At 47.3% G+C, this 115,343-nt stretch carries 108 protein-coding genes and 7 tRNA genes (1 of these 115 running past the window's edge); 58 read left to right on the top strand and 57 right to left on the bottom strand.

The window, feature by feature from the left end:
- The 21 genes from secG to TRQ7_RS02495 all read left to right on the top strand — a co-directional run.
- Positions 1–166, top strand: partial view of a preprotein translocase subunit SecG gene (gene secG / locus TRQ7_RS02400; RefSeq protein ID WP_038066371.1) — the 3' portion only. It extends 65 nt beyond the left edge of the window; 166 of the gene's 231 nt are visible here — the last part of the coding sequence; the start codon falls outside the window, past its left edge; it ends in the stop codon at positions 164–166.
- Between the two features lie 4 nt (positions 167–170).
- Positions 171–1,355, top strand: a complete 1,185-nt coding sequence (gene tyrS / locus TRQ7_RS02405) for a tyrosine--tRNA ligase (protein ID WP_012645079.1) — start codon at positions 171–173, stop codon at positions 1,353–1,355.
- 103 nt (positions 1,356–1,458) lie between these two features.
- The gene (locus TRQ7_RS02410; protein ID WP_041843914.1) at positions 1,459–2,661 is read left to right on the top strand and encodes an S-layer homology domain-containing protein; all 1,203 of its coding nucleotides are present in this window, start codon (positions 1,459–1,461) and stop codon (positions 2,659–2,661) included.
- A 34-nt stretch (positions 2,662–2,695) separates the two neighbouring features.
- Positions 2,696–3,940: a hypothetical protein gene (locus tag TRQ7_RS02415; RefSeq protein WP_041843915.1), complete on the top strand. Its 1,245-nt coding sequence runs from the start codon at positions 2,696–2,698 to the stop codon at positions 3,938–3,940.
- A gap of 67 nt (positions 3,941–4,007) precedes the next feature.
- Positions 4,008–4,096, top strand: a tRNA-Ser gene (locus TRQ7_RS02420).
- A gap of 37 nt (positions 4,097–4,133) precedes the next feature.
- Positions 4,134–4,658 (top strand): isochorismatase family cysteine hydrolase, encoded by a 525-nt coding sequence (locus tag TRQ7_RS02425; protein ID WP_012310554.1) that lies wholly within the window; start codon positions 4,134–4,136, stop codon positions 4,656–4,658.
- A 10-nt stretch (positions 4,659–4,668) separates the two neighbouring features.
- Positions 4,669–5,964 (top strand): nicotinate phosphoribosyltransferase, encoded by a 1,296-nt coding sequence (locus tag TRQ7_RS02430; protein WP_041843916.1) that lies wholly within the window; start codon positions 4,669–4,671, stop codon positions 5,962–5,964.
- Between the two features lie 13 nt (positions 5,965–5,977).
- The gene (pdxS, locus tag TRQ7_RS02435) at positions 5,978–6,859 is read left to right on the top strand and encodes a pyridoxal 5'-phosphate synthase lyase subunit PdxS (RefSeq protein ID WP_012895886.1); all 882 of its coding nucleotides are present in this window, start codon (positions 5,978–5,980) and stop codon (positions 6,857–6,859) included.
- Positions 6,860–6,862: 3 nt separating this feature from the next.
- Positions 6,863–7,429: a pyridoxal 5'-phosphate synthase glutaminase subunit PdxT gene (gene pdxT, locus TRQ7_RS02440; RefSeq protein ID WP_041843917.1), complete on the top strand. Its 567-nt coding sequence runs from the start codon at positions 6,863–6,865 to the stop codon at positions 7,427–7,429.
- A 1-nt stretch (position 7,430) separates the two neighbouring features.
- Complete coding sequence (locus TRQ7_RS02445; protein ID WP_041843918.1) at positions 7,431–8,060, top strand: diguanylate cyclase; 630 nt, start codon at positions 7,431–7,433, stop codon at positions 8,058–8,060.
- Positions 8,057–9,091, top strand: coding sequence for a lysylphosphatidylglycerol synthase transmembrane domain-containing protein (locus tag TRQ7_RS02450; protein WP_144399065.1), 1,035 nt, complete (start codon positions 8,057–8,059; stop codon positions 9,089–9,091). Before TRQ7_RS02445 ends, TRQ7_RS02450 begins: the two co-directional genes overlap by 4 nt.
- The gene (locus TRQ7_RS02455) at positions 9,088–9,705 is read left to right on the top strand and encodes a TIGR03936 family radical SAM-associated protein (protein WP_041843919.1); all 618 of its coding nucleotides are present in this window, start codon (positions 9,088–9,090) and stop codon (positions 9,703–9,705) included. Before TRQ7_RS02450 ends, TRQ7_RS02455 begins: the two co-directional genes overlap by 4 nt.
- Positions 9,680–10,048, top strand: coding sequence for a response regulator (locus TRQ7_RS02460; protein WP_012645091.1), 369 nt, complete (start codon positions 9,680–9,682; stop codon positions 10,046–10,048). Before TRQ7_RS02455 ends, TRQ7_RS02460 begins: the two co-directional genes overlap by 26 nt.
- On the top strand, positions 10,041–11,372 hold the full coding sequence (locus tag TRQ7_RS02465) for a PP2C family protein-serine/threonine phosphatase (protein WP_041843920.1): 1,332 nt from the start codon (positions 10,041–10,043) through the stop codon (positions 11,370–11,372). Before TRQ7_RS02460 ends, TRQ7_RS02465 begins: the two co-directional genes overlap by 8 nt.
- Positions 11,372–12,133 carry a YebC/PmpR family DNA-binding transcriptional regulator gene (locus TRQ7_RS02470; protein WP_038066387.1) on the top strand — a complete coding sequence of 254 codons (762 nt, stop codon included), beginning with the start codon at positions 11,372–11,374 and terminating at the stop codon, positions 12,131–12,133. Before TRQ7_RS02465 ends, TRQ7_RS02470 begins: the two co-directional genes overlap by 1 nt.
- Before the next feature lie 56 nt (positions 12,134–12,189).
- Entirely contained in the window at positions 12,190–12,852 is a 663-nt protein-coding gene (locus tag TRQ7_RS02475) for a hypothetical protein (protein ID WP_012645094.1), read from the top strand.
- Positions 12,794–13,642: a protein-glutamate O-methyltransferase CheR gene (locus TRQ7_RS02480; RefSeq protein ID WP_038066393.1), complete on the top strand. Its 849-nt coding sequence runs from the start codon at positions 12,794–12,796 to the stop codon at positions 13,640–13,642. The genes TRQ7_RS02475 and TRQ7_RS02480 overlap by 59 nt, the downstream gene beginning before the upstream one ends.
- Entirely contained in the window at positions 13,643–14,203 is a 561-nt protein-coding gene (gene lspA, locus TRQ7_RS09775; RefSeq protein ID WP_012645096.1) for a signal peptidase II, read from the top strand.
- The gene (locus TRQ7_RS02485) at positions 14,115–14,996 is read left to right on the top strand and encodes an RluA family pseudouridine synthase (protein ID WP_236681749.1); all 882 of its coding nucleotides are present in this window, start codon (positions 14,115–14,117) and stop codon (positions 14,994–14,996) included. The genes lspA and TRQ7_RS02485 overlap by 89 nt, the downstream gene beginning before the upstream one ends.
- The gene (locus tag TRQ7_RS02490; RefSeq protein WP_041843922.1) at positions 14,993–17,488 is read left to right on the top strand and encodes a DNA polymerase III subunit alpha; all 2,496 of its coding nucleotides are present in this window, start codon (positions 14,993–14,995) and stop codon (positions 17,486–17,488) included. The genes TRQ7_RS02485 and TRQ7_RS02490 overlap by 4 nt, the downstream gene beginning before the upstream one ends.
- Positions 17,489–17,559: 71 nt before the next feature.
- A complete protein-coding gene (locus TRQ7_RS02495; RefSeq protein ID WP_041437400.1) occupies positions 17,560–19,404 on the top strand; it encodes an ABC transporter substrate-binding protein in 1,845 nt (614 codons plus the stop codon).
- A 48-nt stretch (positions 19,405–19,452) separates the two neighbouring features.
- Here TRQ7_RS02495 and rpoC read toward each other — a convergent pair whose 3' ends face one another.
- The 14 genes from rpoC to TRQ7_RS02560 form a co-directional block, all read right to left on the bottom strand.
- Positions 19,453–24,525 (bottom strand): DNA-directed RNA polymerase subunit beta', encoded by a 5,073-nt coding sequence (gene rpoC / locus TRQ7_RS02500; protein ID WP_041843923.1) that lies wholly within the window; start codon positions 24,523–24,525, stop codon positions 19,453–19,455.
- Positions 24,526–24,541: 16 nt separating this feature from the next.
- Complete coding sequence (locus TRQ7_RS02505) at positions 24,542–28,330, bottom strand: DNA-directed RNA polymerase subunit beta (RefSeq protein WP_041437851.1); 3,789 nt, start codon at positions 28,328–28,330, stop codon at positions 24,542–24,544.
- Between the two features lie 192 nt (positions 28,331–28,522).
- Positions 28,523–28,906, bottom strand: coding sequence for a 50S ribosomal protein L7/L12 (gene rplL / locus TRQ7_RS02510; RefSeq protein ID WP_012645102.1), 384 nt, complete (start codon positions 28,904–28,906; stop codon positions 28,523–28,525).
- A gap of 16 nt (positions 28,907–28,922) precedes the next feature.
- Positions 28,923–29,462, bottom strand: coding sequence for a 50S ribosomal protein L10 (gene rplJ / locus TRQ7_RS02515; protein ID WP_012645103.1), 540 nt, complete (start codon positions 29,460–29,462; stop codon positions 28,923–28,925).
- 148 nt (positions 29,463–29,610) lie between these two features.
- A complete protein-coding gene (rplA, locus tag TRQ7_RS02520; protein ID WP_012645104.1) occupies positions 29,611–30,312 on the bottom strand; it encodes a 50S ribosomal protein L1 in 702 nt (233 codons plus the stop codon).
- A gap of 23 nt (positions 30,313–30,335) precedes the next feature.
- Positions 30,336–30,761 carry a 50S ribosomal protein L11 gene (gene rplK, locus TRQ7_RS02525; RefSeq protein ID WP_012645105.1) on the bottom strand — a complete coding sequence of 142 codons (426 nt, stop codon included), beginning with the start codon at positions 30,759–30,761 and terminating at the stop codon, positions 30,336–30,338.
- 51 nt (positions 30,762–30,812) lie between these two features.
- Positions 30,813–31,874 carry a transcription termination/antitermination protein NusG gene (gene nusG, locus TRQ7_RS02530; RefSeq protein ID WP_012645106.1) on the bottom strand — a complete coding sequence of 354 codons (1,062 nt, stop codon included), beginning with the start codon at positions 31,872–31,874 and terminating at the stop codon, positions 30,813–30,815.
- Between the two features lie 11 nt (positions 31,875–31,885).
- Positions 31,886–32,083 (bottom strand): preprotein translocase subunit SecE, encoded by a 198-nt coding sequence (gene secE, locus TRQ7_RS02535; RefSeq protein WP_012645107.1) that lies wholly within the window; start codon positions 32,081–32,083, stop codon positions 31,886–31,888.
- A gap of 26 nt (positions 32,084–32,109) precedes the next feature.
- Positions 32,110–32,185 (bottom strand) — tRNA-Trp (locus TRQ7_RS02540).
- Positions 32,186–32,189: 4 nt separating this feature from the next.
- Positions 32,190–32,339 carry a 50S ribosomal protein L33 gene (rpmG, locus tag TRQ7_RS09495; protein ID WP_081434630.1) on the bottom strand — a complete coding sequence of 50 codons (150 nt, stop codon included), beginning with the start codon at positions 32,337–32,339 and terminating at the stop codon, positions 32,190–32,192.
- A gap of 27 nt (positions 32,340–32,366) precedes the next feature.
- Positions 32,367–32,453 (bottom strand) — tRNA-Tyr (locus TRQ7_RS02545).
- A gap of 14 nt (positions 32,454–32,467) precedes the next feature.
- A tRNA-Thr gene (locus tag TRQ7_RS02550) sits at positions 32,468–32,543 on the bottom strand.
- A gap of 22 nt (positions 32,544–32,565) precedes the next feature.
- A tRNA-Met gene (locus tag TRQ7_RS02555) sits at positions 32,566–32,638 on the bottom strand.
- Positions 32,639–32,754: 116 nt separating this feature from the next.
- Positions 32,755–32,830 (bottom strand) — tRNA-Met (locus TRQ7_RS02560).
- A 55-nt stretch (positions 32,831–32,885) separates the two neighbouring features.
- On the opposite strand from TRQ7_RS02560, the gene TRQ7_RS09715 reads away from it, so the two are divergent.
- The 7 genes from TRQ7_RS09715 (at position 32,886) to TRQ7_RS02590 (ending at position 40,264) form a co-directional block, all read left to right on the top strand.
- Positions 32,886–33,038: a hypothetical protein gene (locus tag TRQ7_RS09715; protein ID WP_015918734.1), complete on the top strand. Its 153-nt coding sequence runs from the start codon at positions 32,886–32,888 to the stop codon at positions 33,036–33,038.
- 63 nt (positions 33,039–33,101) lie between these two features.
- Positions 33,102–33,752 carry an FAD-dependent thymidylate synthase gene (gene thyX, locus TRQ7_RS02565; RefSeq protein ID WP_041843924.1) on the top strand — a complete coding sequence of 217 codons (651 nt, stop codon included), beginning with the start codon at positions 33,102–33,104 and terminating at the stop codon, positions 33,750–33,752.
- Positions 33,753–33,754: 2 nt separating this feature from the next.
- Complete coding sequence (locus TRQ7_RS02570) at positions 33,755–35,896, top strand: outer membrane protein assembly factor (protein ID WP_041843925.1); 2,142 nt, start codon at positions 33,755–33,757, stop codon at positions 35,894–35,896.
- A gap of 12 nt (positions 35,897–35,908) precedes the next feature.
- Positions 35,909–37,051 (top strand): 5-(carboxyamino)imidazole ribonucleotide synthase, encoded by a 1,143-nt coding sequence (gene purK, locus TRQ7_RS02575; protein WP_041843926.1) that lies wholly within the window; start codon positions 35,909–35,911, stop codon positions 37,049–37,051.
- Entirely contained in the window at positions 37,039–37,554 is a 516-nt protein-coding gene (gene purE / locus TRQ7_RS02580) for a 5-(carboxyamino)imidazole ribonucleotide mutase (protein WP_008192081.1), read from the top strand. Before purK ends, purE begins: the two co-directional genes overlap by 13 nt.
- A gap of 122 nt (positions 37,555–37,676) precedes the next feature.
- Entirely contained in the window at positions 37,677–38,891 is a 1,215-nt protein-coding gene (gene hydF / locus TRQ7_RS02585) for a [FeFe] hydrogenase H-cluster maturation GTPase HydF (RefSeq protein WP_008192079.1), read from the top strand.
- Entirely contained in the window at positions 38,888–40,264 is a 1,377-nt protein-coding gene (locus tag TRQ7_RS02590; protein ID WP_041843927.1) for an aspartate ammonia-lyase, read from the top strand. Before hydF ends, TRQ7_RS02590 begins: the two co-directional genes overlap by 4 nt.
- Here the strand turns inward: TRQ7_RS02590 and TRQ7_RS02595 are convergent.
- From TRQ7_RS02595 to pelA, 10 genes are all read right to left on the bottom strand, one after another.
- Positions 40,252–41,682 carry a gluconokinase gene (locus TRQ7_RS02595; protein ID WP_041843928.1) on the bottom strand — a complete coding sequence of 477 codons (1,431 nt, stop codon included), beginning with the start codon at positions 41,680–41,682 and terminating at the stop codon, positions 40,252–40,254. The two genes, TRQ7_RS02590 and TRQ7_RS02595, sit on opposite strands and share 13 nt — an antisense overlap.
- Complete coding sequence (locus TRQ7_RS02600; RefSeq protein ID WP_041843929.1) at positions 41,679–42,962, bottom strand: lactate racemase domain-containing protein; 1,284 nt, start codon at positions 42,960–42,962, stop codon at positions 41,679–41,681. The genes TRQ7_RS02595 and TRQ7_RS02600 overlap by 4 nt, the downstream gene beginning before the upstream one ends.
- A gap of 12 nt (positions 42,963–42,974) precedes the next feature.
- Complete coding sequence (locus tag TRQ7_RS02605) at positions 42,975–43,733, bottom strand: SDR family oxidoreductase (protein WP_041844542.1); 759 nt, start codon at positions 43,731–43,733, stop codon at positions 42,975–42,977.
- 5 nt (positions 43,734–43,738) lie between these two features.
- Positions 43,739–45,184, bottom strand: coding sequence for a tagaturonate epimerase family protein (locus TRQ7_RS02610; protein WP_041843930.1), 1,446 nt, complete (start codon positions 45,182–45,184; stop codon positions 43,739–43,741).
- Between the two features lie 4 nt (positions 45,185–45,188).
- Positions 45,189–45,833: a GntR family transcriptional regulator gene (locus tag TRQ7_RS02615; RefSeq protein WP_041843931.1), complete on the bottom strand. Its 645-nt coding sequence runs from the start codon at positions 45,831–45,833 to the stop codon at positions 45,189–45,191.
- Positions 45,830–47,239: an NADP-dependent phosphogluconate dehydrogenase gene (gene gndA, locus TRQ7_RS02620; RefSeq protein ID WP_041843932.1), complete on the bottom strand. Its 1,410-nt coding sequence runs from the start codon at positions 47,237–47,239 to the stop codon at positions 45,830–45,832. The genes TRQ7_RS02615 and gndA overlap by 4 nt, the downstream gene beginning before the upstream one ends.
- Positions 47,240–47,257: 18 nt before the next feature.
- A complete protein-coding gene (locus TRQ7_RS02625; RefSeq protein WP_144399067.1) occupies positions 47,258–48,604 on the bottom strand; it encodes a glycoside hydrolase family 28 protein in 1,347 nt (448 codons plus the stop codon).
- Positions 48,601–49,704, bottom strand: coding sequence for a zinc-binding dehydrogenase (locus TRQ7_RS02630; RefSeq protein WP_041843934.1), 1,104 nt, complete (start codon positions 49,702–49,704; stop codon positions 48,601–48,603). Before TRQ7_RS02630 ends, TRQ7_RS02625 begins: the two co-directional genes overlap by 4 nt.
- A gap of 48 nt (positions 49,705–49,752) precedes the next feature.
- Positions 49,753–51,150: an alpha-glucosidase AglA gene (aglA, locus tag TRQ7_RS02635; protein WP_041843935.1), complete on the bottom strand. Its 1,398-nt coding sequence runs from the start codon at positions 51,148–51,150 to the stop codon at positions 49,753–49,755.
- A gap of 84 nt (positions 51,151–51,234) precedes the next feature.
- On the bottom strand, positions 51,235–52,344 hold the full coding sequence (pelA, locus tag TRQ7_RS02640) for a pectate trisaccharide-lyase (RefSeq protein ID WP_144399069.1): 1,110 nt from the start codon (positions 52,342–52,344) through the stop codon (positions 51,235–51,237).
- Between the two features lie 238 nt (positions 52,345–52,582).
- Here pelA and TRQ7_RS02645 point away from each other — a divergent pair, with 238 nt between their 5' ends.
- The 10 genes from TRQ7_RS02645 to TRQ7_RS02690 all read left to right on the top strand — a co-directional run bounded on the left by TRQ7_RS02645 (position 52,583) and on the right by TRQ7_RS02690 (position 65,225).
- Positions 52,583–53,866: an ABC transporter substrate-binding protein gene (locus TRQ7_RS02645; protein WP_041843937.1), complete on the top strand. Its 1,284-nt coding sequence runs from the start codon at positions 52,583–52,585 to the stop codon at positions 53,864–53,866.
- 72 nt (positions 53,867–53,938) lie between these two features.
- On the top strand, positions 53,939–54,799 hold the full coding sequence (locus TRQ7_RS02650; RefSeq protein WP_041843938.1) for a sugar ABC transporter permease: 861 nt from the start codon (positions 53,939–53,941) through the stop codon (positions 54,797–54,799).
- 15 nt (positions 54,800–54,814) lie between these two features.
- Positions 54,815–55,630: a carbohydrate ABC transporter permease gene (locus tag TRQ7_RS02655; protein WP_041843939.1), complete on the top strand. Its 816-nt coding sequence runs from the start codon at positions 54,815–54,817 to the stop codon at positions 55,628–55,630.
- Positions 55,631–55,660: 30 nt separating this feature from the next.
- Complete coding sequence (locus TRQ7_RS02660; RefSeq protein WP_041844543.1) at positions 55,661–57,631, top strand: methyl-accepting chemotaxis protein; 1,971 nt, start codon at positions 55,661–55,663, stop codon at positions 57,629–57,631.
- A 10-nt stretch (positions 57,632–57,641) separates the two neighbouring features.
- Entirely contained in the window at positions 57,642–58,949 is a 1,308-nt protein-coding gene (locus TRQ7_RS02665) for an NADH:flavin oxidoreductase (protein WP_041843940.1), read from the top strand.
- The gene (locus TRQ7_RS02670) at positions 58,946–60,940 is read left to right on the top strand and encodes an FAD-binding protein (protein WP_041843941.1); all 1,995 of its coding nucleotides are present in this window, start codon (positions 58,946–58,948) and stop codon (positions 60,938–60,940) included. The genes TRQ7_RS02665 and TRQ7_RS02670 overlap by 4 nt, the downstream gene beginning before the upstream one ends.
- A gap of 13 nt (positions 60,941–60,953) precedes the next feature.
- Positions 60,954–62,171, top strand: a complete 1,218-nt coding sequence (locus TRQ7_RS02675; protein ID WP_041843942.1) for a Gfo/Idh/MocA family oxidoreductase — start codon at positions 60,954–60,956, stop codon at positions 62,169–62,171.
- On the top strand, positions 62,165–63,151 hold the full coding sequence (locus TRQ7_RS02680; RefSeq protein WP_041843943.1) for a Gfo/Idh/MocA family oxidoreductase: 987 nt from the start codon (positions 62,165–62,167) through the stop codon (positions 63,149–63,151). The genes TRQ7_RS02675 and TRQ7_RS02680 overlap by 7 nt, the downstream gene beginning before the upstream one ends.
- A 13-nt stretch (positions 63,152–63,164) precedes the next feature.
- Positions 63,165–64,055, top strand: a complete 891-nt coding sequence (locus TRQ7_RS02685; RefSeq protein WP_041843944.1) for an AEC family transporter — start codon at positions 63,165–63,167, stop codon at positions 64,053–64,055.
- 75 nt (positions 64,056–64,130) lie between these two features.
- Entirely contained in the window at positions 64,131–65,225 is a 1,095-nt protein-coding gene (locus tag TRQ7_RS02690; RefSeq protein WP_038066421.1) for a glycerol dehydrogenase, read from the top strand.
- Here TRQ7_RS02690 and TRQ7_RS02695 read toward each other — a convergent pair.
- The 20 genes from TRQ7_RS02695 to TRQ7_RS02790 all read right to left on the bottom strand — a co-directional run bounded on the left by TRQ7_RS02695 (position 65,218) and on the right by TRQ7_RS02790 (position 83,053).
- Positions 65,218–66,132: a TIM barrel protein gene (locus TRQ7_RS02695; protein ID WP_041843945.1), complete on the bottom strand. Its 915-nt coding sequence runs from the start codon at positions 66,130–66,132 to the stop codon at positions 65,218–65,220. The two genes, TRQ7_RS02690 and TRQ7_RS02695, sit on opposite strands and share 8 nt — an antisense overlap.
- 17 nt (positions 66,133–66,149) lie before the next feature.
- Positions 66,150–67,229: an ABC transporter ATP-binding protein gene (locus TRQ7_RS02700; protein ID WP_041843946.1), complete on the bottom strand. Its 1,080-nt coding sequence runs from the start codon at positions 67,227–67,229 to the stop codon at positions 66,150–66,152.
- On the bottom strand, positions 67,229–68,080 hold the full coding sequence (locus TRQ7_RS02705; RefSeq protein ID WP_015918758.1) for a carbohydrate ABC transporter permease: 852 nt from the start codon (positions 68,078–68,080) through the stop codon (positions 67,229–67,231). The genes TRQ7_RS02700 and TRQ7_RS02705 overlap by 1 nt, the downstream gene beginning before the upstream one ends.
- On the bottom strand, positions 68,077–68,961 hold the full coding sequence (locus TRQ7_RS02710; RefSeq protein ID WP_144399070.1) for a sugar ABC transporter permease: 885 nt from the start codon (positions 68,959–68,961) through the stop codon (positions 68,077–68,079). The genes TRQ7_RS02705 and TRQ7_RS02710 overlap by 4 nt, the downstream gene beginning before the upstream one ends.
- Positions 68,962–68,997: 36 nt before the next feature.
- Entirely contained in the window at positions 68,998–70,329 is a 1,332-nt protein-coding gene (locus tag TRQ7_RS02715) for an extracellular solute-binding protein (RefSeq protein ID WP_041843947.1), read from the bottom strand.
- Between the two features lie 209 nt (positions 70,330–70,538).
- Entirely contained in the window at positions 70,539–71,348 is an 810-nt protein-coding gene (gene iolO, locus TRQ7_RS02720) for a 5-keto-L-gluconate epimerase (RefSeq protein WP_041843948.1), read from the bottom strand.
- Positions 71,317–72,174 carry a PfkB family carbohydrate kinase gene (locus TRQ7_RS02725; protein WP_008191991.1) on the bottom strand — a complete coding sequence of 286 codons (858 nt, stop codon included), beginning with the start codon at positions 72,172–72,174 and terminating at the stop codon, positions 71,317–71,319. Before TRQ7_RS02725 ends, iolO begins: the two co-directional genes overlap by 32 nt.
- The gene (gene iolG / locus TRQ7_RS02730; protein WP_008191990.1) at positions 72,171–73,175 is read right to left on the bottom strand and encodes an inositol 2-dehydrogenase; all 1,005 of its coding nucleotides are present in this window, start codon (positions 73,173–73,175) and stop codon (positions 72,171–72,173) included. Before iolG ends, TRQ7_RS02725 begins: the two co-directional genes overlap by 4 nt.
- 4 nt (positions 73,176–73,179) lie before the next feature.
- A complete protein-coding gene (gene iolN, locus TRQ7_RS02735; protein WP_008191988.1) occupies positions 73,180–74,151 on the bottom strand; it encodes a 3-dehydro-scyllo-inosose hydrolase in 972 nt (323 codons plus the stop codon).
- 10 nt (positions 74,152–74,161) lie between these two features.
- Positions 74,162–75,346: a scyllo-inosose 3-dehydrogenase gene (gene iolM, locus TRQ7_RS02740; RefSeq protein WP_011943142.1), complete on the bottom strand. Its 1,185-nt coding sequence runs from the start codon at positions 75,344–75,346 to the stop codon at positions 74,162–74,164.
- Positions 75,347–75,359: 13 nt separating this feature from the next.
- Positions 75,360–76,451 carry an ROK family transcriptional regulator gene (locus TRQ7_RS02745; protein ID WP_011943143.1) on the bottom strand — a complete coding sequence of 364 codons (1,092 nt, stop codon included), beginning with the start codon at positions 76,449–76,451 and terminating at the stop codon, positions 75,360–75,362.
- A gap of 142 nt (positions 76,452–76,593) precedes the next feature.
- The gene (locus tag TRQ7_RS02750; protein WP_015918764.1) at positions 76,594–77,055 is read right to left on the bottom strand and encodes a DUF523 domain-containing protein; all 462 of its coding nucleotides are present in this window, start codon (positions 77,053–77,055) and stop codon (positions 76,594–76,596) included.
- Entirely contained in the window at positions 77,052–77,870 is an 819-nt protein-coding gene (locus tag TRQ7_RS09900) for a M23 family metallopeptidase (protein ID WP_038066430.1), read from the bottom strand. Before TRQ7_RS09900 ends, TRQ7_RS02750 begins: the two co-directional genes overlap by 4 nt.
- Positions 77,871–77,883: 13 nt before the next feature.
- Complete coding sequence (locus tag TRQ7_RS02760; protein WP_041843949.1) at positions 77,884–78,918, bottom strand: chemotaxis response regulator protein-glutamate methylesterase; 1,035 nt, start codon at positions 78,916–78,918, stop codon at positions 77,884–77,886.
- On the bottom strand, positions 78,881–79,363 hold the full coding sequence (locus TRQ7_RS02765) for a diacylglycerol kinase family protein (RefSeq protein WP_038066432.1): 483 nt from the start codon (positions 79,361–79,363) through the stop codon (positions 78,881–78,883). Before TRQ7_RS02765 ends, TRQ7_RS02760 begins: the two co-directional genes overlap by 38 nt.
- Positions 79,344–79,946, bottom strand: a complete 603-nt coding sequence (locus tag TRQ7_RS02770) for a 2-oxoacid:acceptor oxidoreductase family protein (RefSeq protein ID WP_015918768.1) — start codon at positions 79,944–79,946, stop codon at positions 79,344–79,346. The genes TRQ7_RS02765 and TRQ7_RS02770 overlap by 20 nt, the downstream gene beginning before the upstream one ends.
- Complete coding sequence (locus tag TRQ7_RS02775; protein WP_041843950.1) at positions 79,943–80,743, bottom strand: 2-oxoacid:ferredoxin oxidoreductase subunit beta; 801 nt, start codon at positions 80,741–80,743, stop codon at positions 79,943–79,945. The genes TRQ7_RS02770 and TRQ7_RS02775 overlap by 4 nt, the downstream gene beginning before the upstream one ends.
- Positions 80,740–81,249, bottom strand: coding sequence for a cytidine/deoxycytidylate deaminase family protein (locus tag TRQ7_RS02780; RefSeq protein ID WP_038066434.1), 510 nt, complete (start codon positions 81,247–81,249; stop codon positions 80,740–80,742). The genes TRQ7_RS02775 and TRQ7_RS02780 overlap by 4 nt, the downstream gene beginning before the upstream one ends.
- A 141-nt stretch (positions 81,250–81,390) precedes the next feature.
- Positions 81,391–81,732 carry a P-II family nitrogen regulator gene (locus TRQ7_RS02785; protein ID WP_041843951.1) on the bottom strand — a complete coding sequence of 114 codons (342 nt, stop codon included), beginning with the start codon at positions 81,730–81,732 and terminating at the stop codon, positions 81,391–81,393.
- A gap of 13 nt (positions 81,733–81,745) precedes the next feature.
- A complete protein-coding gene (locus tag TRQ7_RS02790; RefSeq protein WP_041843952.1) occupies positions 81,746–83,053 on the bottom strand; it encodes an ammonium transporter in 1,308 nt (435 codons plus the stop codon).
- A gap of 288 nt (positions 83,054–83,341) precedes the next feature.
- Here TRQ7_RS02790 and TRQ7_RS02795 point away from each other — a divergent pair, with 288 nt between their 5' ends.
- Positions 83,342–83,890: a thymidine kinase gene (locus tag TRQ7_RS02795; RefSeq protein WP_038066445.1), complete on the top strand. Its 549-nt coding sequence runs from the start codon at positions 83,342–83,344 to the stop codon at positions 83,888–83,890.
- Here TRQ7_RS02795 and TRQ7_RS02800 read toward each other — a convergent pair.
- Together TRQ7_RS02800 and TRQ7_RS02805 are read right to left on the bottom strand one after the other, a co-directional pair.
- A complete protein-coding gene (locus tag TRQ7_RS02800) occupies positions 83,880–85,094 on the bottom strand; it encodes a HAMP domain-containing sensor histidine kinase (RefSeq protein WP_041843953.1) in 1,215 nt (404 codons plus the stop codon). The genes TRQ7_RS02795 and TRQ7_RS02800 overlap by 11 nt on opposite strands.
- Positions 85,075–85,746, bottom strand: a complete 672-nt coding sequence (locus tag TRQ7_RS02805; RefSeq protein ID WP_038066450.1) for a response regulator transcription factor — start codon at positions 85,744–85,746, stop codon at positions 85,075–85,077. The genes TRQ7_RS02800 and TRQ7_RS02805 overlap by 20 nt, the downstream gene beginning before the upstream one ends.
- 108 nt (positions 85,747–85,854) lie before the next feature.
- Here TRQ7_RS02805 and TRQ7_RS02810 point away from each other — a divergent pair.
- The 6 genes from TRQ7_RS02810 (at position 85,855) to TRQ7_RS02835 (ending at position 91,252) form a co-directional block, all read left to right on the top strand.
- A tRNA-Gln gene (locus TRQ7_RS02810) sits at positions 85,855–85,928 on the top strand.
- 223 nt (positions 85,929–86,151) lie between these two features.
- Complete coding sequence (locus tag TRQ7_RS02815; RefSeq protein ID WP_041437420.1) at positions 86,152–87,285, top strand: glutamine amidotransferase family protein; 1,134 nt, start codon at positions 86,152–86,154, stop codon at positions 87,283–87,285.
- Positions 87,278–88,801, top strand: a complete 1,524-nt coding sequence (locus tag TRQ7_RS02820; protein WP_015918777.1) for a glutamate synthase-related protein — start codon at positions 87,278–87,280, stop codon at positions 88,799–88,801. The genes TRQ7_RS02815 and TRQ7_RS02820 overlap by 8 nt, the downstream gene beginning before the upstream one ends.
- Positions 88,798–89,253: a 4Fe-4S dicluster domain-containing protein gene (locus TRQ7_RS02825; protein ID WP_052472221.1), complete on the top strand. Its 456-nt coding sequence runs from the start codon at positions 88,798–88,800 to the stop codon at positions 89,251–89,253. The genes TRQ7_RS02820 and TRQ7_RS02825 overlap by 4 nt, the downstream gene beginning before the upstream one ends.
- The gene (locus tag TRQ7_RS02830) at positions 89,250–90,527 is read left to right on the top strand and encodes an FAD-dependent oxidoreductase (protein ID WP_041843954.1); all 1,278 of its coding nucleotides are present in this window, start codon (positions 89,250–89,252) and stop codon (positions 90,525–90,527) included. Before TRQ7_RS02825 ends, TRQ7_RS02830 begins: the two co-directional genes overlap by 4 nt.
- Positions 90,515–91,252: a hypothetical protein gene (locus TRQ7_RS02835; RefSeq protein ID WP_015918780.1), complete on the top strand. Its 738-nt coding sequence runs from the start codon at positions 90,515–90,517 to the stop codon at positions 91,250–91,252. The genes TRQ7_RS02830 and TRQ7_RS02835 overlap by 13 nt, the downstream gene beginning before the upstream one ends.
- Before the next feature lie 28 nt (positions 91,253–91,280).
- Here the strand turns inward: TRQ7_RS02835 and TRQ7_RS02840 are convergent, their stop codons facing one another.
- The 7 genes from TRQ7_RS02840 to TRQ7_RS02870 all read right to left on the bottom strand — a co-directional run bounded on the left by TRQ7_RS02840 (position 91,281) and on the right by TRQ7_RS02870 (position 99,784).
- Complete coding sequence (locus tag TRQ7_RS02840) at positions 91,281–92,396, bottom strand: ROK family transcriptional regulator (RefSeq protein ID WP_041843955.1); 1,116 nt, start codon at positions 92,394–92,396, stop codon at positions 91,281–91,283.
- A gap of 4 nt (positions 92,397–92,400) precedes the next feature.
- Positions 92,401–93,621 (bottom strand): glycosyltransferase, encoded by a 1,221-nt coding sequence (locus TRQ7_RS02845; RefSeq protein ID WP_041843956.1) that lies wholly within the window; start codon positions 93,619–93,621, stop codon positions 92,401–92,403.
- Positions 93,622–94,616: 995 nt separating this feature from the next.
- Positions 94,617–95,831: an ABC transporter permease gene (locus TRQ7_RS02850; protein ID WP_041843957.1), complete on the bottom strand. Its 1,215-nt coding sequence runs from the start codon at positions 95,829–95,831 to the stop codon at positions 94,617–94,619.
- Positions 95,818–96,522, bottom strand: coding sequence for an ABC transporter ATP-binding protein (locus tag TRQ7_RS02855; RefSeq protein WP_015918785.1), 705 nt, complete (start codon positions 96,520–96,522; stop codon positions 95,818–95,820). Before TRQ7_RS02855 ends, TRQ7_RS02850 begins: the two co-directional genes overlap by 14 nt.
- Positions 96,519–97,526: an efflux RND transporter periplasmic adaptor subunit gene (locus TRQ7_RS02860; RefSeq protein WP_041843958.1), complete on the bottom strand. Its 1,008-nt coding sequence runs from the start codon at positions 97,524–97,526 to the stop codon at positions 96,519–96,521. Before TRQ7_RS02860 ends, TRQ7_RS02855 begins: the two co-directional genes overlap by 4 nt.
- Positions 97,523–98,782: a TolC family protein gene (locus TRQ7_RS02865; RefSeq protein ID WP_041843959.1), complete on the bottom strand. Its 1,260-nt coding sequence runs from the start codon at positions 98,780–98,782 to the stop codon at positions 97,523–97,525. Before TRQ7_RS02865 ends, TRQ7_RS02860 begins: the two co-directional genes overlap by 4 nt.
- Positions 98,783–98,797: 15 nt before the next feature.
- Positions 98,798–99,784, bottom strand: coding sequence for a TolC family protein (locus TRQ7_RS02870; RefSeq protein WP_041843960.1), 987 nt, complete (start codon positions 99,782–99,784; stop codon positions 98,798–98,800).
- A 116-nt stretch (positions 99,785–99,900) separates the two neighbouring features.
- Here TRQ7_RS02870 and ilvA point away from each other — a divergent pair, with 116 nt between their 5' ends.
- The 4 genes from ilvA (at position 99,901) to TRQ7_RS02890 (ending at position 103,595) form a co-directional block, all read left to right on the top strand.
- Positions 99,901–101,106 (top strand): threonine ammonia-lyase, encoded by a 1,206-nt coding sequence (gene ilvA, locus TRQ7_RS02875; protein WP_041843961.1) that lies wholly within the window; start codon positions 99,901–99,903, stop codon positions 101,104–101,106.
- An 82-nt stretch (positions 101,107–101,188) separates the two neighbouring features.
- Positions 101,189–102,397: an iron-containing alcohol dehydrogenase gene (locus tag TRQ7_RS02880; protein ID WP_041843962.1), complete on the top strand. Its 1,209-nt coding sequence runs from the start codon at positions 101,189–101,191 to the stop codon at positions 102,395–102,397.
- 83 nt (positions 102,398–102,480) lie between these two features.
- On the top strand, positions 102,481–102,687 hold the full coding sequence (locus TRQ7_RS02885; protein WP_041843963.1) for a hypothetical protein: 207 nt from the start codon (positions 102,481–102,483) through the stop codon (positions 102,685–102,687).
- Positions 102,688–102,689: 2 nt separating this feature from the next.
- On the top strand, positions 102,690–103,595 hold the full coding sequence (locus TRQ7_RS02890) for a diacylglycerol kinase family protein (protein WP_041843964.1): 906 nt from the start codon (positions 102,690–102,692) through the stop codon (positions 103,593–103,595).
- Between the two features lie 13 nt (positions 103,596–103,608).
- On the opposite strand, the gene mds is transcribed toward TRQ7_RS02890, so the two are convergent.
- Positions 103,609–104,679 carry a GDP-mannose:di-myo-inositol-1,3'-phosphate beta-1,2-mannosyltransferase gene (gene mds / locus TRQ7_RS02895; protein WP_041843965.1) on the bottom strand — a complete coding sequence of 357 codons (1,071 nt, stop codon included), beginning with the start codon at positions 104,677–104,679 and terminating at the stop codon, positions 103,609–103,611.
- 97 nt (positions 104,680–104,776) lie between these two features.
- On the opposite strand from mds, the gene bioB reads away from it, so the two are divergent.
- Together bioB and TRQ7_RS02905 are read left to right on the top strand one after the other, a co-directional pair.
- Positions 104,777–105,670: a biotin synthase BioB gene (bioB, locus tag TRQ7_RS02900; protein WP_231555957.1), complete on the top strand. Its 894-nt coding sequence runs from the start codon at positions 104,777–104,779 to the stop codon at positions 105,668–105,670.
- Positions 105,664–106,014 (top strand): MazG nucleotide pyrophosphohydrolase domain-containing protein, encoded by a 351-nt coding sequence (locus TRQ7_RS02905; RefSeq protein WP_015918795.1) that lies wholly within the window; start codon positions 105,664–105,666, stop codon positions 106,012–106,014. Before bioB ends, TRQ7_RS02905 begins: the two co-directional genes overlap by 7 nt.
- Here the strand turns inward: TRQ7_RS02905 and TRQ7_RS02910 are convergent.
- Positions 106,011–106,334, bottom strand: a complete 324-nt coding sequence (locus tag TRQ7_RS02910; protein WP_041843966.1) for a hypothetical protein — start codon at positions 106,332–106,334, stop codon at positions 106,011–106,013. The genes TRQ7_RS02905 and TRQ7_RS02910 overlap by 4 nt on opposite strands.
- A gap of 55 nt (positions 106,335–106,389) precedes the next feature.
- Between TRQ7_RS02910 and TRQ7_RS02915 the strand changes: the two genes are divergently transcribed.
- The 7 genes from TRQ7_RS02915 (at position 106,390) to TRQ7_RS02945 (ending at position 114,104) form a co-directional block, all read left to right on the top strand.
- Entirely contained in the window at positions 106,390–107,253 is an 864-nt protein-coding gene (locus TRQ7_RS02915) for a deoxyribonuclease IV (RefSeq protein ID WP_015918797.1), read from the top strand.
- 1 nt (position 107,254) lies between these two features.
- Entirely contained in the window at positions 107,255–108,904 is a 1,650-nt protein-coding gene (locus tag TRQ7_RS02920) for an NFACT family protein (protein WP_041843967.1), read from the top strand.
- A complete protein-coding gene (gene mgt / locus TRQ7_RS02925) occupies positions 108,901–110,226 on the top strand; it encodes a 4-alpha-glucanotransferase (protein ID WP_041843968.1) in 1,326 nt (441 codons plus the stop codon). The genes TRQ7_RS02920 and mgt overlap by 4 nt, the downstream gene beginning before the upstream one ends.
- Positions 110,227–111,582, top strand: coding sequence for an aminopeptidase (locus tag TRQ7_RS02930; protein WP_041843969.1), 1,356 nt, complete (start codon positions 110,227–110,229; stop codon positions 111,580–111,582). It begins immediately after the preceding gene.
- Between the two features lie 9 nt (positions 111,583–111,591).
- Positions 111,592–112,236: an endonuclease III gene (gene nth, locus TRQ7_RS02935; RefSeq protein WP_041843970.1), complete on the top strand. Its 645-nt coding sequence runs from the start codon at positions 111,592–111,594 to the stop codon at positions 112,234–112,236.
- On the top strand, positions 112,208–112,885 hold the full coding sequence (locus tag TRQ7_RS02940) for a TIGR00266 family protein (RefSeq protein WP_041843971.1): 678 nt from the start codon (positions 112,208–112,210) through the stop codon (positions 112,883–112,885). Before nth ends, TRQ7_RS02940 begins: the two co-directional genes overlap by 29 nt.
- 112 nt (positions 112,886–112,997) lie before the next feature.
- Positions 112,998–114,104, top strand: coding sequence for an MFS transporter (locus TRQ7_RS02945; protein WP_041843972.1), 1,107 nt, complete (start codon positions 112,998–113,000; stop codon positions 114,102–114,104).
- Between the two features lie 9 nt (positions 114,105–114,113).
- Here the strand turns inward: TRQ7_RS02945 and TRQ7_RS02950 are convergent, their stop codons facing one another.
- Both TRQ7_RS02950 and TRQ7_RS02955 read right to left on the bottom strand, forming a co-directional pair.
- Positions 114,114–114,548 (bottom strand): transcriptional regulator, encoded by a 435-nt coding sequence (locus TRQ7_RS02950; RefSeq protein WP_015918805.1) that lies wholly within the window; start codon positions 114,546–114,548, stop codon positions 114,114–114,116.
- Positions 114,545–115,273 carry a KaiC domain-containing protein gene (locus TRQ7_RS02955; protein ID WP_041843973.1) on the bottom strand — a complete coding sequence of 243 codons (729 nt, stop codon included), beginning with the start codon at positions 115,271–115,273 and terminating at the stop codon, positions 114,545–114,547. Before TRQ7_RS02955 ends, TRQ7_RS02950 begins: the two co-directional genes overlap by 4 nt.
- Between the last annotated feature and the right edge of the window lie 70 nt (positions 115,274–115,343).

A 115,343-nucleotide genomic window follows, 5' to 3' on the forward strand; every position in this document is an offset into this window, starting at 1 on the left:
GCAGATGTCGAAGTTCTCAGAACTCGGTGGGGCCTTTGGAAGCGGTGGGCTTCACACCGTTTTTGGAAGAAAGAGAGGCCTCGACACCGGAGGAAAGATCACACTCGTTCTCTCTGTACTCTTTTTCATCTCCTGCGTGATAACAGCGTTCGTTCTGACGAGGTGATGGGATGACTCCGGAGGAACAGGTGAAGATCCTTAAAAGGAACGTGGTCGATCTCGTCAGTGAGGAAGAACTCCTCGACAGAATAAGAAGAAAAGGAAAACTCCGTGTGAAACTCGGTGTTGATCCCTCGCGGCCAGATCTTCACCTTGGCCACGCCGTTGTGCTCAGAAAACTGAGGGAATTTCAGGATCTGGGGCACACGGTCGTTCTCATCATAGGAGACTTCACGGCCAGAATCGGAGATCCGTCGGGAAGAAACGAAACACGGCCCATGCTGACGAAGGAAGAAGTGCTCGAGAACGCAAAGACTTACCAGGAACAGGCTTTCAAGATACTCGATCCTGAAAGAACAGAACTTCGTTTCAACGGCGAATGGCTCGATCGGATGACTTTCGCCGACGTGATCGTTCTCGCCTCCAAGTACACGGTGGCGAGGATGCTCGAAAGAGACGACTTCGCCAGAAGGTTCAGGGAAGGCATCCCCATCACCATATCGGAGTTTCTGTACCCCCTGGCGCAGGCCTACGACTCCGTTGCGATCCAGGCAGACGTGGAACTGGGAGGTACCGATCAGCTCTTCAACCTCCTGGTCGGAAGGAAGATCCAGGAAGAGTACGGACAGGAGCCACAGATTGTCATGACGATGCCGATCATCGAAGGAACGGATGGAAAACTCAAGATGAGCAAAAGTTATGGAAACTACATCGCGTTCAACGACACACCAGAAGACATGTACGGAAAACTCATGTCCATACCCGATGAACTCATCATAAAGTACATGAGGCTCCTCACGGACATTCCAGAAGAGCAGATTGAAGAATACGAAAGAAAGATGAAAGAGGGAAAGATCAATCCAAGGGATGTGAAGATGGTTCTTGCCTACGAGATCACGCGTTTCTTCCATGGTGAAGAGAACGCAAAAAAGGCTCAAGAACACTTCGTGAAGGTCTTTCAGAGGAAAGAGCTCCCGGATGAAATGCCCGTTGTTGAACTTTCCCAGGAGATGAACATCGTTGATCTTCTGGTGAAGATAGGAGCGGTCTCCAGCAGAAGTGAGGCGAAAAGGCTCATCTCACAGGGCGGCGTTTACCTGGACGGCGAGAGGGTGGAGGACATAAAATTCATCGTAAAGCCCGACGGCGAGAGGGTTTTGAGGGTTGGAAAGAAAAAATTCTACAGGATTTCCTGAAACGGAGACAAAAAAACTTTAGAAAACCCTTGAATTTGCTTTGGTCATGATGGTATAATCACCACAGGATTTAACGTAATCAATGTGAAGGGAGGTTTGTCCCATGAAGAGAGTTCTTCTTGCCATCACCGTGATTTCGGTTTTCTTCTCAGCGGCTTTTGCATTCTTCCCTGATGTTCCAAAGGATCACTGGGCCTACGAGTACGTCTGGAAACTCTGGCAGAGGGGTATCTTCATAGGCTATCCCGATGGTGAATTCAAAGGGGACAGGTACATCACCAGGTACGAAGCCGCCACGGCCGTGAGCAGGCTCCTCGATTTCATCGAACAGAAGATGCTCTCAGGAGTCTCTGGAAACCTAACCCAGGTCGTTGGAAACCTTTCGGACAAGTACATGGCTCTCGAAGAAAGAGTGAACAGCCTGGAAAGTGTCCTTGACACCCTGGCAGCCCAGATAGGCACCACCCAGGTCAACGTCAAAGAAACAGAAAGAGAAATCCTCGCCAAGATCGACTCTGCGAAGGAAGAACTCGAGGCAAAGTTCGAAGAAGAGATCTCTCTGAACAGGGAAGTTGTGAACAACGTGGGTCTCAGACTCGGAAACCTCGCAAGAGACTATGAGAGGTACAAGGAAAGCGTTGACACAAAGATAGCCGAAGTGAACGACAAACTCGCCGCCCTCGAGAAAGACCTTGGAAACAAACTCGCCGATCTCAAGGCCATGGTTGATCTCCACGAGAAAGACATCATAAACATTTACAACAAGATCAGTTCCGTTAACGAGGAACTCAACAAGAAGATTTCCGCAACGGAAGAGAAACTCTCCAGAAGAGACGAAGAGATCTCTGCAATGGTGGAACTTCACGAAAAGGACATCATAAACATCTACAACAAGATCTCCACACTCAACGAAGATCTAAACAAAAAAATACTTGACACGAAGGCCGAACTTTCTGCTAAAATAGAGTCACAGGAGAAAACGTTGAACATGGTCTACACAAAACTCCTCGACACAGAAAGCAAATTGAACGATGAAATTTCCGCTCTCAAGGAAAAGGATGCGGAGATACAGAAGACGGTTGATCTTCATGAACAGGATATCGTCAACCTCTACGGAAAAACGTCGTCTCTCGAAGAAGACCTCAACATGAAGTACAACGAGACTAACGAAAAGATCGATCAGGTGAAGGCGGAACTCGAGGACAAAATCGAAAGCGTGAAGGCTTACAACAGGAATCTCAGCATCCTCACAGGTGCGTTCTTTGGAATTCTCGGTCTCATTCTGCTTGCAATCAGTGGTAAATAACTCAAAATTTCATTCTGAGGGGAGGTAAGATGTTATGAAGAAGCTTCTCACACTTCTGGCGGTTCTGGGATTGCTCTTCACAGCAGCAGTTGCAGCCGAGTTACCTTTCAAGATGGGTACCTGGGGTAACCTGGTATTCACAGCCATCATCGACGAGGAAGGTATCGATCTCACACAGACAGGAGCCTCTTACGGAAGCTACATGGTGACTTTCTCGCAGACCTTTGGTTCAACAGTGACAGTGAACTTCTCCTTCAACGGATCTGGTCTAAGCCTCAACACTGCTGATTTCTGGCTAAAGCTTGAAACACCCCTGTTCGACGCAGAGTACAACCCGACAGCCATCATCGCCGATGATTACATCTTCTACGTGAGCCCATCCAACGCCGGTTATACGGAAGAAGCTATTCCCAATTACACCGTGACACCGAAACTTGGAATCGAGGGACTTGGACTCACATTCTACTATGCAGATCTTGTAAGTGAAACAGATCTTAACGATGCCACAACAACAACGGGGAACTTCTTCGACGATGCAATCGGTGTCAAGGTCTCCGTTACAAACCTTGATCTTGTCGATGCAACACTGTTTGGTGCGTTCTACGACACCGACATCGCTTCAAGCACAAGCACCTACGCATACGGTCTCCATCTGAACCTCACTGGAAAGGACGTTCTCGACGGTCTCGTGGTTGACCTTGCTTACACGAGCGACAACGCAACAAGCAACTACATCGTTTACGCAGAATACTCCAAAGAATTCGACTTCGACGTTGTCAAACTCACAGTGACACCGTACCTCAACTACTCCGAAGGAGCTGCCAAGTTCTACGATAACAACTCGTACATAAGTTACGAAGGATGGGACAGTGACACCGTTGATTGGGGTAAGAAATACTTTGGAGCCACCGTTCTTGCTCAGGCAAATCCCGTTGATTTCCTGACGGTTTACGCTGGTGTTAAACCATTGATCTACCTTGATGGCAGCAACAGCTACGAACTTCCCGTGAGAGCAGGTGCGCTTCTTGACTACGAAGGATTCAAACTCTTTGGAAACCTCAGACTCGATGCTGAAAAATCTGCCGACAACTTCTGGTACAACGTCGGTGCAGCCTACAAGTACGGAGAACTCCTCGCGGGTGTGCTCTTTGGAACGTACAGGGACAACGACTACGATTTCTTCACAACTCAAACACTTCTCGACACAAATCAGGATGGAAATACAACACTTGATGAACCAACATTCTTTGGATTCATCACCTACAGGCTCGCATTCTAATCCACACCACCGCAAATCAACCCCCGGCACTTGCCGGGGGTTTTGTTTTGTTGTATAATTTAAAACTGGAGGCGTGTCCGAACTGGCTAAGGAGCCGGTCTTGAAAACCGGTGGGCCGGAAGGCCCGTGTGGGTTCGAGTCCCACCGCCTCCGCCAGCCCCGCACGGGGCTTTTCTTTTTAGGGGGTGAAAACGTGAGAGCCCTTCTTGTGGTGGACCTCCAGAGGGATTTCGTTGACAAAGACGGTGCTCTTTACTTCGAAGGAGCAGAGAAGGTGATCGATCCCATTTTGAAGTGGGTTGAAGAGTTCAAAAAGGAAAACCTTCCCATCATCACCACACAGGACTGGCACGATCCTGAAGACAGAGAATTCAACATCTGGCCAAAACACTGCGTTGCAAACACTGATGGTGCAAGACTCACTGAAAAACTCGAGAAAGCTTTGAAAGATTATCCCAATCACTTCTCTGTGAAAAAAAACCGTTACAGTGCCTTCTACAACACGAATCTTGAAAAGATAATCAGAGACAACGAGATAGACGAAGTTTACGTTTGTGGAGTTGTAACACACATCTGTGTGCTCTTCACCGTCGAAGAGTTGAGAAACAGGGATATCCCTGTTAAAATAATCACTGAAGGCGTTGCTTCTTACGATGAAGAGCTTCACCGCTTTGCACTGAGGGAAATGAAAGAAATTTTAGGAGCAGAATTCATTTGAGGTGATCAATGTGAAAAGACTCAGTCCCGAGGTCTTCAAGGTTCCCATCGACCGCATCAGGAACGGTTACTACTCGGACATATACTTCATAAACTATGTGAAGGTCTTGAAAAGGGACAACCGCCATCCACGGGTGTACTATCAGTTCTTTCCGAGGAAAGACGCCGTAATCTGCGGAATTGACGAGGCCCTCGCCATTCTGAAGTTCTGCACGGGATACTACAAAGACGAGGAAAAAGCGAGGGAACTCTTCGAAGAGATCTTGAAATTAGACAAAGAAATGCAGGCTGCTTCAGTTGAAATGGACGTTCAGAAGATTCTGGAGCTCACTCAGAAAAAGTGGGACCTCAGATTGAAACTGAACGATCTTTGGGTAGACAAATGGGATGAAATAGAAGTACACGCCCTCTACGACGGCGAGGAAGCGAAAGAAGGAGAGCCGATAATGACAATAGAGGGAGATCCCACCTATTTCGGGTATCTCGAAACGGTGCTTCTCGGTGTGATCGCAAGAGCCACCAGCACGGCAACGGCCGTCAAGAAAGTGGTGAAGGCAGCGAGAGGAAAACCCGTGCTCTTTTTCAGTGCCCGTTTCGATCACTACTGGGTCCAGGCAACAGACGGCTACGCAGCTCTCAAAGCGGGGGCCTTTGGAGTTTCTACAGACGCGAACGCAGACTACTGGGGTGTCAAGTCCATGGGAACGATGCCTCACGCACTGATCGCATGTTACAACGGGAAAACAGAAGATGCCGCCATCGCCTTCGACAAACACATGGAGGAAGACGTGAACAGAATCATACTCGTGGACTGGGACAACGATGTGATAGGAACCACCTTCCGTGTGATAAAGGCTTTCTATGAGTACGTCATGAAAAAGCCATTCAAACTGGGAGTAACGGACCCATCACCTATCATAGGTCCCGGAAAGAACAGAATCTGGGGAGTGAGGTTCGACACGGCGGGTAATCTGAGAGACAAATCGGTGATCCCGAAGGATGAGTCTTCCTTCGGGGTGTGCCCGGAACTCGTCTGGAGAGCCCGTCAGGAGTTCGACAAAGTGGGGCTCAAGGATCTGAAGATAGTCGTCTCCGGAGGATTCGACGAGAAGAAGATAGATCTATTCGAAAGATTGGGGGTACCGGCAGACGCGTACGGTGTTGGTTCTCGCCTGCTGAGGGAGAAGGTGGATATCACGGCAGACATCGTTGAAGTCAATGGAAGACACTGCGCAAAGGTGGGAAGATACAAGATAGAAAATCCCAGATTGAAAAAAGTGGGGAAACGCTACTGGGAGGAAGAGTGAGGAGGTGAATGGAATGGAAATCAAAAAGGGTACCTGGATCATAAAGAAGGGTTTTGCGGAGATGTTCAAAGGCGGTGTCATCATGGACGTCACCTCTGCTGAACAGGCGAAGATAGCAGAGGAAGCGGGAGCGGTCGCTGTCATGGCGCTCGAGAGGGTACCTGCGGACATCAGAAAAGAGGGCGGAGTTGCAAGGATGGCCAGCATAGCAAAGATCAGGGAGATCATGGAAGCAGTTTCCATACCCGTCATGGCGAAGGTGAGGATCGGCCACATCGCAGAAGCGAAGATCCTCGAGGAACTCGGAGTGGATTTCATCGACGAGTCCGAAGTACTCACACCTGCCGATGACAGGTTCCACATAAACAAACACGAGTTCAAAGTGCCCTTTGTCTGCGGTGCAAGAGACCTGGGAGAGGCATTGAGAAGGATAGCAGAGGGTGCTGCGATGATCAGAACCAAGGGTGAGGCAGGAACGGGAAATGTCGTTGAAGCGGTGAAGCACATGAGAAGGATGATGGAACAGATAAAGCAGGTGACGAAGATGGAAGACGAAGAACTCGTTGCGTACGGAAAAGAGATAGGTGCTCCGGTGGAGCTTCTGAGAGAGGTGAAGAGACTCGGAAGGCTCCCCGTTGTGAACTTTGCAGCGGGAGGCGTGGCAACACCGGCGGACGCTGCCCTCATGATGATGCTCGGAGCAGACGGGGTCTTCGTGGGTTCTGGTATCTTCAAGTCGAAAGATCCCAGGAAGATGGCGAAGGCAATGGTTCTTGCCGTGACCTACTGGGACAACCCGAAGATACTCCTCAAGATCTCTGAAGACATAGGAGAGCCCATGAGAGGACTCGATGTGGAAGAACTCGAAGTGAGAATGCAGGAGAGAGGGTGGTAAGGAATGAAAATCGGTGTTCTTGGGGTTCAGGGAGATGTCAGAGAACACGTGGAGGCGCTCCACAAACTCGGTGTTGAAACGCTGATTGTGAAACTCCCGGAACATCTTGACATGGTCGATGGATTGATACTCCCCGGTGGAGAATCCACCACCATGATCCGCATCCTCAAAGAGATGAACATGGATGAAAGACTGGTGGAGAGGATAAACGACGGCCTTCCTGTCTTTGCAACGTGCGCTGGCGTCATACTCCTTGCAAAGCGCATCAACAACTACAAACAGGAAAAATTGGGTGTTCTGGACATTGCCGTGGAAAGAAACGCCTATGGAAGACAGGTGGAAAGTTTCGAGACCTTCATCGAAATACCAGCAATAGGAAAAGATCCGTTCAGGGCGATCTTCATCAGGGCACCAAAGATCGTGGAAACCGGCAAAAGTGTGGAAATCCTCGCATACCACGAGGATGATCCCGTACTTGTGAAAGAAGGAAAGATTCTGGCGAGTACATTCCATCCCGAACTCACCGACGATCTAAGGCTCCACAGATACTTCCTGGAGATGGTGAAGTGATATGAAGGTGAGGATCGATCTGGAAGACGAAATGCTCAGGGGAAGACTGGAAAAAATCGTCCAGGAAGCGGGATTTCTGATAAACGAAACGGCCGATCTGATCATCACCGACAGGCCAGAAGACGGCGGAAAACAGAAGGTGCTGATCGCCAGATCCCTTCCGGAAGACATCCCGGGGGATGTTCTGGACGTGATCGATCCAGATCTTCCAGATTTTCTCCTGAGAAGAAGATTTGAGATGATAAAGACGTACCTGAAGTTTCCACGGGGCATCCTCAGTTATCTCGAAGAAGAGTTCGAAAAGGCCAGAAGGTACGATTTCCCTCTTTCAGTCATATACCTGTTCTTTGAAGACGAAAAAACGGCAGAGCGTGTTTATGAGAGTATCCGGGAGGTTCTTAGATCGTCCGACAGGATCGATTTTGTGAGAAAGAACGAACTGATGATCGTTCTTCCAGGAACCACAAAAGAAGGGGCAGAAAGGCTCCTCAAAAGGTTGAAGCGAAAGCTTCTCAGGCTCGACTGGACAAAACAGACTTTCTTCGAGTACGGAACGGCACAGGTTGAAGACTGGATGGAAACCGTCGAGGATCTACTCGCATCCCTGGAGATTTCCATGAGGAGGTTGTGAGGGATCTGAGTAAAAAAGAGTGGATAAACATCATCCTTGCGCTGGTATTCGGTTTTGTTGCGGTTTTTTTCATATTCAGAGGAATCGATCCCAGAGAATTCTTTGAATACTTCCGCCCACAGTCACTGCTTCACGTTCTTCTTCTGTGTGGGATATTTCTTTTTTCAATACTGATAGACTCTGCGAGGATGAAGTGGCTGTTTTCTTTTGTATGGGAGAAACACCTTTCGCTCTACGATGCCTTTTTCAACAACTACATGAGTTTTCTTTTCAGTATGCTCACTCCCTTTTATTTCGGTGGGCAGGTCTTTCAAACGTACCATCTTTCAAGGCTCGGCTTTGAATCTGAACACAACGTAAATGTGATCCTTTCAAGGTTCGTAGAGTACCTCATTTCCATCGCTGTTCTTTCTATAGTAGGACTTTTGAGACACAGGGATCTGTTCCTGTCGGGAACGCTGATGGCACCGAAGTTGATCTTCCTTGCCTATCTTGTGAGTGTGTCTTTCATCGGAGTTGTGATACTTTCACTCGTTCATCCTCCCCTCATCGCTCACCTGTTCGGGTTGTTGAAAAAAGCAAGATGGATGGATTCCATGATAAAAAGGTTCACAAAGAAAGAAGACTGGGACAGCCGCTTTCTGGAATGGACCCACGATCTGAAAGAGAGCGTTAAAATCCTGTGGAAGAGTGGCTTCATGCTCCTTGACTTTCCTCTCACACTGTTTTCCCTTCTTGTTCAGAGTTTTGCCCTCTATCTGGCAATTCGATTCAATTCCGGAAACATCGGCTTTTTTGACGCAACGGGACTTCTTTTCTTTCTCAGCATGGTTGTGTTCTACGTACCAACACCGGGGGCAAGCGGTGGTGTGGAGACCGTCTATCAGATCGTATTCAGCAAGATACTCGGATCTCCCGGTAAGACTCTTGCATCAGTACTGAGCTGGAGGTTGTCCACCTACTACCTTCCCATCTTCATAGGTCTTGTCTTTCTGATGTTCTACAGATACCCGAAGGAAGTGAAAAAGTGAAGGTCGTTCTCAGATTCAAAAAGAGGGGAATGAAGAGATTTCTGTCCACCCTCGAATCCATAAAACTTGTGGAACGCTCACTCAGACGTGCCGATCTTCCTCTAGTGTTCACCGAGGGATTTCATCCAAAACCGAAGATGAGCCTTCTCGATGCCATGCCGGTTGGAGTGGTGAACCTTGCGTTCTACGTGGAAGTTCATCTGAAGGATTTTTCAAAGAAACATCTGGAGGACCTCGAAGACACTCTTCCGAAAGACTTTCCTCTCGCAGGTGCGTGGATATGTGAAGAAAGCATAAACAAACTCGTCGCGTTCTATCGCTTCAAACTCATCACACCGTATTTTATAGATTTTCAGAACAAAAGAGTTGAAAAGAAGGGAAAGGAGATCCAGTTCAGAGAGAGTGTGGTTGATTTTGAGATCCTCAGAGCAAAAGATTATTACATTTTCAGGTATACTCAAAAGAGGGAAAATCTTTTGAACCCCCTGTTTCTTGTTGAGAAAGATTCGTTTTTCGTCGCAATATGCGAAGAAGCACTCACTGGGGAGGGGGAAGAACTTTCCTCTTTTCTTGAGAGGAGGGGAACACGTGTCAAAGAAGGTTCTCCTGGTTGACGATTCTGCCGTTTTAAGAAAGATCGTGTCCTTCAACCTGAAAAAAGCAGGTTGTGAAGTAATAGAGGCAGAAAACGGTCAGATAGCCCTTGAAAAGCTCTCCGAGTTCACACCGGACCTGATAGTGCTCGACATCATGATGCCCGTCATGGACGGTTTCACCGTCCTGAAGAAGCTTCAGGAGAAAGAAGAGTGGAAAAAGATCCCGGTCATCGTTCTCACGGCAAAAGGTGGAGAAGACGACGAAACGATCGCCCTCTCTCTTGGAGCGAAGAAGGTCATGAGAAAGCCCTTCAGCCCCTCCCAGTTCATTGAGGAGGTGAAGCGCCTATTAAATGAATGAAAGGGACATCTGCAGAAGGATCTCGGAGATACTCGGCATCGATTATGACTGCACAAGGGGTATCGACGAACTTTTGAAGATCCTGGAGTACGAAATAAACGAGTACAAGAAGAGTCTGGAAGAGCAGACCATTTTCATGGAGGCCCAACTAGAGGAACTCTCGCGCTCTTATGAAGAGATCTCGACGCTCCTTGAGATATCCGAGATATTCGGTGGGTTTGAGTTTCCAATGAACCTTCGTGAGAAACTGGAGAAGGTTATACCACTTCTCAAGAAGGTGGTGAAGTTCAAAGACTACATCGTCAGGGTTGAGGATCTGAGCATAGGGAACATGAGTCACGAGGAAGTGGAGCGGGAGATAGAGGACAGAGAAAAAACCGTCCTGATAGAACCCGGTGAATCAAAGAAGTTTTCGAACCTTCTGTTTGTTCCCATTATCGGCAACAGATACTACGGGTACATGTGCTTCTCCGGAAAAGAAGAGGGAATCGTGTTCACCGCGAGCGACAGGAGGATAACGGAGGTCACATCGAGATACATAGCAAACGCACTGGACAGAATAGATTTTCTGCAGAAAGAGATCGAACGTCAAAGACTGGAAGAACAGATGGAAATCGCAAGACGGATACAGTCCGAACTTCTCCCACGGGAACTTCCCAGAACAGGATTCATCGATATAACAGCCTGTTCTAGACCGGCAGTTCAGGTGGGTGGTGACTACTACGATGTCTTCGCCAGTGATGGAAAGGTTCTTGCCGTCATGGGAGATGTGGCTGGAAAAAGTGTTCCGGCTGCTCTTCTCATGAGTGCCGTGAGGAGTTACCTGAAAGTTTTAAGCACCTCACATTCCGATCTGGAAGATCTGGTGAACCACCTGAACAGTATACTCTGTGAAGATCTTTCGAACGATCGTTTCGTGACGATGGTTTTCCTCGAAATCTTTCAGAACGGAACGTTGAATCTGGTGAATGCAGGTCACAACCCCGTTTATTTTCTTCACGATGGAGAGATAGTGAAACTCGAAGCCTCGGCGATACCGATCGGTATAGCAGAGTGGAACTACAGAAGGCATACCATTCAACTGAAACCGAACACCTTCATAGTGGTCTATACGGATGGAATAACCGAAGCGAGGAACACCCTCGGAGAAGAATACGGTTACGAGAGGCTTGAAGAAACGCTCAGAGAGTACAACGGAGACAGTGCCGAAGATCTTCTTTCCAAACTTAAAAAGAGTGTGGAAGAGTTTTCGAAGGATGTGCCCCAGCACGATGACATGACGATTATGGTGTTAAAATATAAAGGACAGCAGGAGGTGGAATGATGTCGGGTCACAACAAGTGGGCCAACATAAAGCACAGGAAGATGGCCCAGGATGCGAAGAAATCGAAGATCTTCACAAAACTGATCAGAGAGATCATAGTTGCAGCAAGGGAAGGAGGAGGAAACCCGGAAACGAACCCGAGGTTGAGGGCGGCAATCGAAAGGGCAAGAGCCGAAAACATGCCCAAAGAGAACATCGAAAAAGCCATAAAAAGAGGTACAGGAGAACTTGAAGGTGTGGATTACCAGGAAGTGGTCTATGAAGGTTACGCTCCAGGAGGTGTGGCCGTCTACATCAGGGCACTCACGGATAACAAGAACAGAACAGCACAGGAGCTGAGGCATCTGTTCAGCAAGCACGGCGGAAGTCTTGCAGAGAGTGGCTCTGTCAGCTGGATCTTCGAAAGGAAAGGAGTCATAGAGATCGCAAAAGACAAAGTGAAGGATCTGGAAGAACTCATGATGCTGGCCATCGATGCCGGTGCAGAGGATATAAAAGACACCGAAGACCCCATTCAGATAATCACGGCTCCAGAGGATCTTTCCGAGGTGAAAAGACAACTGGAAGAGGCCGGCTACGAAGTGGATGCCAAAGTCACTTTCATACCGAAGAACACGGTGAGAGTTACCGGAAAAGACGCTGAAAAGGTGCTGGAACTTCTCAACGCACTGGAAGACATGGACGATGTACAGGAAGTGTACTCGAACTTCGAAATGGACGACAAGGAAATGGAGGAGATACTTTCCAGGCTGGAAGGCTGACGATTCTTTTTCTCTTATTACCTGTTATTCTCTTTTCTGGATTCTTCGAAATCGGAGTGGGCTACAGTGAAACGCCCACGGTGGGTTTTGTACTGTCACCAGAGTTAAAGACGGATTTCTTCGAAGGAATATTCCGGTTCGACTTTTTTGTCAGTCTCCAGGAAGGAGAGCCATCGCTTCTCCTTCCTGTTTTTGACAATCCCGTGTACTTTAAATTTGGTGTGGAAGATTTTTCTTTCGAGTACTATACCCCGGTGTTTTTGAGAGCGAGTTTCGTTCATTTCAAAAAGACATGGAACGCACAACTTGGGTTTGTGGGTGCAATGTGGAATGGAGAGGAAATCTTTGCCTACACAGAAACACCACTGGACTTTGCCGTATCAACCGGGGGTAACTACTACCTCGGAGTGAAGATGAACCTTTTCGATCTGAACGTGGAGCCGTTCATCGAAAATGGAAAACCGGGTGTCTGGATTGGCTCTGACAGTTTAAGCGTGGGTGTTTCGGACTGGATCGGTTTGATCTTCAGGCGCGGAAGAACGATCTTTCGTGCCATCTACAGTGAGGATCTGAAACTGGGATTTGCCTTCATCGGTGAAAGTGGCTGGATCTTCATCGATGAAAACCATGCGGAAGGTTGCTGGAAGGTGGGAAAGGTACATGTCGGAGGAAAGGTCGGAAAGGAAGATTGGACCATTCAGGTTACCATCGAATTTTGAGTGGAAGGAATTTCCTCAGAAAGAGTTCGAGTGGTTTGTAAAAGAGGTGGAAAGGAGGTTCGGGCTGAACCTCTCTTCTTACAAACCACAGAGGGTGAAGCGCCGAACAGAGCTTCTCCTGAGAAAGTACAATGTGGACTACAGAAAATATCTGGAAATGCTCGTTCAGAATAGAAAGTATCTGGACGAATTTCTTGACAAGATGACGATAAACGTGACGGAGTTTTTCAGAAATCCAGAGAAGTGGTGGGAACTCAGAGATGACGTGATTCCATTGATTTCTCAGAACACCCTGAGAATGAGATTCTGGAGCGCAGGATGTTCCTCCGGGGAAGAGCCTTACTCTCTTGCCATACTCGTTCACGAATTGAAACTTTCCCACAAAACCTGGATACTGGCAACGGATATAGACATCGGTGTTTTGAGAAAAGCCCAGGAGGGTATCTACGAAGAAAGGTCGCTTGTAAACACTCCACAGGAGTATGTGGAGAAATACTTCGAAAAACTTCCGGATGGAAGGTACAGAATCAAAGATTTTGTGAAGAAGACGGTGGAGTTCAGAAGACACGATCTTCTGAAAGATCCCTTTGAGAAGAACCTGGATCTCATAGTGTGTAGAAACGTGGTCATATACTTCGAACCAGAAGCAAAGAATGAACTCTACAGAAAATTCGCCGAGTCACTCAAAGTGGGTGGATTTCTGTTCGTTGGAAACACCGAAAGAATCTTCAACTACAAAGAGCTGGGATTTGAAATCTACAGGCCATTCATCTACAGAAAGGTGAAGTAGATGAGCTTTGTGATCGTTTTGACGCTTGTTCTCGATCAGCTCACAAAAAAGATAGCAAGCGCCGTTCATGGAACGTTCTACCTTGTTCCAGGTTTTTTGAAGTTTGTCAAAGCCACAAACAGAGGAATCGCTCTGGGGCTGTTCAGCAACCTTTCAGAGCAGGTTCTATGGATTGTCCTCTTTGTGGTGGTGGTTCTTTCTCTTTTTCCGTACATGTTCAGATTCAGCAGACTCGAAAGGGTCGCCATGGGATTCATTCTGGGAGGCGCCCTCGGAAATCTTCTCGATCGAATTAGATTCGGTTATGTCCTCGACTTTCTGAACCTGGTCTTTCTCCCGACGATCTTCAACCTCGCAGACGTGTTCATCATAGTGGGCGGTGGACTGATGATCCTCGGTGCCTTCAGAGGTGTGAGCGATGAGAAGTTGGAGAGTGGAGAAAAGGGAAGAAGGCTGGAGACTCGATCAGTTTCTGAAAGAGAAGACTCCATCGTGGATATCCAGGTCGATGATACAGAAGGCGATAAAGGAAGGAAAGGTGAAGGTCAACGGCCAGATTAAAAAGCCAAGTTACAAACTCAAAGAAGGAGAAATCGTGGAGGTGGAACTTCCAGAGGAGCCAAAAGAACCGACCGTCCAGCCTGAAAAGATAGATCTGAAGATACTGTACGAGGACAGGGACATCATCGTGATAGACAAACCCGGTGATATGATCGTACATCCTGTTCCTTCCAAACTCAGCGGAACACTTGTCAACGCAATCCTCTACCATTGTTCCGATCTTCAGGGAGTTGGAGGAAAACTGAGACCTGGGATTGTTCATCGACTCGACAAGGAAACATCGGGTGTTATCGTGGTTGCCAAAAACGACCTTGCCCACCAGAGCCTCTCCAGGCAATTCAAGGATCGCAAGGTGAAGAAAACTTACATCCTTCTTGCAAGAGGACGTATCAAAGAAGACGAGGGAACCGTGGAACTTCCACTCGCAAGGCATCCCGTTTTGAGAGTGAAGATGACCGTGAGTGAAAACGGAAAAGAAGCGATCACACACTACAGGGTTCTTAAAAGGTTCGACGACGTGGCCACTCTCGTTCTCGCCTTTCCTCAGACAGGAAGAACACACCAGATCAGAGTTCACATGAAGAACCTAGGACATCCCATAATGGGTGATAAGATATACGGAAAGTACAAGGAAGACGAGATGTTCGGGATAAAAAGACAGATGCTTCATGCTCTGAAACTTGGATTCTTTCACCCCCGAACGGGTGAGTGGATGGAGTTTGTTTCACCGATCCCGGAAGATTTCAAAGAGGCCATCAGAAAGATAGCAGCGTACGTGAGGGAAAGAACATGATACCCTGGATCATATCGCCCTATTCGTTCGACGGCTCCGTGGTCAGATTCGAAAAACTGGTTTCCGTGCTGAAAAAAAGAGGCCTGAAATCTGCCCTTCTCGCCGACAGGAATTTCCATGCCGCTGTGAAATTCAACACCATCATGAGAGAGCACGGGTTGATACCCGTCCACGGTCTATGGTGGAAGGACAGGGTCTTCATCGCACGAAACAGAAGAGAGTACGATCTTCTGGTGAGGTTCTACAACGGAGAAAAGGTCAATGTAGATGAACTTCCGAGTTTCAAAACGGAAGAATTGGTCCCTGTAAGATACCTCGAAGCCGAAGAGAAAGCGGCCAGCCTCTTCATGAGAAAGATCTTCGGTCTTGATGAAGATATCCGCGGTTTTCCAGAAAAGTGTGAAGATGTATCGGAGATCGTGAAGGCCGAACCCTACGACCTCAGGGTTGAACAGAAGTTCCCCGATCCTCCAGAAAACTGGTATAGAAATCTCAGAGAAAGAGCTTCGAGAATGGGAGAAAAATACCTGGAGCGTCTGGAAAGGGAACTCGAAACGATAGAGAAAAAGGGATTTTCTTCCTACATTTACCTGGTAGAGGAGATCGTAAAAACAGCAAGAAAACTCGGTATAAAAGTGGGCCCTGGAAGGGGAAGTGCTGTTGGTTCTCTGGTCGTTTTTCTCTGTGGGATAACGGAGATCGATCCCCTGAAGCACGACCTTCTGTTTGAGAGGTTCATAAACGAAGAGAGAATCGAACCTCCCGACATCGACGTGGACGTGGAGGACAGAAGAAGAAAGGAACTGCTCAAAGAGCTTTCGAAGAGATTTTACGTCTATCAGGTTTCCACCTTCGGAAACCTGGCTGAGAAGTCCTTGAAAAACCTCATCGGTTCAACTTCTCGGAGAATGTATGAGATTCTCTACGGCCTTCCACACCACCCAAGCGTTCACGCAGCAGGTGTTGTGATCTCTGAACGTCCTCTTCCGATCCCCTTCAGGCTGGAAGAAGAGATTCCCGTAACAGACTACGACATGTACGACCTGGACAGGATAGGAGTTGTGAAGATAGACATCCTGGGATTGAAAACCCTGTCTTTCGTGAAAGATTTCAATAGGAAGACCTTTGATTACTCGGACGAAAAAACGTACCACATCATATCGAAGGGAAAAACGCTGGGGGTTTTCCAGCTGGAAGGCCTTCAGGCAAGAAGACTCTGCAGGAAGATTTCCCCTGGCAACCTTGAAGAACTCTCCGTACTCCTCGCACTCAACAGACCAGGTCCCTTGAAATCCGGTATCGACAGCATGTACGTATCTTCAAAGAGCGTACCTGAGTCTTTGAAAAAACTATTCCCGGAAACACGAGGAGTTGTGATCTACCAGGAGCAGATCATGAACCTTGCCATGCTTGCAGGTCTTTCCGGCGCAGAAGCGGACGTTCTGAGAAGAGCGATCGCAAAGAAAGAAAAAGAGAAGATGGAACCTCTCCTGGAAAGATTGAAAGAAGGACTTGTTGAAAAGGGTGTGGAGGATGTGGATCTCATTCTGAAGATTCTGCTGAACTTTTCGTCATATGCCTTCAACAAATCCCACAGTGTTGCCTACGCACATCTTTCGTTTCAGACAGCCTATCTGAAGGTTCATTTCTTCGAAGAATTCTTCAAAAGGTATTTCGAGTACAACATTGGAGATTCAGAGAAGGTGTTTCTTGCAGTTCAGGAACTTCGAAGTGAAGGATACGAGGTGTTCCCTCCAAATGTGAACGTTTCCGGAAAATATCCTGTCTTCCGTGAAAACAAAGTTTACCTGCCCCTCACGGCTGTGAAAGGTGTGGGAGAATCGATGGTTGAAGAGATAGAGAAAAATCGTCCCATAGACAGTGTCCGAAGGCTTCAGGAGGTGAGAGGAATACCAAGAAACGTGCTGGAAAACATGATATCGGCTGGTGCCTTCGATGAACTGTACGAAAGCAGGGCTCAGGCATTCGAAGAGCTGAACAGGAAGGTGGACAGTGATATACTGAAGATTCGAGAACTGTTCGGTGAGAAGATAGAACAAAAATCAGGGGTGAAACCGGCTGATTTGTGTGAACTCGAAGAAAAGAGTCTGGGATTTCCTCTGACACCTCAAAAGGATGTTCCAACAGGACTCTTTGGTAACATAGCGGATGTTTTCACCTACGGTAGAGTCCTTCCGGTTCTGGTAAAGAAGATCTCAGAGAATGTGATAACAGATGGTGTTTCTGCCTGTCGTGTGAAGGAGAAGATTCCGGAAGGGCTGCACCTTGCTCTTCTTTCTCCTCTTCATCGTGTCCTGAGGGTGTGGCCATTCGATGAAAACACAAGGTTCGTCTACAGGGTGAACCATCCTGTAAAACTCGAAAAGGCTGGAAAATACGAGATCACAGAGATTCTGAAAAACGGTCAGTTGAAAAGATACGAAGGTTATCGACCTTCTGGTGATGAATATCGATACAGGATTTTGAGGTGAACACACTCTTTCAGTATGCTATAATTCAAATACAGTAAGGATAACCACATTTTAGGAAAGGGGGTTTGTGTATGCGAAGATTACTCGTGGTCCTTTTAGCGGTGGTTGCAGTTATGGCATGGGCTGCAGTGAAGAATCCCGACACCATTATTGACGTCACCATCGGAGAGCCTGACACTCTCGATCCACACTACGCGTACGACACAGCCAGCGGCGAGGTCATCTACAACGTCTACGAGAACCTGATCGCCTACAAAGGTGAAAGCCTCACCGAGTTTGAACCGCGCCTTGCGGAAAAGTGGGAGATACTGGACGATGGGAAGACCTACAAGTTCTACATCAGAAAAGGTGTGAAGTTCCATGAAGGTGGAGATCTCACACCCGAAGACGTGGAGTACAGCTTTGAAAGAGGTCTCATCTTCGATCCAACGGCCGGTCCTATGTGGATGCTCTGGGAAGCACTCTTTGGAGTTGACTCCCTTGAGACTTTCGTCGAGGAAAAGATCGGGAAGCCCTACAGTGAACTCTTCGACGAAAACGGAGAGCCACTTCCAGAGTACAGAGACGCCCTAGTAAAGATCTACACGGATTACATCGACCCCGCCATCGAAGTTGAAGGTGACGCCGTTGTGTTCCATCTTGTGAGGCCCTTTGCACCCTTCATGTACATACTCGCCCAGAGCGCCAGCTGGAGTGCCGTACTCGACAAAGAATGGTGTATAGAGATAGGATGCTGGGGTGGAAGAGCAGACGACTGGTGGAAGTACCACGATATCAGAAAAGAAGACTCACCACTCTATGCAAGGATGAACGGAACAGGACCCTTCAAATTCGTTGAATGGGACAGAACACAGCAGAAAGTCATCCTCGAAAGAAACGACAACTACTGGAGAGAACCCGCAAAGATCAAAAGAGTCATCATCTGGGGAATCGATGAGTGGAGCACGAGAAGAGAGATGCTCCTTCAGGGAGACGCCGATATCTGTGTCGTTCCAACACAGTATCTTGAACAGGTTGAAGGAAAACCCGGTATCACTGTGATAAAAGGCCTTCCTGAACTTGCCGTCACTTCCCTTCATTTCGCATGGAATGTGCCCGAAAATAGCAAATACATAGGCTCTGGAAAACTCGATGGAAACGGAATTCCACCCGATTTCTTCAGCGACGTGAACGTGAGAAAAGCCTTCATCTACGCCTTCGACTACGACACCTTCATAAACGAGGTTCTGAAAGGTCTTGGCAGAAGGATACCAACAGATCTTCCTGAGGGACTTCTTGGATTCAACGAAGAACTCCTCAACGATCCGAACGCTCCTCGCTTCGACATCGTGAAGGCAACGGAGTACTTCAAGAAGGCATGGAACGGTGAGGTCTGGAAGAAAGGGTTTAAGCTCACAATACTCTACAACACAGGTAACGAAGTGCGAAGAGTAGCCGCAGAAATGCTGAAATCCTACATAGAAACGATCAACCCGAAATTCAAAGTCGAGGTGAGAGGTGTTCAGTGGCCAACGTATCTCGACGCGACCAAGAGAGGAGAAGTTCCAGTCTTCATCATAGGATGGCTTGCAGACTATCCAGATCCTCACAACTTCATATTCACTTACTACCACAGTGCCGGTGTGTACTCCGGAAGACAGGGTGAAAACTTCAGAAAATTCGTCTCCACACCGCATCCTGATCTCGGTGGAAGAAGCCTCGACGAACTCATAGAAGAAGCCATCGCAAAGACAGATCCCGCTGAAAGACAGGCCCTCTATGAACAGATTCAGAGATTTGCCATGAAGTACGCCCTTGGTATGCCTCTCTATCAACCGCTCGGTGTGAGGGTTCAGAGAAGCTGGGTCAAGGGATGGTACCACAATCCGATGAGGCCAGGAGACGACTACTATGTGCTCTGGAAATCAGAAGAATAAATAAAAAGGGGCTCCGTTCGGAGCCCCTTCTTTTTTTCTTCACTTTTTTCATGCGAGTTTCTCTTCCGCTGCCGCTCTTGGTGTTTCCTCCACCTGAATACCCGCAAACACGTCCAGACCTGTTCCAGCGGGTATGAGTTGTCCGACGATCACGTTCTCTTTCAAACCGATGAGAGGATCCACCTTTCCTTCTATTGCCGCTGCAGTCAGAACCCAGGCGGTTTCTTCGAACGCTGCCGCACTGAGCCATCCCGGATAGTTCAGGGCAGCCTTCTTGAGTGAAAGGAGTCTTCTCTTGTATTTTATTGGCTCTTTTGGAAGGATCTGGTACGTTACCACTCTGTCTTTTTCGACGACGTCGATTTCCTTTATACCCGCCTCTATGAACTTCTTCAGAAGTTCTTCTGTTACCTCTTCACCTTTCTGTGCAAGTTCCACGAGTTCACCATCGTCCGTTTCGGTGATAACTCTTTTTGCGAGCATTTTTCCGATGACCCACTTTCTGTTCTCTTCAACTCTGGCGTTACCTTCCAGTATCTCTCTGTTCGTTCTCTTTATGTCTACAAGTGGTACCAGCTGATCCGGTAGATAATCGCTGTCACCTGGATCGATAACGAGGGCCATACTGAGCATCTGCCTGAAGATGATCTCGAAGTGTTTATCGTGTATGCTGACACCCTGCTGCACGTAGGCGTTCTTTATGATCTTCAAGAGGTTCATGGCCGTAAGGACACCCTTTTCCGACTCGAGTTCGAGCAGTTTCCACCACACGATGGCACCGGTTGTCAACGTGTCGCCCCTCAGAACCTTCTGACCTTTTTTGACCTTCACCTTCGCTCTCTTGGGTATCCTGTAAGCGTGGATTCCACCAGCGTAGTCTTCTATGTAGATAACTGTTCTTCCTGTTTCGTCGGTTGCGATGTCCTTTACGAATCCGTCCACTTCACACAGAACAGCCTCGGATCCATAGTACTTTCTGATCTCCTTCTTGCCACCGCTTTTTTCTTCTCTCAGGAAGGCGTAAGGCTCAAAGGTCTTTTCCACCGTCGTGAGACCACTCACTATGTCGCTGGCACCCATGACTCCTCCGACGTGGAACGTTCTCATGGTGAGCTGTGTTCCCGGCTCTCCTATGGACTGTGCCGCAACGATTCCCACCGCCTCACCGACGTTCACTATCTTGTGATTGGAAAGATCCATTCCGTAACATGCGGCACACACTCCGTACTCGGATTCACACGTGAGAGGAGATCTCACAATGATATCGGGCCTCACCAGAACCTTCTCAACACCGTTTTCTTCGAGAAGTTTTGCCACTACTTCGTTTATGACTTCCTGGTAGACGAGAAGTTCTCTTTCTCCTTTCTTGTCGTAAAGGGGCTGTTCGTTGGCGTAGACCGTTCCAACAACCGGATACATCTTCACCTTTATTCTGTACTTTCCTTCGTTCCTGGCGGCTTTCACCACATCCCAGGTGAGCTCGGTTCCCTCTTTGTACTCTCCAACAAGTTCTGCGATCTCCGCGTACATGTTCGGAAGTGAAAGTTCGGTTATGTCTATTTCATCATATTTCACAACGTCAACCATCTTCTTGTAAGAGGCAAGGAAGTTGGCATCGTCGTCTGTGAGCATCGTGTTTCTCGTGTATTCTTTTCCCGTTTCGGGGTTCTTCAGAACTTCCTTCGTCTCTGGATCGAGTACATCGCTTGCAAGCACTCTTCCGAAGAGGAATTCGTTCATCTTCTCTACAACCGTACCATCCTTTATCAGATCCATGGCTCTGATTCCTTCGTGTGTGCCACAATCGGGTTCTGTCACTGTGACGCTCTGTGCCACGTCCACCAGTCGCCTTGTCAGGTACCCGGCAAAGGAGGTGTTCATTGCAGTGTCGACCTGACCCTTTCTTGCACCGTAGGTGGATATGAAGAACTGGAGGATGTCAACTCCTTCCCTGAGGTTCTTGTCAACCGGGTAATCGAAGGTGAGTGCTTCGTGTATCGCCTGACCTTTGAAGATTTTCGATTTTATCTCCCTCGACCTTGGGTCGTACGCCTTGATCATCAATCCTCTGATACCTGCAAGCTGCTTCACCTGATCGATGTTACCTCTCGCACCGGAGTTCACCATCATGTAGATGGGGTTGAACGGATCTTCCGCGAGGGTCTTCGAAGTGAGTTCTGTGATTTCTTCTGTGACGTTCATCCAGAGCCTTATGATCTCGCTCTTTCTCTGTTCTTCCGTCAGGAAACCTCTTTCGTAGTTTTCCTCGATGATTCTTACTTTTTCCCAGGTCCTTTTCAGGATCTCGTCACGTTCTGGTGGTATCTTCAAATCCTTGAGTGAAAGCGTGAGGCCAGAGACGGTCGCATAGTGGAAGCCAAGGTCCTTTACATCGTCGAGAAGATCCGCCGCCCTGTCTATACCGTATCTCTTGAAGGTTTCATAAACGAGGGCGTTTATCTGTTTCTTGTCGAATATTCTGTTGTAGTCTCTCAAATCTTCTGGGAGAATACTGTTGAAGATAACCCTTCCAAGAGTTGTCTTTATTCTCTTTTCTTCTCCTTTTATGCTGACCTTTATGAGAATCGGTGTGTGGAGTTTTATGTATCCGAGGTGATACGCCAGCATTGCCTCTTCAGGTGAGGAAAATCTCCACCTGATATCTTCTTCCTTCAAAGAGTCGAAGTCTTTTCCGACCGTCGTGAGGTAGTAAGACCCGATGATGATATCCTGTGTCGGGAGAGAAATTGGTTTTCCGTGTGCCGGTGAGATTATGTTGTACCTTGAGAGCATGAGGAACCTTGCCTCAGCCTGTGCAGCGGCTGAAAGTGGTACATGAACGGCCATCTGGTCGCCGTCGAAGTCCGCGTTGAACGGTGGACAGACCACCGGATGAAGCTGTATGGCGTTTCCTTCCACCAGTTTTGGTTCGAACGCCTGTATGGACATTCTGTGAAGCGTGGGAGCCCTGTTGAGAAGAACCACGCTGCCCTTTATCACCTCTTCGAGAACTTCCCATGCCTCGGGCATTTCTTTCTCTATAATCGCCTTTTTGACCTTCCTCATCGTTTTGCTGGTGCTTCCTTCTCCCAGAAGCTTTGCCAGAACAAACGGCTTGAAGAGCTCCATCGCCATCTTCTTTGGTATACCACACTGATGGATCTTCAGGTGTGGACCAACAACGATGACCGCCCTTCCAGAATAATCCACCCTTTTTCCAAGAAGATTCCTTCTGAACCTTCCTTTCTTTCCTTTCAGAAGATCGGTGAGAGATTTCAGTGGTCTTCCATTTCTGTCTTTCAGAACCGCTCTTCTGCTTCTTTTACCCTCAGAATCGGATCCGTTGTGTATGAGGGCATCGACTGCCTCCTGAAGCATTCTCTTTTCGTTCCTCAGAATGATCTCAGGTGCACCGAGTTCCAGCAACTTCCTGAGCCTGTTGTTTCTGTTGATCAGCCTTCTGTAAAGTTCGTTGAGGTCAGTTGTGGCGAACCTTCCTCCTTCGATCTGGATCATGGGCCTGAGGTCTGGAGGAATCACAGGTACAACCTCAAGCACCATCCATTCGGGTTTGTTGCCCGATTTGATGAAGTCCTTTACCATCTTCAGTCTTCTTCTCAGTTTCATCGCCTTCGAACTGGAAGCGGGCAATTTCTTGAGTTCAGCCTCAAGTTCTGCTCTCAACTCTTCCAGATCCAGGTTCTGAAGCAGTTTCTTTATCGCCTGGGCACCGGCATCCGCCACTATTTTCTCTGGATAGATCTGAAGGTACGCTTCGTATTCGTTCTCGGTGATGATATCTCCCATCTTCAGACCCGTCTCTTTCGAGACCTCGGGATCTATATCCGTTATGACCACAATTGGCCTGTCGTTTTCCGTTCTCTCTTCTACATCAAACATGGTTGGATAGTGCGATTCAAATATCTTGTATTCTGTGGAGGAGAGGTATTCTTCCTCGAAAAGGAACCTGTCGGCCAGGTGATCTCCTTTCTTCACCTGGTCACCGTTGTTCACGTAAACAAGGGCTCCTTCGAAAACGGGGTACTTCCTTTCTTCTATCACCTGTTCGATGTACACGTTGCCAGACGAGAGAACTTCAAAATTTCCATCTTCCAGTGCCCTCACGTTGAGGTTGGAACCGAACTTCACTCTTCCAGATATACTCGCCTTGACCGCCGGGAGGGTGGTGGAAGTTGTGAGCTGATCACCCTTTTTCACCTTCTGACCGTTTGAGACGAGCACCCTTGCTCCGTACGGTACGGTGAACACAACGGGTTGATCCTTACTCGTTGTGAGGGGTTTTACCGTGATTGTGTTCGAAATCTCATCGATTTCCACGTGTCCATCGAATGGAGCATACAGGGGATCGACGTTCATCTCTCTGGTCAGATCCTGTCCCTTTTCCACTTCCTGTCCATCTTTCACCGTGATTATCATGCCTGGAAGGACCGTGTGTTCTGCTCTGTTCACATTTCTCACTATGATCCATGTGATTTCCCTTCCGGTGACGGTTTTTTCTGTTCTCAGAATTACCTCGCCGTCTATGTCTGAAAGAACAGGAGATCTGGGATTTTTCACAATGAACGCCTGCTCGACTTCAAAGTCCCACTTCTTTCTGTAGATCCTGTATTCGGTTTCATAGATGATATCACCCTGTGCAAAGGGTGTATCCTTCGGATCGGTGACGATGAACGCCCTCTCTATCACACGGCGGCTTCCATAGTAGATGATGTTCTCGAGGTCAGAGACGTTCATGTTCAGGAGAGTTCCAAGGACACTTGGGATGCTCTCCAGATACCAGATATGCACTGCGGGGGCTGCCAGTTCTATGTGACCCATTCTCTTTCTTCTGGCCTCTCTGGATTCAACTCTGACACCACACCTTTCACAGACGGTTCCTTCGTACTTCTTTCCCTTGTACTTTCCACAAGCACACTCGTAATCCTTCACAGGGCCGAAGATTCTCTCGCAGAAGAGTCCATCGCGCTCGGGCTTGAACGTTCTGTAGTTTATAGTTTCCGGCTTCTTCACCTCTCCACCGGACCAGCTTCTTATCACATCCGGGGAGGCTATCTTTATCTGTATTGCCTTTATTTTCCTCTTGAAAGAAGACATGGGCATCCTATCACCCTCCCGATCAGTACTTATCGATATCTATCTCGTTACCATTCTCATCGTAGAGCCTCACATCAAGGGCAAGCCCTCTGAGCTCTTTGATGAGAACCCTGAAACTTTCAGGAACACCCGGTTCTGGTATGTTCATGTTTTTGAGTATGGCCTTGTAGGTTTCGTTTCTGCCCTTGATATCATCGGACTTTATTGTCAGCATCTCCGCAAGGGTGTGTGCTGCTCCGTACGCCTCCAGAGCCCAGACCTCCATCTCTCCAAGTCTTTGACCACCGAAGTGGGATTTTCCTCCGAGGGGTTGCTGGTGAATCAGAGAGTAGGGTCCTGTGGATCTTGCGTGTATCTTCTCTTTGGCTATGTGAACGAGCTTCAACATGTACATGTAACCGACCACCACGGGATTGTCGAAGGGCTCTCCCGTTCTTCCGTCCCTGAGAATCACCTTTCCAGTCGGGTTGTTTTCGTCGTCTCCAAGGTGGAGTCCTCTCTTCTTCCTTTCTTCGTACAGTGGTTTCAGAATTTCATCTTCTTTTGCACCTTCGAAAACGGGTGTTGCGAACCACTTGCCCGTCAATTTTGCGAGCCATCCAAGGTGTGTTTCGAGGATCTGACCAACGTTCATACGGGATGGAATACCAAGCGGATTCAGAACCATCTGAACCGGTGTTCCATCGGGCAGGAACGGCATGTCTTCCTTTGGAAGAATGTTGGAAACAACTCCCTTGTTTCCGTGACGTCCCGCCAGTTTGTCTCCTATGTCCAGTGTTTTCCTGGTTGCCACGTAAACCCTGACCAGTTTCAAAACACCGGATCCCAGGTCCGCTATATCGTTCTGATCGTACACATCCACCCTTATGACTCTTCCTTCAACACCGTGCGGAAGCCTCAGGGAAGTATCTTTGACGTCTCGACCTCTCTCTCCGAAGACCGATCTGATGATCTTCTCCTCCGGGGTGGTGTCTCCTTCTCCCTTGGGAGTTACCTTCCCAACGAGAATGGCCTGAGAACCCACTCCGTAGTCACTCACAACGTAAGCTCCCACCCTTATGATTCCGTTCTCGTCGAGATTCTTGAGGAGTTCTTTGCTCACGTTCGGAATGTCCGCGGTGATCTCCTCAGGTCCCAACCTCGTTTCTCTGGCCTGTGTTTCGTAGACCTCTATGTGAACGGATGTGAAGACATCCTCTTCGAGGAGTTCCTGACTGACCAGAATGGCGTCCTCGTAGTTGTAGCCTTCCCATGGCATGAACGCAACGAGTATGTTCCTTCCAAGAGCAAGTTCACCCATGTCCGTTGCAGGACCATCGGCTATTGGATCACCCTCTTTGACGAAGTCTCCCTCGTTCACAATGGGCTTCTGGTTTATGGTTGTATCCTGGTTGGACCTCACAAACTTCAGCAACCTGTACTCGTCCAGAACGGGATTTCCATTTTCATCGTACATGGGATTCCCGTTTTCGTCGGTTCGATGAATGACGATTTTGGACGCATCCACTTCTTTTACGATCCCGTTGTGCCGTGCCAGAACAACATAACCAGAGTTCTTCGCCGCTTCCCATTCCATACCCGTTCCAACGAGTGGGGCTTCCGTTTTCAAAAGAGGAACGGCCTGCCTCTGCATGTTGGAACCCATGAGAGCCCTGCTGGCATCATCGTGTTCGAGGAAGGGTATGAGAGAAGCGGAAACGCTGAACGGTTGCTTCGTGGAAACGTCCATAAGGTCCACTTCTTCTCTGGGAACGAGTCTGATGTCTTCACCCATACGCGCCACAACTCTTTCAGGAATGATGTTACCTTCTTCATCCACAGGGGTTGTAGCGGGAACGATCTTGTACTCTTCCTCCTCGTTCGCTCTCAGATAGACGATCTCGTCTGTCACCTTACCGTTGACCACTTTTCTGTAAGGTGTCATCAAGAAACCGTATTCGTCCACTTTGGCATATATCGCAAGTGATGTGATGAATCCTATGTTCGCACCTTCAGGGGTTTCAATGGGACACAACCTTCCATACTGTGAGTAGTGAACGTTTCTTGCTTCGAAGACTTTCGATTCTCTTCTCAGACCACCCGGACCGACCGCTGATACCCTTCTCTTGTGGGTGAGTTCTGAGAGTGGGTTCACCTGGTCCATGAACTGGGAGAGCTGATTCATGGCGAAAAACTGGTTAACCGTTGAAATGATGGACTTGATGTTTATCAAACTCTGTATGGAGACCTTACTCAGAGAACTTATCAGAGTGAGTCGTTCCTGTATGGCCTTTTGCGCTCGAGCAAAGAGTCTTTCAAACTCCCTCTGTACAAGTTCTCCCACCGATCTGACTCGCTTGTTTCCGAGATGATCCTTCGTGTCGAAGGGGATCGATGGAAGTTCCTTGTTTATGTTGGAAACGTATCTAATGGCCGCAAAAACACCTATGTCTGAGGTGACATCGTAGTTTCTTCTGAATGTGGTGATGAGCTTTCTCAGATCGTACGGCGCAGTTTTCCTTTTTGAAAGATATTCCTCTTTGAATATCCTTATCAGACTCTTCAACTCGTAGGAATCTATTTCAAAGTCGTTTATGTATCTTCTTTCGAAGTAATCGAAGAGTATTCTTGAGGCAAGAACAATGTCGAGAGGCTTCAGAATGGTGGCTGTTTCGCTGTAGGTTTTCTTCCTGGCTTCTTCTGGATCTTCACCTTCGACTTCTATCAGGTACCTTATGTAAGCGTTCTTCAGCCTTTCGTTCACTTTGTACCTTCCCACTTCCGAAAGATCGTACCTTTCCGAATTGAAAAACAGGTCGTGCAAATATCTCTTCGCAGCGTTGATCCTTGGGAGTTCTTCTGGCCTCAGTCTTCTGAAGATCTCAAGGTAGGCATCCACAACCGTTACCTCATTCAAGCCGTAAACCTTAGTTCTTTCCTCCTCGGTTTCACTTTCCTCGCCGGTGGAAAGAATCTCAAGCATTTTCTCGAAAGTGTTCTGAGCGATTGGATGAACAATCTTGATCTGCTCTATGTTGGACGACATCAGAATTCTTTCTGCCAGATCTTTGGTGAGGATATCCCACTTTTCCGCTATTTTTCTGTCACCGTCGTAGATGTCTTCGAGGATGATAGAACCAACGTGTAAAAGGAGACTATCCTCATCGTCTGCATCCAGGAATGTGGGATAGAGTGAGAGAATATCCTCGTCTTTTTCGTATCCTATGGTCTTCAGAAACAGAAAGAGATTGACCTTTTTCCCATCCAAACCAGCGTAGAGAACACCATCGTACGGATCGAGGATAACCTCGAGCCATGCTCCTCGGGAGGGGAGGAAGTATCCACCGTACTCTTCTCTGTCTATGTATTCAGAGGAGAAGTACAGACCTGGAGAGACCACTATTTGATTGACAACGACCCTTTCAGCACCGTTTATTATGAAGGTACCTCTTTCCGTCATGTAGGGAATGTACCCCAGGAACACTTCTTCTTCCTTCATTTCACCGCTTTTCAGGTCTGTGAGCCGTGCGGTTGCGTACACGGGAACACTGTAGGTCAAACCCTTGGCCTTGCACTCCAGGGGATCAACGGTAGGATCTCCCACTCTTGTGGAGACGAATTCGAGGGCGAATCCTTTGTCGGATCTTTTCAAATCTGAACGGGTCGATTGTGAGTAAATGGGGGAAAACTTTTTGAGGACTTCGAGAAGGCCTTTTTCAAGAAACTTCTGGTAGGAGCTTTTCTGAATTTCCACAAGGTCAGGTACTGGTAGGGGTTCATGAGTTTTGCCGAAGGAAACCCTCGTTCTCCTACCACAGGAAATCTCTTTCATTTTCTCACCTCTCATTGTGGAGTGAAAAACCCCCAGGATGTATTTTCTCCTGGGTTTCAGTTGCTGGAGAAGAGAGAAGCGAGTCGGGCGAGAAGAGATACTCGTACCGCACTCTTTTTATTAAAACACAAAAACCCTGTACCGGCAAGACCCGGTACAGGGTTGCAACATACTTTTTTCACAAACGAAAATTTACTTCAATTCCACCTCGGCACCAGCTTCTTCGAGCTTCTTCTTGATCTCTTCGGCCTCTTCCTTGGAAACGCCGCTCTTGATGACGGCATCCGGCGTTCCTGCCTTTTCGACGAGATCCTTTGCCTCTTTCAAACCAAGACCCGTGATCTCTCTCACAACTTTGATCACCTGAACTTTGTTCTGGCCGAAGCTCTTCAGGATCACATCGAATTCCGTCTTCTCTTCCTGAGCAGCTCCAGCAGCACCTGCCACAGGCGCAGCAGCAACCGCCACGGGAGCAGCAGCCGTCACACCGAATTTGTCCTCCAGCTTTTTAACGAGTTCTGCCAGCTCTGAAACCGTCAGTTTCTCGATAGCTTCAACGATTTCATCAATCGTCATCTCTACACACCTCCACTCATTCAGATTTTTTCTCTTTAACGGCATTGAGCACAAGCACAAGGTTCCTCAGAATTCCACTCAACACGAAGACAAGACCAGATATCGGTGCCTTCACGCGACCAACGAGCATAGCGTAGAGTTCTTCTTTGGATGGAAGTTTCGCTATCTTTTCCACTTCTTCCGAAGAGAACTTCCTTCCCTCAAGGAATCCACCTTTGAGTTTTGAGAGATCTGCGTTCTTTTCCTTGTAGAAGTTGTAGATGATCTTCACCGCCTCAACTGGATCACCGTCGGTGACGTAGAGAACAGCGGTAGGACCTTTGAGAAATTCTTCATATCCTTCGTAGCCTGCATCCTTCAGTGAAAGGGTGAGGAGTGTGTTCTTCACAACTTTGAATCTGGCACCGCCGTTGTACTTTTCTCTCAGCCTGGAACGGAGTTCTGTGAGATCGGCTACGGTGAACCCTGTAAAATCTGCGAACAGTGCCAGGGATGATCTCTTGAATATCTCGGTCATCTCTTTCACTATTGCTTCTTTTTGTTGTCTGGTCAGCAACGAATTCACCTCCCAAAAAAATTTTGTGGACCCCGGAGGGTCCACAAAAAGGCCTTAGTGCCCTTTTGGGACGCCTCCGGCAGGATGTTTAACCCGGAAAGGGACCTGCCATCTACGGCGTCGCTCGGCTATTTGTTTTTACTATCACTTACTCATTCAAAATGCTCTGGAGATTCAATTTTATCCCTGGTCCCATTGTAGAAGCGAGAACCGCCTTCTTTATAAACTGTCCCTTCACTCCCGCCGGTTTCATCTGCATAATCTGCTTGATGGCGGATATGACGTTTTCTTTGATTTTTTCATTATCAAAGCTCTTCTTTCCTACAGGTATATGAATGTTTCCCGTTTTGTCTGTTCTGACCTCTATCCTTCCCTTTTTGAACTCTTTAACAGCCTCCGCCACCTCGTTCGTGACGGTCCCGGATTTCGGCGAGGGCATCAGTCCCCTGGGTCCGAGTATCTTTCCGAGTCTTCCTATCACCCTCATCATGTCTGGAGTTGCTATCGCGACATCAAAATCAAGGAAACCTTCTTTTTCTATCTTCTCCACAAGATCCTCCGCTCCCACGTAATCTGCTCCTGCTTCCTGTGCTTCTTTGGCCTTTTCTCCCCTTGCAAACACGAGGACTTTGACCTCTTTTCCTGTTCCATGAGGAAGAACGATGGTTCCTCTTATGTGCTGGTCAGGCTTTCTGTAATCTATTCCCGTCTGGATGTGAAGCTCTATAGTTTCATCGAACTTCGCGGTGGCCGTTTTCTTGACGAGCTCCACCGCTTCGTCCAGATCATAGTACTTTGTACGATCCACCAGCTTTTTTGCTTCCAGATATCTTTTGGAGTGCTTCGGCATTACGCCTCCTCCTTTCCGTTACATCAGTCTACCACTTCTATTCCCATGCTTCTGGCCGTTCCCTCTATGATCCTCATGGCTGCCTCAAGGTCGTTGGCGTTCAGGTCCGGCATCTTTATTTTTGCGATCTCTTCGATCTGTTTTCTGGTGACCTTACCAACGATTTTTCTCTTCGGTTCAGAAGAACCACTCTCTATGCCCGCGGCTTTCTTCAAGAGAAAAGACGCAGGGGGTGTTTTGATGATGAAGGTGAACGATTTGTCTTCGTACACAGTGATAACGACAGGAAGAATCATTCCTGCCTTGTCCGCTGTTTCTGCGTTGAATCTCTTACAGAACTCCATGATGTTCACACCATGCTGTCCCAGAGCGGGTCCAACCGGTGGCGCAGGCGTAGCCTTTCCCGCCGGTAACTGCAACTTGATCTGAGCCGCTACCTTCTTCGCCATGTTTCCGAACCTCCTTATGCGTGGTACGGAACTCTCCTCCCACGTTTTCTCTCACTCGATCTTCTCCACTTCGGAGACGTGGAGCACAACGGGCGTTTCTCTTCCAAAGATGGTAACGTTGACCTTCAGTTCCTGTCTTTCCGGATCTATCTCTTTGATGACACCAGCGAAATCTTCGAATGGACCACTTATGATTTTCACCGTATCTCCCACTTTGAAACCCATTTCCACCTTGACAGGCTTCTTCTTCTCTTCGTACTCCTCAAGACCAGCAAGTCTCAGAATAGGTCTTATCTCTTTATCCTTGACGGGAATGGGTTGTCCACCGGAACTCACAAATCCCATGACGTAAGGCACAGAACGGACAAAGTTGTACGCTTCATCGTTCATGATCATCTCTATGAAGACGTATCCCGGAAAGAGTTTCCTCTTCTTTGTTTTGTAGATCCTGATCTCTTTTCTCGTTGGATAATCGACGACTTCGACCCTTCCAGAAACCTTTGCAAAGAATTTTCTAGCTTCTGCGAGCATTTCTCCTTGTTTCACTTCTTTTCCTTTTTTTATTCTTGTCCTGTCAAAGACATCCTTTGGAATGTAGTAAACATCCTGTTCTCCCTCTGGTGTCTGAACGACCACCTTCTTCATGCGCTCTATCTCAACGATCCTACCATCGAGTTCACAGATGTACTCTTCGTTCTTTGAGAGAGGCAGTCCCTGTTTGACTTTTGTGCCAACTTTCAAACCTGTTTCGATACCGGCCGACTCGGGTATGTAGTAGGTTTTTGTGTACTTTTTGTCGATGGTTTCTATCACTATCCTCCTCACGTTTTTCACTTCGACGATTACACCGTTTCGTCTCGCGTAGATGGGAGGTTCTTCGGCTATGAGATCTCCCTTGTTCACATCCTTGCCGTTGTTAACATGCAACTTGGCTTTGGGGGAGAGAATGATCCTCTCAGAAGGACTGGTAGCATCCAAGACCACTTCCTCAGGAATCACTATCCGACCAACAAGATTCCTGATACCTGTGGCTTCTATTTTTCTTTCGATGTTTTCTTTAACCTTTTCCTCGTAGCCTGACATGGTGACTATTATGTACCAGTTCTTTTTCATCGCTCATCACCTTATCCTATGCCGAGTGCTTTGAAAATAGCACTAACCACGCCAGAGAATATGAAATCCAGCACAAAAAAATAAAGCCCCGTGACTATCAGAATTACGAGAACAACACTGAAGGAAGTCAGGAGCTCCTTTCGGGAGGGCCAGGAGATTTTCTTTGCCTCGGCGATCACTTCTCTGAAAAATCTTCGAAGTTTTTCCACCTTTCATGCCCCCTCAGATCACAAAATGGCAGGGCCGGCAGGACTCGAACCCGCAACCACCGGTTTTGGAGACCGGCGCTCTACCAGTTGAGCTACGGCCCTGCGATTATGCCTTTGTTTCGGTATGAACAGTGTGAGAATTGCACTTTGGACAGTATTTTCTCAACTCAAGTTTTGCTCTCTTGTCTTTGTTCTTCGTAGTATAGTAATTCTTGTTTCCACACTTGGAACATTTCAGAGCTACCAGCACTCGCATGTTGTTTCACCCTTTCCTGAAAAAATCTGGTGGTGGGGGGAGGATTTGAACCTCCGAAGGCATTCTGCCAGCGGATTTACAGTCCGCCCCCTTTGGCCACTCGGGCACCCCACCACTGAGAATCCCGTTGGAGCCAGCGGTGGGACTCGAACCCACAACCTACTGATTACAAATCAGTCGCTCTACCGATTGAGCTACGCTGGCCCTATTTTTTCGAAGACCTTTATGGCGGCGGTGGGACTCGAACCCACGACACGGTGATTATGAATCACCCGCTCTCGCCGCTGAGCTACGCCGCCCAGGACCGTTTGATAATTTTACTATCACACTTCTTCCTTGTCAACCTGGTTCACACTTGAGAATTTTGAAAAGTGTGTTAAAATAATAAGGAGAGCGACGCTCTCCTTTCTAAATCTGGTGGGCTCGGGAGGATTCGAACCCCCGACCACCCGGTTATGAGCCGGGCGCTCTGCCAGCTGAGCTACGAGCCCATACCGCACTAGATTATATTCTAACACATCCCTCTTGTCAAGGAGTGTGATCAGTATGAAGAAAGATCCTGTCAAGGAAATGCTCGGAAAATACCCGAGGATCCTTGTGATAAAGGCCGCTTTGAAGATCCTGAAAGACGGCAACAAGATTGACAGGGAGCGGATCGAAAAGACCATTGTCAAAATCATGACGAAAAAAGAGGGCTGAGGAAACTCAGCCCTTTTATGATAGTATTTATCAGAGGAACCCTTCAACCGAGGAGGATCAGTCATGAAAATACCCGTTCTCGACAAGGGATTCGTCGAACTGGTAGACGTCATGGGAAACGATCTTTCGGCAGTCCGAGCCGCCAGAGTTTCTTTCAACATGGAACTGAAAGACGAAGAAAAAGACAGACGCCTTGTTGAATACCTCATGAGACACGGCCACGAGTCTCCTTTCGAACACATCGTGTTCACCTTCCACGTGAAAGCACCTATATTCGTTGCAAGACAGTGGTTCAGACACAGAATCGCTTCCTACAACGAATTGAGTGGTAGATATTCAAAGCTCTCCTACGAATTCTACATTCCTCCTCTACAGCGTTTTGGGCAATCTAAAATCGATCCAGAAAAGGCTATTGAGAAGATATCGCACACAGTGAACGAGTCTTATCGGACTTACATAGAACTGCTTGAAGCTGGAGTTCCCAGGGAAGTTGCCAGAATAGTACTCCCTCTTAACCTGTACACGCGCTTTTACTGGACCGTGAACGCAAGAAGCCTCATGAACTTTCTGAACCTGAGAGCAGATTCACATGCACAGTGGGAAATTCAGCAGTACGCCGTTGCCATAGCAAAGATCTTCAGAGAGAAATGCCCCTGGACGTACGAAGCCTTCATCAAACACGCCTACAAAGGAGATCTCCTGAGGGAGGTATGAGTATGAAAAGAAAAACCCTGGTAGTACTGGTTATAGCGTTTCTTGCCGCTTCTTCCATGGCAGTCTACATATCCGACGTGAAATTCGAAGGGCTGAACGTCATCACCCCGGACTTCATCACCCAAAAAGTCGGGAAACTCTTTGGTGAAGTGACATCGGATGAAATACAGGATTACCTGAAGAAGATCTTTGATCTTGGTTACTTTTCCTCGCTCACTCCGTCTCTGGAACCATCGGATGTGGGATACAAACTCATTGTAACGTTGAAAGAAAATCCCACGGTCAGTGACTGGAAGATTGAGGTGGAAGGACCTGGCCTTGTCGATCGAAAAGAAATCGAAAAACTCGTGAAGATAGAAAAGAGCAAGCCGTTGAACACGAATTCCCTGAAGGAGACCTTCGAAGCGATCAGAAACAGGTACCAGGAAGCAGGGTATTTCCTTGTGGAGATAAACGGAAGTTTCGAGAACGGGACTTACAGAATAGTTGTAAAAGAGTACGCTCTCTGGGACATCGTGTTCAACGGTGAAACGGATGGACTGGACATCGTGTCCATCCTGTCGAAAGCAAAGATAAAGACCCTGAGAGATTACTACGCTTCCTCTCCTCTTGTCAGATTCTTCACGATGAGTAAAAAGGACTTCTATCCTACCCTTTCAGAGGTGAACAAACTCATCTCCGTTTTGAACTCCTATCCCTTCTTCTCCCGGGAAACATCCGTGGACTTCAAGAAGACGACGGTGAAGGATATCGAAGAGAAAAATGTCGTCATCATGGTCATCAACGTGGTGCAGAGAAGAATATTCGAAGGAGAGAAAAAATTCAAAGAGATCCTCTTCCATGGAAACACGATCTTCACAGATCAGGAACTGCTCCGCGCGTCCGGTCTCTCTACGGATGAGACCTACACGAATTCTCAGATTCTTCTTGCCATGAACAGGCTGGTGGATTTCTATGAAAGAAACAACTATCCGTACGTCTGGGTAGAAGCCAGGGTGGAAGATGACAGGCTCGTGTTCAATGTCTATGAGAAGTACGTCCGATCGGTCAAAATAGAAGGGCTGAAGAGAACCAGACCGTACGTGGTGGAAAACCTGATCACCATAAAGGAAGGAGAACCTCTCAACAAAGAGGAGATCATGCTCACGTATTCCTACCTTCAGAACAGCAGGTACTTCGACTCGGTGAACATCTATCCACAACTCTCTCAGAACGCAACTCAAGTCGACGTTGTTGTAGATCTGAAGGAAGCAGAGAAGACAAGAAACTTCATCGGCGGGCTTGGCTGGACCATGCCAAAAGAGGGTGAGTGGTGGCAGGGATTCTCCGGAACCGTTCAGCTTTCTGCGGTGAACTCCTTCGGGTACGGAGAGTCGTTCTCGATTGACTTAAACCTTGGATTCATCGAAAGAAGCGTTGAGGGAACGGTCAAACTTCCCATCAAACTCGATGTTCCTATGAATCTCGAACTTGGAGCAGGATACACAAATTATGCTACCTCTAGCGGAACAGACACGGTCAGCCTGAAAGGGATCGTTTCCACCCTTCCGTACAAGGGACACTCCTTTGGAGTCGGTGCGCTCTACGAAAAGGAACTGGTTGAAGACAGCAAAGGAACACTGGCAGCACTCTTCAAATACAGGTACAACACGAAAAACTCGGCCATTCTTCCAACAGAAGGGTATTATCTTTCTTTCGATCTGACACGTGCAGGTATTCTAGAACTCAACGATCAGAAGTACTGGAAAGGAATTCTCTCTGGAGAGGCTTATTATCCGATCTTCGAAAGCCTGTACTGGAGTTTCAAAGGAACAGGTGGTATGGTCTACAACGAGATTGGAACGGAACTTCTCGAGGTGTCCGGACCTTACACGGTCCGTGGCTACGACTACTTCGAAACTGAAAAGATGTTCAAACTCTCTGTTGATCTGAACTGGATTCTTCAGAGAGAGAACGTTCCGGTTGTGACCGGTGTGTTCTTCGACTACGGTGGTATAGAGGAAGATGGAAACATGAAACTTCTCTCCTCCGCCGGTGTGAAACTCGATCTTGTGATTCCTCTTCTTGGAAGTGTAGAAGTCGGAGGTGCCTACAGATTCAACGAAAAGAACTGGCAAATCTACTTCTTCATGGGTGGCTGGTGAGGAGGGAAGTCGGTGAAAAAGATCGGCATCATTGGCGGTGGCCAACTCGGAAAGATGATGACCCTGGAAGCAAAGAAGATGGGGTTTTATGTGACCGTGCTCGATCCCACTCCGGGGAGCCCCGCTGGACAGGTTGCGGACGAGCAGATAGCCGCAGGATTTTTCGACTCAGAGAAGATAGAAGAACTGGTGAAAAATTCGGACGTCACCACCTACGATCTTGAACACATAGACGTTCAAACATTGAAAAGACTCTACGATGAAGGCTACAGGATACACCCTTCTCCACACATTCTGGAGATCATCCAGGACAAACTCATCCAGAAGGAGTTTCTGAGGAAAAAAGGTATTCCCGTTCCCAGATACAAACTGGTGAGGGATTTAGAAAACGACGTTAGGGACTTTGGTTTTCCTGTTGTTCAAAAGACAAGAAGGGGAGGATACGACGGAAGAGGTGTGTTCATCATAAAAAACGAAAAAGATCTCGAAAACGCCCTGAGTGGTGAGACCTACCTCGAGGAATTCGTTGAGATAGAAAAGGAACTCGCTGTCATGGTGGCAAGAAACGAAAAGGGAGAGATTGCGTGCTATCCTGTGGTGGAGATGTACTTCGATGAAGATGCGAACATATGCGATGTGGTGATAGCACCCGCCAGAATAGAAGAGAAAGAGACAAAGATCGCAAGAGATATCGCTGTGAGTGTCGTGGAAGTCCTTGAAGGTGTTGGAATCTTTGGCATCGAGATGTTCCTCACAAAACAGGGTGAGATCCTCGTCAACGAGATCGCACCACGCCCGCACAACTCCGGCCATTACACCATAGAAGCGTGTGTAACAAGCCAGTTCGAGCAGCACATAAGGGCCATCATGAACCTGCCGCTTGGCTCGACAAAACTTCTCATCCCCGCCGTGATGGTGAACCTGCTCGGTGAAGAAGGACATTACGGAAAACCTGCTCTTGTGGGTCTGGAAGAGGCTCTGGCCATAGAAGGTCTTTCCCTTCACTTCTATGGAAAAAAAGAAACAAGACCTTACAGGAAGATGGGACACTTCACCGTGGTCGATGACAGCGTGGAAAGGGCACTTGAGAAGGCACTGAAGGCAAAAAAGATCCTGAAGGTTGTATCGGAGGAGGGAGCGATGTGCCAAAGGTAGGAATCATCATGGGAAGTGATTCTGACCTTCCTGTGATGAAACAGGCAGCGGAGATCCTCGAGGAGTTTGGGATAGATTACGAGATCACGATCGTTTCCGCCCACAGAACTCCGGATCGCATGTTCGAGTACGCAAAGAGTGCCGAAGAGCGGGGTATAGAGGTCATCATCGCAGGAGCAGGGGGAGCAGCGCACCTTCCCGGAATGGTGGCAAGTATCACACATCTTCCCGTTATCGGTGTTCCTGTGAAGACCTCCACACTGAACGGTCTTGACTCTCTTTTATCCATCGTTCAAATGCCGGGGGGAGTTCCCGTTGCCACCGTCGCCATAAACAACGCAAAGAACGCGGGAATACTCGCAGCGTCCATTCTGGGGATCAAGTATCCGGAGATCGCAAAGAAGGTGAAAGAGTACAAGGAGAAAATGAAACAGGAAGTTCTGGAAAAGGCAAAAAAACTTGAAGAGATGGGATACAGGGAGTATCTGGAACAGAAGGGTTAATTTGTGATAAAATTAACTTGGAAAGCCCAATCCCACCTGAGGTGGAGGGTATCCGACACCGAGGGGGGGGAGAACACCCCTTCGGTTGTGCGAAGGGGATTTTTCTTTATAGAGGTGATAGTGTGAGACTGCCGGACGCCGGTTTCAGAAGATACATCGTTGTTGCGGGAAGAAGGAACGTTGGAAAATCCTCTTTCATGAACGCCTTAGTTGGTCAGAACGTGTCCATCGTGAGCGATTATGCGGGAACAACGACCGATCCCGTCTACAAATCCATGGAACTTCATCCTATCGGTCCCGTCACCCTCGTGGACACCCCTGGACTCGACGACGTGGGAGAACTTGGAAGACTGAGGGTAGAGAAGGCAAGGAGGGTGTTCTACAGGGCAGATTGTGGAATTCTCGTGACAGACAGCGCACCAACTCCCTACGAAGACGACGTTGCAAATCTCTTCAAAGAGATGGAAATTCCTTTTGTGGTCGTGATAAACAAGATCGATGTTCTGAAGGAAAAAGCCATGGAACTGAAAAGACTGTACGAGGATCGATACGAAGCAAGGGTGCTCCTTGTCTCGGCACTTCGAAAGGAAGGCTTTGAAGATATAGGGAAAGTCCTCTCTGAGATCCTTCCGGACGACGAGGAGATTCCCTATCTTGGCGATCTGATAGATGGCGGTGATCTTGTGATTCTTGTTGTTCCCATAGACCTTGGAGCACCCAAGGGAAGGCTCATCATGCCACAGGTACACGCAATAAGAGAGACTCTGGACAGGGAAGCCATCGCACTCGTTGTGAAGGAAAGAGAACTCAGGTACGTGATGGAGAACATTGGAATGAAGCCGAAACTTGTGATCACAGATTCTCAGGCCGTGATGAAGGTCGTCTCCGACATCCCCGACGATGTGGAACTCACCACCTTCTCGATCGTGGAATCACGCTACCGTGGCGATCTTTCTTACTTCGTTGAGAGTGTGAAGAAGATAGAAGAGTTGAGAGATGGCGACACGGTCGTGATCATGGAAGGTTGCACCCACAGGCCCCTCACCGAAGACATCGGAAGGGTGAAGATTCCAAGATGGCTCGTGAACCACACGGGAGCGCAGCTCAACTTCAAGGTCATAGCCGGAAAGGATTTTCCTGATCTTGAGGAAATAGAAAACGCAAAACTCATCATCCACTGCGGTGGATGTGTTCTGAACCGCTCAGCGATGATGAGAAGGGTGAGGATGGCAAAAAGACTCGGTATACCGATGACGAACTACGGTGTGACCATCTCTTACCTTCACGGTGTGCTAGAGCGGGCGATTCGTCCATTCAGGGAGGAAGTGAGGGTTTGAGAAAAGAAAGAGACTATCTCGGAGAACTGGAGATAGAAGACGACGCTTACTATGGAATACACACCAGGCGAGCCCTGATGAACTTTCCGCCAACTGGCGAAAGACTCGACGAGACGTTCATCTGGGCGTACTTCATGGTGAAAAAAGCCTGCGCTCTTCTCAACACCGAACTCGGCTACCTGGACGAGCGAATAGGAAACGCCATTGTAAAGGCATGCGATGAATGGGAAACGTTGAAAGAACACGTTCTGGTGGATCCCCTCTCGGGTGGAGCTGGAACGTCGATAAACATGAACATAAACGAGGTGATAGCAAACAGGGCAACAGAGATACTCGGTGGAAAGAAAGGAGAATACCTCGTCGATCCCATAGATCACGTGAACCTGCACCAGTCAACGAACGACACCTTTCCAACGAGTGCGAAGATCGCCACCATTGTGAAACTGAGAAAACTCATAGAAGCGGTGATAAATCTTCAGGAGAAGATCCAGGAGAAAGAGAAGGAGTTCTACTCCATCAGAAAGCCGGGAAGAACCCAGCTCATGGATGGCCCACCGATCATGCTTGGACAGGAGTTCGGTGCCTTCGCCGATGCCCTCGCAAGGGACAGATGGAGGCTCCACAAGGTCGAAGAGAGAATAAGAAGCGTGAACATCGGGGGAACAGCGATCGGAACGGGAGTTGGGGCACCGAAAGATTACATCTTGAAGATCGTGGAAAAAGTAAGAGAAGTAACGAAGGTGAAGATCGCCAAGGCGGAAAACCTCATAGACGCAACCCAAAACTGGGATGTCTTTGCGGAGGTTCACGGTCTTTTAAAATCCCTTGCGGTGAATCTCTACAAGATCTCAAACGATATCAGACTCCTTGGAAGTGGGCCAAACACGGCGATAGGTGAACTCATTTTGCCGGCGGTTCAGGCGGGAAGTTCCATCATGCCGGGAAAGGTGAATCCGGTTGTTCCAGAGTATGTGATGCAGCTCTGCCACATGGTCTTCGGTCACGACACGATACTGAACCACACATGTGCACTCGGAAACCTCGAACTCAACCAGTTCGCCCCACTCATAGTCCATCTCACACTCAAGTCCCTCACACTTCTCACAAACGCCTGTCGCTCCCTGACGGAATACGTGGTGAACATAAAGGCAAACGAAAAGCGGTGTGAGGAACATCTCTCACGTTCTGTGTCGAACCTCACACCGCTGATAAAGATGTTCGGTTACGAGGCCGTCTCAGAAGCGGTGAAGAGGGCAAACTGGGATATCGGAAAGACTCTGGAAATTCTCTCTCGGGAAAAGAACGTTCCGATCGACGAAATAGCAAAAAAACTGGATCTGAAGAAGATGACCGGTCTTGGTTACTCCCTGTAGAAATAGTCCACCAGTTTTTCGTAGAGAAATCTGTAATCATCGTAGAGTTGTTCGTATTTTTCGTTTCTTTCAGGATCGCAGCGAAAAACCTGCTCCACACGGACTTCCTTTTCAAGGAATTCTTCTACGCTCTCTCCTAGAGATTTCAGGGCCATCACGTAGGCACCGAAGGCGGAAGGATTCTCCACGTTTGTGACCGTGATATCTTTTCCCAGAACATCCGCAAGGAGCTGAACCCAGTAAGGCGAACTGGTGAAGCCTCCCGTTGCAACGATCCGAACAGGATCCACATTCCCCACTTTTTTTACCGCGTTGTATATGTCTTTTATTCTGAAACAGATTCCTTCAAGCGCCGCCCTGGCGATATCGCTTCTTCTGTGAGATGAAGCAAGTCCCACCAGAACACCCCTGTACCTTTCTCTCCAGTGAGGTGCCCTTTCACCGTTTAGGAAGGGAAGGAAAACAAGACCGTTTGCCCCGATTGAAGACTTCTTTGCCTCCTCTATGATCTCGTCGTAACTGTCGAACTTCATAACATCTTTCAGCCACATCAGCACGATTCCACCGTTGTTTATCGCACCACCAAGAACGTAGTTTTTCTCATCGATCAGATAGCACCATGTGGAGATACCTTCCCGATCTATCACGGGTCTGTCCAGAACCACACGGAACGCACCACTTGTTCCGATCGTTACGGTGGCAGAATCCGGATCCATAGCGTTCAGTCCAACATTCGTCATCACCCCGTCTCCACCGCCGAGGACCAGATAGACCTCTCTGAAACCAAGTTCTTTCGCTACTTCTTCTTTCGCTTTCAACTGAGCGTAAGGTGACTTGAGTTCTGGCAGGTTTTCTTTCTTCACTCCCACGATCCCGAGGATCTCATCGTCCCACTCAAGGGAATGTATGTTCATCATACCGGTTCCAGATGCAAGGGAAATCTCCTCTACGAACTCTCCTGTCAGTTTGTTGACTATGAAGGCTTTTATCGAACAGAACTTCTTTGAATCTGAGTTCTTCTTCATCCAGAGAATCTTCGAAGGCCAGTACATCGGATGAAGCGGGCAGGCCGTTCTTTCGTAGAAGAACCTGGTTCCGTATTTCTTTTCGAGTTCTTCCTTTTCACGATAGGACCTTCTGTCCGCCCAGTTGAGAAGGGGTGTTACCGGATTGAAACCTTCATCGAGCCCAACCACACTGTGAAAAACAGAACTCATTCCAACGTAGAGAACGTCTCCTTCCTTTGGAATCTGCTTCAAGAGGTCGTAAACGGCCGACAGAATCTCTTTTGGGTCCTGCTCCACTGCCTCTGGAGATGGGAAAAAGATCCTGTAGGACTTCTTCAGAACCTTCCACTCACCGTTACTTTTGAACATGAGACGAGCGCTCTCTGTTCCAATGTCTATGGCCGCTATCATCTTCTCCTCTCCCTCAGATCGTAGAGATACTTTCCTCCCGGCACTATCCAGAGGGAATCCTCGTCCATGAAATCTTCCTTTCTTATCTTCGAGGGGTCCATGTAGCCCAGGTTCACCGCTCTGCACTCGTCCTCGGGAATGGAGGTCGCCAGAATCACATCGAACTCGAACTCTTCCTTTCCCGTTTCTGGATCGAACGTTCCAGTTCCCCTCACGTTGATCACATGCGCTGCAACGTTTTTGTTGAAGTCAGGGTGCTTTTTCAGATACCACTTCACGTAGTCTTTGCAGTGATATCCTATCTCCCTGATCCATCTGTCCATTTGAGGATTGGAGTGAAATCTCTTTATATGAGGTGCGTAGATGATGATCTGTCCACCTTTTACCATCACACCGGGCCTTTGGAGTTTGTAAGAACCCTTTCCGGCGGTCCAGACCTCGTCGTATTCTTCTCCAATCACCTGGACAGCTCTTTTGAGGGGGCGGTCTATGTACTTAACATGGAGTTGAGAACTGAGTTCACACGCCTTTTCGTACGCTTTCAGAAAGCCCTCGAATCCTTCGTCTATGTAGAGAGCCCTTGGAATCACCTCTTCCTCTTCCTCGTACACCATGTTCAGGGTGAAGGATCTTGCTTTGATCTTTCGAAAGATCATCTCCGATGCTCTGTTTATGATCTTCCGTGCGGGATTGTCCACCGTACCTATGAGCTTTGGAATACCCATGAGCACCGCAGCCCAGTGGAAGGTATCCACCACCTCCGTGCTGGCGATACCGGGAATTACGATCTTCAACCCGCCCGAAAAGCCCGTTGATTCATGAGGAACGGTACCGTTTATGAAAAAGATCGCATCGAAGTCTCCAAAGAGCAGTTTATTCACCTTTATCGGTATCTCCTCTTCCAGATCCCCTTCTGTCATTTCGGAGACAAAATCAGAAGGAAGCGTTCCAACAAGCGTTAAGGCCTCTGGATTGAAGAACTCGTGGTTGTGGAAGAACACTCCTTTTTCGTCCCTTGAGATACCGAGTTTTCTTTCGAACTCTTCCACCTTCATCGCCCTGTGCGTGCCACTCGCGTTGAGCGTGTGAAATTCCTCCATACCTTTTTCCAGAAGCAGTCTGTAGAGATTTTTTGCGATCAGGTGGGTGAAATCCACACGGGTATAATCCGTGTGAACAACCAGGACCTTTTTCACCCTTTCAAGGTCGCTCACAAGCTTTGCAAGTCCTTCCTTTATCTTTTCCTCGGTCAGTGGATTTCCTTCCAGATACACCGTCATGCTCTCACTCCTTCAATTTGCGGTCCATCCACCGTCCACGAAGATGATCTGTCCTGTTACATACCGCGCCTCTTCAGAAGCAAGAAAAACGGCCGCTCCTTTCAGATCTTCCGGAACACCCGTTCTGCCGAGAGGAATTCTCTTCAGCATGTAGTCCAGTTTCTCAGGATCGCTGAAGACCGCTTCTGTCATCTTTGTTCTGTACCAGCCAGGGGCGATGGCGTTCACCCGGATGCCGTACTTTCCCCATTCTTTTGCAAGGGCTTTTGTCAAAGAGGCAACTCCTCCCTTCGAAGCAGCGTACGCAGCGATGTTTGGCATCGTGACTTCTTCAACGGTGAGAGAACCGATGTTTATGATCGAGGGATTATCTGATTTCCTGAGAAGACGAAATGCCTCCCTACACACGTAGTAAGTTCCAAAAAGGTTCACCTCTATCACCTGTCTGAACTCATCGAGAGGAAATTCTTCCGCTGGATGTCTTCTGTTTATCCCCGCAGCGTTGACCACCGTATCGAGCTTTCCAAATTTCTCTTTCACTGCTTCCAAAAGTTTTTTCACTTCCTCATAGTTTGAAACATCGCATCGGAAAGCCATCGTTTCAACGCCGTATTTTTCTGTCAACTTTTGAGCCGCTTCTGATGCTTCCTCCAGATTTCTGCTTGCAACGACCACTGAACATCCAACCTCTGCCAGCCCCTGAGCGATTCCAAAACCCAGCCCACGAGAGCCACCGGTTACGAGGGCAACCCTCCCCCTGAGATCGAACACCTCTTTCACCCCTCCAGCAGATCCACGTGCCTTTTTATATGTTTTGCCACAGTTTCGTAAAAGAGTTCCTCGTTTTGTTCAAGCGCCTCAAACAGCCGTTCTTTCAAAGATGCATCTTTCAGAACAGAGCCATAGGTGACATGGATCAACTGTCTCACGTTGATGTCTTCAAAAAGACCTGGAAGATCTTCATCTTTCACTTTCTCTACTTCCGGAACTTTCGACAGATCCGCAGATATGTGATAGGACTTTCTGTCTTCCTCAAAGTGATCGAGAGCACACCTGTAGATCTCCCGGAAGAGCTCCGGGTTGACCATGGATATGACCTTCACCGCCTCAAGATAACTCGTTCCGGCTGTCTTCACGTGGAAAAGGCCTCCTGTCGCGGAAGCAAAAGCAGGATACACGGAAAATTTGTCGCTTCCAGAGTGGAGTGATATTTTGTATCCTTCGAACATCCTCGAAATTTCAGCGTGCATCTTGATCTCTTTCTCGAACAGCCCAAGGTCTCCTTTGTAATCGATACCTTTTTCCCACTCACCGATGAACCTCAAAGCGAGGTTGGTGAATTCCACACCCCGTCTTCTGAGTTCTTCCACGACGAAGATGTGAAACAGTGGACTGGTGGGTGTTTCTGTCTCGTCAACGGAAACCTCGAAATCGAAGTCCGAGATCTCCTCTTTCAAAATTTGATACATCATATCCACGTGGGCGATCGCATCATAGTACACCAGAGCAGCATCCCTCAAATTTTTCTCGTCGAACTCCAGTCTTTCACCGAGGACGGTGTATTTTTTCCCAAGATAGATCCTGTCGATTCGCTCTTTTTTCAGTATTTCCTCGAACATCTCGTTCTTTTCTCTTTCACTGAGTTTTGAGAGGTTTCTCACGTGGTCTGAAGGATCGATCGTGAACATGGAAAAGCCTTCTTTTGCGGCTGCGACAAGATCTTCAGGATTTTTCACATGGTCTGCGTCCGCTCCAAATCCTTCTGTGTATCCTTCCTGGAACACTCCCCAGGTTGCATCATCGAGTACATCCCTCCAGGTTCTTCCCGTTCTTTCATTCTCTCTCACAGACTGCTGAGCAAAAACGGGAAACAGACCAGAACCTCTCAGTGCTCTGACATGGGCAGGTGTTGTGATTCCAAGTCTGTCACCGGTTCCAAAGGACGCCTTCAATCCCACTCGGGTGGGTTTCAGATCGGGAAAGTATTTTCTCAGGATCTCCAGATTTTCATGGTTCCTTTCGCAGAAGAAAAACGTCTTTCCACCCATCTGATGCTTTTTGAAGAACGAAACACCTTCCGGTACCTTTTCACCCGAAATTACCAGTACCTTCCCCTCTTCTCCTTTCACAAGAAAGAAGGAAAACCCTTCCTTTTTTCTATAGGAGCTTTCGTAAACTTCATATCCTCTTCCAAAATGATCTTTGAACACCTTCAAGGACATACCCTCACCCCTTCCCGTACGTGTACAGATTTCTTATCGTCTCCTCCTCCACGTTTTTCAGATGCTCCTTCAGTTTCTCAACTGCACCTTCTTTGTCACCACGCAGGATACTCTCTATGAGTTCTTTGTGTTCTCTGTTTGAGACGATGTACCTTTCGTTCAGGTGTCTCACAAGATCGATGCGGTCCCATATCTTTTCGTAAAGGGAAATGATGAGATCGTTTCCGGAGGCTTTGATGAAGAGTTTGTGGAGTCTCTCGTCGGCATCATCGAACAGATCCCTTTTCAGACTGCTTTCAACGTTTTCTATCTCTTCTTTTATCTTCAAGAGTTCCTCAGAGGAAGCAATCCTCTCGAAGTAGTTCTCAAGGCAGAAAACTTCCATCATTATCCTTGTTTCTATCGTCTCTCTTATGAACCTCTCGTCAACATCGGTAACAAAGAAACCCACCCTTGGTACCACTTTCACAAGACCTTCTGTTGCAAGTTGAAGGAGTGCATCCCTCACCGGTGTGAAACTGATTCCCAGTTTTTCAGAGAGTTCTCTCACGTTGAGCTTTTCTCCCAGTTTCAACTCGTGGTTCAGTATCATTTCTTTGAGGAGGTTGTAGACCTTCGTTCTCACAAGGTCTACCTCGATCTTTTTCATTCTATCTCTCCTTCCTGCCAGTTGATGTGGAACACACCTTCTCTATCCACTCTCTCGAACGTGTGTGCTCCGAAGAAGTCCCTTTGAGCCTGGATGAGGTTTGCGGGGAGCCTTTCTTCTGTCAGACTCATGAAGTAGTTGTAAGCAGAACTCAAAACAGGAACGGGGATCTCGTTTTCTATGGACACCTTCAAAACATTCTTCAAAGAACCAATTCGTTCTTTCAAAAGAGAAACCACTTCTTCACTCTCCAGCAAATGCGCATTTTCATCCGATATGTATCTTCTCAGCGTGTCTATCAACTTTGCTCTTATGATACATCCTCCCTTCCAGATTCTGAGTACTTCAGAAAGATCCACGTTGTAGTTGAATTCCTTTGACGCTTCTGAGATCAACCACATACCCTGAGAAAAGGCCATGAACATGACAAAAAAGAGTGAGTCTTTTAGATCTTTCAAGAACTCCTCACTCTTCTGGAGAGTGCTTCTTCTCTTATTATACAGTTTCGAAAGTTTTGTTCTTTCCTCTTTGAAGTGGGAGATCACCCTTTCAACCACGGCCAGGTTTATGGAAGGAGTGGGAATTCCAAGATCCAGGGCTGCCTGAGAAGTCCACTTTCCGGTTCCCTTCTGTTCTGCTCTGTCCAGTATCACATCGACCATCGGTTTTCCCGTCTCTTCGTCTTTTCTTTTCAGGATCTTGTAGGTGATCTCTACAAGGAAGGAATTGAGTTCTCCAGAGTTCCACTCCTTGAAGACATCGGACATCTCATCGGTAGAAAGGTTCAGGACTTCTCTCATGATGTGATAGATTTCCGCTATCGATTGCATAATGGCGTATTCTATCCCGTTGTGGACCATTTTCACAAAGTGCCCGGCGGATCTTTCCCCAACATAGGTGCAGCAGGGTCCATCTTCCGTCTTTGCAGCGATCTTCAGGAGAATATCTTCGACCAGGCTGTATGCTTTTTTGCTTCCACCAGGCATGAGAGAAGGTCCATGGAGGGCTCCATACTCACCACCCGAAACTCCCATTCCAAGAAAGAGAAACCCTCTCTCTGTGAGGTCTTTAAAGCGTCTTTCTGTGTCCAGATAATGAGAATTCCCGCCGTCTATGATCAGATCTCCCGGTTCGAGATAGGGAAGAAGCTGGGAAATAGTATCGTCAACAGGTTTTCCTGCTTTCACCATCAGAATGATCTTTCTTGGTCTCTCAAGGGATTCTACAAAATCTTTTATATCGTAGTGAGGTTCTATTTCTTCGTCTTTCACACGATTTTTCACGAACTCTTCTGTCTTCTGTGCCGTTCTGTTGAAGACAGAGACTTTATAACCTTTTCTTGCGATGTTTAAGGCAAGATTCTGTCCCATCACCGCAAGACCTATGAGACCTATGCTGGATTTCACAGGTACCACCTCCACTTCTTATTTCAACAGTGCCTTTCCTTCCAGATAGAGTTTTTCGAACCGTGATCCGTTTATGGTTACGTTTTCCATGCCTATCTGTCCGAATTCCAGAAGAACAGAAATCTTTGCTCCCTCTATTATAGTATCAGATATCAGAACATCTTTTACAAAATCGTTCTCCAGTCCTTCCACACGAATAGCGTACTTTCCACCTGTTGCCTTCAAATTCTTCACAAAAACGTTTCTGACAACAGGAGGATATTCACCCTCTTCGTTGTCGTACCTGAGGTTTATCCTGATCACTTCCTCCGAAACGTCTATCGCCACGTTATCAACAAAAAAGATGTTTTCCATGTATCCGCCACGTCTGGAATTTGTTTTCAATCTGAGTGCTCTTTCCACGTTCATGTAAACGTTGTTTCTCGCCACCACGTTTTTCACACCACCGGACATCTCGCTTCCTATGACCAGACCACCATGGCTTGCCCGACTCAGTACGATGTTGTTTCGAACAAGGATGTACTCCGATGGGACGTTTATACGCCTTCCATCTGCGTCTCTTCCGGACTTGATGACCACGGAATCGTCTCCCGTGTCGAACCTGCAGTTCTCTATGAGCACGTACCTGCAGGATTCAGGATCGATCCCATCGTTGTTCGGACCCGTGCTCGAAATCTCTATGCCTCTGATGATCACATTCTCAGAAAGAACCGGATGAACGCACCACATGGGAGAGTTGACGACCTTCACACCCTCCATCAGAACGTTTCTGCACCTGTAGAACTGGATGAAACTCGGTCTCAGATAATGTCCTTCGCCAAAGACTCTTTCTTCAACGGGAGTTCCTTTTTCTGCCATCTCCTTTAACTTTTTCACATCCTCGTGTTGACTGGGTGTTCCTTCTCTCCAGCCAAATTCTTTCTTTCCCTTCCAGGGCCACCAGTGTTCGTTGTCCGCAGAACCATCCAGCACACCACTTCCGGTGATCGCAACGTTTTCACAGTCCAGCGCATAGATCAGTGGGGAATAGTTGTACAGCTCAATTCCTTCAAACCGGGTTAGAACAACAGGAAGATATCTTTTCGGATCCGGGATGAACTTTATCGTCCCCAGAGCATGAAGTTCTATGTTGCTTTTCAAATGGATGGGCCCAGTCAGAAACACCCCGTAGGGAACCACGAGTCTTCCTCCACCCTGCTCTGAGAGAAATTCTATGGCTTTTCTGAAACTCTCAGTACAGTCAGTCTTTCCATCACCAATTGCTCCAAACTCGGTGATTTCAACCACTCGGTCCGGTATCTCTGGTTCCTTCACGTTATTCAATATCTCTTCCTCAACTCTCTTTGCCCTTTCCAGCATCTTCATCCCTCCGGATAGAGTATTACCTTCAATGCTTCCCTCGATTCCATGAGTTCCAGTGCTCTGTTTGCCTCTTTCAGAGGAAGTCTGTGGGTGATGAGCTTAGAAAGAAGGTTGTAGTTTCTGGAAGCGATCGATACCGTCTTCACAAAGTGAGATGTGTCACTCACCCACACACCCTTGAATGTGGCATTTTTCAAAACAAGCCATTCGTAGACCTTCAACGGCACAGGATCCTGTGGAACAGCAACGCCTGCTATGGCGTAGTATCCTCCTCTTCTCAAAAGTTCTGTTCCTTCCAAAAGGGCTTTGCTGTCTCCTGTCGCCTCCAGAACAAAGTCTGCTCCTCTTCCGTAGGTGATGTCCATGACAATTTTTCTTCTCTCCTCAACACTCGTTTCTCTTCTGTTCAGCGTGATGTCCGCTCCGATCTCTTCTGCAAGTTTCAACCTGTTCGGCGATCCAGCGATCACCACCACTTTCTCTGCCCCGAGAGATCGTGCTATGACAACAGCGAACAACCCCAGAGGCCCTGCACCCTGTATCACAACGGTTTTTCCAGCAAAGGCCTCTGGATACTCGTCAAAGGCATGATACGCAGTCGCACCGGAGCACATCGCCATGGCTAAAACATCGAGGTCATCTTTTTCTGATACCTTCAAAATATCCGTCTTTGGATCGAGTACTATGTGAGAGCTGTAACATCCTCTGAGGTGAGGATATTCAGAACTTCCCATGTTTATCCCGTAGACCTTCCTGTTTGGGCACAGATAGGGCTCTTTTGATACCTTACACCAGAAACACTCTCCACAGGTGATCCCTCTGTTCCACACGATGAGATCACCGGGTTTTACTGATTCTCCGTTGAGGTCTTTCTTTTCACCGTTCACCTCAACAACCCTTCCTGCACCTTCGTGTCCCAGTATGATAGGAAGTGGCACTCTGGGATCCTCTCCATGGAACATGTGAACATCCGAACCACATACACCTGCAGAGAGGATTTCAACGAGGACGGATCCGGGTGGAATTTCAGTTATCTCGAACTCTCTGTAGACAAGGGGATGGTTGAAACGTTCCAGTACCATGGCGTGTGCTTTCAAATCCATCACTCTCCCCTAAGATGTTTGATGTTTCAGGTGTAGTTTACCACACATTCAAAGATAATGTTTTCTCATTTCCTCGTTAAAAGGCAGGTTGAGGATATCATCGATGACAGCGACGACCTGTTCGTAAGATTTTGTTCTGGGATCTCTGACGAGAATCTCCTCAAGAACCCTCCTGTCACCACTGATGAACGCCTCAAGTGCCCATTCCATCCTCAAAATCCTCGGAAGAAGATAGAACTTCTTGACCCTCTCCGTAAGATCAGGCTCTATCTTCTCCGGATGTATCCCTTCCTTGTCCACTATCACCGGCACCTCCACAACCACATCGTCCGGTATCCCCTTTATCGTCCCTCTGTTCTCCACGTTCAAAACCAGCCTTGCTTTCTTCCCGTTCACAAGGGCGTTGATGAAAGGTATGTGCTGCTCTACACTTTCACTTCCTGTTGTGAACACCTCAGGCCATACCTTCGTGAGCTCTATCGTCGGATCTTTCTCCACTTCTTTCGCAAGTTCCATCAGCCTCTTTCTTTGCTTTCTCAAACTCTCGTAGAACTTCGGCCTTTCTACCTCGTTGTCTATTCCTCCATACTTTCCGAACCACTTCTTCTTCGTCTCAAGATCGTAGTGGTACTTCCACGTCCCACTCCTCACCGTGTCCCCTATCGGATACATACCGTAAAACCTGTACATGTCTATCGCAGCAGGTGAAAAGTCCACGTCCCATGGACTCTTCGGCTCCCAGTTCGACGCGTTCTTCTCTATCCACTCATCCAGCCTGGGATATAAGTCCTCTCCCTTCCACCTGAACCTGTTCAGCCATATCGCATGGTTTACCCCTGCCACCTGCCAGTCGAGTTCTTCCGGTTCTACCCCAAGCACCTTCGCAAGGTGAAACACGTGTGCATATCCATGGCAGAACCCCACTATCTTCGCCTTCGTCAGCCTCTTCACAAGTTGAGTGATCTCAAAGACGGGATTTGCCGTCTGCAGTATCCACGCATCCGGGGATATTTCCTCCACAGCTTTTGCTATATCGAGGCTCATCTTCAGATGGTTGTAGTTGCTCAAAGTGTAGTAGTCCGATACCATGTTCAGCTCCTGGCTGTCTATCCCCCTGTAGTAACCATGTCTTTCCCCTACTTCCCTCATGATCTCGTAGTGCACGTACCCGTCTTCATGTCCAGGTGCCCTGTAGAGTGCTGTGTTGATGACAAACTCTGCCCCTTCAAGTGCCTTCTCAAGGCTTGTCGTCTGTTCTACCTCGTATTCTGCTTTCAACTCCTTCAGGTACTTCTTCACGAGTGTGAAGGTTGCCTTCAGCCTCTCTTCGTCGATGTCCATCAAAACCAGTCTTGACCCATAAAGCTCTTTTGTCTTTGCCAGATCACCTACCAACTTTATCGTGTACCTCACACTCCCTGCACCTACAAATACGATGGAAGCCAAAAAGATCCCTCCTTCTGAGACTGCTGTACTTAAAAGAGGGGGATTTCCCCCCTCCAGAATTTCTGACTGAACCTTCGATATCTTTTACTCTGCTCGCGCCACACCCAATTCCTCAAATATCAGTTTGCCTGCTCCTGCACCATCCACTACTATCTTTGGAACATCATCGACGGGATCGAGTGTGTAGTCGTAGTATTCGTGAGGATCAAAAGCAGGCTTTCCTTCCTCAACAGGACGGGTTTCAGGTTCCTTGCAGTAGTAGAACTTGTTCTTCGCATCGCCCTCACCCAGTGTCAGATAACCTTCCACAGGCCCCATGATTCTGGTGGGAAGGAACGCAATGCCGGCTTCTGCCATGACAGCACCGTATCCCATGAAGTAGTTTCCCTCAACGTGAACTTTTGCTCCCATCGCTGAAGCCACGCCATAAATGGGAAAGACATTTCCGGAAACACCCGTTCTCAATCCCATGCTGTAGAAGTTGTTGAACACATGCGCCATTCCAAATCTGATTCTTGGCATTCTCTGAATGCAGTTTTTGAAGTAGTTGTGGTGATAGGTGACTTTGTAGGCCTGGCTGGCCTGTTCCGAATCTTCTTTGTCAGAAGAGCCAACGAGCGATACCTTGTCGTGATCCACGAATTTGTTCCAGGAAACTGTTATGTAGTTCGAAAACTTCTTGATATCTACGGCTCCATCGTTTCCATTCACGAAAGTACAGTGATCGATCCAGACGTGGTGAGAGTTGTCAATACAGATGTAATCGAAGTCATACTTCTTGCCTCGTGGATCGTCTTCCATGTAGAATCCTTCAAAGTGCAGATTTCTAATTACAATGTTTTTCTGCCCTTTTATGTAGAATCCCACTCCAATAAGTTTTGCTTCGCCAAGTCCTACAATCGTCTTGTCAGATGTGATGTTTATCTCTTTTTTTGGTTCAAAAACAAGCGTTCCGTTCACAAGTATGATATACTTTCCTTCCGTTGCCGCGTAAGTTTCCAGATCTTCAGGCGTGCTTACAAGAACCACTTTTCCACCCAATCCACCAACTGTACCCTCCGGCAAATCCGGTGTCGGAACAGATGCAAATCCTACCGGTTTGTCGCTGAGAGAGGCCTTTACGGATCCAAAAAGCGCTACCGCGATGATAAGAAACATCACCAGTGAAACAGTCCGAACAACCTTCATGGACATCCCTCCTCTTTAGATATTTGATGTTTCAAATATACACGTCTGTAATGTTACTACATTTTTTCCGCTCAAGTCAATATTTGGTTTCGAAAGAACACGCTCAATAATCACCTATAATTGTTCTTAATTCCTCATAATTGACTGTATTCTAAGTTAATCGAACTTGACATGGATGAAAACATGATGATAAAATCTTCTTGAAGCATCAGACATCAAAATCCTATGTTAGGAGGGGAGAGTTATGCGGAAGTTTGTAGTTGTTTTCCTGATCGCTCTTCTTTTAGTACCTGCACTGGTCAGTGCTGTGAAACTTACCATCTACTGTGGTGGTGGAACAGAGAGGAGAGGACTGGAAGCACTTGTCGCTGAGTACAAAAAACTACACCCCGATGTTGATTTTGAAATCATCGATATTTCCTACTCGTCCTACATGCAAAAGATTTCACTCGCTGTCATGAGTGGTGATGTACCTGACTTGATGACCATCACATACCCATTTGCACCTGCTCTCAGGGAATACCTCATCGATCTGGATCCCTACATTGAGAAATATCTCGGCATCACACCAGAAGAGTTCGAAGATGCTTTCTACGATGTTGTAAAGCCTTACATCAAAGATGAAAATGGTAAAATCAAGTATGTTCCTCTTCACTTCACTGTACAAGGGCTCTGGGTAAACGTTGACTACTTTGAAAAAGCAGGAATACCATTCCCACCGTTTGGTGGCAGAAAAGAACCATGGACGTGGGAAGAGTTCGTTGACGTTCTGAGAAGGGTGAAAGAAGCGAACAATCTGCCCTACGCTATGTCCATCCAGTACTCGGCAGAGAGAATAGCCAACTATCTAGCAATTAGAGGAGCTAAGGTTCTGGATGAAAACTTGAATCTCGTTCTCGATAAGGATCCCAAAGCTATCAAGGCCCTTGAAGACTTCGTTAACCTCTTCAAAGAAAACCTCTGTGTCCCCGCCGAATGGATCAGTGGTCAATCTGCTGACAACGATTTCTACGGAGGAGTCACAGCTGTTTACTGGGCTGGCAGCTGGGAGACTGCTGATGCACTTGATGCTGCTGAGAGTAGTGGTAAAAGATTCGAACCCGCGTACCTTCCGAAAGATGTATATTGTTTCGGAGTTGAGGGTGGAAGATTCTTCGGCGCCTTCAAGACGGGAGATAAGAAAAAGGAAGAAGAAGCAGCAAAATTCGCTCTCTGGGCTGGCTGGAAGGGTAAAGGATACGACATTTATCTGAAGACAACTTTGCATCTCTCTGCTTACAAAGGTCACAAAGTGGACTACGGTGTACCAATAATGGAACATGTTCAGGAAGTGTTTGGATACTTGGCTGCAAACGCTCCTGAATGGATTGTAACAGTCAGGGCTAATCCCGTTTGGAGCAAGTTGTACGATCCTCTGAGGAAACAAATATCCCTGGTAATAGCTGGCCAACAGGATCTCCAAACAGCTCTGAAGAACATCAGGGCAGAATACGAAAGGATAATCGAAGAGTTGGGTATTAAAAAGTAAAACTTCATGGCGGGGGGTATCCCCCGCCATTAAAAAAGAAGATGATAATGAGAAAACGAAGGAGGAGTGTAGATGCTCCGAAACCTTGTTAGGACAAGATTTGTATTCGTGTTACCGGGATTGATATTCCTTATAATATTTGTCGCCATACCTGTTGCCAGTGTTTTCGTGATGGGCTTTTTCAAGTGGAATCTTTTGAGCCCTCCCAGATTTGTTGGCCTGGAAAATTTCAAAATGCTTCTTCGTGACAGGTGGTTCTGGAATTCTGTATGGGTTTCTATAAAACTCCTTCTTCTGGCAGTTCCCATGCAATTCTTTGTATCACTTGCCCTTGCTTTGTGTCTGTACAAAGAGAACACTTCTTCCAAGATACTTCGTGCCTTTTTCTACTGGCCATACATGATGCCTGCTGTTGCAGGTACAACCATGTGGAAATGGCTCTTATCCTACGACATAGGACTGTTGAATCATATCCTGAGAACAATAGGTCTTTCGCCTGTACCCTGGTTGATAAAACCCTTTCCTGCTCTGTTTTCAATTGCCTTGTTGCGAACTTGGGGTATGACAGGGCTTTTGATGGTTATGTTCATCACTGGCCTTCAAAACGTTCCCCAAGATTACATTGAAGCTGCCATGATAGACGGTGCAAACAGATGGCAGAGATTCTGGTATGTGGTATTTCCCACCATGAGCAATACAAATCTTTTGGTCCTAATGACGGCGATTGCCCATACACTCAGAAGTTTTGCGGGGGTGTATGTGCTTACCACAGGAGGACCCGGATACGCAACAACCATAATTCCCCTTTACATATATCAGACTGCATTTACACAATTCAGGATAGGATATTCTTACGCTGCTTCCATAGTGTATTTCCTCATTGCGTTCGCTGTAGCGATGATTACTCTCAAACTCAGGGAATCAAGATCATAGTCAGGAGGGACGAAGATGATTGCGAATATCATAAAATGGACTTTCATAGTGTTCATGCTGGTGGTGTTCATGCTTCCTGTATTCTACGCTGTTGTTTCATCCTTCAAACCACTGGGGGAGATTTATAGCTACCCACCTACCATTTTTCCCAAGAATCCTTCCCTCGAGGGTTACATTAACGTTGTGAAAGATTACGATCTCCTGACTTATTTGAGAAATACTTTGTTTGTCGCCACTGTAGCAACAGTTATCACCGTTCTAGTTTGTGTGATGACCGGATACGGGCTTGCGAAGGGAACTTTCTGGGGTAACAGACCTGTGAACCGCCTCTTCACAATGACCATGTTCGTGAGTGCCCAGGTGATAATGGTTCCCCTGTTCGTTGTGATCAGAAGTCTGGGTTTGATAAACAGTCTCTGGGGACTGATCATTCCAGCTGTTTACACTCCAACTGGTATGTTCATGGCTGTTCAATATATGAAAGATATACCCGACGAACTCCTGGAGAGTGCGAAGATAGATGGAGCAAACGAATGGCAAATCTTCTGGAGGATTGTTTTTCCGCTTTCGAAACCTCTGGTAGCCGCTCTTTCCATTTTTTCCTTCACATGGAGATGGAACGATTTTGTTCTGCCACTTCTGGTTGTTAATAGAAGAAATTTGTACACTTTACAGTTGGCACTTGCTACGATACAGGAAGAATATGGAGGAGCAGAATGGAACACCATCCTTGCCTTCTCCACTTTGACTATTATTCCCACCTTGATTATCTTCCTCCTCTTCCAAAGACTTTTCATGAGAGGTATAATGACAGGTGGTTTGAAGTACTGATTATGAAAATTTTGGAGGGAGATGAAAAACATGTCTCTCAAAGCAAAAGTGCTGTTTTTGATTGTAGTCGTAACACTGGGACTTCTTATCAGTTTTTTTCTCATTTACAGAGACGTATCCGGCTCGATAATCAACTCTGTTAGAGTCAATGTAGAAAATCAAACTAGCGCCTTGTCAAAGTTTGTTTCAGAGAAATTAAACAACGTGTCGAGTGTTGCACGATCCGCGGCTGCTTATCTTGGTTCACAGTTTTTCGAAGCATATATGATTACGAATCAGCTAAAACCAACCGTTGGGAAAGAAAAAAGCACTTTTTCCTTTGCATTCTCTGCGCTGTCCTTCAACAAAAGCGCAGCTCTGACAGATGGAAATCTGGTTAATCGAGAGGATTTTTCCAAGTACGAAAAGTACATAAAAGCCGTTGAGGGTAAAGATATTGCTTTTATACCAGAAACGTTCCAGGGAACACCCGTTCTGGTTGTAGTGGTTCCCATAGAAACAATGAACACAAGAACAGGTATCGTGGGTTTTGGTGTAAATCTCTCGAAAACAGGAGATCTCTGGAAAACCGTAGTAGAAGAGGGGAAAGCGAGCAAAAGCGGCTACGGCATACTGGTATCCGGTGATGGGAAAGTATTGATACACAAAGACATGAAAAACTTCATGAAAGACGTGAAAGAACTTGGGGGATTTGAGAAAGCTTTCAGTGAAGCAAAGAGTGGAGGAGAAAGGTACGTGGAGTACGAAGAAAACGGAGAAAAGAAATACACCGTATGGGCGAAAGTGCCAGGATACGACTTTTACATCTTCTCGACAGGATACCTCAACGAACTTCTTTCAGAAGGAAGGAAAGCGACCTTTGGAACGATAGTGACGTACGTGGTATTTGGAGGCGTGATCTTTGGGGTGTTGTTCTTCTCGATGATGCCTGTAGTGAGAAGGATGAAAGAGCAGGTAGAAAGAGTGAAGAGATTTGGAGAAGGGGACCTGACGGTAGAATTTGAGGCGAAAGGAAAAGACGAGCTGACACAGGTAGAACAGAGCCTGAAAGAAGCAGTATCCTCACTGAAAGAGATGATCAAAAACATCATAGAGGCATCAAACGAGTTGAGCAGGGCATCAGAAGAGATAAAGGCCCTCTCAGAAGAGAGCCACAGATCGGCAGAGAACCTCCACGAAGAGGCAAAGAGGATACTGGATGAGGCGAACAACATGAGCAGTGCACTCACAGAAGTGACAAGTGGAGTAGAAGAAGTAGCGGCGAGTGCACAGAACATCTCGAAGATCACCCAGGATCTGACGGAAAGGTCAGAAGCGGTGACGAAAGCAGCAAGAGAAGGAACAGAGAGCGTAGAAGGGGTAAGCCGTGTCATAGAGAAACTGAAAGGGTCAACAGAGAAACAGAGAAACTACCTGAAGGAACTTGTGGAGTCAGCCAAGACCATAGGGGAGATAGTGAACACGATCAGCTCGATAGCAGAGCAGACGAATCTACTTGCACTGAACGCAGCGATAGAGGCGGCAAGGGCAGGAGAGGCAGGAAGGGGCTTTGCAGTGGTTGCGGATGAGATCAGAAAACTTGCAGAAGAGAGCCAGAAAGCGACAGAAGACATAGCGAAGATGCTGAGCAGTCTGAGGGGGACGATAGGGCACGTGGAAGAAGGGTCGAAAGAGGTCTTTGAGAGTGTGGACGAGATAGCGGTGAAGGGGGAAGAGATCACAAAGAGGTTCAAAGAGATCCTTGGAAGGATAGAAGAGATCAACAGCATGATAGAGAACACGGCAGCAACAGCTCAGGAGCAGGGGGCTGCAGCAGAGGAGATGGCAAGTGCGATGGACAACGTCACCAAGGTGGTGGAAGGTGTCGTGGAGAGTCTCTCAAGAATGGAGTCCCTCATAGAAAACCAGACCACCTCCTCTGCTAGGGTGAGTGAGGCGGCAGAGAGACTTTCTGAACTCTCCGAACACCTCTCCTTGCTCGTTAAAAAGTTCAAAGTGTGAGGTGGACACCGTGAAAAAGAGGTTCAAATACAAAACACTGGATGAAATGCGATGGGAAGCGATCACCCTTGGTATCGATATTCCCTTTTCGGATGATTTCGGTGTTTTTAAACGACCTGTTGATCTTGGCTCAGAGACAATTTCGAACAGGTTCGTCGATCAGCCCATGGAAGGAAACGACGCCCAGATCGATGGAACGCCCGGTCCTCTCACCCTGAGACGCTACAGAAGGCTCGCCGAAGGCGGAGCTGGAATCATCTGGGTTGAAGCCATCGCTATCTCCAGGGAAGTGAGGGGAAACGAAAAGCAGCTAATGTTGATTAATGAGACTATTGGTGCTTTCAAAAGTTTTGTAGCGGAAATCAAAGACGTTTCTTTGAAAGCGAACGGTTTTGAACCCTATGTTGTGGCACAGCTCACTCATCCTGGAAGGTTTGGAAAGAACAGAAAGATTCTCTTCCACGACAGGTTCCTGGATGAAAAGTACGGCATAACAGAGGATTTTCCGATCATGTCCGATGAAGAACTGGAAAATCTGAAATACGATTATCTAAAGGCTGCAAAGCTTGCAGAGAGAGCCGGTTTTGATGCAGTAGATATAAAGGCATGTCACAGATACCTTCTTTCTGAGCTTCTGGCGGCTCACACAAGAGGAGGAAAATACGGTGGCTCTTACGAGAACAGGACAAGGCTTTTGAAAGATATTATCAAACTGGTGAGAGAAGAAGTTGAGATCGACATAACTGTGAGATTGAATCTCTCCGATTTTATACCTTATCCCTACGGATGGGGATCGAACGAAGAGGGATCGCTCGACTTCACCGAACCAAAAAGGCTCCTAAAAGAACTGGAAGAACTCGGAGTGAAGATCATCAACGTGACGGCTTCCACGCCGTATCTGAAGCCCCATATAAACAGACCTTACGACGAGATGGGAAAGTACAATCCTCCTGAACATCCCATCACTGGAGCAATGCGCCTTTTGAATCTTGCGAAACTGGCAAAGGAAAATCTTTCGAAAACACTTGTTGTGGCCAGTGGTTTTACCTGGTTCAGGCAGTTCGCACCGTACGTTGCGGCCGGTGCTTTGAAAAACAACTGGTGCGACTTCGTGGGATTCGGAAGGATGACTTTCGCATACCCAGACTATCCGAAAGATATCCTTTTCAAAGGAAGTCTCGATCCAAAGAGAGTCTGTATCACCTGCAACAAATGTGCAGAGCTGAAGGCTGCAGGAGAAAGCTGTGGGTGTGTAATAAGAGACGGTGAAGTTTACCTTCCCATATACAAAAAGATGGAGGAGAGCCAGAAAAAATGAGAGAATCCACCGTGAAGTTGAACGGCCACACCATAAGAGTTTTCTCGCTCAACACAGTTGTGGTGGGATCTGGTGCTGCTGGCTTGAACGCAGCAGATAGGGTGTTTTCATTCGGGCAAAAAGATGTGGCCCTTGTGACCGAAAACCTCAAATGGGGAACCTCCAGAAACACCGGCTCTGACAAGCAAACGTACTACAAACTCACTCTCGCAGGAGACACACCGGATTCTGTATACGATCTTGCAGAAACGCTCTTCAACGGTGGAAGTATGGACGGAGACATTGCCCTCGTCGAGGCTGCCCTCTCTACGCGTGCCTTTTTCAGACTCGTGGAGATCGGTGTGCCATTTCCACACTCAAGGTACGGAGAGTATGTAGGGTACAAAACAGACCACGATCCCAAGCAGCGTGCCACTTCCGCCGGTCCTTTGACTTCCTACTACATGTGTGAAAGACTCCTCGAAGAGGTCAGAAGAAAAGGCATCAGAATCTTCGAAGGATACCAGGTAATAGGTGTTCTAACCGATAAAAACAAAGAAAAAGCGATCGGTTTGATCGCTCTCGATCTGAAAAACATCAACGATCCAAAAAAAAGATACGTTCTCTTCAACGCGAAAAACGTGATTTACGCTACAGGTGGACCTGCCGGGATGTTCTACTCCCACTCGGTCTATCCCCCCGTTCATTTCGGTGCCACAGGTATTGCCCTGGAAGCGGGTGTCTGGGGAAAGAACCTCACGGAATGGCAGTTTGGGATTGCTTCCAGAAAGTTCAGATGGAACCTCTCCGGTACGTACCAGCAGGTCATCCCAAGGTACGTCTCCACGGACGAGAACGGAAACGATGAGAAGGAGTTCCTGGAAGAGTACTTTCCTGATCCTTCAACGATGCTCACAGCCATCTTTCTGAAGGGTTATCAATGGCCGTTCGATGTAAGAAAAGTGAAAAACTATGGCTCTTCCCTGATAGATATCCTCGTTTTCTACGAAACGGTGATCAAAGGAAGAAGGGTCTGGCTCGACTTCACGAGAAATCCAAGTTGGGGAAGCAAAAACGGTGAACTGGATTTCTCTCTTCTAGGAAAAGAGGCGTACGAGTATCTGAAGAACTCGGGAGCGCTCTTTGGACGTCCTATAGATAGACTTGAGAAAATGAACAGACCGGCCATAGAGATCTATCTACAACATGGAATAGATCTGAGGAAGGATTATCTGGAAATCGGAGTGTGTGCTCAGCACAACAATGGAGGCCTTCATGGAAACATCTGGTGGGAAAGCAATCTGAAACACTTTTTCCCGGTGGGAGAAGTGAACGGAACCCACGGTGTTTACAGACCGGGTGGAAGCGCCCTGAACTCTGGACAGGTGGGTGGAATAAGGGCCGCCCAGTACGTGGTGGAAAACTATTCCGGCGATCCACTGAAAGAGGAAGAATTCCTGGAAGAAGCAAGGGAGCAAATTCTCAAAAAGATCGAACTGGGTGAACGTTTCGCAAAAAGAATCACCGGAAGGTCGAACATATCGTTCATCCTCAAGGAGATAAGCGATCGTTCTATGAGAAGCATGGGGATTGTAAGGTCTCTCGAAGAGGCAAGAAGGGGAAAGAACGAGGCACTGGAAGACCTCAACACTCTGGCCGATAGGATAGAAATTTCCTCTATAAAACAGCTTCCCTTCGCTTTCAGACTATACGACATCCTTCTTACCCAGTACGTGTACATCTCCGCCGTTGAAAACTACATAGAGTCCGGTGGAAGAAGCAGGGGATCTTACATCGTCTACGATCCAAATGGAGAATTACCGGTTTCAAACCTTCCGGAGATGTTCAGATACAGTCTGGCAGATGAATCCTTCAACAGAAAGATTCAGAGAGTTCTCTACAGGGACGGAAAATGTGAATTTTTCTGGAGTGCAGTAAAGGAGATACCAAGAGAAGATACCTGGTTCGAGACGGTGTGGAACAGTTTCATGAAACGAGAGATCTTCAAATGAGGAGGAAAGACCTATGAAAGAAATATCCGTTGTGCTTGCAGGTATCGGGGGATACGGGAACAAATACGTCGAGCACATCCTGAGGGAAGGAAAGGAAAAAGGGGTTCGAATAGCGGGAGCAGTCGATCCGTTTCCTCAAAACAGCAGGTTCTATGAAGAACTTCGTTCCCTGAACGTTCCTATGTACAGCTCCCTTGAAGAGTTCTACCTGCACCACACAGCGGATCTTGCCATTGTATCTTCTCCCATACACTACCATTGTGAACAGACATGCCTTGCCGTCAAAAACGGCAGCCATGTACTCTGCGAAAAACCGGCCGCAGCAACGGTGAAGGAAGTTAAAAGAATGATCGAGTGCAGAGACAGATACAAAAAGATCGTTGCGATAGGTTACCAGTGGTCCTACAATCCTGCAGTTCTCAGACTGAAGGAGGATATTCTCTCGGGCAAGTTCGGAAGGCCAGTTCTATTCAAAACGATCGTTCTCTGGCCAAGAGACACCGCTTACTACAGGAGAAATTCCTGGGCTGGGAGAATGAAAGTGAACGGCCGATGGGTTCTGGACAGCGTGGCAGGAAACGCCACGGCCCATTTCCTTCACAACATGCTCTTTCTGCTGGGTGAGAGGATGGAGAGCAGTGCCTATCCAGACAGTATCGTGGCAGAACTTTACAGGGCAAACAATATAGAGAGTTTCGATACGTGCGCTTTGAAGATGATGGTGAAAGACACACCGGTTCTCTTCTTTGCAACCCATGCGGTGAAAGAACGTATGGGGCCGGTCTTTGAGTACAGATTCGAAAAAGCACGCGTCCTTTGTAATTATTCGGAGTATCCAGAAAGCGAAGAAAGCCTTCTGGTGGTTTACAACGATGGAAAAAAAGAGGTCTATGGTCCCACGGATCACGGAAGCATGAGAAAACTCTGGGTCGCGGTGGAGGTTGCCAGAGGAAAAGAGGAATTCATCTGCACTCTTGAGTCGGCCATGGCCCACACGATCGCCATAAATGGAGCTCACATCTCCATGAGAGAGATACAGAATTTTCCGGACGAAATGAAAAGAGTTGAAGGCAACCCACCCCTGATCTGGGTGGAAGGATTGAAAGAAGCGATGGAAGAAGCGTACAGAAAGGAGAAAATCTTCTCAGAACTTGGCCTTCCCTGGGCAAGACGTGGAGAAGAAGTGAAACTTGAGAATTTCGAAGGCCTTGAAGGAGAGATAACATGCTGAAGATATGTATCGTGGGGTCCTCCGGTCATTTTGGCTACGTCCTGAAAGGATTGGACGAGAGATGTAAAATCACAGGAATTTCCCCCGGAACGCCGGAAGAGGACATATCAAAACTGGAAAAGGCTCTGCTCGAGATGAACATCACACCGAAAAGGTACGAAGACTGGAGAAGGATGTTGGATGAGGAAAAACCAGACATCCTTGTCATAAACACGGTCTTTTCCCTGAACGGAAAGATTCTTCTTGAAGCCCTTGAAAGGGATATCCACTCTTTCGTGGAAAAACCCATAGCCACAACCTTTGAGGATCTTGAAAGAATCAAAAATACATACCGGAAAGTGAAAAACAGAGTCTTTTTTGTCGCCATGTTCGGTATCAGATACAGATCTCACTTTCTCACCGCTAAGAGGTTAGTCGATGAGGGTGCAATCGGTGAGATAAGGCTTGTGAACACGCAGAAATCCTATAAACTGGGCAAAAGACCGGACTTTTACAAAAAAAGAGAAACCTTCGGTGGTACGATTCCCTGGGTTGGGATACACGCGATCGATTGGATACACTGGATCGTTGGAAAAAGGTTCCTTTCCGTCTATGCCACCCATTCACGCCGCCATAACCTGGACCACGGGGAACTGGAAACCACCGCACTCTGTCACTTCACACTGGAAGACGAGATTTTTGCCTCACTCACTATAGATTATCTCAGACCCCAGGGGGCTCCCACCCACGACGACGATAGAATGAGAATAGTGGGAACCGATGGAATTGTCGAAGTTATCCACGAAAGAGTTTTCCTGACCGACGATAAAGGCCACAGGGAAGTTCCTCTGGTGGAAGAAGGACAGATCTTCAGGGATTTCCTGAAAGAAATACGTGGTCAGGGAAAGTGTATGGTGACACCAGAAGATTCAATTTTCACCACTGAAGTTGCCCTGAAAGCAAGACTTTCAGCAGACACGGGACGGATCGTTCAGATCTAAAGGAGGAAAAGAAATGCTCTATACGACGTTCACTGCCATAATTCCCTCCTTTCTAATCATCCTCATCGGTTACACAGTGGGGAAGGTTTTTTCTAGAGAGGTCATGGGACTTGCCTCAAAGGTTGCAATCTGGGTGATGGTGCCAACGGTGACGTTTACTTTCATAAACGAGTACACTCCCAGTCTTTCAACCCTTGGAGAATTTGGCCTTGGAGTGGCCATAATTTTTGTTGTTTTCTATCTCTACTCCAGACTCTTTAAAGAAAAAAAAGAAGTGATTCACATCACCGCCGTGACTGCAAACGTAGGATATCTGGGATATCCTATCCTTCTTTCGCTGTGGGGGGAGAAAGCACTCTCTTTGGGAGTGGTCTACGCTACTTTAAACATCATCATGTTCTCTGCTGTTCTTCCTATGTTTCTGGGAGAAAAAGTAAATGTCAAAAATCTTTTTAAACTTCCTTACATATACGCCCTGCTTGCTGGATTTCTCACAGGAAAGATGGGATGGAGTTATAGAGAACTTCCAGAGTGGATCGTAGATGCTGTACTCATGCTGAAACAATCTGCCATACCGTATCTTCTTCTTTACGTGGGAATGTCCGTATCCAGATTGAAACTGAGCAGACATCTTTCAAGGGTAGGAGGAATCATCGTTGTGAACAAACTCTTTCTTGCACCACTTCTTGCACTGATCTTTGCAATGGTTTATGGACTTGAGGGGCTCACCGCGAAGGTGTTCGTCCTTGAAACGGCCATGCCCGCCGCGGTAAACGCAGTTGTTCTTACCTCCGCCCTGGGCGGAGACAGCGAAACAGTGGGTTACGGTGTTACCCTCACCACTTTCTTTGCCATATTCACCCTTCCCATCTGGGCAGTTTTGCTCGAAAAGATCTTCGGTTGATCTTTCCGAAAAATTTTCCCCACATTGTGAAATACGTAACATGTAGGGTTTAAAATGGAACCGGGAGGTGATGTGATGATCACAACCACCATATTCCCGGGTAGATACGTTCAAGGAGCAGGTGCGATCAACATCCTGGAAGAAGAACTTTCCCGTTTTGGAGAAAGGGCGTTCGTGGTGATCGACGATTTTGTGGACAAAAACGTCCTGGGAGATGGTTTTTTTGGTACTTTCACAAAGGTCAGGGTGAACAAACAGATCTTCGGCGGAGAGTGTTCAGACGAAGAGATAGAAAGACTTTCAGGTCTTGCAGAAGGGGAAACAGACGTGGTAGTGGGTATAGGTGGTGGAAAAACTCTCGATACTGCCAAAGCGGTCGCCTATGAGTTGAAAAGACCCGTTGTGATAGTTCCAACCATTGCCTCTACAGATGCTCCATGCAGCGCTCTTTCCGTGATTTATACGCCAAGTGGAGAGTTCAAAAGATACCTGTTCTTGCCAAAAAATCCAGATGTCGTTCTTGTCGACACCAAGATCGTAGCAAAAGCCCCCGCGAGATTTCTCGTTGCCGGAATGGGAGATGCCCTTGCCACATGGTTTGAGGCAGAATCGTGCAAGCAAAAGCACGCACCGAACATGACAGGAAGGATCGGTTCGATGACCGCTTACACATTGGCAAGGCTCTGCTACGAAACGCTCCTTGAGTACGGTGTTCTTGCAAAGAGATCGGTGGAAGAAAAGGCAGTCACACCGGCCCTTGAAAGAATCGTCGAGGCAAACACACTGTTGAGCGGACTGGGATTTGAAAGTGGCGGACTGGCAGCTGCCCACGCCATACACAACGGTCTCACCATCTTAGAAAACACCCACAAGTATCTACACGGAGAGAAGGTCGCCATAGGAGTTCTCGCGTCGCTGTTTTTGACAGACAAGCCTAGAGAGATTATCGAGGAGGTCTACTCCTTCTGTGAGGAAGTGGGACTACCCACAACCCTGGCAGATATAGGGCTCGATGATGTTTCGGACGAGGATCTGATGAAAGTGGCAGAAAAGGCCTGCGACAAGAACGAAACAATACACAACGAACCCCGTCCTGTAACACCAGAAGACGTGTTCTTTGCTCTGAAAACAGCGGACAGATACGGAAAAATGAGGAAAAACCTCACTTGACCCTTCTTCTTTTTTTCGTCTTGCTGTTGTTTGCTGCCAGGATGAGACGTCTTCTCAGAAGGTTGAGAGAGTCCGCGTACTCGTCTGCGAACCTGTCCATGGAGTTTATCTCCAGAATAACGATCCCGCTAAAATCGGATTCTCTTATTATCTTAAGAACTCTGTTGTAGGGGATATCTCCTTCCCCGATGGGAAGGTGGAGATCCCCTATTCCGTACACGAACCTGAAGGCTTCAACATCGGGTATTTGCTGGTACGTTTGGGGAGACTCACCGAAATTGTCACTGACGTGGAGTTCCACAGCGTAAGGCAGACCCTTTTTCAACTCCTCATAGAAGTTAAGGCCCCGATAGCTTGTGAGTATGAACAGGTGTCCGATGTCTATGGTGAGTTTCACGTTCGGATGATTCACCTGCTTCACCAGTTCCAGAACTTCAGAGACAGGATGCTGGACGTTCTCTATACCGATAACAATGCCCTTTTCCTTCGCCAGATCTGCAAGATCTCGAAGGGCCAGGATCTCCGCTCGACGCTGTATTCTCTCTGGGACGTCGATGGAATGGTCCACTTCGTTGTAATGATAAACGATGACTTCAGCGTTTATCTCTCCGGCAAACTCTATAACCGCTTCCATCACTTTGTAATGCCAGGGATTTGTCTTTCTCTTGAGATTTATCACGTCCGGTGCGTGCACCGTATACCTGAAGTTGTAATTGGAGAGTATCTCTTTTACCCTCTCAAGCCTTTTCTTTATGATGCGCCCTCTTGCTATCACGTCGAGCCCGGCAGCGGGAATTTCCACGTAATCGAATCCAATGTTTTTGAAAAACTCCAGTTCACTCACCAGTCTCTTTATCGATCCGTTCACTCTCCTTGTATCGACGTTCGTTCCTATACCTTTTACCATCCCCTGCACCTTCTTTTTTATAAGATCGTCTCCTCCGTTTCCGGGTTGAAAAGATGAATCTTCTCCAAGTGCGGAACAAGAAACACCTTTTCTCCAACAGAGGGGATCTTCGCCGGGTCTCCAAACACTTTCACGAGTTCTCCCCTGTCAGTTTGCACGTTCACTATTATATCCCTCCCAAGGGGCTCGACCACATAAACAGTGCCAGGGATTGCGTTCTCTTGTTTGTTATGAACCACTTCACAGTGTTCCGGTCTTATACCAACGACCACCTCTTTCAGGTTCGTTTCTAACTCTTTTGGAATCTTCAAAACCACATCGTCTCTTTTCAGGATGGTCTGTCCTTTTTCCACCTCCACAGAAAAACCCTTCAGGAAATTCGTCGGGGGATTACCTATAAATGAGGCAACGAACATGTTCCTCGGATTCTCGTATATCTCATCTGGTGTTCCGTACTGAACGAGCTTTCCCTGGTTGAAGACCGCTATTCTCGACGCCATCGTCATCGCCTCTGCCTGGTCGTGCGTCACATAGACAGAGGTAATACCGAGTTCCTGCTGAAGATGCTTGATCTCTGCCCTCATGAGCATCCTCAGATTCGCATCGAGATTCGAGAGAGGCTCATCGAAAAGGAGTACCTTCGGTTGCTTCACCAGTGCCCTTGCAAGTGCTACCCTCTGCTGTTGACCACCGGAGAGTTGAGAAGGTCTTCTTTCAAGAAGATTGTCTATGAGGAGTTTTCGAGCGATTTCAACGACTCTTTTTTCTATCTCCTCTTTTGGCATTTTTCTTGCTCTCAGGGGAAAGGCGATGTTTTCAAAAACGGTCATGTGAGGATAGAGTGCATAATTCTGGAAAACCATCCCCACTTCTCTGTATTTCGGTGGAACGTCGTTGACCAAAACATCATCGAAATATATCTCACCAGACGTGGGTCTGTATATACCGGCAAGCGTCAGAAGAGTGGTGGTTTTGCCACAGCCAGACGGGCCAAGCAACGCAACGAACTCTCCATCCTTCACTTCAAAACTCACACCGTCAACCGCTTTCACTTTCCCAAAATACTTCTTCAAATTCACAACTTTGATGCTGGGCATTATCCCTTCACTCCCCCGATGGTCAGTTTTATCATGTGTTTGCTGACGAAGAAAAAGAAGATGATCGTTGGTATCATGTAGAACAACCCCACGGCGGTCACAAGCCCGTAGTCTGCGAATCTGTAGTCTCCGATGAATCCCTTCACGTACTTTGAGAGCGTCCACAGGTTCTGCGAGAAGATGAAGGTGTTCACAAAAACAAATTCAGACCATCCGGAAAGGAAAGCAAAGATGGCCGTAACGGCGATCCCTGGTTTTACAAGTGGAAGAAGAATCTTTCTCCACACCTCGAATCTGCTGTAGCCATCAACAAGACCTGCCCACTCGAGTTCCCAGGGAATACCATCGTAAAACCCCTTCATGATCCAGGTGCCCCACGGCACTTCCAGAGAGGCTTTGAGGAGTATCACTCCCCAGAGGGTATCCAGCAGTCTAAGCGTCCAGAGGAGGTAAAACACAGCTGTCATGAGAGATATTGCCGGAAAAGCATGAAGTGCAAGAATGAACTTCATCATAGAGGACCTTCCAGGAAAATCGTACCTTGAGAGTGCATACCCACCAAGGCTTGTGATCAACACCTCAATTCCCATCACACCGAGTGCTAGCAGAGCGGTGTTCAGCGTGGTTTGCCAGATGTTCGGATATCCCTTGATCTCCTGCCAGAGGAATCTCCAGTTTTTCAGGGTGAGCTTCGTGGGGACAAAGCCGTTCACCAGATCCTCGCTGAAAGATCTCAGAATGAGCCAGACGTACCCCACCAGAATCGGTGAGGTTATGAGAAAAAGCACGAGGATTATCACAAAATTTCTGATTTTTTCCGAATTTTTTTGCCAGAACGAGAGTTTCATCATTCCACCTCGACCTTCGGTTTTTCCATGAGAGATTCAAAACCGAAGAACTTCATGTAGACAAGAGCAGAAACCACACCTATGATAACGAGGATGATCGAAAGGGCTGCACCGTAGCCGAATCTGAAGTGTGAAAAGGCGTTGTGGTACGTGTAGAGTGCCCACACCTCTGTTCTGTAAACGGGTCCACCGTCCGTGATGATGAGTATGTATTCAAAAGAGGCAAGAAGGGAAAGTGTCTGGTATGCAGTCACGAAGAGAAGATGCCACTTTATCAGAGGAAGGGTGATTCTCCTCACCACCATAAACCAACTCGCTCCATCGATACGGGCTGCCCTGTAGTAATCTTCTGGTATGGATTTTATCGCCGCTGTGAAGACAAGCATCCCCATCGAAGCACCTATGAAACCGTTTGCGAAGATCACCATCCACATAGGAGCACTGTGAAGCCAGTCCTGTGGAGGAAGGCCGAAGAGTCCCCGTATGAAGTTCACAAGTCCGTACTCTGTGGGATCGAACATCCAGAGCCAGAGGAGTCCATAAACAACAGACGGCGTGAGTCTTGGAAGCATCCAGAGAGTCCTGAAGAAGTTACCCCATCTATCGCTGATCGACGTTGTGAGAAGTGAAATAAGAAGGGCCGTTCCAAGGTTGAAAAGTCCCAACGTACCGAAAGTGTATATGAAGGTGTTCGCTATCACACGTGGAATAATGAAATCCGTGGAAATATCCCTGAAATTCTGAAACCCCACGAAATTCCATACGAACGAATAGTCCATGTCTGTGAACGCGATCACTACGGTGAGAACAACAGGGATCACAAAGAAGATGACCACAAAGGCAAGAAGAGGAAAAAGCAAAAGTAACGGCTTCAGTCTTTTCACCCTGTTCACCCCACAAAAGGAGTGAGGGAAACCCCCTCACTCCACGATCACAACCCTATCTTTCAGCTGGGACTTCAGCCTTTTTGCAACGTCTTCTGCCACCTTCTCTGGATCCATACCGCTTTCGGCCATCTGCATTCCTTCGAAGATGATCTGGTTGTAGAGGTTGAACATGTCATCGTTTGGAATGAAACCGGAGTACGGCAAAAGCTTCGTTCCTTCCACCATGATAAATTCCTTGGTGTACTCAGGAAGCACCGTTTGCTGCCATCTGATCGGCAGGTGCCCGCTCTCAATGGCGTGTCTCATGTTGAGTTCCGGTGCAGAAGCCAAGGTTATGAGCAAGAATGCAATGTCTGGGTATTTACTCGTGCTCGGGATCATGTAAACGATTGGATGGGACAGGGTGTTCGGCCTTCCTCTGCCTTTGAACTTCGGAACAGGAGCGAGGATGAACATGTCCTGCAGTTCTTCCTCTGTCTTTCCGTAATCTTTCTTCCATTCAGCCCAGTTCCATGTACCACCCATCCATGCCAGGACCTTTCCGCTCGTGACATCCTTGTGAACAGAGGTCCACGGTGTTCCTATCATGTTCTTTGGAAGAATCTTGTAGGTGTTCGCAAGGTCGTAGAGGAGCTTGAAGTAGTCTTTCATCTCTTTTACGTTGTAAACGAACACAGCCTTTTCCTCATCGTAGAAGTCGATACCCATGCTGATCATGAGCTGGTAGTAGTCGATACCTGCTTTCGGTCTGTGGTAGAGTCCCCACTCCACAAGACCCTTTTCAACGGCTTCTTTTGCCACTTCAATGAAGTCTTCAAAGGTGAACTCTCCCCTGGCGATCCTGTCTGGCAGAGAGTTGATTTCTTCATCCGACCAGCCGAGTTTTTTCAAGACCTGCTTGTTGATGTAGAAAGGTCTTGCTTCTGTGTCCTGTGGGATTCCGTAGATCTTTCCTTTGTACTTGGTAGCCTCCCAGAGCGATGGAATGAAGTCATAGTACTCCTCGTCCCAGTACTTCTTCACGTAGTCGTCTAGAGGAATGATGTAACCCGCTTTCGCCCAGGCTCCTATGTCGTCGTGTCCCGAACAGATGATATCCACTACCTGACCAGACTTGATTCCAAAGACAACCTTCTGCTTGAAAGAACTCCAATCCGTCGTATCAAAGTAGCCATCGACTTTGACGGTGAGATCGACTCCAAGGTCCTTCAGAATCTTGTTCAGCCTCTCTGCAGCTGTTTTCAGATTGTCAAACCTGTAGTAAGATGGATTATCGGGTCCCACGGTCCACGCGGTGATGGTGATCTCTTCTGCGAACATCAAAAGACCTATGGTCAAGATGATCACAAGTAGAAGCTTTCTCATACTTTCACCCCCCGTTTTATTAATTTTATCACTATTTTTTCAATTTCCGTTAAAAAACATCAAATTTCTTTCCTGTAGGCTCGGAAGATCAGGTGCAGTGCTACCCATTGTAATAGAAAAGCCATCTCAGGTTGATTTTTACTCCCACAACTAAAGAGTATGAGCAATCGTCCTGTTTATCATTAATCAAGACTGCCCTCATTGTGTTACTACAAGTTAACAATTAGTTCTTTTAGAGTCCTGAAGGCAACCTCCGCAGCCTTTTCCATCCCTCCCGGAAGAGGAAGACACTCAACGGAGATGTATCCATCGTAGCCAATCTCTTTCAGGGTTTTGAAAGTGCTTTCAAAATCAAAGTGTCCGCATCCCGGTGCCCATCGGTTGCTGTCTGCCACATGGAAGTGGTACAGTTTCTTTCCCGCTACTTTCAGACTCTCTGAAATGTTTACCTCCTCTATGTTCATGTGGAAGGTGTCTGCGAGAATTCCCACCCTGTCAGAGTTGATTTTTTCAATCACCCTCAGTGCCTCTTCAACGGTGTTTATGAAATCTGTCTCGTACCTGTTGAGAGGCTCTATGACGAATCTCACTTCTTTTGTATCGCTCAGTAAAGAGTTCATACTTTCAAGGAAGAGTTTTTCTACCTCTCGATATGGCCTTCCTTCCCTTTTTCCACGAACAAGACCGATGATAACAAATGCTCCGAATGACTCTGCAACTTCCGCATGTTTCTTGACCCTCTCGATCGACCTTTTTCTGATCTTCTCATCCGGATGTGTTAGAGAAAGCCCATCAGCGAGGAAGGCCTGACCGGTTCCTATGGCACAGACGGGAAGTCCCAGATCTTTTGAAAGCCTGGCCACCTCGTTCCAGTCCACAACAGATGGGTCTCTGACAGCGATCTCCACCGCCTGATAGCCGATTCTTTTTGCAAGTTCCATTCCTTTTTTCAGGTCTCCTTTGAAAGCCAGTGCGTCAAAGGCAGCATCAGAGGTGCTGATTACCAGAGAGAGTTTCAACATCATCCCTCCTCAAAGGTCCTGGATGTCTCATCTTAACAGAAGTAACCCTTGCTGCAAACCGTGTGGCCTCATCCACACTCATTCCTTTGAAGAGAAAAGCAACGAGAAACGCGGCTGTACACGTGTCGCCTCTTCCTGTTCGCCCCTCCAGAGTCCATCCTTCAAAGGGTGCTTCATGAAACTCTCCATCGAACACAAGAACACCGGCGGAGTGAGTTGCAAGTACAATCCTGGTCCCGAAGGAGCCGATGATTCTACACGCATCTTTTAGATCCTTTGTTCCTGTCAGAACCGCTGCTTCTTTGATATCGACCTTGAAGAGATCAAAAAATCTCAGGTGTTCTTTTTTTCTCCAGTCTCTGTAGACGAGTTTTCCGTTTTCTGGGGCTCTGACAAAACCCTGTGCGTCTCCAGATAGAAAATCCACCTTTTCGCGCAATTTTGTTATGAGCTCTTCTGGAAACTCACCGTACCACAGGGGATTCACGTGGCAAACCTTTCCTTCAACGTGCAGAAGATCCTCCTCTGTGAACGGATCAGCTGCCGAAATCAGAAAACTTTCCCTTTCGTCTGGACTGGTTCCATACCTGTTCTCTATGCTGGTTGTCCTGGTACTTTCCAGAAAGACCACTTCAACTCCGTTTTCACGTAAAAACTCAAAGTGTACGATATCTTCCCTTGCACACTTTGTAACCACCTTCGCTTTCACCCCAAGAAGAGCTGCGGTGATAGAACCAGCCACCACTCCTCCACCGTACGCTGTTTCCTCTTTTCCATGTATCACGTTGATGTCCTTCGACACGTGTCCAATGAAGGTGATCATGGAATCACCTCTTCCAATCTCACGGCCCTTTTTTCTTCCAGAGATTTCTTTGCAGCGTATCCCAGCAGAAGAGCCATTCTCCCGTCCTCTCCACTCACGGCCGGTGGTTCGTTCTCTGCTACGTTTTTAACGAACGTTTTCAACTCTTCCAGATACGACTCTCTGTACCTTTCCAGGAAGAAGTAGAGATACTTCGAACCGTGGTCACCCTGTTCATCTGTGAGCATGGTGGTGTCTTCTCTGATGTTGTCGACGGTGATTTTCCCTTTTGTTCCAAAGACCTCCAGTCTCTGATCGTAACCATAAACAGCCTTTCTGGAGTTGTCTATCACCCCGAGAGCCCCGCTTCTGAAACGCAGAACGACCACGGCTGTGTCCACGTCCCCTGCTTTTCCTATCTCCTCGTCCACAAGCACAGATCCACTGGCGTAGACCTCTTCCACTTCCTCACCCATTATGTAGCGCGCCATATCGAAGTCGTGTATGGTCATGTCGAGGAATATTCCTCCTGAGACCTTCACGTACTCTATCGGGGGTGGCTCAGGATCCCGGCTCGTTATCTTCAAAACATGGGGTGTCCCTATCTTTCCTTCCTCTACTGCTTCTTTTACCTTTTTGAAATTCCTGTCGAATCTTCTGTTGAATCCAACAAAGAGGATCCTTCCAGCCTCTTTCATTGCCTCTATCATCCTGTCCACTTCCACCAGATCCAGGGAGAGGGGTTTCTCGCAGAACACGTGTTTTCTTGCTCTGGCACATTCAAGGACAAGTGGTGCGTGCGTGTTGGTACTGGAACAGATCATCACCGCTTCCACTTCTGGATCACGTATGAGGTCCTCCGGGCTGGCAAAGACCTTTTTCACCTTCAACTTCTCGGCCACTTCCTTTGCTCTTTCAATCCTTATATCGGACACCGCCACCAGTTCCACGTCTTCCAGGAGTTTTGCGTTTTCGGCATGTATCGTTCCTATGCGCCCCAGACCGATTATTCCAAGTTTCACGGTCTCATCCCCACAGGTTCCCAGCCGTGTAGAGATTCCTCCAGCCTTCCGTAAGTGGCTCTTTTGTGAGTGCATCGAGTTCTTCCTTTGGCCTCTGAGACAGCATCTCCGCAGGTGGCAGTTTCCCCGGCGGGAACCTTTCCATGATGTCCCTCACGAGTTTTTCCAGGTAATCCAGAAGGGCTTCAACTCCTTCCTTGGCCTTGTCCGCAGACGCAAGGGTTGCCTTTCCTACAACCCCCTCAGGATACGCCACAACCTCTATGGGACCTCCCCCTACGTGTCCGTACCATGCAATGGGTCTGTGAAGGAGATTTCCCGCCTTGTCTATGTGTCCTTCCGGTAGGAACCCTTTCGGCTCTGTGTCGACAGCCCATTCCTGGTGCATGAGTTCCGGAAAGAGCGCAAGGCTCCATGACGTCTCCACTTCGTCTGCGTGAATGAACGGTGTTTCGTAGGGGCCGCCTTCTTCCTTCGTCTTGAACTTGTCCTGTATGGCGTGATACCAGTTCAGATTGATGATGATGGCAGGAACCTGGAAAATCTTTGCGAACTTGTGAATGGCTACAGGAATCACGAACTCCTGGCCATGGCCGTTCAGAAGGATCTGCTTTCTGAAACCAGTGTTCCAGAATCCTGCTATGACGCTCACAAGATAGTCTATGAACGCCTCATCTTTTACTGGAACCGTTCCTGGCATTCCTATGTGGTGGTACGGATGGTATCCATACCAGATGGGCTCTGCGACTGTACAACCTGTTTTCAATGCGACCTGCTCGGCCATCCTCGTGACGAGGAAGGTATCTTCTCCTGTTGGTGCATTTGGTCCGTGGTTTTCCGTGCTTCCCACAGGGATTATTATGAGGTCACATTCCTTTAGTCTTTCCTTTATCTGTTTCATCGTCATCGTCTGATAATAGACACCCGTTGGTCTTTCCATGTGACCTCCCTCAGGTGGTATCTGCCACTTACCCATAACTCTCACCTCACTCGTTCACCATGGTAACCTTCACCAGGGACTTGTCGGTTTGAAGCCTCTTTATGTACTCAGGTATTTCCTCCATGGTAACGGTCTTGGAGATGATTTTGGTCATGTCCATCCCGGAGGCCATGAGACTGATCACCCTCGGGAAGGTACCATGACCAGAGTGTCCCTGAGATCCCACGATCTGTGCCCTTCTGACCTGAAACACTTCCCCAGTGAGAGGTATCTTCGCGTCGGCTCTTGCCACGATCACCACGGTGGCGTTTATACCGCGGGCTCTCCAGATTACCTCTTCTATCTGTGGCCAGACGATCTGAGGAACACCTGTCGCTTCGAGGAAAAGCTTTGCTCCAAGACCGTTCGTGTAATCAAGCACCGCTTCCACGAAGTTCTCCTTTGTGGGATCTATCACGTGATCTGCTCCCAGCTCTATGGCAAGGTTTCTTCTAGTTTCGGAAGGCTCTGACAGGATCACTTTCGCTGCTCCTGCGTGTTTCAAAATCGCAACGGCTGCAAGTCCTATAGGACCTCCTCCGAGTATCACCACGTTGTCTCCAGGCCTGATTCCACCTCCTCTCACAATTACAGCGTTGTAAGCAACGGAGGTGGGTTCCACGAGACTTCCTGCAAGAAAGAGTCTGTCACCGTACCTGTCCTCCAGTTCTCTGAGGCTCCAGGCGTATTTGGCATCGACCTTCACGTACTCTGCGAAAGCTCCATCGACGTTGAATCCCAGTTCGTTCAGGTTTTCGCAGTGGTTTGGGAAGCCTTCAGCACAGGGCCTGCAGTGACCACACCAGAGCATTTCCTCTACACAGACGGGCTCTCCGATCTCGAATCTTCTGTTTGTTCTTCTGTTGATGGCCTCCGGTCCTGCCTCCACCACAACTCCGGAAAACTCGTGGCCCAAAGTGACGGGAAAACCAGTAAGACCAGGGTAAAGAATGTAGCCTTCATCATCGGTCTGGGCCATATGAACGTCACTGCCACAGATCCCGCAGGCCTTCACTTTGATGATGATCTCTGTGGGCTTTTCGATCTTTGGCTCCGGGACTTCTTCAACTCGCACCTCCGGATATCTCCACACCTTGCTTCCAAGCCAGGTAAGTTTTCCTTCAACATCCTTGGGCCCCAGTTTGAAATCAGGCCTTGGATCCCACTTTGCATGAAGCCTCACCGCCTTCATAGAATCACCCCCTTCATTTCAATCCCAGAACATTTTCGATCACATACAGGGCTCCACCGATTGCAACTCCATACTCTTCTATTTCTCCTCTTTTAATGACGATATCTTCCAGGATATCTTTTGGAACTGTTCGCTCTACGATCGATTTCACAATGGGTGCTATCCTGTCGAACTGGTGAAACCCTATTCCTCCCTTTATGATCACCACGTCCGGATCGAGTATCACAGTGGTATTTGCTATCGCAACTCCAAGGTGTTCCAGACTTTCTCTCAATTCCTCTGGATTCTGCTCAAACACCGTCTCAATGGGTTTTCTAAATTTCTTCTTCAGAGAGTAACCGGAGAACCACTCTTCGAGATGACCAAAACCTTTCTCTGGCACTACGGTTTTGTCCACCGTCCAGTCTGTTATCATGTGGCCGAACTCACCTGCTTTTCCCCGCGCTCCCCTGAAGATCCTTCCCTCGTAAACGATCCCAGAGCCGATACCCCAGCCTATGGATATGAGAAACACACATCTGTAACCCTTCCCTGCACCCACTCTGGTCTCTGCGAAGGCATCGAGATTTGCGTTGTTTTCGATGAAGACAGGATATCCAGCAAAACTTTCCAGTTCCTTTTTCAGATTCCAGTTTGTGATGTTGAATGCAGGTATGCGCTTTATCAGTTGATTCTCATCAACCGTTCCCGGGATTCCTATTCCGATTCCCAAAATTTTGTCGTATTTGAGAAGTGGTTTCATAACCCTTTTTATCTCCTCAAAAAGCTTTTCCTTGTCTAGGTCAGAAGGAAGAACGACGTGTTCTTTCTTCAGGATGCTACCATTCAGATCGGTGAGAACGGCATCGATCTTCGTGCCTCCAACGTCCACTCCCACAACGTATCTGCTTTCAGGAACAAAAGAAAGCAAAACTGGTCTTCTACCACCTCTTGAAGAGCTTTCCTTTTTACCCGTTTCTTTCACAAATCCCAGTTCGATCAACCTGCTCACAGCTTGAGATACCACGGGTTTGCTGATGTTCAGAATCTTGCTTATCTCCACCCTCGATATTTGTCCTTTGTCTTTGATCGTCTGAAGAATCCTTCTTTCGACCTCGCCCAGCATTGGAATCCCCCAGTAGGTTTGTTTTCATTTACTAACCAACCATATTATAATCAATTTGTCAATACAAAGAAAAATAAGAAAAGAGTAAGAAACAAACGTTTCCTTTCATCAAAAGAAAACAATCGCCTGAAAGGGACTATTTTCAAAGAAGATCATTGTTATTCACGAATACTTCGTTTTCCTCGAAGACTTTCAACCCGTTTTTTTCCAGCAGAAAGGCTGTGACACCCTTCCCCGGAACAAGCCTTCCAGAAAAAGATCCATCGTAGACAAAGTTTTTCCCGCAGGAGGGACTCTTTGATTTCAAAATGGCAAGATCCACGTTTAAAAGGCGGGCGATCTGGAGGGTGATCTCCGCTCCCCTGAGGAAATTTTCCGTCCTGTCGTTTCCGAGTTCGTCAACAACACGCTCATTTCCAGTCCAGCCGTGTCCTCCGAGGATCTCACATCGAGGACGTGGCGTGGGAAGGCCACCCAGTTGCTCCGGGCACACGGGAATGATGATGTGTTTTTCCAGAAGTTTCAGAACTTTCTTGTTTTCCTTAGAACGGGCGTCGTATCGGGTAGGAAGACCGAGAAGACATGCACTGACCAGTATCTTCATTCTCCACCTACACCTATGAGTTCTTTCTTCAGCACCCAGATCCTGCTTGGCAGATAGTTCATGGGATTTGTGGCTTTTTGATTCACCCTGACTTCAAAGTGAAGATGTGGTCCAGTACTCAAACCCGTGTTTCCAACCCGTCCTATGATCTGACCCTTCTTCACAAACTGGCCTTCATAAACATCTATCTGAGAAAGATGTCCGTACACGTGCTCGTACGAGGAAGACTTTATCTTTATCATGAGACCGTATCCACTGTTTTCTCCGGCAAATTCAACTATTCCGCTCTCTGCAGCAAAGATGGGTGTTCCCTCCGGTGCCGCTATGTCAATTCCCGAGTGAAATGAGTACTTTCCAGTGATGGGATGTATCCTCCAGCCAAATCCAGAGGAAATGGTACCGTAGACGGGCCATATGAAAAACTTTTCGTCGTTGAATGCCGTTCCTATGATACTCTCGGGTATGAAAAGTTTCTGCCCTGTGTAGATGATGTCTGATTCTAAATTATTTGCTTTTTTTATCAAAGAGGCCACGGTGAAAAACCTCTTTGCAATCAAGTCTAGAGTGTCTCCCTTCTTCACTGTATACAGATAACCGGGAGGCTGGGGTATAACGATCTCCTGTCCCACTCTGAGACTTGCAGGAGTGACCCCAGGGTTCCAATCAAGGATGAGAGAGGGTGAAACACCGAAATTTAAAGAGATACTGTACAGTGTATCGTTTTTCTGAACTCTATAGTGCACTAAAAAATAAGACGAAAACCCACAGGCAGCAAGCGTTAAAGCAAGAAGAAAAAGAATGACTCTCCTTTTCATTCTCCCCATCCTTTCACACGAGTTCTATCAATTTTTCCGGGATCTTGTACGCTGGAAGGACGTAATCTGCGTATCCCTCCTCTATCACCGACTTTGGCATCCCAAAAACAACACACGTTTCTTTATCTTCCGCTATCACCTTTCCACCGTAGAATTTGACTTTGAAGGCACCCTTGGTTCCATCTTTTCCCATCCCCGTGAGAATGACCGCTATCGTCTTGGATTTGTAGATCTCCGCTGCCTTGTCGAGGGTGAAGTCCACTGACGGTCTCACGTTGTTTATTTTATCAGACCTGTCTAGGTAAAAAGAAACCCTGCCGTTTTGAACTTTCAATCCAAGATGGTAATCTCCAGGAGCAATGTAGACGTAGCCTGGCTTTGGTTCTTCACCCTCTTCTGCTTCCTTCACAGAAAGTTCTGAAGAACTGTCGAGTCTCATTGCAAGCGATTTTGTAAAACCAGGTGGCATGTGCTGTACAACAACGATCGGAGCAGGAAAGTTCTTTGGGAGGTTAGGAATGATCATGTCCAGGGATCTGGGACCTCCCGTCGAAGAACCGATAACTACTATCTTTCCGCTCACAGCGGGTTTGTTAATGGTGAGGCGTGAAACCTTCGGCCTGAAAAGAAGCGTTCGTGGATCCACATTCATGGCCTGTCTGATCTTCTCCAAAAGTTCCGGTGCAACCTGTCTGAAGGTCATAGAAACTGATCCATGAGGCTTGGTGATGAAGTCAACTGCACCGTTTCTGAGGGCCTCGATTGTGATAGCGGCACCCTCTTCGGTGAGACTGCTCACCATTATGACACGGGTCGGTGCCTTTCTCATTATGAGTTTCAGGGCCTCTATACCGTTCAAGTTTGGCATCTCAACGTCCATAGTTATCACATCTGGTTTCAACTCGATGGCTTTTTCGACGGCTTCAAGCCCGTCTTTGGCAAATCCCACCACCTTCATGTCGGGCTGAGAATCTATGATATCCTTCAAAACCATCCTCATGAAGGCGGAATCATCTACCACCAGAACTCTTATCGTTTTTTCCGACATTCCTATACCTCCTCACAAAAACGGAGAATAATGGGAAGAATATCAGAACTCCAGAGACAAAGAACTTAGCAAAGGATGGAGACCACGAAAAAAGAGCCCTTCCCAGTATCAAAATTCCCACGACCACGGAAAACAGAGAGTACCAGAGAACGAATCCAGCCGCTATATCCTTCACCAGTTTCACAGATTCACTGTAGTCCTCGAAGAACAGATCGAGAAACTTCTCGATAACCGTGTTCAGAAGTTCTGCACCTATGACCGAAAAGATAGCAAAATACACCCACAGCAGGTCTTTCTCACTCAAGGGCAAAAAAAGAGAAAAAACGGCCACAGCGATTCCTATGAAGAAATGTATCTTGAGATTCCTCTCAAGTCTTAAGGCACTTTCTATACCTTCGAAGGCATTTCTGAAGGACTTCAGGATATTATTCGAATCCCGCCGCAAGTCTTTTCCACACCCTCTCTGTCTTTACTTTGAACTGTTTGTCAAACATGCTGTAACCCATCTCCAAGGCTTTCAAATTCATCTCCCAAAGGGGTCTTTTCACATAGTCTCTCAACGATCTTTTCAGAGATTCCAATTTCACTATGTTGCAAACCTTCGCAAGAACTCCCACCATTATCATGTTGGAAACCAGAGGGGTTTTGAAATTCGATATGGATTTCTCTGTTGCAGGAACAAACAGTATCTTTCGGGTGATTCGTTTCACAAAATCTGGGATGTTCTTCACCAGTGTTTGATCCAGAATCAGTACCCCGTTCACCTTGAGCGAGCGATGAAGTTCGTCCATCGCCTTCTGGTGCATCACACACAGAACATCGAAGTATTCGGCCTCCGGGTAATCTATGGGATTGTCGTCGAAAAGGACGTCGCAATGACTCACATCGCCCCTCACCTGGGCGGTGTAGGACTGCGTCTGAACAACCCACTTTCCTTCATAAACGAGGGCCTTTGAGAGAATCAAACCAGCGAGGATGTTTCCCTGCCCACTGATTCCCGCTATTCTGATAGAAACAGGCTCTGTCATTCCATCGCACCCTCTCGCCTTGTCAACCGCCTGTAAACCGTCAGGAAATCCTCTTTTTCCTCGTCCCGGAAGACTCCTATCTTTATTTTACCCTCCTGAGGTCGCTCGAGGAAACAGGTGTTGTTCTTGAAGTATTCCATCATCTGGTAGGGTTCTGGCATTCCGTTGTACCTTCCAAAATAAGTGTGACAGTTCGTCAGAACATCGACCACGGATATTCCTCTGTGCTTGAGGGCTCTTTTCAGGATCTCGACGAGGTGATCATAATGGTACACGGTGCTTCTTGCAACGAAAGTGGCTCCGGCTGAAAGGGCCAGTTCAACCACATCGAGTGGTTCTACAAAAGATCCCATCGGTGTGGTGGAAGTCTGGTGATAGATGGGAGTGGTGGAGGAGACCTGACCTCCCGTCATACCGTAGATCATATTGTTGAAGACGATGACGGTTATATCTATGTTTCTTCTGCAGGCGTGTATGAAATGGTTCCCTCCTATGGATACGATGTCTCCGTCTCCCCCCATGACCACCACTTCGAAATCCGGTTTTGCCAGTTTCACACCAGTTGCGAACGCAATCGCCCTTCCGTGGAGGGTGTGCAATGTGTTGAAATCAAGATACCCTGTTGCCCTGGAGGAACAACCGATCCCTGAGACAACGGCGACTTTTTCTTTGGGAAGAGAAAGGGCGTCAACCGCTTCGAGAAATGCCCTCAGAACGATCCCGTTTCCACAACCCGGACACCAGACACTGGGCCATCTGCCGGGTCTCAAATAGGAAATGAGCCTATTGGTTTTCACCTCTGATCACCTTCGAAGCGAACACTTTCCACACCCGTGAATTTGAAGAAGAAATCCGTCAAAGGGTCTGGGTAGTCTTTCTCATAGACTACACGCTTTATTCCGGCGTTCACAAGAAGCCTTGCACAGATGGAGCAAGGCTTGTGCGTCACGTAGATGGTGGCACCGTTCACAGCAATTCCAAACTTTGCAGCCTGCATGAGGGCATTTTGCTCTGCATGGAGTGCGTAGCATATCTCCTGGTGCTCTCCGGAATTTATTCCAAGATCATCACGAATACATCCCACTTCGTTGCAGTGAGGAAACTTCGAGGGAGGCTGGTTGTATCCTGTGGCGAGGATTCGGTGGTCTTTCACAATCACGGCTCCCACTTTTCTGTGGAAGCATGTGGATCTTTCGCTGACCATCCTGGCGATTCTCATGAAGTAAGAGTCCCAGGACTCTCTATCGTCGGGCTTTTTCTCCACTTTCAGGTTGTTCAGGTACTCTTCCAGTCTGCCTTTCACACGCTCACCCTTATGAGATTGTATCACAGCAAAAGCGAGGGCTTCACATGCCCTCGCTCTCTGTAGTATAATTTCAATCCCGGACATCATACGAGGAGGACGGGAAAAAGGGGAGGAGGTGTCTCCTCCCGAAAAGAAACCTTACCCTATGGCCTCCCGTCCTCTCTCCCCCGTTCTGATTCTGATACAGTCCAGAAGGTCCAGAACGAAAATCTTTCCGTCTCCTATGTTTCCTGTTCTTGCTCCCTTTTGAATCGCCTCAATGGTTGGTTCAACAAAATCTTCGTTGACCGCTATGAGAAGCATCACTTTCTTAAGAAGGTTCACTTCTTCTATTTCACCTCTGTATGTCTCTGTGTAGCCCTTTTGCTGCCCGCATCCAAGAACGTTCATCACGGTCATCTTGTAGACCTGAGCGTCGAAGAGTGCCTTTTTCACATCCGGTAATTTGTGGGGCTGTATAACGGCTATGATCAGTTTCATGCTGCCACCTCCTTTATCTTGTTGTGAAGATTTCAAAGTCGGCGTACCCTTCCATACCGTGTTCGTCTATGTCCAGCCCCTTCAGTTCTGTGTCTCTGTCCACCCTCAAACCGATGGTTTTCTTGATGAACCAGAACACGAGGAAACTGGTCGCAACAGTCCAGGCGAACACACTGATAACTCCCAGAAACTGCACTCCAAGTTGGTGTACTCCTCCTCCGAAGAAGAGACCTTGCACATCCCCCATCCCACTTGCGAGAGCATACTTACTCTCCGCAAAAAGCCCCACGGCGAGCGTTCCCCATGCACCGTTGACACCGTGAACGGATATGGCACCAACGGGATCGTCGATCTTCAAAACCTTGTCGAAGAATTCAACGGCGAAGACAACTATCACACCTCCGATCGCTCCTATGATCAGTGAACTCACGGGAGACACCACAGCACACGGTGCGGTGATGGCGACAAGACCAGCCAGAGCACCGTTCATCGTCATACTCGCATCTGGCTTTCCATATCTCATCCACACGGTGATCATCGCGGCGAGCGCACCGGCAGCAGCAGCGAGGTTGGTGTTCAGTATGATCATCCCTATTGCACCGTTCGTTCCGGCAAGGGTACTTCCTCCATTGAACCCGAACCATCCAAACCAGAGAATGAAGGTTCCGAGTGCCGCAAGGGGAATGTTGTGACCAGGAATGGGCCTGGGATTTCCCTGACTGTCGTATTTTCCAAACCTGGGGCCAAGAAGGGCAGCACCTATCATGGCAGCCCAGCCACCGACAGAGTGAACAACGGTAGAACCCGCAAAATCGATGAAGCCTCTCTGGGCAAGCCATCCACCACCCCATATCCACCTTCCAACGACCGAGTAGATGATACCCGTTATGAAACCCGTGTAGGCAAGGTATGCGGAAAATTTGGTGCGCTCCGCCATCGCTCCTGACACGATCGTTGCTGCCGTTCCAGCGAAGGCCATCTGAAACATCCACATGGCAAATTCCCACAAACCCTCTTTCATGGAAGGGTCAAAAGTGAGAGGATGTGTGCCGAACATGATCCAGTAACCAAACAAAAAGTAAACCACAGACCCGATCGAAAAATCCATGAGGTTCTTCATGACGACGTTCACCGTGTTCTTTGCACGAGTGAAACCTGACTCTACCATGGCGAAACCTGCCTGCATGAAAAAGACCAGTGCTGCAGAGACAAGAAGCCAGACCATGTCCAGAGACCAACCAACATCCACACTGCCGTCCTGAGCGAAACCAAGGGAGAGCAGAACAAAGGCGAGCATCAAAAAGAGAAACTTCCTCCGCATGAGAACACCTCCTCCTAATAGTGTTGATTTATATATCAATGTGAATATAAATAACTTCTTTTTAGAAACGCAAAAAACAAATACCCTATGAGGTCCGCCTTCTGAGGGCACGAACCCCATATATGGTTGGATATTTTGTTGTGGATTTCCGGGAAAAATTCTCTGGATGTCTTTTATATGCTTTAATAGTATCAGCCTCAAAAGGTGCCGTCAATTATGAGAATGTTTCAGTTTGGGTGGGCAGAGTGTTAACACGAAGAGTTGTATAATCGTTGGGGAGGGATCGACGTGTCCGGAAAACTCACCGTGATCACAGGGCCAATGTACTCTGGAAAAACAACAGAACTTCTCTCTTTTGTGGAAATATACAGGCTGGGAAGAAAAAAGGTTGCGGTTTTCAAACCGAAAATCGACAACAGATATCACTCAACGAAGATCGTATCCCACTCTGGTGATGGTGTAGAAGCGTTCACTGTGGAACGACCTGAGGAGATGTGGAAATACATCGACGAAGAAACAAGGGGAGTGTTCGTAGACGAGGTGCAGTTTTTCAGCCGCGATCTGTTTGACGTGGTGAGGGAACTTCTGAACAGAGGAATAGACGTCTTCTGTGCAGGACTCGATCTCACCCACAAACAAAACCCGTTCGAAACTACAGCCATGCTTTTGAGCCTTGCAGACACCGTGATAAAGAAGAAGGCAGTCTGTCAGAGATGCGGTGAGTACAGCGCCACACTCACACTGAAAATAGCCGGTGGTGAAGAAGAGATCGATGTCGGCGGCCAGGAAAAGTACATAGCAGTCTGCCGGGATTGCTATAACGCCCTCAAAAAATGATCTTGAAAGTACTACCCTTTCCTTCCTCGCTCTCCAGAACTATCTTTGCCTTCAACCTTGCGACGAGTTCCTTCACTATAGAAAGGCCAAGGCCCGATCCTTCCGTGTTTCGAGAGATCCTGTAGAACCTCTCAAAGATTTTTTTCTGCTCCTTCTTCGGAATTCCAGGTCCTGTGTCCTTCACGTATATCGTTACTCTACCGTCACTAACGGCACCGACGATCACCTCCCCTTTTTCTGTGAACTTTATGGCGTTGTCTATCAGGTTTTCCAGCACAACCCTCAGGACGTCCTTTTCCGTCTCCACAAAAAGATCATCCGGACACTCGATCTTGAGTTTCAAATTCTTTGCTTCTGCCTTCGGTGCAAACGCTTCTACCAGTTCTTCCAGAAACACCTTCAGGTTTATTCTCTCCTTCACAGTGTCTTTGAACATCTCACCACTTTTCACAAGAAGAAGGAGTTGTTCAACCTGTTTTCTCATCTTCTCCACGTTCTTTTCCATGATCGAAAGCTTATTCTTCACCTCTTCAGGCACATCTTGGTACTTCAACACATCGAGGCTGGTCTTCAAAACGGAAAGTGGTGTTTTCAACTCGTGAGAGGCGTCCATCGAAAACCTTTTCAAACTATCGTAGGCATTTTTCACAGGAAGAAGTGCCAGTTTCGAAATGAAATACCCGAATATCCAGGCGCCACCCGCCGTGAAAACAATCAAAAGAAGGTACATAGACAGAAGCCTTCTGCTACGCTCCATAAGATCCGATATGTCTTTTCCCACCCTCAGAAATATGGTGGTGTCTCCCAGATCGATCTTCTTTGTAAACACCCTGTAGTTTCCCTCTGTGGAAAATCCCTCCTTCACAGGCATTTCAGGAGTGTCGAGTTGTTCTCCAACTTCCAGAAACACCTCACCTGATGAGAGAAGAAGTTGAAAGGCCTCACCTCGTGGGACAAAAAGGGGAGGCATTCCTTTCATCATCCGAAGCATTCCCATCATGCCTGGAGCGCTGAGTCTTTTTTCGATGAACTCAGCGGTTCTCACAAGATCACCATCGAACTGTCTGGTGATTCTGTTCTTTTCAACCATGAAAACGGCCCCCGCAACCACCGCAACAACAAAGACGATGGAAAGCGTGAAGATGAGAGTCCATGTAAGGTGAGTTTTTCTGAAAGCCTTCTTCTCATTCATCACGGACGACATAACCAATTCCCCTCACAGTGTGGATTATCTTCTTTTTGAAGCCCCTGTCGATCTTTTTTCTCAGGTTCTTGATGTGACTTCTGAGCGTATCGGAAAAGACGGTGTCATCAAAACTCCAGAGGTGCTCCTGCAGTTCCTCCTTTGTAACCACCCTGTTTTTGTTCATCATGAGGTACTCCAGTATCTGGTACTCCTTCTTTGTAAGATCGATCTCTTTTCCTCCTCTGAAGACCTTCCTGGTAGCCGTATCCAGAATCAGGTCTCCACAAACCAGTTTGACATTTTTGTTCTCTGCCTTCCTTCTGATCAAGGCCTTCACCCGAGCAATGAGTTCTCTGAGATCGAAGGGCTTTGGAAGATAATCATCGGCTCCCATGTTGAGGCCTTTCACCCGGTACTCCACATCCGAAAGGGCTGTGAGCATCAGAACGGGAGTGTTTATACCCTTTTCCCTCATAGCCTTCAGGATCTCCCAGCCATCGTGAACGGGAAGCAACACATCCAGAATCACCACATCGAAGTCTTCGTTTAGAGCCATGTACATTCCCTCTTCACCGTCGTAGCAGACATCAACGGTGAACATCTCTTTTTTCAGAGCCTCGGCGATCAGATCTGCAAGATCCTTTTCGTCTTCCACAAGGAGAACTCTCATTCTATCACCCCGATATGAAGATTTTATCAGTTTGAACGTGAAAAAGTCGTGGAAATTCCCTCCCTTGAAATCTCATTACCTCTGGTGTATAATAAGAAAGCAGGAGTTTGGGAGGTCGTCTAACGGTAGGACGGCGGACTCTGGATCCGCTGGTGGAGGTTCGAGTCCTCCCCTCCCAGCCAGAGTCAAGGGGATGCAGTAGCATCCCCTGTTTTTGTATCCACATATCGTTTTTATTTTTATGCTGTATTTGGAATATTTACGGCCATTTTTCACAATCTCACCCTACATTTCTCAAATGAAAAATTTATGCTACGTTTATTGCAAATAGAACTCCTCTATGGTATAAATGTTATACACAAGATTTCATATTCATGCCTTTCCGTTCGCTAGGAGGTGAATGCCTTGCCCTATGACCTCCCTCGTTTGATACCCGACAGGGATTTTAAAGTTCCATCCGCGTGTGGTGTCTCTGGAATAATGAACACATCCGGAAAGAGATTCAGCGGAAGCACAATTGTTGAAACAATGGCTTTGATGCGCGAAAGGGGAAACGGCCTCGGAGCAGGTTACGCCGCCTACGGCATATACCCAGAACTCAAAGATTTTTACTGCTTTCACATGCTCTACGACAGTGAACTGGACAAGAAAAATGCAGAAGAGTACATAAAATCCCACTACGAGATCATCGAAAGTGAACCCATCCCCACCAGAAAGAATCCCCATATCAAGGAAGTCCACATCCTCTGGCGATACTTCCTGAAACCAAAGAGCATACCAGAGGGTTTCACCGAAGAAGACTTTGTCGTCGATACGGTGATGTTCATAAACGAGAAAATCAAGGGTGCCTTTGTTATGTCCAGTGGAAAGAACATGGGAGTCTTTAAAGGTGTGGGCTTCCCTGAGGACATCGCCGACTTTTACAGAATCGATGAGTACAAGGGCTACATCTGGACTGCCCACAACAGGTTCCCCACGAACACCGTTGGATGGTGGGGTGGAGCGCATCCCTTCGGAATCCTCGACTGGACGGTTGTGCACAACGGGGAGATCTCGTCCTACGGTATAAACAGAAGATTTCTGGAAGCGTACGGTTACAAATGTACCCTCATGACGGACACCGAAGTTGTGGCGTATCTTGTGGACCTGTTCATGAGAAGGTTCGGATACAGTCCCAAAATCACTGCAAAAATACTCGCTGCTCCTCTGTGGAAAGACATAGACCTCATGCCAGAAGAAGAGAGAAAACTCTACACTGCCCTGAGGATGAACTACGGTGGAGCCCTTCTCAACGGCCCCTTTGCCATCATTGTTGCAAACAGCAACATGATGATGGGGCTGAACGACAGGATAAAACTCAGACCCCTCGTGGCTGCCACGAAAGATGATTTCCTCTACATTGCCTCCGAAGAATCCGCCATAAGGGTTGTTTGCCCCGAACCAGATGAGGTGTGGGCTCCCAAGGCGGGTGAACCCGTTGTGGGAGTCCTGAAATCCACCGAAAAAGTCCGGGTGGCATTGGAGGGAGAGAATGGCTAAGAGAAAAGTCCCAGCGGAATTTGTTGTGGAACGCGATGATTACAAGTGCATAAGATGCCTTGCCTGTGTCAGAGTGTGCTCCTATGGGGCAAACTACTACGATGAGAACGCCAACAGGGTCTACACGGAAAATTACAAGTGTGTTGGATGTCACTTCTGTGAAGCCATATGCCCGACAGAGGCCATAACGGTTCGAAGGAACAATTTCGACATCAGGCCTCTTGCGCACTGGACGCCAGAACACCTGATCGGAATCATGAAACAGGCAGACACCGGCGGGGTTCTGCTCACCAGTATGGGAAACGACAGACCGTACTTCAGTTACTTCGATAGGATCGTTCTCAACGCAAGTCAGGTGACGAATCCATCGATAGATCCTCTCAGAGAGCCAATGGAGATCAGAACCTACATAGGAAGAAAAGAGGCAAAACTGGAGATAGAAGAAGACGGAGAAGGAAACGTGGCCCTCAAAACAGAGATAGCTCCCCAGTTGAAACTGGAAGTTCCTGTTATGTTCACCGCTATGTCCTACGGTTCGATCAGTCTGAACGCCCTTCTGTCTCTGGCGAGGGCAGCAAGAACGATTGGAACCTTCTTCAACACAGGTGAAGGTGGCCTTCCGAAGGAACTCAGAGAGTTCAAAGACAACATGATAGTTCAGGTTGCCTCCGGTCGTTTCGGTGTGAGTGCGGATTATCTGAACGCAGGTTCAGCTGTCGAGATAAAAATAGGACAGGGTGCAAAACCGGGAATCGGGGGACACCTTCCCGGTGAGAAGGTCACAGAACCCATCTCGGAGACCAGAATGATACCCGTTGGGACCGATGCCTTATCTCCTGCCCCACACCACGATATCTACTCCATAGAAGACCTCAGACAGCTCATCTATGCCATAAAAGAAGCCACAAGGTACGAAAAACCTGTCGGCGTCAAGATCGCGGCGGTGCACAACGTGGCTCCCATAGCAGCCGGTATGGTCAGGGCGGGAGCAGACTACATCGTGATAGACGGTATCAGGGGAGGAACGGGTGCCGCCCCCAAGGTGACGAGGGATCATGTGGGAATTCCCATAGAGTTTGCCATCGCTGTGGTCGATCAGAGACTCAGAGAAGAGGGAATAAGACACATGGCATCGATCGTTGTGGCAGGAGGTATCAGAAACAGTGCGGATGTTATCAAAGCGATCGCGCTTGGAGCGGATGCAGTCTACATAGGAACAGCGGCACTGGTTGCCCTCGGCTGTCATCTCTGCCAGACGTGTTACCTTGGAAAGTGTAACTGGGGTATAGCCACTCAGGATCCGAAACTCACAAAGAGGCTCAACCCGGAGATAGGAGCAAGGAGGGCGGCAAACCTTCTGAGGGCCTGGGCTCACGAAATAAAAGAAATCCTGGGTGGAATGGGAATCAACGCCATAGAATCCCTCAGGGGCAACAGAGAGGCACTCAGGGGAGTTGGACTGCACGAGTACGAACTGAAACTCCTTGGAATCAAACCCGCGGGAGAGGCGTGGTGATAACTGTGAGGAGAATTCTCATCAGAGAAGAGTACTGTATGGGCTGTAAACTCTGTGAGATAAACTGTGTTGCCGCACAGGTGGGAACGGGAAACCTGATAAAGATTTACAGATACGTCCCGGAACTTCCTGAACCAAACGTGATCGTAGAAGAGCACGATTACATTACTTTTGCCCTTCAATGCAGAAACTGTGATGATCCCTCCTGTTTGAAAGCCTGTATGACAGGGGCGATGCACAGAGATCCAGAGACAGGTGCCATAAAAGTGAACCAGGAAAAGTGCGTTGGATGCTGGATGTGTGTCATGGCATGTCCGTTCGGTGCGGTGAGAAGAAGCACAAAAGAAAAGAAAGTGGCTTCCAAATGTGATCTCTGCATCGACAGAGGAACTCCTGCCTGTGTCGAAGGATGCCCGAACGAAGCCCTTGTTCTTGTTGAGGTGAGAGGATGAGGTACGTTGTGATTGGCTCAGGACCTGCCGGTTTGAATGCGATAGAGGCGATCAGAGAACTCGACAAAGACGGAGAGATTCTCCTCACCACAGCGGAAAAGTACGTTGGGTACTCCAGACCCCTCATCACCTACCTCCTTGGAAGGAAAGTGACGGAAGAAAAGATGTACTACAGAACAGAGGACTACCTGAAGGAAATGGGAGTTTCAATAAAGCCTGCCACCAGGGTAGAACGGGTGATTCCCAAAGAAAAGGTAGTTGTAACCAGCACGGGGGAAAAGATAGCATACGATAAACTCCTTCTTGCCGTCGGTGGAAAACCCTTCGTTCCGAAGATAGAGGGCCTTGAGGGAAAGGAAGGAGTTTTCACCTTCACCACCTGGGAAGACGAAGAAAGAGTAGAAAGATACATAAAGGAAAACGACGTGAGAGAAGCCGTTGTACTCGGTGGAGGATTGATCGGTCTCAAAACAACAGAGGCTCTGATGGAACTCGGAGTGAAGGTGACCATCGTTGAACTTGCAGACAGGATTCTCTCTGTTACGTTCGACAAAAAAGCTTCCGAGATCATCACCAACGCTTTGAAAAAAGAAGGATGCGATGTGATCACAAACGACACCATCGTAGCGGTAAAAGGTGAAGGCTCAGTTTCTTCCGTCGTCCTGAAAAGTGGAAAAGAAATCCCCACCAGACTTCTCATCATCGCCATAGGTGTTAGACCGAACGTGGATTTTCTCAAAGATTCCGGTATAGAAATAAACAGAGGAATCGTGGTGAACGAAAAAATGGAAACAAGCGAAAAAGATATCTACGCCGCGGGAGATTGTACAGAGTTCTACGATCTGATCGACGGCCAGCGAAAGACGATAGCCATCTGGCCCGTTGCCGTCGCCCAGGGAAGAGTAGCAGGCTACAACATGGCAGGAGGAAATGTAAGATACCCCGGTGGTATTCCCATGAACTCTGTCGAACTTGCAGGAATTCCCACCATATCTGTTGGACACACCAACGTCGAAGGTGATGAGTACGAAATCCTCACCTACGAAGAAGGAAACACCTACAAGAAGATGGTCATAAAAGACAATAAACTCATAGGTGCCGTCCTTGTCAACGATATAGACAGGGCAGGAATCTACACGGGACTCATTCTTCAGAAGTTGGATGTGTCTTCTTTCAAAGACAAACTTCTCGACGAAAACTTCGGTCTTGTGTACCTGCCGAAGGAGTTCAGAAAGAAGATGCTGGAGGGGGAAGTAAAGATATGGTTAGAATAGACGCAAAAGGACTCCACTACAAAAAGCTGAACGACATGATATGGGAAGCGATAGAAAACGGAGAAACGGAGATCGTTCTCGATAACGTCTGTGGTCAGAGATACATAGGAGCAGGGATCAGAAAGAAGGTCCGAATAGAGATAAATGGAGTTCCCGGAAACGACCTCGGTGTTTTCATGGATGGCCCCGAAATAACCGTGAATGGAAACGCTCAGGACGGCGTGGGAAACACCATGAACTCTGGAAAGATAGTGGTACATGGCCACGCGGGAGACATCATAGGTTACGCCATGAGGGGCGGGCACATCTACATAAAAAAAAGTGCAGGATACCGTGTGGGAATACACATGAAGGCCTACAAGGAGAACTATCCCGTAATCGTGATTGGGGGATTTGCAAGGGATTTTCTGGGAGAATACATGGCAGGAGGCTTGCTCATAGTTCTGGGCCTGGAAAAGGATGAAGATGGAAACATCGCCGGCAACTACGTTGGAACGGGAATGCACGGTGGAGAGATCTTTCTGAGAGGGAACATAGAAGAACACAAACTGGGAAAAGAAGTGAAGATCTTCCAGCCTTCTGAAGAGGACATGAACCGGATCAGACCTTACATCGAAGAATTCTGTAGACTCTTTGAGTACGATCCAGAAGAAATACTGAGCGAGGAGTTCATCCTTCTGAAACCGTACACCCACAGACCCTACGGAAGGTTGTACGCTTATTAAAAATACTCCCGGCATCTGCCGGGAGTTTTCATTTTAGAATATCGGAAAGGTATTTTTCAACAACCGCCCGAGCCGCGCCGAGCATCCAGTTCGCACTCGCCAGATGAAATTCCACGTCGTCTACGAATTCTTTGTTGAACCGTTCTTTAACCATCTTCTCCAGCAGTTTCGCTATGTCTTCGCTCACAGCTCCCTCTCCTGCAAGAAAGACTCGAGAGACACCAGTACTCATCAGAACATCACCCACGGCAACAGAAAGATTTCTGAAGGCTTTTTCGTAGTGTTTTCTCACCGCTTCGAAGTTCTCTCTTGCCTTTTTTCTCACTTCTTCGATGAAGGGTCTGTATTTTTCCTCTTCGTTTGAGATGAAATCCTCAAAATCGATTTCCGATCCAAGATAAGATTTCAAAACTGCATACTCAGACGAATGATATTCCAGACATCCTGTCTGCCCACAGTAACATTTTCCTTCGGATGACACTATCATGTGCCCCATTTCCAGGTGCTCGATCCTTCCGTTTCTGAAAAGACTGGCACCTATTCCTATTCCGTAACTTATGAGGAGAAAGTCTGATCCTATCCTTTGAGAAACCTCACGACACAGAGCATCGGCATCGTTCATGACAATCACTCTTTCAAAATCTTTCAGAACATCCCTCAGGTTCCAGTTTCTCACGTTCATCACATGAGATACAACTACCTGCTGATCTCTCACCAGTCCAGAAGAGCAGATACCTATTCCAAGCAAGTTCTCCGAAAAAAGATTCTCAACCGTTTCCCTGAGTGCCCTCGTGTAACCCTCGTTGCTTCTCATCGGTGCGAGAATACTCACCCTGTGTTCTCTGATGGGATTCAGCGATGCGTTGAAAAGCACACCGTGCACTTCCTCTCGACCAACCTTCACTCCGATCACACTGAATCTTTCAGGATTCACACTCAAAACCTGATAAGGTCTTCCTTTTTTTGATTTGACTTCCTCGATTAAGAGAAAGTTTTCTTCATTCAATTCATCGATGATGTAACTCAGCGTGCTTTGGGCAAGTTCCAGCTCATTTGAAAGATCACCCCGGGTAACCTTTCCATTTTCCAGTATGTGTTTTAGAACCTTCAACTTGTTCTCTCTTCGAAGCAAAGGAGACGGCACATTTTCACCCCAGAAGGTTCAGGAAAGTCTTCAGGTAATTCTTGAGATGTACGGTGATGATGAAGTTCTCAATGACGGTTCTTTTTCCGTTTTCTCCCATATTCTTCCGCAAATTCTCATCTTTTATAAGCCTTATCACATATTCTGCCAGTTTTTCCTTTTCCCATGCAAGGTAACCGTTTTCTCCGTGCTTCACCTGTATCTTAACCCCTCCAACAGGTCTTGCCACAACCGGAACTTTCTTGTAAAGTGCTTCACTTATCACAAGGCCGAACCCTTCTCTTATCGCTGTATGAAGCGCCACGGTTGTGGCCCTTTGAATGGCATTGACCTCTTTGTTTCCAACTCCTTTCAGGTTGGTACAGAACTTTATATCTTCGTCAACCCCTGCGTAGCGGAGCACTTTTTCGTAGAAAAACCATCCTTCCGGATCATCGGTTGCCATAGCAGACACAATGGCAAGTTGAACATCGGGAATTTCTTCTTTCACAATTCTGTACACGTCTATAGCGCTGAAGAGATCCTTCCACGGATCAAACCTTGCCACAACTGTTATGAGGGGTCTTTTTGGATCTATTTCAAGCCTTTCAAGGATTGTTTTTATGAAATCCTCATCGAGATCGCTGTTTTTCTCACTCAGTGGATCTATGCTCGGTGGAAATGCAACGCTTTTTTCTTCCCATCCCTCCGGGAAATACTCTTCCAGGTGAAAAATCAGTTTGTCGTACCCTTCCAGGTATCGGGAAAATCTTTTCCAGACGGTCATGTTCGGTGCCGAAAGGTCAATATGACATCTCCAGAGCCATTTTCTATCGTTCAAATCCAGGTATTTCCTCACCGCCGCTGGCTGCGGGTCGTGTATCACTAGTATTTCTTCGTCCTGAATCAACTTAGTGTTTTCCTGACATACCCTTTCGTAGAGATCCCACTCTTTTTCTGTGATTTCTATGTCCGCTCCCTGAAGGGTGTTATGGAATTTCTTGGTGACATTGAAAAATTCATCCGGTGCTTCCAGAACCCTCCATCTTGCATCAAGACCAACAGATCTCATCAGAGGAACAAGATTGTGCAGAATCTCCGCCACTCCGCCTCCATAGGCAGTTGCGTTCACATGGAGTACTTTCATTCCTTTCAGTGGTTCAGCAAGTTTTTTGATCTCGTCCACCTCTTCACCTATCACCGGCCAGTATTCTTCTATGTTTCTCTCTCTCAACCTGGCGTCCATATCGATTCCTCCTTATTTATTCGTAACTTGAATTAATACACATTTAATCATAACACACCGGAGAAAAAATTCAAGGGGTGTTTTTGTTCGTTCATGTTAGAAGAAATACTGTGATAATACAACAACACAGTTTTATTCACTAAAGTATGGTAAGTTCCATTTATTCACAAGGTGGGTAGTGATTGTAACTGGCTTCTGATGTGCGATGTAGAGTATGCAACTGTCGGTAACGAAAAAATTCATGCGGGTTTGAGAGAGGTGATGTATGCAGGAAAAATGGAATAGTGAGTGAGAAAGTGAAAAAAGATCTGTGAATATGTCTTCATCTGTGATCATGTATCTATCATGAATAAAGAAACCGCACACTTAGCCTCTAACCTTTTAAGGAGTACCTTTTTAAACAAACTTGTGAAAACAGGAACTAGTAGATTTTCCCATAAAACACCTCAAAATGGCTCAACCTAGGTTAGGATAATTTATCTTTTGATTTTGTCTTTCTTGAGGTTTTTCATTGACTATGCAATTATTCCATTTTTCCAAACAGTACTTGACTGGATCTTTCTGTGTGTTAGAATCACCTGTGATGAAACACTCTCTGTATGTTCTCATATACTCTTGCTTTTTGAAATGCCTTGTGGTATAATTTCTTTGAAATCCAACGGTTTCAATCCTTCCTTAGAGGTATGGAAACATTGTTGTTTGTACTTTCATTTTCTCCCTCCTTTTTCCGTTTCAATACTTCCTTAGAGGTATGGAAACACTGGAGGGGGTAGAGGACAGCCTTCTTTTCACCTCGTTTCAATACTTCCTTTGAGGTATGAAAACATGAATATTTCCCACCAACCCGGCCTTGTACGCAATGTTTCAATACTTGAGGTATGGAAACGGTAAGAAAATCCTCACAATCAGATGGGAATGCTCTTGTGGGGAAAATTCATCAGGAAGGTTCGGTTTGTTTAAAAGCCCCTGCACCCATGTTGAGTGCAGGGGGAGGTTCATTCGTACCTCAAAGCCTCTATTGGGCTCAGTCTGGAGGCCCTGTATGCAGGATAGAACCCGAAGAACAACCCAACGCTCGCGGAGACACCAAAAGCGATGATCACAGAAAAGGGATCAACGAAGGCTTTCAATCCGTAGGAACTTCCAAAGGTGTTGACGATCGTGTTTGATCCAAGTATTCCCAGGGCAACTCCTATAGCACCGGCAACGAAGGTGATAACAACGCTTTCCACAAGAAATTCCATGAGAATTCTGATCCTTGAGGCACCTATTGCCATCTTTATGCCTATTTCCCTTGTTCTTTCAACAACGGATACCAGCATGATGTTCATGATGCCTATTCCACCAACAACCAGTGATACGGCAGCGATTGCAACAAGAACGAGGTTGATGATGGAAACACTTTCGGACACAACGTTGAGGATGGCTTGCTGACTGATGATGTTGTAGTAACTTTCTTCCTCATGAAATTTGGTGTAAAGCAGATGGTCTATTTCCATAACGGCCCTTTGAGCAACCTGCGGTGATTTACTCGTTGCAAGGATCATCGAGATGTTTCCATGGGTCTGGAAAACCCTGAACTTTCCAGTTTCATAAGGAATGAGAATCATGTTGTCCGGGTTGAACATGAGGATACTACCGGTTCTCTTGAAGACACCGATGATCTCAAAGACGAGTTTTCTGTTTCCCTGAACAAGGTAGATCTTTTTCCCCACCGGGTTTTCATTTTCAAAGAGGTTGTAGGCTATTTCCTGACCGATGATGGCCACGTTGGCAGCACTGTCTTCCTCTGTAAACGTTCTGCCCGAGGACACCTTGAGATTCAGTATCTGAAATATCTCATAAGGTGCCGCATAGACGTTTGCCCTTGAATTTGTTTCTCTGTACTGGACGAGGAAATTTCCATTCACAAGACCGATCGCCCTGTCAACACTTGGACACATGCTCAGAATATCTGAAACATCCTCTTCACTGAGAGATTCCACGGACTGGGCTATTGTTCCTCCTCTTCCTCCAATAAAACCTGGTGTGACCATGATGATGTTCGAACCCAGTGATGTGAGTCTTTCGGTCACACTTTCTCTCATCCCGGCACCGAGGGACATGACCATGATGACGGCGGTCACACCGATCACGATACCGAGCATGGAAAGAAACGTTCTCATTTTGTTGGCAAGCAGCGATCTCAGAACCTCTTTAAGTATCTCCATACACAACACCTCGGCGCTCTACATCTTCTATTCTTCCGTCCCTTATTCTCACGATACACGTTCCTTCGTCTACCATCTCAAGATTGTGAGTGACAACAACCAGGGTCTTGCCCATCTCGTGAAGTTTTCTGAAGAGTTCCAGGATTTCCTCTCCTGTTTTTGTGTCGAGATTTCCTGTTGGCTCGTCTGCAAGAATGAAAACGGGATCGTTTGCCAGAGCTCTTGCTATCGCCACTCTTTGCTGCTGACCACCTGAGAGCTGGTTTGGACGGTGATGGAGTCGATCACCAAGTCCGACAAGTTCCAGAAGTTCTTTTGCCCGTTTTCTCCTTTCTCTTGCCGGAACTCCCGCGTATATCATGGGAAGTTCCACATTCTCCAGGGCGTTGAGACGAGGAAGAAGGTTGTAACTTTGAAAGACAAATCCAATTTTTCTGTTTCGAACCTGGGCGAGTTTTCTGTCACTCATTTTTGATACGTCTTCACCCTCGATGAGAACCTTTCCCTTCGTCGGTCGATCGAGACAGCCCAGTATGTGAAGGAGTGTGGACTTTCCACTTCCAGAAGGCCCTATTATGATCACGTACTCTCCCTGAAAGACCTCGAAAGAAACTCCCCGAAGGGCTTCAACCTTCACTTCTCCAAGGTCGTAGACCTTCCATACGTCGACGAGTTCCATCACCTTCTTCATCTTGCTCGGCCTCCTCCGGGGCCAAACACCGGAAGTCCTTGTCTTGTCCTCAACCTTTGAATCTCCTCCTGAGATGGAACAAGGAGGAGAACATCTCCCTCAGATACACCTTTTTTGATCTCTATTTTTTCGTTCACTTCCTCTCCGATCTCCACGTACACCTTCTGTGGTCCCTCGGGTGTTTGTTTCATCACGTAGTATCCGTTCTGATCCTGCCTTACTGCTTCTTTGGGAACAAAGAAAGAGCTGGTGGCTTCTCTTACGATGATCTCCACGTTGCAGGTGAGTCCCGGGATCACAATTTCAGGTGGTGTTTGATCGAAAGAAAACTCAACGGGTATCACAGTGACACCACCTGAGGTTTCCGCAACGGGACTGATTCTCTTCACCTTTCCGGTCAGAGTGAGTCCAAGTTGTTCAAAGGTGAAAACGGCTTTCATTCCTTCTTTGACGTTCTTCAAATCGTATTCATCTATAGAACCTTCCACTCTCAAAGTGTCGGTTTCCACAATTTCGACAATGGCTGTTCCAACAGAGACCCTATCACCTTCGGACACATTGACGGACTGGACCACACCGTTCACAGGAGAAGTCACGATGGTGTTTTCAAGGTTCTTTTTTGCTTTCTCCAGATTCAACCTGTTGATCTCGGTGGGAGAGGTTTTGTAGTTGTTCAGGGCAGAAAGGTACTCGATCTGATAGTCTGTGTCGTCTATCTTTGCTATCCTCTGGCCAGCCTGAACGTGATCTCCTTCCTGAACGTAGAGTTCCAGAACATCCCCAGAGACCTTGGAAGCAACGCTTCTGGTATCGGCTGTGACCTGTCCTACGATCTCAACGGTTTCATTTTCCTTCGTCACGGTGTAGGTGAGATAGACAGGAAGTTGTGTGGAAGTGGCTGTTCTTTCGGAGACACTCTGGGCACTGGCTCTGTTCAGGAAGATCACAACTATTAGAAGAACCACCAGTATCGCTATGATCAGGAGCGTTATCCACTTTTTCAATTCAGATCACCTTCCTTGAGAAATTTCTCAAGATCGTATCCCAGGGTGCTTATGTATTTCAGTTTTTCCAGAATCAGCGAATTTTCCAGGTTTTCCATGGTGAGTTTTCCTTCCGTGTAATCGAGTTCTGAAAGGATGAAATCTTCTTCACTCAAAAAGCCTTTCTCAAACAGTTGCCTGTTCGTTTCGTAAACCTCTCTGAGATCGTTCAACTCGATATCTTCCTGTTTCATCTGAGATCGGAGGTTGTCAATGCTTGTCAGTGACTTGTTTATCGAATCGTTTATTTCCTTAATTTTCTCTTCGTACTCCAGCGAAACAATCTGAAATTTCCTTTTTTCTGCCTCCAGTTTTCTTTCTCCAAAATCCCAGAGGGTAAGTTGTAGGCCGATTCCTATCGACCAGGTGCTTTCTTCAAAATCGTAGTTGAAGGAAAAACTCAGATCTGGAAGATACGGTAAAAACCACGTCTTTTTTTCGATTTCTTCTGCCTTTTTCTGTATCTCAAGTGCCTTCAGATCCTCTCTGTGTTCTAATGTAGTGGCAGGGAGTGTGATGTTTGACAAAAGTTCTTTTGTCTCTCTGTAGATCTCTTCGTTTATACCTTCGTGAATGGCCTCCAGATTCAGTTTTGTGTTTCTCAGAGTTTGCTCGACTGAGAGGATCTGCTTTTCCAGGGATTCTTTTTCATCTTCATCGACTGTCTTGCTGAGTTTTTCTCTCAGTACCTGAAGCCTCTGTGAGAGGATCTCTATCTTTCTTGTGTAGTAGTACCAGTCAAACACATCCTGAACCGTCTGGATGAAGATGCTGTTTTTCACAGATTTCAGAGAGTACAGTGCAGAGAGGTAACCTGCTTCAGCCTGCAACCTGTTCACCATGTAGTCTTCTTTGAGGCCTCTTGAAACACTCAACTGCGTTCCTTCAAAATTGGCCGACCAATCCTTCGTGTTCACCGAGATTGGAAAGGAAAGGCCGAGTTTAAATCCATATACGTTCACAAAGTTTACAATGGGACTCACGGAGAAATTCTGAACACCATCCTCTGTTATGATGATTCCATTTGTTCCAAGCGAAACAGAAACCTCCGGATTCCAGAAACCCGTGTATTGCCTGTAAGAGAGATCTTTCTCTTTGAAAGATTCAACAGCGGACCAGTAGTCTGATGATCTGTTCATGTTTTCTTCAAACAGATCGAACACGTTTCCTGCAAGAAGAACGGGAAAAACAAGAAACAACAGAAGGAGCCTTTTCATTATCTATCACCTTCTTTAGAAAGAGACGTCTTTTCCAGCATCTATGAGGAGAGTTATGATCGTGTTGTAGTAGTTTTGAAGCGAATTCAGGTAATTTTTTCTTGCATCGAGAAGATTGATCTTTTGAGTGTTCAGTTCTTTCTTCGAGATAAGGCCCTTTTCGTACCTGTCCTGATAGTCTTTCAAAATGGATTCGTTGAGTTCCACTCTTTCCTTCAGAACCTTGAGATTTGAAAGTGTAACTTCAAGAGAGTTGATGGTGCTTCTGTAAGTGTTCTTTGCTTCTTTCAATACCTTTTCGTAGTTCATCTTTGCCTTCTGGTAAGCCAGTTCTGCCGTTTTTCTTTCGTACCTGGAAGCGGCGGCGGAGAGGTTGTTGAGGTCGTACTCTGCGATCTTCATGTTTATCTCTGCGATCTTAACAGAAAGAACATTGTCCAGATATTCCTCTTCGCTCACAAGACCGTGGAAGTCTACCAGTGGAAGTTCTATCTTGCTTGCTTCCACGCTGAAGAGCTCTTCGTAGTTTTTCTTTGCCTCGTCGAGATCGTACTTTGCAGAAAGAAGGCTGTTACTTGCTTCCTCAAGGGTGAGTTCTGAGTCTTTCAGGTCGTTTTCCGAGATGAGGTTCTTTTTGAAGAGTTCCTGGTTCGTTCTGTGATCTTCCTGGGCGTTTTCGAAGTTTATCTGTGCACTCTCATAGGAAACCTCGGCGATCAGAAGATCGAAGATTCTTCCAAGGACATCCTGGTAAACTGATTTCAACGAGCTTCTGTAGTTCTGCAGGTTGTTGTAGTAGCTGAGTTCTGCGGAAAGTTCTGATTTCCTATTTGTTGCTTCAAGTTTGGCTTTTTCATAATCCATTGTTGCTGTTTCCAGATCGATCTGGGCGATTTGATAGTCTGTGCTACTTGCAAGTGCAGTTTGAAGAACATCGTTCAGGGAAGCAGAAAAACCAGCCACGGAAACAACCAGCACCAGGGCCACAAAGAGATTTTTCATGAGGATACCTCCTTTTTAAAATGTTTGCCGATGAAATTCTATACCACCCTCTGTGAAAAAATCGTGAATTCTTTTCTGCGGTGTACAATTCAATGGGGTTGAAAGGAGGTGTTTCTGTGGTCACCCTGAGGGATATCAGGGAAGCACAGGAGATTTTGAAGGGTGTTGTGCACAGAACAGCCCTCACCTACAGCTCCGTTCTGAGTGAGATCACCGGCGGCGAGATATACCTGAAGATGGAAAATCTTCAAAAGACAGGAGCTTTCAAAATAAGAGGAGCTTACAACAAAATAGCACATCTGAGTGAAGAGGAGAGAAAGAAGGGTGTGGTAGCAGCATCAGCTGGAAATCACGCTCAGGGGGTGGCACTCGCTGCCAAGATTTTCGGTATTCCCGCAACGATTGTTATGCCCAGATACGCACCGCTTTCAAAGGTCACAAGAACGAAGAAACTCGGTGCACAGGTGATCCTGGAAGGTGATGTGTTCGATGAGGCGTACGAGGCGGCGCTGAGGATTCAGGAAAGAACGGGTGCAGTCTTTGTTCATCCGTTCAACGATCCTCATGTGATAGCGGGGCAGGGGACCATAGGCCTTGAGATAATGGAGGACTTGCCCGATGTGGATATGATTGTTGTTCCGGTGGGTGGAGGAGGTCTGATCTCCGGTATTTCCATCGCTGTCAAGTCCATAAATCCAAACGTTCGAATAGTAGGTGTCCAGACGGAAAACATGCCCTCCATGATCGCATCGTTGAAGAGGGGAAGGATAGAAAAGATAGAGGGAAAACCCACTCTGGCCGATGGAATTGCGGTGAAAAAACCCGGAGAGATAACCTTCGAGATCATAAAAAAGTACGTCGACGATATGGTCATGGTGAACGAAGAGGAGATAGCAGATGCCATTCTGTTTCTTCTTGAACAGGCAAAGGTGGTAGCTGAGGGGGCGGGAGCGGTGGGGGTTGCTGCACTTTTGAACAGACTGGATGTGAATGGAAAGAAAGCGGTGGTTGTTGTGAGTGGAGGAAACATTGATGTGAACATGATAGACAGGATTATAAACAAAGGACTCGTAAAAAGCGGTAGAAAAGTGTTCATCGAAACGTTTGTGATGGACAGACCCGGTGCTCTCAAGGAACTTCTTGGAGTTGTGGCGGAACTCGGGGCGAACGTGCTTTCCGTCTTTCACAACCGGTCTGCAAAGGACGTTCCCATTGGATTTGCAAAGATAGAACTCGAACTCGAAACAGTCGATGAAAAACACGTTGAAGAGATAGAAAGGGTCCTCATCGCAAAGGGGTATGAGGTGAGAATCGTTGTATGAGAAAAGTTTCACATATGTAATTGTTATGAAATTCACAATAAATGGAAACGGTGATACTATAAAAATCGGGAGGTGAGAAATTATGTGGACCAAAGAGATCGATATCAGAAATGTGATCGAACTGAGAACAAAAACGATTTGTTACTTTGGAATCGGTGCTCTAGACAAGATTGAAGATATACTGGATATTCTGAAAAGAAAAGGGATAGAGTCTGTGGTGGTTGTCAGTGACAAAGTTGCGTACAAAGTCACAGGTGCGTGGGATAGGGTGAAACCCGCTCTGGAAAAAAGAGGTATGAGATACGTCGTTTACGATGATGTTACACCGAATCCTACAACTAAACAGATAAACGAAGCTACAAAAAAAGCACTCGAAATCAACGCACAGGCCGTGATAGGAATAGGTGGAGGAAGTCCAATCGATACAGCAAAGAGCGTGGCAATTTTGCTTGAGTACCCTGAAAAAACTGCCGAAGAGCTTTATGAACAGAAGTTTGCACCCGAAAAAGCAAAACCCATAATTGCCATAAACACAACGCACGGTACAGGAACAGAGGTTGACAGATTTGCCGTGGCGTCCATTCTGGAAAAGGAGTACAAACCACCTATAGCCTACGACTGTATTTATCCTACATTCTCCATTGACGATCCAGAACTGACCAGGAGCCTTCCAGAAAAGCAGAGCGTTTACACCTCTCTGGATGCGTTGAATCACATAACAGAGGCTGCCACGACCGTCCTGGGAAATCCTTTCTCTATAAATCTTGCCAGGAACACGGTGGAGTTGATAGCCGAATACCTGCCAAAAGTCCTTGAAAAACCCGATGATCTCGAGGCACGCTATTTTCTAATGTACGCTTCTGCGATCGCGGGTATCTCTTTTGATAACGGTATGCTGCATCTCACGCACGCTCTTGAGCATCCGTTGAGTGCAGTAAAACCTGATCTTCCACACGGTTTGGGACTTGCTATGTTGCTTCCTGCTGTTTTTAAATACACCTACAAAGCCAAACCTCAGATACTTTCCTACGTCTATCAACCGATAATACCTGGTTTAAGGGGAACAACAGATGAAGCCGAAGAAGCCGCAGCAAAACTTGAGCAGTGGATCTTCAACCTGGGTGTTAAAGAGAAACTCTCGGATGTTGGATTTTCTGAAAAAGACATCCCCAAACTTGTAAAACTAACCTTTGAAACCCCCGCACTGGATCTTCTTTTGAATTTGGCACCGATGAAAGTGGACGAAGATCTGGTAAGTGCGATCTACAAGGAATCCCTGAGACCTTATTGAGAAAGAAAATAAACAGAAACGTTCAGAGAGGGCAGGGTCATCCTGCCCTTTTTTGGTAGAATATCCTCTGCGGAGGTGGAAGGTTGAGATTCATCTCAGATCTTTTTTTCTTTACAGGCTTTGGAACCCTTTTTGTTTCGATCGTCTTTTTTGACCTTGGAACAAGAGCCATCAAGAAAAAACAGCCCCGAAAGAAAAAGTTCTATGACAGAAAAGGATGGCAGTTTCTCACTGCAAGCCTTGCTTCTTTTGCAACGTCGATAATACTGGCACTCCTTGGAAGGGGATAGGTGTGTTTTTGATATACAACCCGGCGGCAGGCGGAGGAAAAGCCAGAAAACTCTGGATGAAGGTAAAAGACCTCCTGGAAAGGTATGAAATAGATTGCGAAGTTGCCTTCACGGAAAAACCGGGACACGCAATGGAACTTTCAAGGAAAGCCTTTGAAAGCGGCCACAGAAAGATCGTGGCGTTCGGTGGCGATGGAACGATGAACGAAGTGGTGAACGGAATCTTTCTTGGTGGATTCAATCTCGAAGAGGTCACGTTCGGCTGGATCCCGTTCGGCAGTGGAAAAGACTGGGCAAGAACGATCGGTGTTCCTCTAGTGGTCGAAAAGGCAGTAAGGACCCTGAAGGATGGAAGAGTCTTCGTTCAAGATCTTGGTGTTGCCGAGTACGAAGCGTCTGATGGGGAAATGAAGAAGCGAGTGTTCGTCAACGTTGCCGGACTCTTCTTCGACGGTTTTGTAACCCACAGAACAAATCTGCTAAGGAAGAAAAACCGTGTTTCATACTTTTCAAGGATATTCTCTTCCATCATCAAGTACAAACCGCCCGTTGCCAGAATCCAGGTAGACGAAAGAGTGTGGGAAAAGAAGATCTTTTCCATGAACGTTGGAATTTGCAAGTACAACGGTGGAGGCATGAATCAACTCCCACACGCCGTTCCGGACGATGGACTTCTGGCCGTTACTGTGATAAACGATATAGGAAAGATCAGAATTCTTGCGAATTTGTACAGGGTGTTCAACGGCACACTTCTGGAGCATCCAGGGGTAGAAGGATACCAGGCAAAAAAAGTGACGGTGGAGTTTCAAAAGAAAGAACCTGTGGAACTGGATGGAGAATCTTTCTGGACGAGGAAGATATCATTTTCTGTCGTTCCCAGAGTACTGAGGGTTCTGGTGAAAAAGTGAGGGGGTACCCCCCTCACTTGTTGATGGATTTTGCAAGTTCAAGAAATTCCCGAGCAACTTTTTCACCGCTGTACTTTTCCACAAAGATCCTTGCCTCTTTCTTTATGTCTTCCACCAGTTCGCTGTCCAGCATCAGAAGTTCCAGTTTGTGTGCCAGATCGTGTATGTTTCTGTACTTCACTATGGGACCAAATCCGTAAGCATCGGTTTCAATGGTTTCAACGAATCTGCTGTCTCTGATGACGATGGGAGTCTCACTTGCTATGACCTGATAGAGGGTGGAAGAGACCACAACGTTCGGTGTGTTTCCCTTTGGAAGCAGGTGTACGTTCGATCCTTTCAGATAACTGTAGAGCTTTTCAACGGTCGGCCTTTTCTGCCACTGTGTGATCCATTCCGCTTCGTACTCGACCTTTCCATCAGATCTGATGATCCAGTAGTGAACGTTGTCGAATCTCTTTTTCAGTTTTTTCAGAACGTTCAAGAAATCACAGTACTCTTCAACGGGCTGTCTTCCGAAAGAGAAGAAGAGGAATCTGTCCTCACCAACAGGTCTTTCCGGTTCTACTTCGTAGGGTTTCATCACAGGATAACTGATCACTTCCACCTTTTCTCTTGGTATGCCGTAAAACTCGAGGATCTCATCGTAGAACCTTCTGTCGAACACAACGATTTTATCGCAGGGCAGTTTCACAACTTCCCTTGCTTTGAATATGTTCGCTTCATGAAAGACGGAAATGACAGGAATCTTCAGTTTTTCTATGAGTTTTGTGAGAGGCTTCACCGGAATCCTCCAGAAGGTCTCTACTATGAGCAGGTCCAGGTTTTCCTTTAAAATCTCTTCTTCTTTCACCCAGCCTTCTTCGGTCACGTTGTCCACTTCTGTGTAAATTTCCCTCTTGACGAAATCTGGGTCCGTGGCTTCGGTTCTCTTGTAGTATTTGACCTCCTTTTTGGCACTATCTTCGGTCGGGGCGAAAACCACCACTTCGTGCCCCATGTTGACAAACTCTCTGGCGAGTATCTCTGCGTGCATGCCAACACCGCATGTGGCACCCCATCTGCTGAGAAAGCCGATTTTCATGTGATCACCTCCTTTTGTAGTTTGTTTTGTGGTTGTGAATCGTGAAAAGAACCTATAATATAGTATAGAACTTGTCCAATACAGGAGGTTGAAGATTTTGAAAGAAATTTTGAGTATGGAAACAAGAGAACTGATTCTTAAAGCCAGCACGATGGTTCGCAATTCCAGACTGGATATTTGCAGCATCGTGAATGCAAAATCCGGTATCTGTGATCAGGACTGTAAATTCTGCGCTCAGAGCTCTCTCTACAATACTGGAGTGAAGAGATATCCTCTTCTAGATGAAGAAAGTATCCTTGAGAAAGCAAAAGAAGCTGAAAAAATGGGGGCTGTAAGATTCGGTATTGTCACCTCTGGAAAAAGACCCACCAGGGATGAACTGCTGAAAATAGCAAGTATTATAGAATTTTTGAAAGTAACCACCAGTTTGAGAATCTGTGCTTCTCTTGGAACCCTTGAGAAAGATGAACTCAGTTATCTGAAAGACCACGGTCTTGACAGATACCACCACAATCTGGAAACCTCACCGGGGTTTTTCCAAAACATCTGCACCACCCACACCTTTTATGACAGAGTGAAAACCGTGGAGAACGCGAAAAGCATCGGTCTTGAGGTTTGCAGTGGAGGGATATTCGGCGTTGGAGAAAGTTTTGAAGATCGTCTGGAATTAGCGAGAATTTTAAAGGATCTGGAAGTAGATTCTGTTCCCATCAACTTTCTCATACCGATAAAGGGAACTCCTTTTGAGAACTTCCCGGAGCTTGATGTTGTAGAGAGAATAAAAACGATAGCAGCGTTCAGGATCGTTCTCGGAGAAAACGTGACAATAAAAATCGCAGCAGGAAGAGAAAAACTCGGAGATTTTCAGGCACTCGCCTTTTTTGCGGGAGCAAACGGGATGATAGTGGGGGGTTACCTGACTGTGAAGGGAAGAAGTTATGATGATGATAGAAAACTCGTTGAGGGGCTGAAGGAGTTGATGGGATGGTAGAGAAACTCCTTGAGATCATCGAGAAAAGTCTGGAAAAGTGCCCCTGGCTGGAAAGACAAAGCATCGATTCTCTTCTCGATGCACTTGCCTCTGAAGTGGAAGAGATAAGGGATGCGGTGAAGAAAAAAGACCTGACCAATCTCGAAGAAGAGATAGGCGATCTCATCTACGATGCCTTTCTTGTGGGAGCTGTGGCCCAGAGAGATTATGGTGTTGATCTAGAGCGGGCCATTCAGAGGGTTGTGGAGAAGATCTCTCACAGAAAGCCCTGGCTGTTCTGGGACGAAAAGATCTCCCTGGAAGAAGCAGAGAGAATCTGGAAGGAGCGAAAAAGCAGGGGTTAATCCATTTTCTCTATAGGTTTTTCTCCAAAGAGTTTTGCGGCAAGGAAGAACACTGGAGAAGAGAGTTTTTTGTTGAACTTTTCAACTTCTGAGTTGTATTCTTCTTTTGCTTTCTTTAGAAGTTTCAGGATTTCGTTGTGCTTTTCTTCAACGAAACTGTTACCGGATTCTACTTCTTTTCTGAACAGTTTTTCTCTTTCTTCGAGTTCTACTATGTCTCTTTCTATGTAACCTATGATCCTTCTGTGACGAATGAGAAAAGCCCAGGTGTAGAATGAATATATGGTGAAGCCAAGAATTACGAGTGCGATGATCCACATGTTTTCACCTCCGAGAGAATAATACCACGGCGATGATCAAAAAGGGGGAAAAAGGATGATAAAGATAGGCGCTCACATGCCAATTTCGAAGGGATTTGATAGGGTACCGAAGGATACGATCGATATCGGAGGAAATTCCTTCCAGATATTCCCTCACAACGCAAGGTCCTGGCAGGCCAAACTTCCCACAGACGAAATGGCCACGAAATTCAAAAGAGAGATGAAAAAGCACAGAATCGACTGGGAGAACGCCTTCTGTCACTGTGGGTACCTTGTGAATCTTGCCAGTCCAAAAGAAGACATCTGGCAAAAATCCGTAGATCTTCTGAAGACAGAAGTAGAAATCTGCAGAAAACTGGGCATAAAATATTTGAACATCCATCCAGGAAGCCACCTTGGAACGGGTGAGGAAGAGGGAATAAACAGGATCGCCCGTGGACTGAACGAAGTACTGAACAACACGGAAGATGTGATCATTCTCCTCGAGAACGTTTCTCAAAAAGGAGGAAACATCGGCTACAGACTGGAACATCTGAAGAGAATCATCGATCTTGTTGATCAGAAAGATCGTGTTGCGATCACGTACGACACCTGTCATGGATTCGACTCAGGATACGACATAACAAAAAAAGAAGGTGTGGAATCCCTTCTGAGTGAGATCGAAAATCTTTTCGGGCTGGAAAGGCTCAAAATGATACACCTCAACGACTCGAAGTATCCACTCGGTGCGGCAAAGGACAGACACGAAAGGATAGGAAGCGGCTTCATAGGTGAGGCGGGATTTGCTGTCTTTTTCTCGTTCAAAGAAGTACAGAGGGTTCCCTGGATACTGGAAACGCCTGGTGGAAACGAAGAGCACGCGGAGGACATAAAGAAAGTGTCTGAAATCATAGAAAAATACAGAATAGAGGTTGATTGAAGTGCCACTGGACGGTGTTTTGCTTTACAAGGTGGTTCAAGAGTTGAAAGAGATAGAGGGAGAGCATCTCAGGCAGATTTATCAACCCACATCGGTTGACTACTATTTTCTGTTTCGAAGTTCCACCGTGAGGGTGTGTTTGAAGCCGGACGTTTCTCACATCTCGCTGGCTGAGAAGGAAAAGGCATCCGAGAAGATGCCTTCTTCTTTCACGATGCTTTTGAGAAAAGAGTTGAGGGGTGCAAAACTTCTGAAAGTGGAACAGATCGGAATGGACAGGTCGATTCGATTCGTGTTCGAAAAACTGGACGAGATAGAGGGGACCGTTCAGAAGGAACTCTTTGTCGAGATAATGGGTATGCATTCGAACATGGTTCTCGTAAAAGATGGAAAGATCGTCGATGCACACAGAAGGATTGTGACGAGAAGAAGGGAGATCCTTCCAGGAAAGGACTTTTCAATCTTTCCTTCCGGAAAGACTTCCATTTTCGATCTCAAGGAACTTCCCGGTGAAAGTGAAAAAAGCGTTCGAAACGTTCTTCTCTCCATTCTGGAGGGCTTTTCACCGGTGTCTGTGGAAGAAGTGATCCATCGCGCCGGATACGAACCGGACGTTCCATGGAAGGATGTGGAACGTGAAAGAATTTTTGAGGTTCTCGAAGAGGTGAAACGAGAACTGGAGATCCCGGGTGTGTTCGTCTATTACGAAAAGGGTCATCCCGTAGAGATATCTGCGTTCAGACTCACCATGCTGAACCTCAAAGAGCGCTACTTTGAGAGGCCCTCCGAAGGGATCAACGAATTTGTGGGCTGGAAAGAGGAAAAATCCACGTTCGAGAACACCAAAAACCGTCTTACTCGGGTGATCATGAAGAGGATAGAGGATCTTGAGGATCTGGAAGAGAAACTTATGAGAGAGATTGCCGAAGTAGAAAAAGCACAGGATTACAGAAGGATCGGAGATCTCATCGTTCAAAACCTCTGGAACATAAAGGGAAAATCTGGCGAAGTGGAACTCACAGACTGGGAAACGAACGAAAAGATCGTTGTGGATGTGGGAAAAGATCCCGCTCAAACGGCCCAGAAACTTTACAACACTTACAAGAAACTTCAGAGAAAGAAAGAGCAGGTGGAAAAAAGACTCAAGGAGATCTCCCAGGAGAAGGAATACCTGTATCAACTCTGGCAGACGGTCGATGACGCAGAGGACCTGGAAACGCTCGAGGAAATAGAAGAGGAAATGAAAGAACACGGGCTTTTGAAAGAAAAAAGCGAGAAAAAGAGAAAAGAAAAGACTTCTCGTTTCAGAGAGACAAGTTACATGGGTTTCAGGATTCTTGTGGGAAGAAACAACAAACAAAACGACGAACTCGTGAGAACTTCCTCGAAGGAGGATCTGTGGTTTCATGCCCATGAGATGCCGGGTGCCCACGTGGTGGTGAAGACAGGGGGAAAGAAGGTGCCCTGGGAGGTGATAGAGTACGCTGCAAGTCTTGCAGCAGGCTATTCGAAAGGGAAAAACTCCGGGAAGGTACCGGTTGATTACACTCTCATAAAGTACGTGAGAAAGCCAAAGGGTTTCAAACCAGGTATGGTCATATACACGAACTATAAAACCATCTTTGTTGAGCCAAGGAGGATAGAGGGATGATAGGCTACCAGATCTACGTGAGATCATTCAGGGATGGAAACTTCGATGGTGTGGGGGATTTCAAAGGATTGAAAGGTGCGATTTCCTACCTGAAAGAACTGGGTGTTGATTTTGTCTGGCTCATGCCCGTCTTTTCCTCCATTTCCTTCCACGGGTATGACGTGGTGGATTTTTATTCTTTCAAAGCCGAGTACGGAGACGAGAAAGACTTTAGAGAGATGATCGAGGCGTTCCACGACAACGGTATAAAAGTCGTTCTCGATCTTCCCATCCATCATACTGGTTTCCTCCACACGTGGTTTCAGAAAGCCCTGAAAGGAGATCCACACTACAGGGATTATTACGTATGGGCGAGTGAAAAAACGGATCTGGACGAAAGAAGAGAGTGGGACAACGAAAGGATCTGGCATCCTCTGGAGGACGGAAGGTTCTACAGAGGACTTTTCGGTCCCCTCTCACCCGATCTGAACTACGATAACCCGCAGGTTTTTGAAGAGATGAAGAAGGTGGTTTATCACCTTCTTGAAATGGGAGTTGATGGATTCAGATTCGATGCGGCAAAGCACATGAGAGACTCTCTGGAACAGAACGTTCGTTTCTGGAGGTATTTTCTCTCCGACATCGAGGGAATCTTCCTTGCAGAGATCTGGGCAGAAGCAAGAGTTGTGGACGAACACGGAAGGATATTCGGCTACATGCTGAACTTCGACACCTCACACTGCATCAAGGAAGCGGTATGGAAGGAAAACTTCAGAGTGTTGATAGAGTCGATCGAAAGGGCCCTGGTTGGGAAGGATTATCTGCCGGTGAACTTCACATCGAACCACGACATGTCAAGACTTGCAAGTTTCGAAGGAGGGTTGAGTGAAGAGAAGGTGAAACTCTCACTTTCCATTCTGTTCACGCTTCCCGGGGTTCCTCTCATATTCTACGGAGACGAACTGGGAATGAAAGGAATCTATCGAAAACCGAACACGGAAGTGGTTCTGGATCCGTTCCCCTGGAGTGAAAACATGTGTGTTGAGGGGCAGACGTTCTGGAAATGGCCGGCCTACAACAGTCCATTCTCTGGTGTTTCTGCTGAGTATCAAAAGAAAAATCGTGATTCGATCCTCTCACACACGATGAGGTGGGCAGGATTCAGAAAGGAAAATCACTGGCTGGACAGGGCAAACATCGAATTTCTGTGCAAAGAAGAAAAACTGCTCGTGTACAGACTGGTCGATGAAGGGCGTTCTCTGAAAGTGATACACAACCTGTCGAATGGTGAAATGGTGTTTGAGGGAGTGCGCGTACAACCCTACAGCACGGAGGTGATTTGAATGAAGATGGAAAGAAAAAACGTCTGGCAGCACAGAAACAGAGAAGAGATCGAATCTTTCTCGAAAGAATACATGGATTTCATGGGCAGGGCAAAAACGGAGAGGCTGGCAGTCAGGGAAATCAGAAAATTTCTGGAGAAAGAAGGTTTTGTTCCCATTGAAGATTTTGCAGGAGATCCCATGGATATGGCAGTCTATGCGGTGAACAGGGGGAAAGCGATAGCGGCCTTCAGAGTGGTGGACGACCTGAAAAAGGGTTTGAACCTTGTGGTTGCACACATTGACTCTCCCAGACTGGACTTCAAGCCCAACCCACTAGTGGAAGATGAACAGATAGCACTCTTCAAGACACACTACTACGGTGGTATTAAGAAGTATCACTGGTTCAACATACCTCTTGAGATACACGGTGTTCTCTTCAGAGGGGATGGAGAGGAAATAGAGATTCATGTGGGGGACAAGCCAGAAGATCCCGTTTTCACAATTCCGGACCTTCTTCCACACCTCGACAAGGAAGACGCAAAGATCTCTGAAAAATTCAAAGGTGAAAACCTGATGCTCATCGCCGGTACGATCCCTCTCAGTGGAGAGGAGAAAGAAGCGGTGAAGATGAACGTTCTCAAAATCCTGAACGAAATGTACGGCATTTCGGAGGAAGATTTCGTGAGTGGTGAGATAGAGGTTGTTCCTGCCTTCCCACCCAGGGAAGTGGGAATAGATAGAAGTCTCATAGGGGCATACGGGCAGGATGACAGGATATGTGCCTACACGGCACTTCGGGCGTTTCTGGAGTCAAATCCAAAGAAATCGATTGGTGTTGTCTTTCTCGATAAGGAAGAGATAGGAAGCGACGGAAACACCGGTGCTAAGGCAAGGTTCTATCTGAGAGTTCTCAGGCAGATTCTGAAGATTCAGGGTGCCAGAGATTCAGAATTCGCACTCGATGAGGTACTGGAAAAATCAGCCGTGATCTCCGGCGACGTCTGTGCCGCCGTGAACCCACCTTACAAGGATGTTCACGATCTTCACAACGCACCGAGACTGGGATACGGTGTTGCCCTTGTCAAGTACACGGGCGCAAGGGGAAAGTACTCAACGAACGACGCCCACGCGGAATTCGTGGCTCGTGTGAGACAGGTCCTCAACGAAAGGAACGTTATCTGGCAGGTGGCAACACTTGGAAAGGTTGATCAGGGTGGTGGAGGAACGATCGCCAAGTTCTTTGCCGAAAGAGGAGCGGACGTGATCGATATGGGTCCCGCTCTTCTCGGTATGCACTCTCCGTTTGAGATCTCTTCGAAGGCGGACCTTTTTGAAACGTACAGAGCCTACAGGGCTTTACTCGAAGATCTGTGAGGTGAGAGTTTGATAGAAAAAATTGCAAAAGAGATCATAGAACGCTTTCCGAGAGATCACAAGGAGACGGATCCTTTCAGGGTGCTCATCTCAACTGTTCTGAGCCAGAGAACGCGCGATGAGAACACCGAAAGGGCAGCAGCGAAACTCTTCGAGGTGTACAGAACACCTGAAGATCTGGCAAAGGCAAAACCCGAGGATCTCTACGATTTGATAAAAGAGTCAGGAATGTACAAACAGAAGGCAGAAAGAATCGTGAAGATATCGAAGATCATAGTGGAAAAGTACGGTGGAAAGGTTCCTGACACCCTGGAGGAGTTGTTGAAATTACCCGGTGTTGGGAGAAAAACAGCGAACATAGTGCTCTGGGTGGGATACGGGAAACCCGCCCTTGCGGTCGACACCCACGTTCACAGGATCAGTAACAGACTCGGCTGGGTGAAGACGAAAACACCTGAAGAAACAGAAAAAGCACTGAAAAGACTCCTTCCAGAGAAACTCTGGGCTCCCATCAACGGCTCTATGGTGGAGTTTGGAAGAAACGTGTGCAGGCCTGTGAATCCGAAGTGTGAGGACTGCTTTTTAAAGAAACACTGCGAGTACTATCGGAAAAGGAGGAAAGAGAATGAGGTACGAAATCGCCCTGAAGGGTAGTTATGCTCTTCTGAGGGTGTTCCTGTCGGGTGGTGAAAGCGTTGTGGCAGAACCCGGTGCAATGGTCTACATGAGAGGACCGATCGAGGTTCAGACTTCAGCGGTGGGGGGTGTGTGGAAGGCACTCAAAAGAGCTATCCTCGGTGGAGAGAACTTCTTCATGAACACGTACGTTTCCCGTGGAGAGGGTGAGATCGGTTTTGCTCCACAACTTCCCGGAGACATCGATGTGATTCCCATGAACGGGGCTCTGTACGTTCAATCAACCTCCTACCTGGCCTGTGATCCTTCGGTAGAGATGGATGTTTCTTTCGGTGGCTTCAAAACTTTCTTCGCAGGAGAGGGAATTTTTCTTTTGAAACTGCAGGGCGAAGGAGATGTGGCCGTTTCTTCTTTTGGTGGCATCAGATCGGTGACACTTCAACCGGGAGAAGAGATCATGGTTGACACAGGGCACGTTGTTGCCTTCGACGGTACACTGAAATGGGATGTCAGAACGTTTGGAGGATTGAAATCCACGCTCCTAGGTGGAGAAGGTCTTGTGTGCACCTTCACAGGACCAGGAAGAGTGTATATCCAGACAAGGAATTACCCTGCTTTTGTTGATTGGGTAAAGTCACTTGTTTCCAGACAAACGGGTAGCAGATGATTCGACTATGGACCTTCAAGTTTTCTGGTTTTTGTTCTTCTGATGTTTGATGTTTGTCATCGTTATGGTAAAATAATTCACACATCGAACCAAATTGCTGGAGGTCATGTGAATGCTATTTCTCACCAACGTTCTTCGTTCTACGGGTACCATGAGTTTCAATCTTCTGATTCAGCTTCGCATGAAGGAGATAGGAGCAACCCTCTTTTTGATAGGACTTCTTTCCAGCCTCAGAGGAGCGGTGAACACCTTTTCAAACGTCTTCTGGGGGAGAATTTCGGACAGAACCGGGAAAAGAAAGGTGTTCATCATATCGAGTCTTGTTCTAGCATCTGCCTTTTATCCTCTTTACGCAGTCATAGATGTTCCCTTTGCCATTCTGATTGTCTCCATGATCATAGCCTTTTTCAACGGAATGTACCCTCCTGCCGCGATGGCGCTCAGCAGTACCACAAAGAGAATGGCGCTTGGTTTTTCACTTTATAATTCCTCGAATTCACTTGGAATGTTTTTCAGCAGACTCTCCATTGGTTTTCTGTTGATGTTCATGAATCTGAAACTCGCTTTTGTTTTCTTTTCGATAGTCGTAGCAATGGCAGTGATTCCTGCTCTCAGAGTGAAGGAGGAAGGTGTTCAGAAGAAAAAGGAGGATATACACTTTGGAAGACAAATCATGAAACACGGAACGTGGGCGCTGTATCTGGGAAGTTTTCTGAGACAGATGGGAACCTCCGGCTCTATGTCTTTGATCGCTGTTTATTTGAACGACACGTTCCACTACAGTGCTTCGACCATCGGTTTTATCACCGCGGTCAACCCGCTCATCCAGATACCCTCTCACTTTTTCTTCGGAAAACTGGTTGAAAGGGTGGAACCGAAGTTCATAAGTGCTCTGGGGATTTTCATGTCCTCTCTGACTCCTTTTCTTATGATGGTACCGAGAGCCTGGGCACCGATACTGGCTTACGCCCTTCTGGGAGCAAGCTTTGGTGCGTTTATAAACGGCTCGAGTAACTTTCTTGGCAGAAGATTTCACTATCTTCAAAGGGGAAGAGCCCTCGGTCTTTTGAGTTCTGCAAGGTTTTTTGGAGCCACGCTGGGTCCTTTCCTGGCAGGTGTTCTCGCGGAAAAGTCGTACTCACTCATGTTCCTGGTGCTGGGAATTGCCATTCTCTCCGGAGGAGTAGTCGTTCTGTTGTTTACAAAGGGCGGGGAATGAATCCCCGCCTCAGAGTTTCTGAATGACGCTTTCCAGTTTTTGTTTCACCTCTTCGAGCTCTTTTTTGATCTCCTGGAGTTTCTCATCGCCCGTGGTGGTTGCCAGAACACCCTCACCTATCAATCCTTCCACACTCAGCTTTCCTTCTTTTAAAAGTTCGTAGGTTTCGTTTACCAGTTTTCCTGCCTTGGTTTCTCCTTTCACGTGTTCTCTGATCGTTGCTTCGGTTCTTCCGAGTTCCTCTGCGATTTCAGAAGCAGTCATACCGGCTTTTGCTCTTGCAAATGCTCCCGCCGCAACCGCTAGGCTGTCCACCCAGGTGAGCCTTTCAGAGGAGTTTCTGATCTCCTCAAGCACTTCCTTTCTGAAGAGAGTACCAACAAGCAGAACCGTTTCGAGCTGGTGAATCTCCTCTTTCGTCATCGGGTTGAAGTTGAGTTTCATTTCTCCTCACCCCCCTCCGAAGGATGTATGACGATACCTTTGTCGGTTATTTCGAACGGGTGTCTTCTCATGGAATGGGACGTTCCTCTCATCTTCCAGACTATCAGGCTTCTTTTGAGCTCACCATCTATTTCGTCCAGATCAAGTCTGATGATTCCATCCACACCATGTTCGACACCGGGTCCACCAAATCCCTTCTCCGTTACCGATACCTGACTCACAAAGAGTGAGGTGCAGCCAAGTCCTGAAAGGATCCTCTTGAGTTGGAATATGATGCTCCTTGCCATTGCCGGCTTTGTTATGTAGAGTGTCGTGACGGAATCAATCACCACCCTTTTGGCCTGGGTTTCTCTTATTGCCCTTTTCAACACCTCGGCGAGTTCCCTGACGTCGTCTATATCTTTCACCACGTACTTTTCTTTCTCTGCGTACTCACCTATTCCACCTGTGAATGCATCCACTATGGCGAACTTTCCTTCCTTTTCGAAATCATCAACTTTCCAGCCGAAAACTTCCATGTTCTTTTTCACCTGTACTGGATGCTCCTCGAGAGCCACGTAAATTCCAGGTTCCCCCATTTGAAGCCCGTTCCATATGAACTGCTGTGAAAAGATCGTCTTGCCGGTACCTGGCCCTCCAGAGATGAGGACTATGTTCCTTTCTGGAATTCCCCCATGAAGGATCTCATCCATCCCCGGTATGCCCGTTTTGACCCTCTTGATCATTCTTTTCACCCCCTTAAGATATATTAGCACTCATCAATATCGATTGATAAAAATAAATGTTACTCTTGAG

The sequence above is a fragment of the Thermotoga sp. RQ7 genome (assembly GCF_000832145.1).
Classification (GTDB): domain Bacteria; phylum Thermotogota; class Thermotogae; order Thermotogales; family Thermotogaceae; genus Thermotoga; species Thermotoga neapolitana.

Excerpts from the sequence above, each read along its gene's own strand:
- TRQ7_RS02465 (WP_041843920.1), top strand. The coding sequence starts at position 10,041 with ATGAATGAAAGGGACATCTGCAGAAGGATCTCGGAGATACTCGGCATC.
- pelA (WP_144399069.1), bottom strand. The coding sequence starts at position 52,344 with ATGTCCATGAAGGTTGTTCGGACTGTTTCACTGGTGATGTTTCTTATC.
- thyX (WP_041843924.1), top strand. The coding sequence starts at position 33,102 with ATGAAAATACCCGTTCTCGACAAGGGATTCGTCGAACTGGTAGACGTC.
- TRQ7_RS02470 (WP_038066387.1), top strand. The coding sequence starts at position 11,372 with ATGTCGGGTCACAACAAGTGGGCCAACATAAAGCACAGGAAGATGGCC.
- TRQ7_RS02940 (WP_041843971.1), top strand. The coding sequence starts at position 112,208 with ATGAGGTACGAAATCGCCCTGAAGGGTAGTTATGCTCTTCTGAGGGTG.
- TRQ7_RS02490 (WP_041843922.1), top strand. The coding sequence starts at position 14,993 with ATGATACCCTGGATCATATCGCCCTATTCGTTCGACGGCTCCGTGGTC.
- TRQ7_RS02670 (WP_041843941.1), top strand. The coding sequence starts at position 58,946 with ATGAGAGAATCCACCGTGAAGTTGAACGGCCACACCATAAGAGTTTTC.
- TRQ7_RS02850 (WP_041843957.1), bottom strand. The coding sequence starts at position 95,831 with ATGGAGATACTTAAAGAGGTTCTGAGATCGCTGCTTGCCAACAAAATG.
- TRQ7_RS02955 (WP_041843973.1), bottom strand. The coding sequence starts at position 115,273 with ATGATCAAGAGGGTCAAAACGGGCATACCGGGGATGGATGAGATCCTT.
- TRQ7_RS02705 (WP_015918758.1), bottom strand. The coding sequence starts at position 68,080 with ATGATGAAACTCTCGTTCTGGCAAAAAAATTCGGAAAAAATCAGAAAT.
- TRQ7_RS02415 (WP_041843915.1), top strand. The coding sequence starts at position 2,696 with ATGAAGAAGCTTCTCACACTTCTGGCGGTTCTGGGATTGCTCTTCACA.
- TRQ7_RS02675 (WP_041843942.1), top strand. The coding sequence starts at position 60,954 with ATGAAAGAAATATCCGTTGTGCTTGCAGGTATCGGGGGATACGGGAAC.
- nusG (WP_012645106.1), bottom strand. The coding sequence starts at position 31,874 with ATGAAAAAGAACTGGTACATAATAGTCACCATGTCAGGCTACGAGGAA.
- TRQ7_RS02835 (WP_015918780.1), top strand. The coding sequence starts at position 90,515 with ATGGTTAGAATAGACGCAAAAGGACTCCACTACAAAAAGCTGAACGAC.
- TRQ7_RS02700 (WP_041843946.1), bottom strand. The coding sequence starts at position 67,229 with ATGCCCAGCATCAAAGTTGTGAATTTGAAGAAGTATTTTGGGAAAGTG.
- TRQ7_RS02610 (WP_041843930.1), bottom strand. The coding sequence starts at position 45,184 with ATGTCCTTGAAGGTGTTCAAAGATCATTTTGGAAGAGGATATGAAGTT.
- TRQ7_RS02870 (WP_041843960.1), bottom strand. The coding sequence starts at position 99,784 with ATGAAAAATCTCTTTGTGGCCCTGGTGCTGGTTGTTTCCGTGGCTGGT.
- TRQ7_RS02660 (WP_041844543.1), top strand. The coding sequence starts at position 55,661 with ATGTCTCTCAAAGCAAAAGTGCTGTTTTTGATTGTAGTCGTAACACTG.
- rpmG (WP_081434630.1), bottom strand. The coding sequence starts at position 32,339 with ATGCGAGTGCTGGTAGCTCTGAAATGTTCCAAGTGTGGAAACAAGAAT.
- TRQ7_RS09715 (WP_015918734.1), top strand. The coding sequence starts at position 32,886 with ATGAAGAAAGATCCTGTCAAGGAAATGCTCGGAAAATACCCGAGGATC.
- rplK (WP_012645105.1), bottom strand. The coding sequence starts at position 30,761 with ATGGCGAAGAAGGTAGCGGCTCAGATCAAGTTGCAGTTACCGGCGGGA.
- TRQ7_RS02845 (WP_041843956.1), bottom strand. The coding sequence starts at position 93,621 with ATGGACGCCAGGTTGAGAGAGAGAAACATAGAAGAATACTGGCCGGTG.
- TRQ7_RS02505 (WP_041437851.1), bottom strand. The coding sequence starts at position 28,330 with ATGAAAGAGATTTCCTGTGGTAGGAGAACGAGGGTTTCCTTCGGCAAA.
- TRQ7_RS02480 (WP_038066393.1), top strand. The coding sequence starts at position 12,794 with ATGTCGGAGGAAAGGTCGGAAAGGAAGATTGGACCATTCAGGTTACCA.
- pdxT (WP_041843917.1), top strand. The coding sequence starts at position 6,863 with ATGAAAATCGGTGTTCTTGGGGTTCAGGGAGATGTCAGAGAACACGTG.
- rpoC (WP_041843923.1), bottom strand. The coding sequence starts at position 24,525 with ATGCCCATGTCTTCTTTCAAGAGGAAAATAAAGGCAATACAGATAAAG.
- mgt (WP_041843968.1), top strand. The coding sequence starts at position 108,901 with ATGATAGGCTACCAGATCTACGTGAGATCATTCAGGGATGGAAACTTC.
- TRQ7_RS02865 (WP_041843959.1), bottom strand. The coding sequence starts at position 98,782 with ATGAAAAGGCTCCTTCTGTTGTTTCTTGTTTTTCCCGTTCTTCTTGCA.
- TRQ7_RS02905 (WP_015918795.1), top strand. The coding sequence starts at position 105,664 with ATGGTAGAGAAACTCCTTGAGATCATCGAGAAAAGTCTGGAAAAGTGC.
- TRQ7_RS02495 (WP_041437400.1), top strand. The coding sequence starts at position 17,560 with ATGCGAAGATTACTCGTGGTCCTTTTAGCGGTGGTTGCAGTTATGGCA.
- TRQ7_RS02625 (WP_144399067.1), bottom strand. The coding sequence starts at position 48,604 with ATGAAGATGCTGGAAAGGGCAAAGAGAGTTGAGGAAGAGATATTGAAT.
- TRQ7_RS02915 (WP_015918797.1), top strand. The coding sequence starts at position 106,390 with ATGATAAAGATAGGCGCTCACATGCCAATTTCGAAGGGATTTGATAGG.
- TRQ7_RS02745 (WP_011943143.1), bottom strand. The coding sequence starts at position 76,451 with ATGCTGGGCGAGGTCGAAAGAAGGATTCTTCAGACGATCAAAGACAAA.
- TRQ7_RS02880 (WP_041843962.1), top strand. The coding sequence starts at position 101,189 with ATGTGGACCAAAGAGATCGATATCAGAAATGTGATCGAACTGAGAACA.
- TRQ7_RS02855 (WP_015918785.1), bottom strand. The coding sequence starts at position 96,522 with ATGAAGAAGGTGATGGAACTCGTCGACGTATGGAAGGTCTACGACCTT.
- TRQ7_RS02690 (WP_038066421.1), top strand. The coding sequence starts at position 64,131 with ATGATCACAACCACCATATTCCCGGGTAGATACGTTCAAGGAGCAGGT.
- TRQ7_RS02830 (WP_041843954.1), top strand. The coding sequence starts at position 89,250 with ATGAGGTACGTTGTGATTGGCTCAGGACCTGCCGGTTTGAATGCGATA.
- TRQ7_RS02595 (WP_041843928.1), bottom strand. The coding sequence starts at position 41,682 with ATGATAGCGGCCATAGACATTGGAACAGAGAGCGCTCGTCTCATGTTC.
- TRQ7_RS02725 (WP_008191991.1), bottom strand. The coding sequence starts at position 72,174 with ATGATCACCTTCATTGGACACGTGTCGAAGGACATCAACGTGATACAT.
- TRQ7_RS02645 (WP_041843937.1), top strand. The coding sequence starts at position 52,583 with ATGCGGAAGTTTGTAGTTGTTTTCCTGATCGCTCTTCTTTTAGTACCT.
- TRQ7_RS02945 (WP_041843972.1), top strand. The coding sequence starts at position 112,998 with ATGCTATTTCTCACCAACGTTCTTCGTTCTACGGGTACCATGAGTTTC.
- iolN (WP_008191988.1), bottom strand. The coding sequence starts at position 74,151 with ATGGGTAAGTGGCAGATACCACCTGAGGGAGGTCACATGGAAAGACCA.
- tyrS (WP_012645079.1), top strand. The coding sequence starts at position 171 with ATGACTCCGGAGGAACAGGTGAAGATCCTTAAAAGGAACGTGGTCGAT.
- TRQ7_RS02650 (WP_041843938.1), top strand. The coding sequence starts at position 53,939 with ATGCTCCGAAACCTTGTTAGGACAAGATTTGTATTCGTGTTACCGGGA.
- TRQ7_RS02615 (WP_041843931.1), bottom strand. The coding sequence starts at position 45,833 with ATGAAAAAGATCGAGGTAGACCTTGTGAGAACGAAGGTCTACAACCTC.
- lspA (WP_012645096.1), top strand. The coding sequence starts at position 13,643 with ATGAGCTTTGTGATCGTTTTGACGCTTGTTCTCGATCAGCTCACAAAA.
- TRQ7_RS02410 (WP_041843914.1), top strand. The coding sequence starts at position 1,459 with ATGAAGAGAGTTCTTCTTGCCATCACCGTGATTTCGGTTTTCTTCTCA.
- TRQ7_RS02930 (WP_041843969.1), top strand. The coding sequence starts at position 110,227 with ATGAAGATGGAAAGAAAAAACGTCTGGCAGCACAGAAACAGAGAAGAG.
- TRQ7_RS02770 (WP_015918768.1), bottom strand. The coding sequence starts at position 79,946 with ATGACAGAGCCTGTTTCTATCAGAATAGCGGGAATCAGTGGGCAGGGA.
- TRQ7_RS02445 (WP_041843918.1), top strand. The coding sequence starts at position 7,431 with ATGAAGGTGAGGATCGATCTGGAAGACGAAATGCTCAGGGGAAGACTG.
- rplA (WP_012645104.1), bottom strand. The coding sequence starts at position 30,312 with ATGCCGAAGCACTCCAAAAGATATCTGGAAGCAAAAAAGCTGGTGGAT.
- TRQ7_RS02685 (WP_041843944.1), top strand. The coding sequence starts at position 63,165 with ATGCTCTATACGACGTTCACTGCCATAATTCCCTCCTTTCTAATCATC.
- TRQ7_RS02600 (WP_041843929.1), bottom strand. The coding sequence starts at position 42,962 with ATGACGGTGTATCTGGAAGGAAATCCACTGACCGAGGAAAAGATAAAG.
- TRQ7_RS09900 (WP_038066430.1), bottom strand. The coding sequence starts at position 77,870 with ATGAAAAGGAGAGTCATTCTTTTTCTTCTTGCTTTAACGCTTGCTGCC.
- TRQ7_RS02950 (WP_015918805.1), bottom strand. The coding sequence starts at position 114,548 with ATGAAACTCAACTTCAACCCGATGACGAAAGAGGAGATTCACCAGCTC.
- iolM (WP_011943142.1), bottom strand. The coding sequence starts at position 75,346 with ATGAAGGCGGTGAGGCTTCATGCAAAGTGGGATCCAAGGCCTGATTTC.
- pdxS (WP_012895886.1), top strand. The coding sequence starts at position 5,978 with ATGGAAATCAAAAAGGGTACCTGGATCATAAAGAAGGGTTTTGCGGAG.
- TRQ7_RS02800 (WP_041843953.1), bottom strand. The coding sequence starts at position 85,094 with ATGTCGTCCGTGATGAATGAGAAGAAGGCTTTCAGAAAAACTCACCTT.
- rplL (WP_012645102.1), bottom strand. The coding sequence starts at position 28,906 with ATGACGATTGATGAAATCGTTGAAGCTATCGAGAAACTGACGGTTTCA.
- TRQ7_RS02910 (WP_041843966.1), bottom strand. The coding sequence starts at position 106,334 with ATGTGGATCATCGCACTCGTAATTCTTGGCTTCACCATATATTCATTC.
- TRQ7_RS02630 (WP_041843934.1), bottom strand. The coding sequence starts at position 49,704 with ATGGATTTGAAAGCACACGCCATGGTACTGGAACGTTTCAACCATCCC.
- TRQ7_RS02820 (WP_015918777.1), top strand. The coding sequence starts at position 87,278 with ATGGCTAAGAGAAAAGTCCCAGCGGAATTTGTTGTGGAACGCGATGAT.
- TRQ7_RS02695 (WP_041843945.1), bottom strand. The coding sequence starts at position 66,132 with ATGGTAAAAGGTATAGGAACGAACGTCGATACAAGGAGAGTGAACGGA.
- TRQ7_RS02570 (WP_041843925.1), top strand. The coding sequence starts at position 33,755 with ATGAAAAGAAAAACCCTGGTAGTACTGGTTATAGCGTTTCTTGCCGCT.
- TRQ7_RS02805 (WP_038066450.1), bottom strand. The coding sequence starts at position 85,746 with ATGAGAGTTCTCCTTGTGGAAGACGAAAAGGATCTTGCAGATCTGATC.
- TRQ7_RS02680 (WP_041843943.1), top strand. The coding sequence starts at position 62,165 with ATGCTGAAGATATGTATCGTGGGGTCCTCCGGTCATTTTGGCTACGTC.
- mds (WP_041843965.1), bottom strand. The coding sequence starts at position 104,679 with ATGAAAATCGGCTTTCTCAGCAGATGGGGTGCCACATGCGGTGTTGGC.
- TRQ7_RS02790 (WP_041843952.1), bottom strand. The coding sequence starts at position 83,053 with ATGCGGAGGAAGTTTCTCTTTTTGATGCTCGCCTTTGTTCTGCTCTCC.
- TRQ7_RS02715 (WP_041843947.1), bottom strand. The coding sequence starts at position 70,329 with ATGAGAAAGCTTCTACTTGTGATCATCTTGACCATAGGTCTTTTGATG.
- TRQ7_RS02785 (WP_041843951.1), bottom strand. The coding sequence starts at position 81,732 with ATGAAACTGATCATAGCCGTTATACAGCCCCACAAATTACCGGATGTG.
- TRQ7_RS02750 (WP_015918764.1), bottom strand. The coding sequence starts at position 77,055 with ATGAAGATACTGGTCAGTGCATGTCTTCTCGGTCTTCCTACCCGATAC.
- TRQ7_RS02655 (WP_041843939.1), top strand. The coding sequence starts at position 54,815 with ATGATTGCGAATATCATAAAATGGACTTTCATAGTGTTCATGCTGGTG.
- TRQ7_RS02760 (WP_041843949.1), bottom strand. The coding sequence starts at position 78,918 with ATGTCGGAAAAAACGATAAGAGTTCTGGTGGTAGATGATTCCGCCTTC.